88 protein-coding genes and 3 pseudogenes (1 of these 91 running past the window's edge) are annotated in these 115,343 nt (G+C 72.0%); 48 read left to right on the plus strand and 43 right to left on the minus strand.

Translation table 11 applies throughout. From position 1 onward, the window contains the following. Positions 1 to 174: 174 nt before the first annotated feature. The 3 genes from ACSIH6_RS13140 to ACSIH6_RS13150 all read left to right on the plus strand — a co-directional run bounded on the left by ACSIH6_RS13140 (position 175) and on the right by ACSIH6_RS13150 (position 3,947). On the plus strand, positions 175 to 1,362 hold the full coding sequence (locus ACSIH6_RS13140; RefSeq protein ID WP_435108633.1) for an MFS transporter: 1,188 nt from the start codon (positions 175 to 177) through the stop codon (positions 1,360 to 1,362). 443 nt (positions 1,363 to 1,805) lie between these two features. Beyond that, on the plus strand, positions 1,806 to 3,305 hold the full coding sequence (locus tag ACSIH6_RS13145) for a SulP family inorganic anion transporter (protein WP_435108547.1): 1,500 nt from the start codon (positions 1,806 to 1,808) through the stop codon (positions 3,303 to 3,305). Between the two features lie 204 nt (positions 3,306 to 3,509). Further along, positions 3,510 to 3,947, plus strand: coding sequence for an MBL fold metallo-hydrolase (locus tag ACSIH6_RS13150; protein WP_435108548.1), 438 nt, complete (start codon positions 3,510 to 3,512; stop codon positions 3,945 to 3,947). A 336-nt stretch (positions 3,948 to 4,283) separates the two neighbouring features. Here ACSIH6_RS13150 and ACSIH6_RS13155 read toward each other — a convergent pair whose 3' ends face one another. From ACSIH6_RS13155 to ACSIH6_RS13185, 7 genes are all read right to left on the minus strand, one after another. After that, complete coding sequence (locus ACSIH6_RS13155) at positions 4,284 to 4,631, minus strand: cytochrome P450 (protein ID WP_435108549.1); 348 nt, start codon at positions 4,629 to 4,631, stop codon at positions 4,284 to 4,286. 482 nt (positions 4,632 to 5,113) lie between these two features. Further along, complete coding sequence (locus ACSIH6_RS13160) at positions 5,114 to 5,482, minus strand: 2Fe-2S iron-sulfur cluster-binding protein (protein ID WP_435108550.1); 369 nt, start codon at positions 5,480 to 5,482, stop codon at positions 5,114 to 5,116. A 170-nt stretch (positions 5,483 to 5,652) separates the two neighbouring features. After that, complete coding sequence (locus ACSIH6_RS13165) at positions 5,653 to 6,447, minus strand: IclR family transcriptional regulator (RefSeq protein ID WP_435108551.1); 795 nt, start codon at positions 6,445 to 6,447, stop codon at positions 5,653 to 5,655. A gap of 563 nt (positions 6,448 to 7,010) precedes the next feature. Then, entirely contained in the window at positions 7,011 to 9,485 is a 2,475-nt protein-coding gene (locus ACSIH6_RS13170; protein ID WP_435108552.1) for a glycoside hydrolase family 3 protein, read from the minus strand. Between the two features lie 129 nt (positions 9,486 to 9,614). Next, a complete protein-coding gene (locus ACSIH6_RS13175; protein ID WP_435108553.1) occupies positions 9,615 to 10,865 on the minus strand; it encodes an ABC transporter substrate-binding protein in 1,251 nt (416 codons plus the stop codon). A gap of 45 nt (positions 10,866 to 10,910) precedes the next feature. After that, positions 10,911 to 11,735 carry a carbohydrate ABC transporter permease gene (locus tag ACSIH6_RS13180; RefSeq protein WP_435108554.1) on the minus strand — a complete coding sequence of 275 codons (825 nt, stop codon included), beginning with the start codon at positions 11,733 to 11,735 and terminating at the stop codon, positions 10,911 to 10,913. Further along, a complete protein-coding gene (locus ACSIH6_RS13185) occupies positions 11,732 to 12,694 on the minus strand; it encodes a carbohydrate ABC transporter permease (RefSeq protein WP_435108555.1) in 963 nt (320 codons plus the stop codon). Before ACSIH6_RS13185 ends, ACSIH6_RS13180 begins: the two co-directional genes overlap by 4 nt. Positions 12,695 to 13,100: 406 nt before the next feature. Here ACSIH6_RS13185 and ACSIH6_RS13190 point away from each other — a divergent pair, with 406 nt between their 5' ends. Together ACSIH6_RS13190 and ACSIH6_RS13195 are read left to right on the plus strand one after the other, a co-directional pair. Beyond that, a complete protein-coding gene (locus ACSIH6_RS13190; RefSeq protein WP_435108556.1) occupies positions 13,101 to 15,710 on the plus strand; it encodes a family 78 glycoside hydrolase catalytic domain in 2,610 nt (869 codons plus the stop codon). A 112-nt stretch (positions 15,711 to 15,822) separates the two neighbouring features. After that, positions 15,823 to 16,821, plus strand: a complete 999-nt coding sequence (locus ACSIH6_RS13195; protein WP_435108557.1) for a LacI family DNA-binding transcriptional regulator — start codon at positions 15,823 to 15,825, stop codon at positions 16,819 to 16,821. Positions 16,822 to 16,966: 145 nt separating this feature from the next. Here the strand turns inward: ACSIH6_RS13195 and ACSIH6_RS13200 are convergent, their stop codons facing one another. After that, entirely contained in the window at positions 16,967 to 17,869 is a 903-nt protein-coding gene (locus tag ACSIH6_RS13200) for a LysR family transcriptional regulator (RefSeq protein WP_435108558.1), read from the minus strand. Positions 17,870 to 17,983: 114 nt separating this feature from the next. Between ACSIH6_RS13200 and ACSIH6_RS13205 the strand changes: the two genes are divergently transcribed. From ACSIH6_RS13205 to ACSIH6_RS13230, 6 genes are read left to right on the plus strand one after another with little or no spacing between them, the layout of a single operon-like run. Beyond that, complete coding sequence (locus tag ACSIH6_RS13205) at positions 17,984 to 18,979, plus strand: fumarylacetoacetate hydrolase family protein (protein ID WP_435108559.1); 996 nt, start codon at positions 17,984 to 17,986, stop codon at positions 18,977 to 18,979. Beyond that, complete coding sequence (locus ACSIH6_RS13210; protein WP_435108560.1) at positions 18,979 to 19,986, plus strand: cyclase family protein; 1,008 nt, start codon at positions 18,979 to 18,981, stop codon at positions 19,984 to 19,986. The genes ACSIH6_RS13205 and ACSIH6_RS13210 overlap by 1 nt, the downstream gene beginning before the upstream one ends. Positions 19,987 to 19,996: 10 nt before the next feature. Beyond that, a complete protein-coding gene (locus tag ACSIH6_RS13215) occupies positions 19,997 to 21,124 on the plus strand; it encodes an FAD-dependent monooxygenase (RefSeq protein ID WP_435108561.1) in 1,128 nt (375 codons plus the stop codon). Next, entirely contained in the window at positions 21,121 to 22,134 is a 1,014-nt protein-coding gene (locus tag ACSIH6_RS13220) for an amidohydrolase family protein (RefSeq protein WP_435108562.1), read from the plus strand. Before ACSIH6_RS13215 ends, ACSIH6_RS13220 begins: the two co-directional genes overlap by 4 nt. Then, a complete protein-coding gene (locus ACSIH6_RS13225) occupies positions 22,131 to 23,069 on the plus strand; it encodes a VOC family protein (protein WP_150253104.1) in 939 nt (312 codons plus the stop codon). Before ACSIH6_RS13220 ends, ACSIH6_RS13225 begins: the two co-directional genes overlap by 4 nt. Positions 23,070 to 23,097: 28 nt before the next feature. Further along, positions 23,098 to 24,033, plus strand: a complete 936-nt coding sequence (locus ACSIH6_RS13230; protein WP_435108563.1) for a fumarylacetoacetate hydrolase family protein — start codon at positions 23,098 to 23,100, stop codon at positions 24,031 to 24,033. Positions 24,034 to 24,291: 258 nt separating this feature from the next. Here ACSIH6_RS13230 and ACSIH6_RS13235 read toward each other — a convergent pair whose 3' ends face one another. Then, positions 24,292 to 25,422, minus strand: coding sequence for a PucR family transcriptional regulator (locus ACSIH6_RS13235; RefSeq protein WP_435108564.1), 1,131 nt, complete (start codon positions 25,420 to 25,422; stop codon positions 24,292 to 24,294). Positions 25,423 to 25,552: 130 nt separating this feature from the next. On the opposite strand from ACSIH6_RS13235, the gene ACSIH6_RS13240 reads away from it, so the two are divergent. Continuing rightward, positions 25,553 to 26,911, plus strand: coding sequence for an MFS transporter (locus ACSIH6_RS13240; protein WP_435108565.1), 1,359 nt, complete (start codon positions 25,553 to 25,555; stop codon positions 26,909 to 26,911). 44 nt (positions 26,912 to 26,955) lie between these two features. After that, the gene (locus ACSIH6_RS13245; RefSeq protein WP_435108566.1) at positions 26,956 to 28,239 is read left to right on the plus strand and encodes an ArgE/DapE family deacylase; all 1,284 of its coding nucleotides are present in this window, start codon (positions 26,956 to 26,958) and stop codon (positions 28,237 to 28,239) included. A gap of 109 nt (positions 28,240 to 28,348) precedes the next feature. Here ACSIH6_RS13245 and ACSIH6_RS13250 read toward each other — a convergent pair whose 3' ends face one another. The 6 genes from ACSIH6_RS13250 to ACSIH6_RS13275 all read right to left on the minus strand — a co-directional run bounded on the left by ACSIH6_RS13250 (position 28,349) and on the right by ACSIH6_RS13275 (position 34,175). Next, positions 28,349 to 28,603 carry a glutaredoxin family protein gene (locus tag ACSIH6_RS13250; RefSeq protein ID WP_017564573.1) on the minus strand — a complete coding sequence of 85 codons (255 nt, stop codon included), beginning with the start codon at positions 28,601 to 28,603 and terminating at the stop codon, positions 28,349 to 28,351. A gap of 221 nt (positions 28,604 to 28,824) precedes the next feature. Continuing rightward, positions 28,825 to 30,054, minus strand: coding sequence for an NAD(P)/FAD-dependent oxidoreductase (locus ACSIH6_RS13255; protein WP_435108567.1), 1,230 nt, complete (start codon positions 30,052 to 30,054; stop codon positions 28,825 to 28,827). Further along, the gene (locus tag ACSIH6_RS13260; RefSeq protein WP_435108568.1) at positions 30,051 to 30,308 is read right to left on the minus strand and encodes a ferredoxin; all 258 of its coding nucleotides are present in this window, start codon (positions 30,306 to 30,308) and stop codon (positions 30,051 to 30,053) included. Before ACSIH6_RS13260 ends, ACSIH6_RS13255 begins: the two co-directional genes overlap by 4 nt. After that, positions 30,305 to 31,546 carry a cytochrome P450 gene (locus tag ACSIH6_RS13265; RefSeq protein ID WP_435108569.1) on the minus strand — a complete coding sequence of 414 codons (1,242 nt, stop codon included), beginning with the start codon at positions 31,544 to 31,546 and terminating at the stop codon, positions 30,305 to 30,307. The genes ACSIH6_RS13260 and ACSIH6_RS13265 overlap by 4 nt, the downstream gene beginning before the upstream one ends. Positions 31,547 to 31,713: 167 nt before the next feature. Further along, positions 31,714 to 32,436: a response regulator transcription factor gene (locus ACSIH6_RS13270; RefSeq protein WP_435108570.1), complete on the minus strand. Its 723-nt coding sequence runs from the start codon at positions 32,434 to 32,436 to the stop codon at positions 31,714 to 31,716. Positions 32,437 to 32,966: 530 nt separating this feature from the next. Next, positions 32,967 to 34,175, minus strand: coding sequence for a PLP-dependent cysteine synthase family protein (locus ACSIH6_RS13275; RefSeq protein WP_435108571.1), 1,209 nt, complete (start codon positions 34,173 to 34,175; stop codon positions 32,967 to 32,969). A 363-nt stretch (positions 34,176 to 34,538) separates the two neighbouring features. Between ACSIH6_RS13275 and ACSIH6_RS13280 the strand changes: the two genes are divergently transcribed. Next, positions 34,539 to 34,874 (plus strand): hypothetical protein, encoded by a 336-nt coding sequence (locus ACSIH6_RS13280; RefSeq protein WP_435108572.1) that lies wholly within the window; start codon positions 34,539 to 34,541, stop codon positions 34,872 to 34,874. 13 nt (positions 34,875 to 34,887) lie between these two features. After that, the gene (locus ACSIH6_RS13285) at positions 34,888 to 35,388 is read left to right on the plus strand and encodes a hypothetical protein (protein WP_435108573.1); all 501 of its coding nucleotides are present in this window, start codon (positions 34,888 to 34,890) and stop codon (positions 35,386 to 35,388) included. A gap of 13 nt (positions 35,389 to 35,401) precedes the next feature. Here ACSIH6_RS13285 and ACSIH6_RS13290 read toward each other — a convergent pair whose 3' ends face one another. Continuing rightward, the gene (locus ACSIH6_RS13290; protein ID WP_435108574.1) at positions 35,402 to 36,091 is read right to left on the minus strand and encodes an SMI1/KNR4 family protein; all 690 of its coding nucleotides are present in this window, start codon (positions 36,089 to 36,091) and stop codon (positions 35,402 to 35,404) included. Between the two features lie 251 nt (positions 36,092 to 36,342). Between ACSIH6_RS13290 and ACSIH6_RS13295 the strand changes: the two genes are divergently transcribed. Both ACSIH6_RS13295 and ACSIH6_RS13300 read left to right on the plus strand, forming a co-directional pair. Next, on the plus strand, positions 36,343 to 37,311 hold the full coding sequence (locus ACSIH6_RS13295; protein ID WP_435108575.1) for an HNH endonuclease: 969 nt from the start codon (positions 36,343 to 36,345) through the stop codon (positions 37,309 to 37,311). A gap of 354 nt (positions 37,312 to 37,665) precedes the next feature. Then, complete coding sequence (locus ACSIH6_RS13300; RefSeq protein ID WP_435108576.1) at positions 37,666 to 37,965, plus strand: NIPSNAP family containing protein; 300 nt, start codon at positions 37,666 to 37,668, stop codon at positions 37,963 to 37,965. Here ACSIH6_RS13300 and ACSIH6_RS13305 read toward each other — a convergent pair. The 3 genes from ACSIH6_RS13305 to ACSIH6_RS13315 form a co-directional block, all read right to left on the minus strand. After that, the gene (locus ACSIH6_RS13305) at positions 37,959 to 41,510 is read right to left on the minus strand and encodes an nSTAND1 domain-containing NTPase (protein WP_435108577.1); all 3,552 of its coding nucleotides are present in this window, start codon (positions 41,508 to 41,510) and stop codon (positions 37,959 to 37,961) included. The genes ACSIH6_RS13300 and ACSIH6_RS13305 overlap by 7 nt on opposite strands. Before the next feature lie 501 nt (positions 41,511 to 42,011). Then, entirely contained in the window at positions 42,012 to 43,169 is a 1,158-nt protein-coding gene (locus tag ACSIH6_RS13310; RefSeq protein WP_435108578.1) for a glycoside hydrolase family 53 protein, read from the minus strand. Positions 43,170 to 43,340: 171 nt separating this feature from the next. Further along, positions 43,341 to 45,335 carry a beta-galactosidase gene (locus ACSIH6_RS13315; protein WP_435108579.1) on the minus strand — a complete coding sequence of 665 codons (1,995 nt, stop codon included), beginning with the start codon at positions 45,333 to 45,335 and terminating at the stop codon, positions 43,341 to 43,343. A 164-nt stretch (positions 45,336 to 45,499) separates the two neighbouring features. On the opposite strand from ACSIH6_RS13315, the gene ACSIH6_RS13320 reads away from it, so the two are divergent. The 6 genes and pseudogenes from ACSIH6_RS13320 to ACSIH6_RS13345 all read left to right on the plus strand — a co-directional run. Further along, positions 45,500 to 46,783 (plus strand): ABC transporter substrate-binding protein, encoded by a 1,284-nt coding sequence (locus ACSIH6_RS13320; RefSeq protein ID WP_435108580.1) that lies wholly within the window; start codon positions 45,500 to 45,502, stop codon positions 46,781 to 46,783. 58 nt (positions 46,784 to 46,841) lie between these two features. Beyond that, positions 46,842 to 47,774 (plus strand): carbohydrate ABC transporter permease, encoded by a 933-nt coding sequence (locus ACSIH6_RS13325; RefSeq protein ID WP_435108581.1) that lies wholly within the window; start codon positions 46,842 to 46,844, stop codon positions 47,772 to 47,774. Beyond that, a complete protein-coding gene (locus ACSIH6_RS13330; RefSeq protein ID WP_435108582.1) occupies positions 47,771 to 48,679 on the plus strand; it encodes a carbohydrate ABC transporter permease in 909 nt (302 codons plus the stop codon). Before ACSIH6_RS13325 ends, ACSIH6_RS13330 begins: the two co-directional genes overlap by 4 nt. A 42-nt stretch (positions 48,680 to 48,721) precedes the next feature. Continuing rightward, positions 48,722 to 49,738 (plus strand): LacI family DNA-binding transcriptional regulator, encoded by a 1,017-nt coding sequence (locus ACSIH6_RS13335; RefSeq protein WP_435108583.1) that lies wholly within the window; start codon positions 48,722 to 48,724, stop codon positions 49,736 to 49,738. A gap of 150 nt (positions 49,739 to 49,888) precedes the next feature. Beyond that, positions 49,889 to 50,152 carry a DUF6177 family protein gene (locus ACSIH6_RS13340; RefSeq protein WP_488185985.1) on the plus strand — a complete coding sequence of 88 codons (264 nt, stop codon included), beginning with the start codon at positions 49,889 to 49,891 and terminating at the stop codon, positions 50,150 to 50,152. Next, positions 50,104 to 50,358 (plus strand): annotated as a pseudogene (locus tag ACSIH6_RS13345) (DUF6177 family protein); the annotation flags it as partial. The gene ACSIH6_RS13340 and the pseudogene ACSIH6_RS13345, both read left to right, overlap by 49 nt. Here the strand turns inward: ACSIH6_RS13345 and ACSIH6_RS13350 are convergent. Together ACSIH6_RS13350 and ACSIH6_RS13355 are read right to left on the minus strand one after the other, a co-directional pair. Continuing rightward, positions 50,308 to 51,039 (minus strand): SWIM zinc finger family protein, encoded by a 732-nt coding sequence (locus ACSIH6_RS13350; protein ID WP_435108585.1) that lies wholly within the window; start codon positions 51,037 to 51,039, stop codon positions 50,308 to 50,310. The pseudogene ACSIH6_RS13345 and the gene ACSIH6_RS13350 sit on opposite strands and share 51 nt — an antisense overlap. Further along, entirely contained in the window at positions 51,039 to 54,215 is a 3,177-nt protein-coding gene (locus tag ACSIH6_RS13355) for an SNF2-related protein (protein ID WP_435108586.1), read from the minus strand. Before ACSIH6_RS13355 ends, ACSIH6_RS13350 begins: the two co-directional genes overlap by 1 nt. A gap of 264 nt (positions 54,216 to 54,479) precedes the next feature. Between ACSIH6_RS13355 and ACSIH6_RS13360 the strand changes: the two genes are divergently transcribed. The 7 genes and pseudogenes from ACSIH6_RS13360 to ACSIH6_RS13390 all read left to right on the plus strand — a co-directional run bounded on the left by ACSIH6_RS13360 (position 54,480) and on the right by ACSIH6_RS13390 (position 59,533). Then, positions 54,480 to 54,755: a transposase domain-containing protein gene (locus tag ACSIH6_RS13360; protein ID WP_435108587.1), complete on the plus strand. Its 276-nt coding sequence runs from the start codon at positions 54,480 to 54,482 to the stop codon at positions 54,753 to 54,755. 169 nt (positions 54,756 to 54,924) lie between these two features. Beyond that, positions 54,925 to 55,674 carry a hypothetical protein gene (locus ACSIH6_RS13365; RefSeq protein WP_435108588.1) on the plus strand — a complete coding sequence of 250 codons (750 nt, stop codon included), beginning with the start codon at positions 54,925 to 54,927 and terminating at the stop codon, positions 55,672 to 55,674. A gap of 78 nt (positions 55,675 to 55,752) precedes the next feature. Then, on the plus strand, positions 55,753 to 56,169 hold the full coding sequence (locus ACSIH6_RS13370; RefSeq protein ID WP_435108589.1) for a hypothetical protein: 417 nt from the start codon (positions 55,753 to 55,755) through the stop codon (positions 56,167 to 56,169). Positions 56,170 to 56,338: 169 nt separating this feature from the next. Then, positions 56,339 to 57,754 (plus strand): DUF6177 family protein, encoded by a 1,416-nt coding sequence (locus tag ACSIH6_RS13375; RefSeq protein WP_435108590.1) that lies wholly within the window; start codon positions 56,339 to 56,341, stop codon positions 57,752 to 57,754. 66 nt (positions 57,755 to 57,820) lie between these two features. Next, positions 57,821 to 58,309: a DUF6879 family protein gene (locus ACSIH6_RS13380; protein ID WP_435108591.1), complete on the plus strand. Its 489-nt coding sequence runs from the start codon at positions 57,821 to 57,823 to the stop codon at positions 58,307 to 58,309. 205 nt (positions 58,310 to 58,514) lie between these two features. After that, positions 58,515 to 58,805 (plus strand): annotated as a pseudogene (locus ACSIH6_RS13385) (cytochrome C); the annotation flags it as partial. Between the two features lie 164 nt (positions 58,806 to 58,969). Continuing rightward, positions 58,970 to 59,533 carry a hemerythrin domain-containing protein gene (locus tag ACSIH6_RS13390; protein ID WP_435108592.1) on the plus strand — a complete coding sequence of 188 codons (564 nt, stop codon included), beginning with the start codon at positions 58,970 to 58,972 and terminating at the stop codon, positions 59,531 to 59,533. Between the two features lie 66 nt (positions 59,534 to 59,599). Here ACSIH6_RS13390 and ACSIH6_RS13395 read toward each other — a convergent pair whose 3' ends face one another. Beyond that, positions 59,600 to 60,355: a hypothetical protein gene (locus ACSIH6_RS13395; RefSeq protein ID WP_435108593.1), complete on the minus strand. Its 756-nt coding sequence runs from the start codon at positions 60,353 to 60,355 to the stop codon at positions 59,600 to 59,602. On the opposite strand from ACSIH6_RS13395, the gene ACSIH6_RS13400 reads away from it, so the two are divergent. Beyond that, the gene (locus tag ACSIH6_RS13400; protein ID WP_435108594.1) at positions 60,354 to 60,548 is read left to right on the plus strand and encodes a hypothetical protein; all 195 of its coding nucleotides are present in this window, start codon (positions 60,354 to 60,356) and stop codon (positions 60,546 to 60,548) included. The genes ACSIH6_RS13395 and ACSIH6_RS13400 overlap by 2 nt on opposite strands. Before the next feature lie 348 nt (positions 60,549 to 60,896). Here the strand turns inward: ACSIH6_RS13400 and ACSIH6_RS39465 are convergent. From ACSIH6_RS39465 to ACSIH6_RS13410, 3 genes and pseudogenes are all read right to left on the minus strand, one after another. Next, positions 60,897 to 61,316, minus strand: a pseudogene (locus ACSIH6_RS39465) (HelD family protein); the annotation flags it as partial. 107 nt (positions 61,317 to 61,423) lie between these two features. Continuing rightward, positions 61,424 to 62,266 carry a Crp/Fnr family transcriptional regulator gene (locus tag ACSIH6_RS13405; RefSeq protein ID WP_435108595.1) on the minus strand — a complete coding sequence of 281 codons (843 nt, stop codon included), beginning with the start codon at positions 62,264 to 62,266 and terminating at the stop codon, positions 61,424 to 61,426. 153 nt (positions 62,267 to 62,419) lie between these two features. Further along, positions 62,420 to 62,734, minus strand: coding sequence for a hypothetical protein (locus ACSIH6_RS13410; protein ID WP_435108596.1), 315 nt, complete (start codon positions 62,732 to 62,734; stop codon positions 62,420 to 62,422). A 715-nt stretch (positions 62,735 to 63,449) separates the two neighbouring features. Here ACSIH6_RS13410 and ACSIH6_RS13415 point away from each other — a divergent pair. Next, positions 63,450 to 64,418: a hypothetical protein gene (locus ACSIH6_RS13415; RefSeq protein ID WP_435108597.1), complete on the plus strand. Its 969-nt coding sequence runs from the start codon at positions 63,450 to 63,452 to the stop codon at positions 64,416 to 64,418. Here ACSIH6_RS13415 and ACSIH6_RS13420 read toward each other — a convergent pair. From ACSIH6_RS13420 to ACSIH6_RS13435, 4 genes are all read right to left on the minus strand, one after another. After that, complete coding sequence (locus ACSIH6_RS13420; protein WP_435108598.1) at positions 64,367 to 64,987, minus strand: hypothetical protein; 621 nt, start codon at positions 64,985 to 64,987, stop codon at positions 64,367 to 64,369. The two genes, ACSIH6_RS13415 and ACSIH6_RS13420, sit on opposite strands and share 52 nt — an antisense overlap. Before the next feature lie 209 nt (positions 64,988 to 65,196). Then, positions 65,197 to 66,213, minus strand: a complete 1,017-nt coding sequence (locus tag ACSIH6_RS13425; RefSeq protein WP_435108599.1) for an SEC-C domain-containing protein — start codon at positions 66,211 to 66,213, stop codon at positions 65,197 to 65,199. A 154-nt stretch (positions 66,214 to 66,367) separates the two neighbouring features. Next, complete coding sequence (locus ACSIH6_RS13430; protein ID WP_435108600.1) at positions 66,368 to 66,805, minus strand: hypothetical protein; 438 nt, start codon at positions 66,803 to 66,805, stop codon at positions 66,368 to 66,370. A 112-nt stretch (positions 66,806 to 66,917) separates the two neighbouring features. Beyond that, on the minus strand, positions 66,918 to 67,625 hold the full coding sequence (locus tag ACSIH6_RS13435) for an MgtC/SapB family protein (RefSeq protein ID WP_435108601.1): 708 nt from the start codon (positions 67,623 to 67,625) through the stop codon (positions 66,918 to 66,920). 263 nt (positions 67,626 to 67,888) lie between these two features. Here ACSIH6_RS13435 and ACSIH6_RS13440 point away from each other — a divergent pair, with 263 nt between their 5' ends. Beyond that, complete coding sequence (locus tag ACSIH6_RS13440) at positions 67,889 to 70,108, plus strand: N-6 DNA methylase (protein ID WP_435108602.1); 2,220 nt, start codon at positions 67,889 to 67,891, stop codon at positions 70,106 to 70,108. 203 nt (positions 70,109 to 70,311) lie between these two features. Here the strand turns inward: ACSIH6_RS13440 and ACSIH6_RS13445 are convergent, their stop codons facing one another. Further along, on the minus strand, positions 70,312 to 71,274 hold the full coding sequence (locus tag ACSIH6_RS13445; RefSeq protein WP_435108603.1) for a helix-turn-helix transcriptional regulator: 963 nt from the start codon (positions 71,272 to 71,274) through the stop codon (positions 70,312 to 70,314). 106 nt (positions 71,275 to 71,380) lie between these two features. Beyond that, positions 71,381 to 72,655 carry an RNA-guided endonuclease InsQ/TnpB family protein gene (locus tag ACSIH6_RS13450; protein ID WP_435108604.1) on the minus strand — a complete coding sequence of 425 codons (1,275 nt, stop codon included), beginning with the start codon at positions 72,653 to 72,655 and terminating at the stop codon, positions 71,381 to 71,383. A gap of 119 nt (positions 72,656 to 72,774) precedes the next feature. Here ACSIH6_RS13450 and ACSIH6_RS13455 point away from each other — a divergent pair, with 119 nt between their 5' ends. Next, positions 72,775 to 73,917: an epoxide hydrolase family protein gene (locus tag ACSIH6_RS13455; RefSeq protein ID WP_435108605.1), complete on the plus strand. Its 1,143-nt coding sequence runs from the start codon at positions 72,775 to 72,777 to the stop codon at positions 73,915 to 73,917. A gap of 402 nt (positions 73,918 to 74,319) precedes the next feature. Here the strand turns inward: ACSIH6_RS13455 and ACSIH6_RS13460 are convergent, their stop codons facing one another. The 4 genes from ACSIH6_RS13460 to ACSIH6_RS13475 all read right to left on the minus strand — a co-directional run bounded on the left by ACSIH6_RS13460 (position 74,320) and on the right by ACSIH6_RS13475 (position 78,997). Further along, positions 74,320 to 75,645, minus strand: a complete 1,326-nt coding sequence (locus tag ACSIH6_RS13460; RefSeq protein ID WP_435108606.1) for a purple acid phosphatase family protein — start codon at positions 75,643 to 75,645, stop codon at positions 74,320 to 74,322. Positions 75,646 to 75,745: 100 nt separating this feature from the next. Then, complete coding sequence (locus ACSIH6_RS13465) at positions 75,746 to 77,413, minus strand: hypothetical protein (RefSeq protein WP_435108607.1); 1,668 nt, start codon at positions 77,411 to 77,413, stop codon at positions 75,746 to 75,748. Between the two features lie 128 nt (positions 77,414 to 77,541). Then, positions 77,542 to 77,985, minus strand: a complete 444-nt coding sequence (locus tag ACSIH6_RS13470; protein ID WP_435108634.1) for a YchJ family protein — start codon at positions 77,983 to 77,985, stop codon at positions 77,542 to 77,544. Between the two features lie 61 nt (positions 77,986 to 78,046). Continuing rightward, the gene (locus tag ACSIH6_RS13475; RefSeq protein ID WP_435108608.1) at positions 78,047 to 78,997 is read right to left on the minus strand and encodes a serine hydrolase; all 951 of its coding nucleotides are present in this window, start codon (positions 78,995 to 78,997) and stop codon (positions 78,047 to 78,049) included. 577 nt (positions 78,998 to 79,574) lie between these two features. On the opposite strand from ACSIH6_RS13475, the gene ACSIH6_RS13480 reads away from it, so the two are divergent. From ACSIH6_RS13480 to ACSIH6_RS13530, 11 genes are all read left to right on the plus strand, one after another. Beyond that, positions 79,575 to 81,479 carry a VMAP-C domain-containing protein gene (locus ACSIH6_RS13480; RefSeq protein ID WP_435108609.1) on the plus strand — a complete coding sequence of 635 codons (1,905 nt, stop codon included), beginning with the start codon at positions 79,575 to 79,577 and terminating at the stop codon, positions 81,477 to 81,479. Next, positions 81,476 to 82,606 (plus strand): AAA family ATPase, encoded by a 1,131-nt coding sequence (locus ACSIH6_RS13485; protein ID WP_435108610.1) that lies wholly within the window; start codon positions 81,476 to 81,478, stop codon positions 82,604 to 82,606. The genes ACSIH6_RS13480 and ACSIH6_RS13485 overlap by 4 nt, the downstream gene beginning before the upstream one ends. A 5-nt stretch (positions 82,607 to 82,611) precedes the next feature. After that, positions 82,612 to 85,797, plus strand: a complete 3,186-nt coding sequence (locus tag ACSIH6_RS13490; protein WP_435108611.1) for an SAV_2336 N-terminal domain-related protein — start codon at positions 82,612 to 82,614, stop codon at positions 85,795 to 85,797. Positions 85,798 to 85,960: 163 nt separating this feature from the next. Continuing rightward, complete coding sequence (locus ACSIH6_RS13495) at positions 85,961 to 86,419, plus strand: hypothetical protein (protein ID WP_435108612.1); 459 nt, start codon at positions 85,961 to 85,963, stop codon at positions 86,417 to 86,419. A gap of 3 nt (positions 86,420 to 86,422) precedes the next feature. Then, positions 86,423 to 87,403: a hypothetical protein gene (locus tag ACSIH6_RS13500; RefSeq protein WP_435108613.1), complete on the plus strand. Its 981-nt coding sequence runs from the start codon at positions 86,423 to 86,425 to the stop codon at positions 87,401 to 87,403. A 327-nt stretch (positions 87,404 to 87,730) separates the two neighbouring features. Further along, a complete protein-coding gene (locus tag ACSIH6_RS13505; protein ID WP_435108614.1) occupies positions 87,731 to 90,076 on the plus strand; it encodes a vWA domain-containing protein in 2,346 nt (781 codons plus the stop codon). 66 nt (positions 90,077 to 90,142) lie between these two features. Continuing rightward, the gene (locus ACSIH6_RS13510) at positions 90,143 to 93,316 is read left to right on the plus strand and encodes a tubulin-like doman-containing protein (protein ID WP_435108615.1); all 3,174 of its coding nucleotides are present in this window, start codon (positions 90,143 to 90,145) and stop codon (positions 93,314 to 93,316) included. Further along, positions 93,313 to 95,703 (plus strand): hypothetical protein, encoded by a 2,391-nt coding sequence (locus tag ACSIH6_RS13515; protein ID WP_435108616.1) that lies wholly within the window; start codon positions 93,313 to 93,315, stop codon positions 95,701 to 95,703. The genes ACSIH6_RS13510 and ACSIH6_RS13515 overlap by 4 nt, the downstream gene beginning before the upstream one ends. Then, entirely contained in the window at positions 95,700 to 96,803 is a 1,104-nt protein-coding gene (locus tag ACSIH6_RS13520) for a protein kinase domain-containing protein (protein ID WP_435108617.1), read from the plus strand. The genes ACSIH6_RS13515 and ACSIH6_RS13520 overlap by 4 nt, the downstream gene beginning before the upstream one ends. Before the next feature lie 34 nt (positions 96,804 to 96,837). Beyond that, positions 96,838 to 97,887 (plus strand): TRAFAC clade GTPase domain-containing protein, encoded by a 1,050-nt coding sequence (locus ACSIH6_RS13525; protein ID WP_435108618.1) that lies wholly within the window; start codon positions 96,838 to 96,840, stop codon positions 97,885 to 97,887. 1 nt (position 97,888) lies between these two features. Next, the gene (locus tag ACSIH6_RS13530) at positions 97,889 to 99,538 is read left to right on the plus strand and encodes a hypothetical protein (protein WP_435108619.1); all 1,650 of its coding nucleotides are present in this window, start codon (positions 97,889 to 97,891) and stop codon (positions 99,536 to 99,538) included. A gap of 94 nt (positions 99,539 to 99,632) precedes the next feature. On the opposite strand, the gene ACSIH6_RS13535 is transcribed toward ACSIH6_RS13530, so the two are convergent. From ACSIH6_RS13535 to ACSIH6_RS13570, 8 genes are all read right to left on the minus strand, one after another. Beyond that, a complete protein-coding gene (locus tag ACSIH6_RS13535) occupies positions 99,633 to 100,250 on the minus strand; it encodes a DUF4352 domain-containing protein (protein ID WP_435108620.1) in 618 nt (205 codons plus the stop codon). A 502-nt stretch (positions 100,251 to 100,752) separates the two neighbouring features. Beyond that, positions 100,753 to 102,606, minus strand: coding sequence for a hypothetical protein (locus ACSIH6_RS13540; protein ID WP_435108621.1), 1,854 nt, complete (start codon positions 102,604 to 102,606; stop codon positions 100,753 to 100,755). A 15-nt stretch (positions 102,607 to 102,621) separates the two neighbouring features. Further along, positions 102,622 to 104,712 carry a protein kinase domain-containing protein gene (locus ACSIH6_RS13545; RefSeq protein ID WP_435108622.1) on the minus strand — a complete coding sequence of 697 codons (2,091 nt, stop codon included), beginning with the start codon at positions 104,710 to 104,712 and terminating at the stop codon, positions 102,622 to 102,624. Between the two features lie 13 nt (positions 104,713 to 104,725). Further along, entirely contained in the window at positions 104,726 to 106,849 is a 2,124-nt protein-coding gene (locus ACSIH6_RS13550; protein ID WP_435108623.1) for a protein kinase domain-containing protein, read from the minus strand. Between the two features lie 245 nt (positions 106,850 to 107,094). Then, positions 107,095 to 107,901, minus strand: a complete 807-nt coding sequence (locus tag ACSIH6_RS13555) for a hypothetical protein (protein ID WP_435108624.1) — start codon at positions 107,899 to 107,901, stop codon at positions 107,095 to 107,097. A gap of 175 nt (positions 107,902 to 108,076) precedes the next feature. After that, positions 108,077 to 108,922, minus strand: a complete 846-nt coding sequence (locus tag ACSIH6_RS13560; RefSeq protein ID WP_435108625.1) for a poly(ethylene terephthalate) hydrolase family protein — start codon at positions 108,920 to 108,922, stop codon at positions 108,077 to 108,079. 406 nt (positions 108,923 to 109,328) lie between these two features. Beyond that, entirely contained in the window at positions 109,329 to 110,741 is a 1,413-nt protein-coding gene (locus ACSIH6_RS13565) for an MFS transporter (protein ID WP_435108635.1), read from the minus strand. 362 nt (positions 110,742 to 111,103) lie between these two features. Continuing rightward, positions 111,104 to 112,150, minus strand: coding sequence for a glucose 1-dehydrogenase (locus ACSIH6_RS13570; protein ID WP_435108626.1), 1,047 nt, complete (start codon positions 112,148 to 112,150; stop codon positions 111,104 to 111,106). A 262-nt stretch (positions 112,151 to 112,412) separates the two neighbouring features. On the opposite strand from ACSIH6_RS13570, the gene ACSIH6_RS13575 reads away from it, so the two are divergent. The 3 genes from ACSIH6_RS13575 to ACSIH6_RS13585 form a co-directional block, all read left to right on the plus strand. Continuing rightward, positions 112,413 to 113,813, plus strand: a complete 1,401-nt coding sequence (locus ACSIH6_RS13575) for an acyl-CoA synthetase (RefSeq protein ID WP_435108627.1) — start codon at positions 112,413 to 112,415, stop codon at positions 113,811 to 113,813. Positions 113,814 to 114,065: 252 nt separating this feature from the next. Further along, positions 114,066 to 114,485 (plus strand): Fur family transcriptional regulator, encoded by a 420-nt coding sequence (locus ACSIH6_RS13580; RefSeq protein ID WP_435108628.1) that lies wholly within the window; start codon positions 114,066 to 114,068, stop codon positions 114,483 to 114,485. Positions 114,486 to 114,544: 59 nt separating this feature from the next. Beyond that, positions 114,545 to 115,343, plus strand: partial view of a catalase gene (locus ACSIH6_RS13585; protein WP_435108629.1) — the 5' portion only. It continues 701 nt past the right edge of the window; only the first 799 of its 1,500 coding nucleotides appear in the window; its start codon is at positions 114,545 to 114,547; its stop codon lies beyond the right edge, outside the window.

The following is a 115,343-nucleotide window of genomic DNA, read 5'->3' on the forward strand; positions in this document are numbered from 1 at the left end:
AGTACTGACCCCCTCACCGACTCTTGTTCCTGTAGGGTGCCCGCGCAGCTCCGACCGGCCTCTGTCACAGTCATGCGTGCGTACCGGTTCCGCACCCGCCCCCTCTGAGGAGTCGCACTGTCCACCGCACCACCCGAGGCCAGCACGTCCGCAACGGCCCGTTCCGTCCCCAGGATCGTCGCCGCGTCCGCACTGGTTCTGGCGCTGAGCGGCCCGGGACAGACCGCGGGTATCGCCGTCTTCGTCGACCACGTCATCGCCGACCTGGGGGTGAGCCGCTCCGCCGTCTCCCTGGCCTACATGGTCGGAACCCTGGCCGGGGCGCTCGCGCTTCCCTGGATCGGCCGCGCGGTGGACCGCTTCGGGGTCCGCCGGGTCCTCGCACTCGTGGCGCTCGGCTTCGGGGCCTTCCTCGTCCTGTTGGCCTGCGCCCAGGGACTCGTCGGACTGACGGCCGGGTTCGTGGGGGTACGCGCCCTGGGCCAGGGCGGCATGACCATGGTCGCCACAACCGCCGTCGCGATCTCGGTGACCCGCAACCGGGGGGCGCTGCTGGGACTGACCAGCTCTCTCGGCGCGGCCGGGATCTCCCTGTTCCCCCTGCTCGCCGAACGCGTGATCACCGTACTGGACTGGCGCTACACCTTCGTCGCGGAGGGGGTGCTGATCTGGGTGGTCGTCCTGCCCCTGGCCTGGTGGGGGCTGCGCGGAGTCAGCCGCGCTCCCCAGGAGGGCCCCTCCCCCTCCGGGAAACGCCGGGAGACCCCCGAAGAGCCCGCGTGGCCGGTCCGGGCGATCGTGCGTACCTCGATGTTCTGGGCGATGGCCGGAGCCATCGCGTGCAGCGGCCTGGTCTCCACCTCCGTGTTCTTCCACCAGATCGCCGTACTCGGCGAACAGGGGCTCACCCCGGCCCAGGCCGCCGCCAACTTCCTGCCCCAGACCGTCGCGGGCCTGGGCGCGGCGCTGCTGTTCGGGTCGGCCGCCGACCGACTCTCCCCCAAGGTGCTGATGTGCGCGGCCATGGCCATGCACGCCCTGGCCCTGGTCATGCTGCCGCTCGTCTCCCCCGGGCTCGGCGCGCTGCTCTACGGCGCGGCGCTGGGCTCGGCGGCCTCCGGCGCACGCGCGGTGGAGAGCGCCGCGCTGCCCTTCTACTTCGGTACCGCGAGCCTGGGCACCCTACGAGGACTGACGCAGTCCGTGGCGGTCGCCTCCACCGCCGTGGGACCCATCCTGCTGTCCCTGACCCACGGATGGTCGGGTTCCTACCAGCCGGGGGTCATGGGACTGGCCCTGCTGTGCGCCCTCGTGGCGATCGCGGTGTGCTTCGCCCGCCGACCGCTTCACCGCACAGTCTGATCACGGCGGGACCGCCACAGCCATGAGCGTGAACAATAGATGTGAACGTCCCAGGATCCCACCCAAAAAATCACTTTGGGTTATCACGGTGGAAATGCGACTGTCACCTATATCACGGCTTTGATCTGGATAAACCACGGCAAAACCTGTGTTGTGACAGTTGTCTCAGTCGCTCTACGTGACTCGAACTCTCACGTAAGGGTAAGTTCGTTCCAGGTCGCTTCCCGCTCACGAGCGTGAGATGACCGCGTTCTTCCCGACCCGCCCCAGGGGCACGGTCGGGCCCGCGGCGACGAGGCCGCGTCCGGGGCACCACGAGTGCCGCACCGGAACCAGGCGTGCGAACGCGCCATGGCTCGCGGAGCCACGAGCGCTTTCGTCCGCACCGTCGCCGCACACCTGACCCGAACACCGCGGCCCTTGCTGTGGGCTGCCAGAACCAGATGGGTTCCATGAATCTGCCTGTGAAGACCCCTCGGTCTTTGATGTCCAAGATCCCCGCCGCAGCGCAGCTGCGCGCCGACGTGCTGGCCGGACTGGTCGTGGCCCTGGCCCTGATCCCCGAGGCCATCGCCTTCTCCCTCATCGCCGGGGTCGACCCCCGCGTGGGCCTGTACGCCTCCTTCGTGATGGCCGTGTCCATCGCCTTCCTGGGCGGGCGGCCCGCGATGATCTCCGCCGCCACCGGCGCGATGGCCCTGGTGGTCGCGCCCCTGTCCCTCGAATACGGCGTCGACTACCTCATCGCCGCCACCATCCTGGCGGGCCTGATCCAGGTCGCCCTGGGCCTGCTCGGGGTGGCCAAGCTGATGCGGTTCGTGCCGCCCAGCGTCATGACCGGGTTCATCAACGCCCTGGCCATCCTCATCCTCCTGTCCCAGGTTCCGTACCTGACCGGCGGAGACGTACCGGTCTACGTGATGGTCGCCGTGGGTCTGGCCATCATCTTCGGCCTGCCCTACCTGACCAAGCTGGTCCCCGCGCCGCTGGTCGCGATCGTCGTGCTCACCGTCGCCACCATTGCGATGGGCATCTCCACCCGCACCGTGGGCGACGAGGGTGAGCTCCCCGAGACCGTCCCCGTGCCGCTCATCCCGGACGTGCCCTTCACTCTGGACACGCTCACCCTGATCGCGCCCTACGCCCTCACCCTGGCCCTGGTGGGACTGATGGAGTCGCTGATGACCGCCAAGGTCGTCGACGACCAGACCGAGACCACCTCCAACCACGGCCGCGAGGCCCGCGGCCAGGGCATCGCCAACGTCCTGGTCGGGTTCTTCGGCGGCATGGCCGCATGCGCGATGGTCGGCCAGACCATGATCAACGTCAAGTCCGGCGCCCGCACCCGCGTCTCCACCTTCCTCGCGGGAGTGTTCCTGCTCATCCTGTGCGTGGGACTCGGCGACATCGTCGGGCTCATCCCCATGGCCGCCCTCGTCGCGGTGATGATCTTCGTCGCCGCGGTGACCTTCGACTGGCACAGCATCGCCCCCGCCACGTTGAAGAGGATGCCCTGGAGCGAGACCCTGGTCATGGTCGTCACCGTCGTCGTGGTCGTGGCCACCCACAACCTGGCCCTGGGCGTGATCGTCGGCGTGCTGGTGTCCATGGTCTCCTTCGCCCGCAAGGCCGCCGGACAGGCCGACGTCACCAGCGTGCTCGACCCCGAGGGCGGCACCCGCGTGTACTCGGTCAACGGCGAACTGTTCTTCGCCTCCACCGGCCAGCTGGTCAACCGGTTCGACTACGCCGAGAAGGGACTCAAGCGCGCGGTCATCGACATGTCCAACGCGCACGTGTGGGACTCCTCGGCCGTGGCCGTCCTGGACCAGGTCACCGAGCACTTCCGCCGCCACGACGTGGAGGTGGAGATCAACGGTCTCAACCAGCCCAGCGCGCACCTGCACAAGGAGCTGTCGGGCACTCTCGTCGGCGGTCACTGACCCCGACCGCGCCCAAGACGGTGGCCACCGGGACGATCCCGGTGGCCACCGCCGTTGTACGGGCACACGGACCAGGAACCCCGACGGAGCCGGGCTTTCGCCACCTGGCGCCCCACGCGTTCCCGTACCCCACCACCACGTGGTACGGAGTGCACGGTCACGGCCCCGAGAGGTCGAGGCCGTTCAGCGTGCGAGTCCACTCCGTTGGACCGGCCCGGCGGTGGAACGGTCACCGTGACGGCCGTCCCGGCCATCCACGGCCCCGGACCGCGCGAGGAGGTCGAACCGTTCACCGGCCAGGTCGTGGGCTTCGTCCTGACCGGCGACGGCCTGCCCACGGTCTACGTCAGCGGCGACGACGCCTCGCTCGAACTGGTCGAACAGGTCGCCGAACGCTTCGCCCCGGTGGACACCGCCCTGCTGTTCGCGGGAGCACCCCGCTTCCCCCTCCTCTTCGAGGGCCGACCGCTGGTCCTGGACAGCACCCAGGCGGCCGAGGCCGCCCGGCCCCTGAGGGCCCGCCGTGTGGTCCCGGTCCACTACGACAGCTGGGCCCACTTCACCGAGGGCGCCGACGAGCTGACCGCCGCCTTCACCGGGGCAGGCCCGACCCGCCCGCTGGACTGGGGACGGCGGGGCTGATCGTCGCCCCTGCCTTTCCGCCCTCCGCGACACCCTCCGCGGAGGGTGTTCCGCGTCGAACGCGATGAAGGCTCTGGCATGCGCTGAATCTGACGGAGCGGCACTTTCGAGTTCGCGGACCGCACCGCCCCAGGAGCCCGGCACCTGTCCGCTCGTGCCGGTGAGCTACGGGGTGGTGTGCCCGGGCCGCTCCGACGCGGGCAGCGAGGAGGGCCAACAGGCCGTGTCCGACGGGACCGGTTCCCCCAGGGACCTGGCGACCGCGCCGCGCACGTGCCGCCTCGTTGGTTCTTCCTCTCGTCGTCGTGCCGGAGGCCCGGGGGTGCCGGGCGGTGGTCAGGCGGTACGGACGCGCACCGGCATCGAGCCCCAGGCGCGCAGGGTGTTGTTGAGGTGTCGGCGGGGCTCGGCGGCGGGTTCGATGTGTTCGACGCGTTCGGCGAGTGCCGTCAGCAGGGATTGCGCCTCCAACCGTGCGACGTGCTGTCCCACGCACTGGTGCGGGCCCATACCGAAGCCCACGTGGGCGGAGGGGTCGCGGGAGAGGTCGAAGGCGTCGGGTTCGTGCCAGCGGCGCGGGTCGCGGTTGGCCGCGCCCAGGGACATGAGGATCTTGCCGCCGTCGGGGACGGTGGTCCCGGCGACCTCGACGTCGCGGGTGGCCGTGCGGAAGAAGGTCTGCACCGGCGACTCCCAGCGCACCGCCTCGTCGAAGGCGACCCGCGCCAGGCCGGGGTCCTCGCGCAGGCGCCACCTGGTCCACGAGTTCCCGTGCGTCCCGGGCCCACGCCTCGCGCAGTCCGCGCAGCGCTCGGGGGCCGAGGATCCGGGAGAGGACGGCCCGGGGCGCGTCGTGCAGGGGCGGGTCGGCCTCCAGCAGCAGGCTCGGCGGCCGCCACGGCTCCTCGTGCCGGAAGTTGGCCAGGCCCACACCGGCGGCGGACTGGAAGGTCTGCCAGTCGGTCAGGGCGGCGTGGACGTGTTCGTGACGGGCCAGCGCGTGGACGCCGTAGCGCTCCAGGTACACCACGGGTGCGGCGTCGCGCAGCCGCGCCTGGAGCGGGAGGGGGTTCTCCAGGACTCCGGGGGCGAAGGGGTCGGCGTCCAGGGACACCGGGGTGGGGGCGGCGTCGGTCACGGCCATGGTGTTCACTCCTTGGACGGGGTCACAGGTCGAGGACGAGGCGCTCGGAGCGCGACCGGGAGACGCAGACGAACACGCGGTCCCCTGCCGCGCGGTCGGCCTCGTCGAGGATCGAGTCCCGGTGGTCGGGGACGCCGTCGAGCACCGGGGTCTCACAGGTGCCGCACAGGCCCTGGCGGCAGGAGGACAGGACGTGGACGCCGGCCTCCGCGAGCGCCTGGAGCAGTGACTGGTCCGGGCCCACCGTGAGCGTGGTGCCCGAGCGGCGCAGCTCCACCTCGAATCCGCGCCCGCCCGCGCCGGACGTCTGGTCCGCGGCGACGAAGCGCTCGGGGTGCGTGCCTTGACCGCCATGGGAACTCCTCGTGACGCCGGGGTGTGCTCCGAGCATCGGACGCACCGCGCACCCGCGGGGACACGTCGCTTCCATTCAGCGGAAGGATGACGATGGCGTGGGTCACACCGGCTCCGGTCGCGAGGGCCCTCCGGCGGACCGGCGCGGGGCACTCGGGAAGGGTGTCTCCCCTGCCGGAGACCGCCCGCGCGGTGCGGGCACGGCGGTCACCCTCCGGAGAGGGCCGAACGGCGAACCTGTTCCTCCGCCCCCGGCCCGGCGGTGTTCAGGGCGCGGCCCAGAGCCAGTCCGGCGAGCACGAGCGGGCGGCTGAACGCCCAGGCGGCCTCGTCGTTGGGCACCACGAGCCCCAGGGCCGCCACCACGCGGCCGTCCCGGCGCACCGGCACCGCGATGCCCGTGGCGTCGGTGTGGATGTGCCCGGGGCAGAACGCGAAACCGCGCCGCCGGACCTCGGCCATCTCGGCGCGCAGCGCGCGTCCGTCGACGATGGTGTGCGGCGTGTACGCGGTCAGCGGTCCTTCGAGCACGCGATCCTGCCGCCGCCCCGCGGCGTGGGCGAGCAGGACCAGTCCCGCCGACGAGGCGTGCAGGGGCAGCCGCCCGGCGACCTTCGTGACGTTGACGACCGATCCCGGCGCGGTGAGGCGTTCGACGAACAGCACCTCGTCGCCCTCCAGTACACCCAGCTGGGTGGAGTGGCCGACCACCGAGTGCAGGTCGCCCATGTACTGGAGGGCGGCCTCGCGCAGGTCCTTGACGGGCGAGGCGCGTTCGGCCAGCTCCCACATGCGGGTGCCGATGAGGACCTGGCGCTGCTCGTCGCGGTCGAGCAGACCGTGGCGCGCCATCTCCTTGACCAGGCGGGCCGTCGTGGCGAGCGGGAGCCGGGCGCGGCGGCTGACCTCGCTGAGGGTCAGGACCGTCGACTCCGGACCGAAGGCGTCGAGGATCCTCACCGCCCGCGTGATGACGGACTCACCGTCGGGGGATCGTGCCATGTCCACCGCTCCTTTCAGTCCTGACGGGGGCTGGCTCCCGCCCTGTCCATGGGATGGCAAGGCTGCGGCAGCCCCGTGTGCCCCAGGCCACACCGATGGCCGGGTGGATCCTGGCCGGGGGTGATGAGCACGCTGCCGAGGACCGGCATGCGGCTGGCCGCGAGCAGGAGGAGCAGTTGGGCGGTTCCGGCCTCGCGTCCGTGTTCGGCGTGCGTCCGTGGGCCGGGCAAAGCCGTGTCGGACACGGGGAGTACCTCGCTGCCATGCGGGGGATGAGGGGCGTGTTCGCGGGTGGGCGGAGGCGCGGGAGGAGGGGCGGGAGGAACGGGGGTCTGTCAGCCGTGCGCTTCCGTTTCCCTCACGTCAAGCCTGCATGCGCTCCACGCCACCAGGAAGAGCGAATTCGCTATACCGGGCATCCACCGCGTGGATACGCGCCCCGGCGGGGATCTCCGGTCCGCGGCACTCCCGTACGAACACGGCCCGAACGGGCGCGGGCCCGCGCGGGCCGACCGCGGTGCGCGCGGTCGGGCCCGGGCGGGCCCGCGTGGAGCGTGCTCCCCTCAGTCGAGGCGGATGGTCCTCTCCAGGGGCAGGTCGGCGGACGAGCGTCCCGCCCGCACCCGGTACAGGCCGGGCACCAGACGCCGCTCCCGGGCCCCGGAGTCCCAGATCCGCAGGTCACCGAGGGGAACGCGCAGCTCGACGCGCCGGAGCCCGCCGGGTTCGAGGCTGACCTTCTCGAAGGCCCCGAGCCAGGCCGGAGCGGCGTCGGCCTCCTCCGGCAGGCCGACGTAGACCTGCACCACCTCGTGGCCCGCGCGGCCCCCGGTGTTGCGGACGTTGACGCCGACGACCAGCTCCTCCTCCCGCCGGTCGTGGCGCAGTCCCAGGGACGTGTACCGGTACGAGGCGTAGGACAGGCCGTGGCCGAAGGGGAACAGGGGCTCCTGGCCGTGCCGCTGGTAGTAGCGGTAGCCGATGTCGGGTCCCTCGTCGTAGTGCACCGCCCCGTCCACGCCCGGGTAGGTGCGCGCGGACGCGCCGGGCCCCTGCTCCTCGCTGGCGGGGAAGGTCAGGGGCAGGCGCCCGGCGGGATCGGTGTCCCCGTACAGGACCGAGGCCAGGGCGGTGCCCGCCTCGGCGCCGCCGTACCAGGTCTGCACCACCGCGCCCACGTCGTCGAGCCAGGGCATGAGGACGGGACCGTCGGTGTCGAGCACCACCACCGTGTTCGGGTTGGCGGCGGCCACGGCGCGCACGAGCGCGTCCTGGTCGCCGGGCAGGGCGAGGGAGGTGTGGTCCATGTTCTCCCCGGCGACCCGGTTGACCACGACCACGGCGACGTCGGCGTCCGCGGCGGCCTCCGCCGCCTCGGGGATGTCGGACTCGGGCTGCCAGCCGAACACGAGGTCGGTCGCGCCGAGGAAGGCGCCGTCGTTGGTGTACTCGACGGCCACCTCCACCTCCTGCCCCTCACTGAACTCGCGCACCGCGTGCAGGGGGTAGGTGTGGGGTCCGAACTGGAAGTCCCGGCTGGGCCGGACGCCGTCGATGACCGCCTCTCCGTCCAGGACGAGGCGGGCCCGTCCGGAGAAGACCAGCGAGAAGCGGCACAGGCCGTCGGCCGGGGCGGTGAGGACTCCGCTCCAGCGCGCCGACCACACCTCGGGCAGCCCGTCGACGGGCGCGCCCTCGAAGGCCAGCTCGCCCGTGGTCGCCGTCGCGACGGGATCACCTCCCAGGTCGGGACCGGCGTGGAAGGTCCCGCGCAGACCGGGGTCTCCGCCGGGGGCGCGCAGGGCCGAGGCGGGCACGGTGTCCAGGGCGACGTCGCCGCGGCTGCCCTGGGCGTGGACGACCCGGCCTCCGGAGCGGTCCCGGATCGCCCGCAGGGGCGTGGTCCACTCCCCCGGCTCCACCCAGCTCGACCCCTCGATGCCGGTGACGTAGTCGGTGCCCGCCGGGCCGATGACGGCGACGCTCGCGCCCTCGGGCAGGGGCAGGAGGGAGTCGCGGTTGGTCAGGAGCACGGTGGAGTGCACCGCGACCCTCCGGGCCAGTTCCCGGTGGGCGGCCGTGCCGACCGTCTCCTCGGGCGGCGGCAGGGGGTGGTCGAACAGGCCTCCGGCGAACATGGTGACGAGGACGCGCCGCGCCGCGTCGTCCAGGCGGTCGGCGGGCAGGGCCGCGGCGTCCTCCGGGGAGATCCGCACCCCGTCGGGCCCCAGGCCCGCCAGGTCCATGCCCGCCCGCGCGGCGGCGACCTGGTCGTCGCCGGACATGAAGTCGGGGACGGTGTAGCCCCTGAGCCCGAGCACGCCCTTGAGGTCGGCGATCAGCTCGGGGTTCTGGGGCGCGTACACGCCGTTGACCCGGGGGTAGGAGGTCATCACCGACGTCTCGGGGACACGGTCGACCACGTGCCGGAAGGGTTCGTGGTGGGTCTCGTGCAGGGCCCGCTCCGAGACGCGCACGTCCACGGTGAGTCGGCCGTACTCCTGGTTGTAGGCGGAGAAGTGCTTGACGGTGGTGGCGACGCGCCCCCCGACCATCCTCGCGGTGATCTCCGCCGCGAGGCGTCCGGCCAGGTGGGGGTCCTCGCCCATGCCCTCCGCGGTGCGCCCCGAGCGCCAGGTGCGGGCCAGGTCCACGGTGGGGCCCAGGACGCTGTTGAAGCCCTTGCCCCGGGTCTCCTCCGCGATGGCGGCGCCCATGTCGCCGAGGAGTCCGGGATGGAAGGTGGCGGTCTGGGCCAGGGGCACGGGGAAGGCGGTCACGCCGGTCTCCCCGCGGACCCCGGCGGAGGCGTCGGCGAACAGCAGCGGGGGGACGCCCAGCGCGGCCACGGCGTCGAAGTCGCAGCACACCAGGGCGGCCTTGTCCCGCGTGCTCATGCGGGCGAGGAGTTCCTCCGCGCGCTCGGCGGGGTCGGCGTCGGAGCGGTCGCGGGGTCCCGGCGCGGCCGCGGCCGGTGGCGGGGCTAGTGCGGCGGCGGCGGCGACGGCGGCGGCGGTGAGCAGGGTTCTGCGTCTCATGGTGTTTCCCGGGGGGTCGGGGGTTTTGCGGGTACCCGGGCCGGGGCCGGGGCCGGGGCCGGGTGGAGGGCCCGGGGCCCGTTCCGCGAACGGGCCCCGGCCGTGGGGCACAGTGGGGCGGCGCCCCGACTACTCGGACTGGTAGGCGGCGTCCATCTCGGCCAAGGCGTCGTCGACGGTGACGTCACCGGCGAAGAGCTGCTGGATCACGGTGAAGTGGGTCTGCTGCACGCGCGGGTTGGGCCAGCGCTGGTCCATGAACGGCACGGTCCGGCCGTCGCTCTGGAACTCGGTGAGGGTGGTCAGCGCCGGGTCGATCTCGCGGTCCTCGTTGGGCAGCGCGGTCAGGGTGCCGCCCTCGGTGGCGTAGATGTCCTGGCCCTCGTCCGAGGCGAGGAAGTCCACGAAGGCCATGGCCTCCTCCATCCGCTCGCTCTCGGCGTTGACGCCGTAGGCGGCCGAGACCGAACCCGGCATGAGGGTCTCCCCGGCGTCGTCGGTGGCGGGCAGGGCGAACATGCCCAGCTCGGCGTCACCCATCTCGGACTGCACCTGCGACAGGGTGGTGGCGATCTGGACCAGGCCGACCGAGTCCCCCTGGACGACACCGCTGATGGAGGCCTCGTAGCTGGTGCCGAGGGGGTCGTCGTTGAAGCAGCCCTCCTCCTCCATCTCCAGGTACTTCTCCATGGCCGTGCGCCACCCGGAGTCGGCGAAGGAGGCCTCGCCCGCGGCCATCCGCTCGTCGAAGCCGGGGGCCTCGCCGTAGACGGTGGTGGCGGCCAGCGCGTAGGTGATCAGCTGGGTCACCCACGGGGTCTGGTTGCCCAGGGCGAGCAGGCTCATGCCCTCGTCGCGGGCGGTGCCGCACAGGTCGATGAGCTCGCTCCAGGTGGTGGGCGCCTCGGCGCCCAGTCCGTCCAGCGCCTCCTGGCTGTAGATGACGCCGATGCCGCTGTAGGTGACGGGGACGATATGGGTGACGCCCTCGAACTCGGTGACGGGGCGGTCGCCCTCGGGGATCCGGGACGCGAACTCGGCGTCACCGAGGTCGGCGAGGTAGCCGCTGGGCGCCAGGAGCTGGACGGCCGCGGGGTTGCCGTTGCCGGGCCAGACGGTGAAGACGTCGGGGGCCGTGCCCGAGGACAGCTGCGTGCGCAGGGTGCTCTGGAGCTGGTCGGTGTCGGCGTAGGTGACGGTGACCTCGGTGTCGGGGTTGGCCTCCTGGAAGGCGGCGACCAGGGCGTCCATGGGCACGCGGTCGGTGGAGTTCGCGGCCACGGTGAGGCCGTCGGCCGAGCCGGAGCCGTCGGCGCTGCACGAGGTGAGTGCGGCGACGGCGGCCAGGCAGGTCAGCGGGGCGAGGATTCTCTTGGACATGGATCTCTCCGGGAAGGGGGTGCGGGGGCGGCGCGGTGGAGGGGGTCAGCCCTTCAGTCCTCCGGCGAAGCCCTGGATGACGCGCTTCTGCATGGCGAAGTAGACGGTGAGCACGGGGACCGAGCCGATGATCAGGCCCGCGAAGACCAGCGGCCACTGGGAGACGTACTGGCCGACGAAGCCGAACAGGGCCACGGGGATGGTCTGGCTGCCCGAGCCGCTCAGGTAGAGGAGCGGGGTGAGGAAGTCGTTCCAGACGAAGATGACGTTGAGGATGACCACCGTTCCGGTGATCGGGCGCAGCAGCGGCAGGACGACGCCGAAGAAGGTGCGCACGGGTCCGGCGCCGTCCATCATCGCGGCCTCCTCGTAGCCGCGGTCCAGACCGCGCAGGAACCCCGTGTACAGGAACACGGAGAAGGGCATCTGGAGGCCGGTGTAGTAGATGACGAGCGCGAGCGGGTTGCCCAGCAGGCCCAGGTCGCGCATGGTCTGGTAGAGCGGGATGAGCGCCAGCTGGAACGGCAGGAGCAGGCCCAGCATGAACAGCGCGAAGACCGCGCGCGACCAGCCGCGGGTGGAACGCGCGAGCGGGTAGGCGGCCAGCGACGAGAGCACGACCAGCAGCACGACGCTGGCCACGGTGACCACGGTGCTGTTGACGATCGCCGGTCCCAGGCTCGCCTGCTGCCAGGCCTGGGCGAAGTTGTCCAGGGTGGGCGTCGCGGACGGGACGAGCGGGGAGGCGCCCGTCTCGTCCTCGGGTCGGAAGGCCTGCACGAGCAGGACGTAGACCGGGAAGGCGAAGACCAGGGCCGCGGCGATCATCACCGCTTCGAGGACGCCGGTCCGCCACGTGTAGCGCTTCACGAGTTCTTCGCCTCCTGGCGGCCGAGGTAGCCGTACTGGACACCGCTCAGCACGATCACGAACAGGGTGAGCAGCACGGCCATGGCCGTGCTGTAGGCGAAGGCGTTGAACTGGAAGGCCTCGCGGTAGATGACGGTGGACAGGGTGTCGGTGGCGCCGCCGGGACCGCCCTGGGTCATCACCCACACCTGGTCGAACAGCTTGAGCCCGCCGACCAGGGAGAGCATCAGGTTGATGGTGAAGGCGGGCGCGAGCATGGGCCGCACGATGTGCCAGAAGTGCCGGACGGGCCCGGCGCCGTCCATCTCCGAGGCCTCGTGGACCTCCCGGGGGATGGACTGGAGTCCGGCCAGGAAGATGACCATCGAGTACCCGGAGAACTGCCAGACGATGACGCCGACGACCGCCCACAGGGCGATGTCGCTGTCGCCCAGCCAGTTCTGCGCGAGGAAGCCCAGGCCCAGGGACTCGAAGGCGGCGTTGAGGGCGCCCTCGGGCGCGTAGAGGTACTTCCACAGGTACGCGGTGACGACCGGCGTGATGACGGCCGGGGCGAAGAAGAACACGCGCAGGACGTTGCGCGACTTGATGCGGCTGTCGACGCCGAGGGCGAGGAGCAGGCCGACGGCGTTCTGCACGACGGTGACCGCGAAGGCGATCAGGAGGGTGTGCGCCAGCGCGTCGCGGGCCTTGTCGTCGGCGAGCAGGGCGCGGTACTGCTCCAGCCCGACGAAGTCGAAGGAGCGGGCCAGGCCGTCCCAGTCGGTGAGGGAGTACAGCGCCCCGCGGGCGCTGGGCACCAGCACCGCGAACGCGAAGAAGGCGAGCGCGGGGAGCACGAACCACCAGGGCACGGTGGTCCGGCGGTACCGGGTGCGTCGCGCCGGTGCGGGCGGGGGCGGGCTCGTACTCCCCGCGGGTGCGGCCTGTGGGGCCTGCGGGGCCATGGCTGTCTCCATCGGGTCTTCCTCACGGGGCGCGGGAGGGGCGTTCACCGCGCGTCCTTGCGCGCAACTCCGGATTTAACAGAGTTGAAACGATTCATTGAATGGCCTGAAGCTAGGCGGGGGAAGTGACGTGCGTCAACCCCCGCAAGCGAACGAAACCTCTTCGCAACCTGATCGGCCCAACAGGCTCCCCCTCACCCTCACCTCTGTCAAAGACTGCTGTGAACTGCCCTTTCACTGAATGGAAGGGCGGATTGACACGAGATTGGTTCGGTGCACCCGGACGCCGGGCCCTTGACGCGAGCACGTGGATGTTCCTACGGTGGCGCTTGTCCCCAGCGTTGAACCGCTTCAATTCCTGTGTTCAACCTCCGTGCTCGGGGCCGCCACCGCCTTCGCTCCCGTACAGGAGTCCTCTGTGTCCCATCCCCGCACCACCCCCGTCGGCGCCGTGCCCGACGCGCCCACCGCCGAGCACCACCGCACGGCGCTGGGCATCGGCGAGTCCTCCCCCCGCCTGTCGTGGACGGTGCGCCGGGCGCCGTCCGGCTGGCGGCAGGAGGCCTACGAGATCGAGGTCCGCGGGGAGGACGGCCGGGTCCGGACCAGCGGGCGCGTCGCCGGCGCCGAGTCCGTGCTCGTGCCCTGGCCGGACGCGCCCCTGGCCTCGCGCGAGCGCCGGTCGGTCCGGGTGCGCGTGTGGGGAGGCGGCCCGGAGGGCCCCTCGCCCTGGAGTCCGCCGCTGGAGCTGGAGGCCGGGCTGCTGGAGGCGGACGACTGGTGGGCGGGCATGGTCGGCCCCGGTGACGGGCTGGGCCAGGACGAGCGCCCCGTCCTGCTGCGGGGCGGCCTCACCCTGCCCGCGCCGCCCAGGTCCGCGCGCCTGTACGTCACCGCGCACGGGGTCCTCGAGGCCGAGGTCAACGGCGCGCGCGTGGGCGACGAGGTGCTCGCGCCCGGCTGGACCACCTACCCGGCGCGGCTGCGCTACCGCGTCCACGACGTGACGGCGCTGCTGCGCGAGGGCGAGAACGTGCTCGGCGCGCACCTGGCCGACGGCTGGTACCGCGGCCGACTCGGCTTCCACGGGGGCCGCCGCGACGTCTACGGCGACCGCACCGGCCTGCTGGCGCAACTGGAGGTCGAGTGCGAGGACGGGTCCACCGTGCGTCTGGGCACCGGCCCCGACTGGCGGTGCGCGCCCTCCCCCACCCTGGCCACCAGCCTCTACGACGGGGAGCGCCACGACGCGCGCCTGGAACCGGCGGGCTGGTCCGAGCCGGGCTTCGACGACACCGGCTGGGAGCCCGCGGTTCCCGTGGAGCGCGACCCCGCCACGCTGGTGGCGGCGCTGTCGCCGCCGGTGCGCCGCACCGCCGAACTCGACCCGGTCTCGGTCACCCGCACCGCGTCGGGCGCTCTGCTGCTGGACTTCGGGCAGAACCTCGTGGGGCGCCTGCGCCTGCGCGTTGCGGGGCCCGAGGGCACCGAGGTGACCGTGCGCCACGCCGAGGTGCTGGAGGACGGCGAGCTGTGCACCCGCCCGCTGCGCTTCGCCGAGGCCACCGACGTCTACGTGCTGGCGGGCACCGGCGGGGTCGAGGAGTGGGAGCCCCGCTTCACCTACCACGGCTTTCGCTACGCGGAGGTCACCGGCTGGCCGGGCGAGCCGGAGCCCGGCGCGGTGACGGCGCTCGTGCTGCACACCGACATGCGCCCCACCGGCGAGTTCACCTGCTCGGACCCGCTCGTGGAGCGGCTGCACGAGAACGTGCGGTGGAGCATGCGCGGCAACTTCGTCGACGTGCCCACCGACTGCCCCCAGCGCGACGAGCGGCTGGGCTGGACCGGCGACATCCAGGTGTTCGCGCCCACGGCGGCCTTCCTCTACGACTGCGCCGGGATGCTGCGCTCATGGCTGGCGGACCTGGCGGCCGAGCAGTACCCCGACGGCACGGTGCCGTTCGTCGTGCCCACGATCCACGCCCCCACCTGGACGCCCGCCTGGCCCGCGGCGGTGTGGGGCGACGCCGCCGTGCTCACGCCGTGGCGGATCTACGAGCGCTTCGGCGACGCGCGGGTGCTCCAGGACCAGTACGCCAGTGCCAAGGCGTGGGCGGACCTGGTCGCCGAACGCCTGGAGGCCGACGGCACGTGGCGGCGCGACCGCCAACTGGGCGACTGGCTCGACCCGGCGGCGCCGCCGCAGGACCCGTTCCTGGCGCGCACCGAACCGTCGCTGGTGGCCACGGCCTACGCCGCCCAGACGCTCCGCACGATGGCCGAGACGGCACGGGTGCTGGGCGAGGACGCCGACCGCGAGCGCTACGCGCGCCTGGCCGGGCACGTGCGGGCCGGGTTCCGCGCGGCCTACACCGACGGCGGGGGGCGGCTCACCAGCGACACGCAGACGGCGTACGCGCTGGCCCTGTGCTTCGACCTGCTGCCCGAGGGGGCCGAACGCGCCGACGCGGCCGACCGCCTCGCCAGGATCGTGGCCGGTGACGGGTACCGCATCGCCACCGGTTTCGCCGGGACCCCCCTGGTGTGCGACGCCCTCTCGCGCCACGGCCACACCGCCACCGCCTACCGGCTGCTGCTCCAGCGCGAGTCGCCCTCGTGGCTGTACCCGGTGACGATGGGGGCGACCACCGTGTGGGAGCGCTGGGACAGCATGCTGCCCGACGGCAGCGTCAACCCGGGCGAGATGACCTCCTTCAACCACTACGCCCTGGGCGCGGTGGCCGACTGGCTGCACCGCACGGTGGCGGGTCTGGCACCCGAGGCTCCCGGTTACCGGCGGATCCGCGTCGCGCCCCGGCCGGGCGGCGGGCTGGAGCGGGCGGGCGCCTCACACGAGACGCCCTACGGGACGGCGAGCGTGCACTGGCGCCGCGACGGGGACCGGCTGCACGTGGCCGCCGTCGTCCCCCCGGGCGCGACGGCCGTGGTGGACCTGCCCGGAACCGAGCCCTTCGAGGTGGGCAGCGGCGGTCACGACCTGGAGGCGCCCTGGCTGCCCGCCTGAGCGTGGCCCGCGCGGCGCTCCCCGGCACGCCGCGCCCCACTACGATCGGAAAGACCGGGATTGAAGCGTTACAACTCACCCCTCCAGCGGGGACGCGGGGAGCACACACGCCGTGAAGGCCGTCAGCATAAGGCAAGTGGCCCGGGAGGCCGGGGTCTCCGTGGCCACGGTGTCCAACTTCCTGAACCGGCCGGAGATCGTCGCCCCGGCCACCCGGGACCGGGTGCGCGGGGCCATCGACGCGCTGGGCTACCGGCCCAACCAGGCCGCCCGCCAGCTCAGCAACGGCTACGGCACCGGGGTGGGCCTGGTCCTGTTCGACGTGCGCAACCCCTTCCTGACCGGGGTGGCGCGCGGGGCCGAGGACCGCCTGCACGCCGTGGGGCGCACCGTGGTGCTGTGCAACACCGACGTGGACCCGGGCAAGGAGGAGCGCTACCTGGAGATGCTGCTCCAGCAGCAGGCGCAGGGCGTGCTCATCACCCCGGCGGAGCTGTCCCGGGAGTGGGTGGACGGCGTGCGCTCGCGCGGGCTGCGCACGGTGCTGTTCCACAACTCGACCGACTTCCCGGACGTGTGCTCGGTGGCCGTGGACGACGTGGCGGGCGGCGAGATGGCGGCCACCCACCTGTTGGCGCGGGGGCACGGGCGGATCACCTGTGTGACCGGGCCCGCGCACATGCGCCAGTCCGTGGACCGCCTGGCGGGGTGCCGCCGCGCGGCGGCGCTGGCGGGTCGGCCGGAGGAGGCGGTGGAGGTGGTGGAGACGGGGGCGTTCACCCTGGACCAGGGGCGGCGCGCGGGCGAGCGGATCCTGGCCTCGTCCCGTCCGGCGACGGCGGTGTTCTGCGCCAACGACCTGCTGGCGCTGGGCGTGATGCAGGCGGTCACCCGGGCGGGGAGGAGGATCCCCGACGACGTCGCGGTGGTGGGGTTCGACGACATCGAGTCGGCGGCCACGGCCGGGGTGCCGCTGACCTCGGTGCACGTGGACAGCCACGCCCTGGGCAGCGCGGCGGCCGGTCTGCTGGTCGAGGAGGTCGAGGACCCCGGGCACCGGCACCGCCGCCTGCTGTTCGCCCCCCACCTGGTCGAGCGCGCCTCCAGCTAGCGCGCGGTGCGGCTGGAGTGCTCCAACCCCGGATGATCTTGTACTTGTAGCGCGCTTCGGCGCTCCAACCTCGCCATCTCGCCATAGGTACAAGAAGCGTCACGGCGAACGGGAGCGGGCCGGTGCACCTTTTCCGGACGCCGCGTCAACCCAGCTCGGCCGCCACCCGGGCCGCGGTCTCGCGCAGCCAGGTGTGGGCCGCGTCGTGTCGGTGCACCGGGTGCCACCACAGCGCCTCCCGGATCGGTGCCGCCGGGAACGGGCAGGCCAGCGCGCGCAGCCCCTCGCGCTCGGCCGTGTGCTCCACCAGCCGACGCTGCGCCAGCGCCACCCTGCGCGTGCCGCGGACCAGGTCGGGGAGCAGCCGGAAGCTGTGCGCGGAGACCTCCACGCGCGGGTCCAGGCCCAGCATGCCCAGCTGGTGGGTGACCGGGGCGTCGTAGGGACGCTGGTAGACGGCCCACGGCAGCCGCGCCAGGTCGTCCATGGTGACCGCCTCGCCCACGGCGTCGTTGTCGGCGTCGACCAGGCACACCCACTCGTCTCGGTACAGCTCCACGGTGGGGTAGCCGCTGATCACCCCGTGCAGCATCAGGACGCCGTCCACTCCCCCGAGCACGCTCTCGGTGGCCTCCACGATCGTGGAGGGCGTCTGGCGGAAGTGCAGCCGCACGCCCGGCGCCTCGGCGTGGAGCGCGCGGGACAGCCGAGCCCCGAAGACCGCGATGGCGTAGTCCGAGGCCAACAACGTGAAGTCCCGCTGTTCGGTGTCGGGATGGAAGTGGGCGCGGCTGCTGAAGAGCCGCTCCATGACCGAGCAGGCGTTGGCCGCGGGCACCCGCAGGGCGTGGCCCAGGGGCGTCAGCTCGTAGCGGTTGCCCCTGCGCACCAGGAGTTCGTCGGAGAAGTGGCGGCGCAGCCTGGCCAGGGCCGCGCTGGTCGCGGGCTGGCTCAGCCCGATGCGCTCCCCCGCCCTGGTGACGTTGCGCTCCTCCAGCAGCGCGCGCAGGGCGACGAGCAGATTGAGGTCCAGGTTCGCGATGTTCACGCGTACTTCCTCCCTGCGTTTATCCGCTGTGTGGATACCGTCCATACGGGAGATCTATTTCACAAATCCCTCCGGGTGACCGATGTTAGTGGCATCACACCGGAAGGAAACACCGTGGCAACAGATCCCTCACCCGCCCGCACCTTCGCCCTCGGCACCTTCTCCGTCGGCGGCGGCGTCCCCTTCCCGGGACTGGTCACGGACGAGGAGGTCCTCGACCTGCGGACCGTGTCCGGCCTGCGGGGGGCGCCGGGCGCCAACCCCGGCACCCGGGACCTGCTGGAGCGCTGGGACGGGGTCCTGCCCGTCCTGCGCGAACTGGCGGCCTCCGGCGGCGGCAGCGGCTGGCACCGGCTCGCCGACCTGCGGGTCCACGCCCCCGTCCGGCCGCGCCAGATCCTCCAGTCGGGGGCCAACTACCGCACCCACGTCATCGACCTGGCCGTCGCCCACGAGCCCGAGGACGGCCGTCCGCCTGAGCGGGTGCGCGCCGAGGTCGCCGCCCTGATGGACCGCCGGGCCGCCGAGGACCAGCCGTACGTGTTCGTGGGCCTGCCCTCCGCGGTGACCGGCCCCTACGACGACGTGGTCATCCCGAGCTGGTGCACCAAGCCCGACTGGGAGCTGGAGCTGGCCGCGGTAATCGGCGAGCCCGCCTTCCGGGTCTCCCCCGAACGGGCGCTGGAGCACGTGGCCGCCTACACCATCGCCAACGACGTCACCGCCCGCGAACTGGTCTTCCGCCGGGACATGCCCGAGATCGGCACCGACTGGCTGCGCGCCAAGAACGCCCCCACCTTCACCCCCCTGGGCCCGTACCTGGTCCCCGCCGAGTTCGTCACCGACCCCGGCGACCTGCGGGTGACCCTGCGGCTCAACGGCGAGGCGATGCAGAACGAGTCGACCAGGGACATGGTCTTCGACGTCGCCCGCCTGGTCTCCCACGCCTCCCAGACCGTCGAACTGCGCCCCGGCGACCTGGTCCTGACCGGCAGCCCCGCCGGGAACGGCATGCACTGGGGACGCCTGCTGCGCCCCGGCGACGTCATGGAGGGCACCATCACCGGCCTGGGCACCCAGCGCAACACCTGCGTGGCGGAGGAGGCGTGATGACGGACCGCGCCGACGACACGGCACCGGGCCGCACCGAGGACGCGGCGCCCGACCGCACCGACCCCGAGGGCGCGGTCGCCGAGGCGGCGCGCAGGTACTCCAACTGGGGGCGCTGGGGGCCGGACGACGTCCTGGGCACCGTCAACTTCATCGACCGGGCCAGGCGCCGCGAGGCCGCGGGGCTGGTCCGCCTCGGAGCGAGCTTCTCCCTGTCCCAGCGCTTCGACATGGACGGCCCGCAGAAGGGCTGGCGGCGCCGGACCAACCCCGTGCACACCATGCTCGACACCGGTGTGGACGCGGCCCGGGGCACCCAGGGCTTCCCGCACGGCATCGGCGGCGCCGACGACGTGGTGTCCATGCCGCTCCAGTGCTCCACGCAGTGGGACGGGCTCGGCCACATCTTCGACCACGGCAGGGCCTGGAACGGCCGCGACGCCGCGCGGGTGGTCACCTCCGAGGGCGACCGGGTCACCGGTATCGAGCACATGGCCTCGCCCGTGGCCGGTCGGGGCGTGCTGCTGGACGTGGGCCGGGTGCTGGGCGAGAACGGCGAGCTTCCGGACGGTTTCGCCGTCACCGCCGCGCACCTGGAGGCCACGGCGGCCGCGCACGGGGTCGAAGTGGGCCGGGGCGACATCGTGTGCGTGCGCACCGGCCAGCTCACCCGCGCCCGCAGGCAGGGGTGGGGCGACTACGCGGGCGGCCCCGCACCGGGGCTGTCGTTCACCACCGCCGGTTGGCTGCACTCCACCGAGATCGCGGCGATCGCCACCGACACCTGGGGCTTCGAGGTGCGCCCCAACGAGTTCGACCACGCCTTCCAGCCCCTGCACCAGGTGGCCATCCCCCACATCGGCCTGCTCATCGGCGAGATGTGGGACCTGGACGCGCTCGCGGCGCACTGCGCGGCCGACGGCGTCCACGAGTTCTTCCTGACCGCCGCACCGATCCCGTTCACCGGGGCGGTCGGCTCCCCCGTCAACCCCGTCGCCGTCAAGTGAGGTACCCCCCATGGCAGCCGTAAGCAACGCCCTGATCGTCGGGGCCGGGACATCCGGTCTGGCCCTGGCGATCCTGCTCGCCCGCGGGGGCGTGCGCGTGGACGTCGCCGAGCTCCGCTCCGACGCCGACACCCTCGGCTCGGGCATCACCGTCCAGGGCAACGCCCTGCGGGTGCTGCGCGAACTCGGCGTGTGGGAGGAGGTCGCCGAGGCGGGCTTCGCCTTCGACAGCCTGGGCATGCGCGCCCCCGACGGAACCCTGCTGGCGGAGATCCCCGACGTGCGCACCGGCGGCCCCGACCTGCCCGCGACCGTCGGCATGAACCGCCCCGAACTGGCCGCGATCCTGACCGGGGCGGCCCGCTCCGCCGGGGCGCGCATCCGCCACGGGCTGACCGTGCGTGGCCTGGCCGAGCACCCGGACGGCGTGGAGGCACGGCTCTCCGACGGCACCGCCGAACGCTACGACGTGGTCGTGGGAGCGGACGGGATCCGCTCCACCGTGCGCCGCATGATCGGGATCGACGTGCGCCCGGAGCCCAACGGCATGGGGATCTGGCGCATCCACACCCGCCGCCCGGAGAGCGTGGAGCGCACCGACCTCGTCTACGGGGGACCGTGCTTCATCGCGGGTTACTGCCCCACCGGCCAGGACACCATGTACGCCTACCTGGTGGAGCGGTCCCGCACGCACACCGACCTCACCGAGCGGGAACGGGCCGGGCACATGAGCGCGCTGTCGGAGGGCTACGGCGGGGTGTGGGACGAGATCCGCGCCGACATCGCCGCCTCCGACCGGGTCAACTACACGTGGTTCGAGTCCCTGCTGGTGGAGGCGCCGTGGAACCGCGGCCGGGTGGTGCTCGTCGGCGACGCCGCGCACGCCTGCCCGCCCACCCTCGCCCAGGGCGCCGCCCAGGGGCTGGAGGACGCCCTGGTCCTGGCCGAACTGCTGCTGGCCGCCGACACCGTCGACCAGACCCTGTTCGACGCGTTCACGGCCCGCCGCCTCGAACGCGCCCGCACCGTCGTGGAGGCGTCGGTGACCCTGGCCCGCTGGCAGCTGGACGGGATCCGCGACGCCGACGTGCCCGGCATGATGCGCAAGGTCTCCGCGCTGGTCTCGGAGCTGCCGTGATCATCGACGTCCACGCCCACGTCCTGCTCCCCGGGGTGGAGGCGGCGGTCGCCGGTCAGCCCGGCCACGACGAACACAGGGCGTTGGACGCGCGCCGCAACGGCGAGGAATCCCTGCGCGTCAGCGGGCGCATGATCGGTGAGCGGCTGAGCCGCCTGACCGAGGTGTCCGCCCGGCTCGCCGACATGGACGCCGCCGGTGTGGACGTGCAGCTCGTCAGCCCCTCGCCCTCGCACTACCACTACTGGGCCGGGTCCGCGCTGGCCGAGCGCGCGCACCGGCTGGCCAACGAGGGGGTGGCCGAGCACTGCTCCCGCGCCCCCGACCGGCTGCTGGGCCTGGGCCTGGTCCCGCTCCAGCACCCGGAACTGGCCGCGGAGGTGCTCGACCACGCCCTCTCCCTCGGGCTCAGAGGCGTGGAGATCTCCTCGCACGCCCCCGGCCGGGAGCTGTCCGACCCCGCCTACGAACCGCTGTGGGCGCGGGCCGCCGCCACCGGGGCGGTGCTGTTCCTGCACCCCTTCGGCTGCACGCTCGACGAACGCCTGGACCGCTGGTACCTGTCCAACATCGTCGGACAGCCCGCCGAGAACGCCGTGGCCCTGTCCCACCTGGTCTTCTCCGGGGTCCTGGACCGCCACCCCGGTCTGCGGGTCGTGGCCGCCCACGGCGGCGGCTACCTGCCCACCCACCTGGGCCGCGCCGACCACGGCTGGCGGGTGCGCCCCGACGCCCGGGGCTGCGCGGACCCTCCCAGCTCCTACCTGCGGCGCATGTGGTTCGACTCCCTGGTCCACGACCCCGCCGTCCTGCGCCACCTGGTGGAGGCGGCGGGCGCCGACCGGGTCCTGCTGGGTTCGGACCACCCCTTCGACATGGGTGCCGACGCGCCCGTGGCGGCGCTGCGCTCGGCCGGGCTGGACCCGGTCGCGTTCGCCGGGATCAGCGGCGGCAACGCCGCGGCGCTCCTGGACCTGACCACCGACACACCCACGGAGGAATACCCATGACCGAGCGGCTCATCACCCACCTCAGGCACGTCGCGCTCGCGGTGCCCGACTTCGACAGGCAGCAGAAGTTCTTCACCGACATGTGGAAGCTGACCGAGGCCGAGACCGACACGGGCGTGTCCTTCCTCGCCGCCGAGGGCTCCCCGGAGAACTACGTGGTCCGGCTGCGCCGGGCCGAGGAGAAGCGGATCGACCTGGTGGCCTTCGGCGCGGCCTCGCCCGCCGACGTGGACGCCCTCGCCGACCGCCTGATCGGGGCGGGCGTGCGGATGGTCAGCGAGCCGGGGGCAGTGGACACCCCCGGCGGCGGCTACGGGGTCCGGTTCTTCGACGTGGACGGGCGCACCATCGAGGTCTCCGCCGACGTGGCCGTGCGCCGGCACCGCAAGGTGGAGGAGAAGGAGTCCGTCCCCGTCCGGCTCTCCCACGTCGTGCTCAACTCCCCGGACCTGGACCGCACCCGCGCCTGGTACGAGCGGCACCTGGACTTCGCGCTCTCGGACACCCTCATGCACCCGCGCATGGGCAGGGTCATGCACTTCATGCGGTGCAACCCGACCCACCACAGCATCGCCATCGCACAGGGGCCGCACGCCTCCCTGCACCACGTCTCCTTCGAGATGCGCGGCATCGACGAGTACATGCGCGGCACCGGACGCCTGCTGCGCGCGGGCGTGCGCAAGATCTGGGGGCCGGGACGCCACATGGCGGGCAACAACACCTTCTCCTACTTCATGGACCCGCACGGCAACACCCTGGAGTACACCACCGAGCTGGAGCGCCTCGACGAGGACACCTGGCACCCCCACATGTACGACTTCTCGGACCCCGACGTCACCGACCAGTGGGGGACGGCCAACCCGATGGACGAGTTCGTCGCCAAGGAGTCGTTCAACGACCCCGACCGCGGCTGCTTCGTCGCCCCTCCGATGTAGCCCCGACACCCACCCACGGGAGAGAACCATGCGACTGGCCACCTACGAGCACGAGGGCCTGCGCCGCTGCGGCGCGGTCGAGGGGGAGGAGGTCCTGCCCTTCCCGGAGGGCGCCGACCTGCTCGACCTCGTCGGCGGCGCCCCCGTGCCCGCGACGGGGGCGCCCGTGCCCCTGGCCCGGGTGCGGCTGCTGCCGCCCCTGGAACCGCCCTCGGTGCGCGACTTCGTCACCTTCGAGGAGCACGTCGAGGGCGTGCGCCGCAGCGTGAGCGGGCAGGCGGGTGTGCCGGACGCCTGGTACGACGCGCCGACCTTCTACTTCACCAACCCGGCGTCCCTGGTGGGGGCGTACGACGACGTGCCGGTCCCGCCGGGGTGCGGGGTACTGGACTTCGAGCTGGAGGTGGCCGCGGTCGTCGGGCGCGGGGGCTCGGACCTCACGCCGGAGCGGGCGCGCGAACACGTCTTCGGCTACACGGTGTTCAACGACTGGTCGGCGCGCGACCTCCAGTCACGCGAGATGCAGGTGGGGCTGGGGCCCTGCAAGGGCAAGGACACGGCCTCCACGCTCGGTCCCTGGCTGGTCACCGCCGACGAACTGGAGCCCCACCGCGACGCGGAGGGCTTCCTGCGTCTGACCCTGACGGCGGAGGTCAACGGTGAGGTGGTCGGCAGAGACCTGTTGTCCAACATGAGCTGGACCTTCGAGGAGATGCTCGCCCACGCCTCGCGCGGTGCGCGGGTGCGCCCGGGCGACGTCCTCGGTTCGGGCACCTGCGGCAACGGCGGGTGCCTGGCAGAGCTGTGGGGGCGCAGCGGGCGCCAGGACCCGCCTCCACTCGTCCCGGGCGACACGGTCACGCTGACCGTGGAGGGCGTCGGCACCGTGTCCAACACTGTGGTCGCCGGGAGGAAGCCGGAGCCCGTGCGCGGGGCGCGCAGGCGCCCCCGCGACCGTCCCTGAGCCGAGAGCGCGGTCCGGCCGGTCCCTGCCGACCGGACCACGCTCACAGGAGAGGAGGACCGTGGAACACCTGCGCGACGAGGTCACCGTGGTGACCGGGGCCGTACGCGGCCAGCGTCGGCCACCGCCGTCGCCCTGTCCCTGAGGCGCCCGCGTCGGGTTCCGGGTACGGCCTGTGAGACCTGGGGACACGAGGGCCGCCGGACGGCCGGGTGGTCCTGGGTGCGCCGGGCCGGATGAGGGTGAGCGGCCGAAGGCCTAGCGGAGGACGGTCAGGGCGAGGTGGGCCGCGGACGCGTCGACCGGTCTGGTGACGTCGAGTCCGGTGGCATCGGCGAAGCGGCGCAGGCGGTTGATCACCGTGTTGCGGTGGCAGAACATCGCCTGCGCGACCTCGGTCACCGAACCGGTCCGGTAGTAGGCCTGGACCGTCTCGACCTGTAGGTCGACCTCGCGTTCGGTGAACCCCCCGAGCGCCTCCCGCACGTCCCGGGCGAAGGCCTCGGCGGCCGGGCCCAGGCACGCGCCCGCCAACCGGGTCCAGTGGTTCTCGACCGTGGCCGCCGCGCCGGGCCGCGCCCACTCCGCCAGCTCCCGGGCGAGCCGCCACATCGGGGCGATCTCCCCGATGCCGTGGGCGCTCGGGGAGATCCCGACGGGTTCCCTCAGCAGCGCCTCCCGGACCGCGCCCGCGGCGTCCCCGGCGGGGACGATGGCGAACTCCACCCCGTCCAGGCGGAGCAGGACCGCCCCGGGAAGCGCCTCGCCGACCCAGCCCCGGAAGTCGCGCGCGCGGTTGCCGTTGGCCACCAGGACGAGGTGGACGCCGTCGGGGCGCAGGCCCAGGGCCCGCGCCGCCTGCTCGTTCAGGCGCGTGTCCTCGCCGGAGCCGCTCAGCAGGTGCCGGAGGAGGAAGGCGTGCTCCAGCTCCAGTTCCGCGCGCATCCGCGCGATCTCGTCGGTGTAGCCGGTCTGCACGTGCGTGGTGTGCACCTCCACCGCCTCCCAGATCGAGATGACCTCCTCGGAGAAGTCGCGGAAGTCGGCCTCGGTGACGTGGGCGCGCATCGCCTCCCAGAGGAAGCGGAAGTCCATGCGTACGGCCCGCAGCAGCGACTCCAGGGGGATGCCGCGGCGGGCGCGGGAGCGCCCGACCCCGATCGAGTGGGCGCGCAGCTCGCCGTGGCGGTCCTGTCCCCGCAGGAGTTCCAGGAGGAGTTCGAGCGTGGACCGGGCCGTGCCGTACAGCTCGGCGTCGTCGATGACGGTCTCGGCGTACCCGGTCAGCTCGCGGACCCTGCGGACGTAGGCCCAGGCGATGGACTCCAGCTCCTCCAGGCACGCCTGCGCGGCGCGGGGGATGACGCCCGACGGTGCTGTTTTGTGCATGTGCACATTCTAGGCGGTGTTCTCGTTGGGTTATGCGCTTGTGGAGGTGCGTTTTTTCCAAGACGATGATCGGCATCACACCTGGTCGTTCACGTCCCGTCCGACCGGTGCACATCTCCCGGAGGATCACATGCCACAGCCCGACCCGGCCCCGGCCGGAGCGAGAGCACCGAAGGTCAACGCGGCCGACGCCAGGCGCATCGCCTTCGCGGCCTTCGTCGGAACAGCCCTGGAGTGGTACGACTACTTCCTGTTCGGCACGGCCGCCGCGCTGGTCTTCAACCGCCTGTTCTTCACCGACCTCGACCCGGGCGCGGGCCTCATGGCGGCGCTGGCGACCTTCGGCGTGGGCTTCGCCGCCAGGCCCATCGGGTCCCTGATCTTCGGCTCCATCGGAGACCGCTACGGCCGGCGCCCCGCGCTGCTGGTGACCATCGTCATGATCGGCTGCGCGACCGGGCTCATCGGCGTGATCCCCGACTACCTGGCGATCGGGATCGCCGCGCCGATCCTGCTCGCGGTCCTGCGGCTCCTACAGGGGCTGGCCGTGGGCGGCGAATGGGGCGGCGCCATCACCATCGCCATCGAGCACGCACCCGAGCGCCAGCGAGCCCGGTACGCCGCCCTGGTCCAGATCGGCTCCCCGGTCGGCACGCTCATCTCCTCGGCCGCCTTCGCCGCGGTGCTGACGCTGCCCGCGGCCGACTTCGACGCCTGGGGGTGGCGCCTGCCGTTCCTCGCCGCGTTCCCGCTGCTGGGCATCGCCCTCTACATCCGCCTCAAGGTGGAGGAGTCCCCCGTCTTCCAGGAGCTGGTGCAGATGGAGGACCGCGCCAAGGTGCCCGCCGTGGCCCTGTTCCGCGAGGCCGGGGGCCGCCTGCTCGTGGCGGTGGCCGCGGCGCTGCTGGGGGTCGGCGGCTTCTACGTGATGACGACCTTCGTGGTCTCCTACGCCTCCACCGTCCTGGAGGTCGACCGCCAGGTGGTCGTGAACGCCACGCTCGTCGCCGCCCTCTTCCAGATCGTCACGACCCTGGTCGCCGGGCGCGCGGCCGAGCGCTTCGGCCCCGGCCGGATGACGGTGATCGGTGCCGTGGCCACCGCCGTGGCCGCGTTCCCCCTGTTCTGGCTCATCGACACCGCCGACCCGTGGGCGATCACCGCCGCGGTGACCATCGGCATCTGCCTCATCACCCTGGCCTACGCCGTCACCGGCACCCTGCTGGCCGACCTCTTCCCGCCCCGGCTGCGCTACAGCGGCGTGTCCCTGGGCTACAACCTCGCCGGAACCCTCAGCGGGTTCCTCCCGCTCATCGCCACCGCGCTCCTGGCCGTGGACGACGGCGCGTCCTGGCCGGCGGTACTGGTCCTCATCGGTATCTGCGCCGTCACCGCGCTCGGCGGCCTGGCCGGCGAGCGGATCAGGGTCGCGGACATCCGCGCCGCCGCCAACACCCGGGCCGCCGCGGACACCCGGGCCACGGCGTGAACCGCCCGCCCGCACCGACCACAGCCCCAGCACAGGAGAACCACATGAACCTCGCACCCGACGTCGTCGCGCGCATCGAAGCTGCGGTCGACGACGCCTTCGACGCCCAGCTGGCCTTCACCCGGGAACTCGTGCGCCACCCCTCCCTGCGCACCCGGGAGTCCTCGGCGCAGGACCTGATGCACGAGGCCATGGAGCGGCGGGGACTGGCCATGGACCGGTGGGAACTCGACCCGGAGGAGATCTCCACCCACCCCGGCGCCGGAAGGATCACGGTCTCCTACGAGGGCGTCGAGAACGTGGTGGGCACCCACACCCCCGCCCGGGGCGGAGGCCGCTCGCTGATCCTCAACGGCCACATCGACGTGGTCCCCGAGGGCCCCGTCGGAGAGTGGTCCCGCTCCCCGTGGGACGCCCCCGTCATCGACGGCTGGCTCCACGGCCGGGGCAGCGGTGACATGAAGGCGGGGCTGGCGGCCAACCTGTTCGCCTACGACGCCGTGCGCGCGGCCGGATTCTCCCCCGCCGGGCGCATCCACTTCCAGTCCGTGGCGGAGGAGGAGTGCACCGGCAACGGCGCGCTGGCGACGGTCCAGCGCGGATACACCGCCGACGCCGTCCTGATCCCCGAGCCCGAGGAGGACATGCTGGTCCGCGCCAACGTCGGCGTCATCTGGTTCACCGTGCGAGTCGCGGGACACCCCACGCACCCGCGGGAGATGGCGTCGGGGTTCAACGCGATCGACGCGGCGCACCACGTGATGGGGCGGCTGCGCGTCCTCGAACAGCGCTGGAACGACGAGAAGGGGAGCCACCCCCACTTCGAGGACCTGGACCACCCCATCAACTTCAACCTCGGCGGGATCAGCGGCGGCGACTGGCCGTCGAGCGTCCCCGCCTGGTGCGAGCTCCAGGTCCGGGCGGCGATCTACCCGGGGGTGAGCGCCGACGACGCCTGGGAGCAGATCCAGGAGGTGCTGCGGGGCACCACCACCGACGACGCGGGCAACCCCATCGAGGCCGTGGGCGAGCGGACCGGCTTCTACGCCGAGGGCTACGTCCTGCCCGAGGGCACGGACGCCGAGAACGTGCTGCGCGAGGCCCACCGGACCGTCTTCAAGGACGAACTGCGGACCTTCACCACCCCCGGCTACCTCGACGGCCGCGTCTACGCCCTGTACCAGGGGATCCCCGCGCTGGTCTACGGGCCGGCCTCGGAGGCCATCCACGGGTACGACGAGCGCGTCGACGTCGAGTCCGTGCGGCGGATCACCAAGTCCATCGCCCTGTTCATCGCGCAGTGGTGCGGTCTGGAGGAGACCGCCTGAGGCCGGGGCCGTCCGGGGGACGGGCGCCCCGAGCACCCGTGACGCGCATGAGGCGCTGACGGGGCGCGGACGGGGACGGTGCCGCCCGCGCGCGCGGGCGGCACCGTCGTCAGATCACCGACAACTCGCGGAGCTTGGCCTCGACCCGCGCGTTGTCCGGCTCGACGTGGTGGGTCCCGTCCGGGTAGACGACCACCGGGATGTTCGTCCGCCCCGAGATCTCCCGGGCCCGCTCCGTGGCCGCCGGGTCGTGCTCGACGTCGACGTACTCGAAGGGCACCGCCAGTTCGGTCAGCTGCTTCTTCGTCCGTCGGCAGTCCCGGCACCAGTCGGCCCCGTAGACGCGGATCGCCGCCTCGTTCACTCGTCCTCCCCTGGGGTGGTCACCACGCCAGTGTGCCCGACGGCCCGGCCCGCCCGCCCCGGGGCGGCGAGTAACGCCGCCTGCACGGCGGGATCGGCCTGGTCCCACCGGCGGAGTTCGAGGACGACTTCTACGGGCAGCAGGCCGGATCAACAGAAGGCGAGGCGTTGGTTCGAAGCCTCCGGCAAAACCGGTACGAGACAGGGGTGACCTCCTCACGCTCATCCGGTTCCGGCATCGCCCACGGCCTCCCTGTCAGTTCCTCGGCCCGCCGTCGTGGCACCGCCCACAGCGTCGTGCCAGGCGGCCCGCTCGGCGATCGCCCGCCGCCAGGAGCGGAGGACCTTCGGCGAGGTGCCCACGGCGAGGACTCCGGTCAGCCGCTCGCCCGTGCGGTAGGCGGCGACGAACCGGCGCTCGCCGAGGTCGCCGTCGACGACCGCGACCTCGTCGTGGCCACGCAGGTGGCCGTAGGCCTGGATCCTCATGTCGTACTGGTCGGACCAGAAGTAGGGCACGGGCGCGAAGGGCCTGCCCTCCCCGCCCTCCCCCGCGGCCAGCAGGTTGCGGGCGGCGGCCATCCCCTGCTCGGCCGCGTGGGTGCGGTGCTCGACCCGCATGGACACGCCGAAAAGCGGGTTGTGCCAGCGCGCGACGTCCCCGGCGGCGTACACCCCGGGCGCGGCCGCGCAGTACTCGTCGCAGACGAGGCCGTCGACGACCGTCAGACCGCTGCCTTGGAGCCAGTCCGTGTTGGGCAGTGAGCCCACGGCGAGGAGGACCTCGTCGGCGCCGACGGCCTCGCCGCCGTCGAGCAGCACGCGGTCGTCGCGGACGCCGACCACGCTGACGCCGGTACGCAGGGCCACACCGTGCTCGGTGTGGACCCGCGACAGGACCCGCCCGACGTCCTCACCGACCGCGTGGGACAGCGGGACCGGGGCGGGTTCGAGCAGCGTGACCTCGCAGCCGAGGCCGCGGGCCGCCGCGGCGACCTCGGCGCCCAGGAAACCGGCGCCGACCACGACCAGACGGCGCCCGGGCGCCAGCCGGGACCGCAGTGCCAGGGCGTCGTCCAGGGTGCGCAGCACGTGGCCGCCGGTGCCGGGCAGCCGCCGCGGCCGGACCCCCGTCGCCACGACCAGTCCGTCGAAGGCCACGCACCCGCCGTCGGCCAGTTCGACCGCGCGGGCGTCCAGGTCGAGTCCGGTGGCCTCGGCGCCCAGGCGCAGCCGGACGTCGAGTCCCTCCAACTGGGCCGTCGAACGCAGCGGCAGCCGGTCGGGCTCCCACCGCGCGTCCAGGATCTGCTTCGACAGCGGCGGCCGGTCGTAGGGGGCGTGGGGCTCGTCGCCGACGAGCGTGACCGTGCCCTCGAAGCCCTCGCGGCGCAGGGTCTCGACCGCGGCGAGACCGGCGGCCGAAGCCCCGACCACGGCGACGCTCCTCACTCGCCCACCAGGCGCAGGGCCGCCGCCGGGCAGACGGCCACGGCCTCGCGCACGTCCTCCAGGACCTCGTCGGGGGGTGTGTCCTGGAGGACGACCGCCACCCCGTCCTCGTCCCGTTGGTCGAAGACGTCGGGGGCCGCGACGACGCACTGTCCCGAGGCCACGCACTTGGGTTCGTCCAGTTCCACACGCATGCGGTTGTTCCTCTCCTTGCTGTCCGCACCCTCCACGCTGTTCACGGGCACGGCGGTCACCAGGTGACGGGAAGGGAGCGCAGGCCGTAGGCGACCCCTTCGAACGCGAACTCGACCTCCTCGAACGGGACGGCCAGGCGGAGCGTGGGGATCCGGCGGTACAGGGTGCCGTAGACGACCTGGAGTTCGACGCGGGCGAGCGTCTGGCCCAGGCACTGGTGCGCCCCGTAGCCGAAGGCGTGGTGCTGGCGGGCGGCGCGCCCCAGGTCGAGCCGCTCCGGCTCGGGGAACTCCCGCGCGTCCCAGTTCGCGGCGGAGACGTCGAAGACCACACCGTCCCCGGCCCGGATGACCTGGCCGCCGACCTCGATGTCCTCCACGGCGATGCGGCGGACTCCGGTGTGCACGATGGTCAGGTAGCGCAGCAGTTCCTCGACCGCCTTGGCGACGGTCCTGGGGTCCTCGGCCGAGCGCAGCGCGTCGAGCTGTTCGGGGTTGCGCAGCAGCGCGAGCGTGCCCAGGGAGATCATGTTGGCACTGGTCTCGTGGCCCGCGATGAGGATGGCCGTGCCCATGGTCACGGCTTCCGTGCCCGTCATCTCGCCGGCCGTCACCCGGGCCGCCATCTCCGAGAGGATGTCGTCGGCGGGTTCGGCGATCCTGCGTTCGAGCAGCTCGCCGATGTAGGCGCCCAGCGCTCCGCCCGCTTCGTTCACCTGCTGCGCGGTGGACGTGTGGCTGACCAGTATGTTGCTGTTGGTCTGGAAGAACTCGTGCCTGTCGTAGGGAACGCCGAGCATCTTGCTGATCACCAGCGTGGGGACCGGCAGGGCCAGCGCCGTGACCAGGTCGGCGGGGTTGGGTCCGGCCAGCATGTCGTCCACCAGCCCGTCGACGATCCGCTGGATCTCGGGGCGCAGCGCCTCGACGCGCTTGACGGTGAAGGGGGCGTTGACCGTGCGGCGGAGCCGGGTGTGCTCGGGGGCGTCGGTGTTGGTGATCAGCGACGGCGTGTGCTTGGCGGACTCCGCACGGCCCCGTGTCATGTGCGGGTAGTTGGGGAGTTTCTCGTCGATGCTCAGCCGCGGATCGGTGAGCAGGGCCCGCTGGTCGGCGTACCGGGTGATCAGCCAGGGCGTGCTGCCGTCCCAGATCCGCACCTTGGTCACGGGCGTGTCCGCCGTCATCCGCCGCACGGTCGCGGGCGGGTGGAACGGGCAGCGCCCGTCCCGGGGAGAGGGGTACTCGGGGACCCCTCGCTCGGCCTCGTCGGCCCGGGAGCCGGTGCTCTCAGTCACGAGCCTCCTCCGTTTCATGCTCGGTGCAGCGCGTTCGGGGGATAGTCGCGCTCGATGCAAGCAGAACCGGCTGACGCGTCCCGGACAGTAACCTGACCAGAACCTGACGTGACCCAGGCCACACCCGGGTTCGGGCACAGCGGATGTCCTCAGGCCCACGGGCGCCGCTACCGGCGCAGGCTGCTCAGGGCGTAGCCGAAACCCCGGTGGGTGTGGATCAGCGAGGGTTCGTCTCCGTCGACCTTGCGCCTCAGCCGCGAGACGAGCCGCTCGATCGCGTTGTCGCCGCGGAACTCCCCCCACAGGTGGTCGGCGATGTGCTCCTTCGACAGCACCCGCCCGGCGTTGACCAGCAGGTGGCGCAGCAGGCGGTACTCGGCGGGGGTGAGGGCGAGCTCGCGGGAACCGCGCCGGGCCCGGCAGGTGGTGTCGTCCAGGACCAGGTCCCCGTGGCGCAGTTCCGGTTCCGCACAGCCCACGCTCCGCCCCCGCAGCAGGAGCCAGACGCGGGCGAGGACGTCGGTGATCCGGAACGGCTTGGTGACGTAGTCCTCCCCGCTCAGCCCGACCTCGGGCAGGATCCGGTCCAGGAAGTCGCTCGTGGCCAGGAAGAGCACCGGGGTGCCGCCGTTGCGGCGGCGCCTGCGGGGGATGTCCAGCAGGTCGGGCAGCAGGGTGTCGACGATGACCAGCTCGAACCGGGTCCGCTCCATACGCGCCACCGCGGCGGCGCCGGTGGCCACCGTCTCCACGTCGTAGCCCGCCAGTTCGAGGGTCGGGTGGAGCAGTTCGACCACGTCCGGGTCCTCGGCGACCAGGAGAAGGTGCTCGCCGTCCCCCTTGGGGACGCCTCGGAAGGCGGGGCGCTCCCCGCCGGGGGCCCCACTCATGGGCGGGGCCTCCGGCCGAGGCCGACCGGTCCGGTGCGGCGCGTGCGCCCACCGGCGGGCGTTCGCGTCCGGCTTCCGGCGTGTGCCCCGTGCACGGCGCCCGGCACGGTGGTCACGCCGGGCCGCCGTGCGGGAACGGGCAGGACGGTGCGGGGCTTCGAGGGTGCGCGGGCATCGTCCCCTCCCTCTCCTGGTCGGGCGTCGTCCTCACCCCGGTGGGGCGGTGCGCCCGGCCCCGTGGGATCCGGCTCCGGAGCACACCACCGAGGAGGCGCGGTGGGAACTCTCCGAACACAGTATGCCGCAGTCCGCGACCGGTCGTCGGCGAGGGTCCCGGGGAGCGCCGGGGCCGTACGGCTTCGGCGACGGCAACGGCAGGTTCTCGACCGTGTTCGCGACGAACCGGAAGCGGTCGCGCAGAACGCTCATCGCGACCACGACGGCCGGACCCTGGTCGGGTCGGCGGTGAATTCGCCTCCGTGTACGCGGAGCTCGGACACTGGTCTCCCACACCCCAACGGCGGCCGCCCTCAGGCCTTCCTCGCCGCGGGAACGCCGGGGGCCTCGGGCTCCTTCCAGCGACCGGTCGAGAGGAAGTCCTCCAGCACCTTGGCGTACGGCTTCAGGTCCAGCTTCAGCTCCTTCTCGACCCACGTGTCGTCGTAGTAGTTGTGCATGTACCGCTCGCCCTGGTCGCACATGAGCATGACGACGCTGCCCCTCTCCCCGTCGGAGAGCATCTCGGCGACGATCCGCAGCGCGCCCCACAGGTTGGTTCCGGTCGAGGGCCCCGCACGGTGGCGCAGGCGCGACAGGAGCAGGCGCATGGCCGCGATCGAGGCGGCGTCGGGCACCGAGATCATCCGGTCGACGACGGCGGGCAGGAACGAGGGCTCCACCGCGGGACGCCCGATCCCCTCGATGTGGGAGGGCTTTCCCTTGATCCAGGTCGAGGGGTCCTTCGGCCACTGGCTCTTGGGGCGGCCCTCGTTGGTCGTCCAGTTGGGGAAGAACGCCGAGTTCTGCGGGTCGACGACGCACACCCGGGTGTCGCGGCGGCTGAAGCGGATGTGACGGCCGATGGTCGCACCCGTGCCCCCGGTACCCGCCCCCACCACGATCCACTTGGGGTCGGGGTGGCGTTCCTCGGCGATCTGCCGGAAGATCGTCGCCGCCACGTTGTGGTCGTCGCGGTAGTCGTAGGCGCGCTCGGCGTAGGTGAACTGGTCCATGAAGTGGCCCTTGGGGGACTCCGCGGCCAGGCGGGCGGCCTCCTTCTCGATGTCGCCGTCGGGTCCGGGGTTCCTGACCTCCCCGTCGTAGGCCTCGATGAGGTCCACCTTCTCCTGGCTGGTGCTCTTGGGCACCACGGCCGTGAACCTCAGCCCCAGGAGCTTGGCGAAGTAGGCCTCGGAGACCGCCGTGGAGCCGCTGGACGCCTCGAACACGTGCGTGCCGGGCTCGACCCATCCGGTGCACAGCGCGTGCAGGAACAGCGCGCGTGCCATGCGGTGCTTCAGGCTGCCGGAGGGGTGGACGGACTCGTCCTTGACGTAGAGGTCGATGCCCCACTCCACGGGGAGCGGGAACTGGAAGACGTGCGTGTCCGCCGAACGCGTGGCGTCGGCGTGCAGCAGCCGGACCGCCTCCTTCACCCAGGCCCGTTTGCGACTGTCGTAGTGGTCGACGATGCGTGTGGTGACGGCGGCGGTGTCCTGCTGGCTGTGTGTCGTGGTCATGAGCCGGAGCTACCCCCACCTTGGTCACGGGGACCGGTCAGGGGCGAAATCGCTGCTCAGGCTTCCGATTCCGTCCTGTTTCGAAGCCTTGGTCCGCGCCACCGCGGACGGTTTCGGCTCCTCCTCTTCGCATGTTCGGGAAGGGCCGCCACCACGGCAGTACAAGTCGCCGCCTCCCTGACCGAGCGACCGAACGACCGAACGACCGAGCGACGATCGTGCCCGCCCACCGCCGTCGGGAGGCTGATCGGTGTGTGGCCGGAAATGGCCACACACCGCCCGAGCTGGCGCGACAGCTGTGCGGTGTCGGCCCGGCAAGCACTGCGGGACCCGTTCGTCACCGGGCCCGTGCATGATCAGGCCATGGAACGCTGTGACTTCTGCGAACTCCCCATCGGTGGCGGCTGCGCCTGCTCGCTCGTGCGCGAGGCCCGAAACCCCCGCGCCCAGGACGGTGGTTCCTCCCTTGGCGACGCGCACTTCCCAGGGGGCACCATCCTCATCTCGCCGCGCGGCGTGGCCCACCGCCCGGGCTGCCTGCACCAGTCCGACTCCGAGATCAAGGCCCCGCTCTGGGGCTGGATCCCCGAGCCCGACCCGCAGCTGTGGCGCCGCCTCGGCGGGGGCTCCCCCGCCCGCGCCACGCACGGCAACACCGAGCGGGTCGCCACACGGCGCTGTCAGAGCTGTGACAGCTGAGGAGGGGGCGCCCGTGACCGCCCACCACCAGCCTCTGCCCGTCCTGCCCCGTCCGGTCACCGGTGTGTTCGTCCGCCAGATCATCTGGAGCGCCTGCCCTGGCAACTTCGCCGTCGTGTGGCTGGATGCGCTGCCACCCGCGGAGGACGTGGTGCCGGACGGAGGTGTGGAGTTCGTCGACGACCTGCCCGCCGTATGCCGCGAACCGGGGAAGCCGCTGCCCGCCGAGTTCACCGAAGCGTTCGCGAACGGGTTCCGCCAAGGGTGGCAGGCACGCGGGCGGGGCGTGCCTCCCTACACCGTGCGCGTCGTCCTGCGGGACGCGGTCTGGCGCGAGAACGACTCCAACCGCTGGAGTTTCGAGCAGGCGGGGCGAGTGGCCGCCCGCGAGGTCCTGGACTGCGTGCGTGAGGGCCGTTCCCCCCGGCCGGCCGGGCGGCCCGTCCGGCCCGGCTCCTCCATCCCGCCGATGCCCAGAACCCTGCCGACCTCCACCGAGTCCTCGTCCGGCTGAACCGATCGCCCCGTCAGGGCCGGATCTCCACAACGCGGGAAACCTCCCTCAGCCATTGCAGGTACCAGTCCGCGAAGCCCAGGGGCGCACCGTCCTTCCCCGTGAGCGGTTGTAGGTCCTCGCCGTCGACACGGCCGTCATTCCACACACGCCCGGCCTCGGGACCGGACACGACCAACCACTGCCGTAGCGCGCACCCCAGATGGCACAGGCAGAGCGCCCCGACCGTCCGGTCCTCGTCCCACAGGAGCTCTTCCACGCGCTCGTGCCATGCCTCGTAAGCCGCGTCGAACTCCTCGGGGTCCCCGAAGTCCTCCTCCACGGGTTCCTGGACTCGCAGAGCCGCCAGGGATCCCGGATCGGCCCCGGTGGCGGGGAACGGCTGTGCCAACCGCTCCGGCACGGTCAGGTCGGCGCCGTCGCCGTGCCATCGCCACCAGCCGTCCGGTCCTTTGACCGTGGGGAAGACGCCGTATGCGGGACCGGCGCCGCCCGCGCCGACGTGGAGCAGGAACTCCCGGTACTCCTCCGGCAGGCGCACTCCCAACTGCCCCTCCAGCTCGGCCAATTCCTTTGACGTCAGCGGATCCAGCAGCTCGAAACCGTGGGCGCGAGCTCCAAAGACCTCCTCGGAGCCGGGCGCACGCGCCAGCACCCGTACCTGTTCGCGAACTCCCGCCCACACATCCGTACCCGTATCCATGGCGGCATGTAGAGACCGTCGGAGACAGCGCGGAGGCGGACCCGCCCCAGAGGAATCGGAGCCGCCCGTCAGTTCGACCTCGGCCCCTCCTCGCCGTGGCGACTTTCTCAGGTCTGCCGCCTTGGCCGGATGTGGACACACGTGAGCGCACCCGTCTCTACCAGGGCCTTCACCGACACAGCTTCTCCGACGCCTGTGAACTCCCTGGCCACAGGCAAACACACGTGAGTACATACTTCACAATGTCGGACATGAAGGCATTTGTCGGCGTCACTGACAAGGCCTGGGCCGACTTCCTCGCCCAGCGCCCCCACCTGGACGAGATCAACTTCTGGCGCCCCTCAGGGAAGAACTTTCAGGCGCTCTCGCCCGGAGACCCGTTCCTGTTCAAGACCAAGAAACCGCACGATCGGATCGTGGGCGGCGCCGCCTTCAGCGGGTTCGCGCTCGTCCCTCTGTCCGAGGCCTGGGCGGCCTTCGAGGAGGGCAACGGAAGGAAGGACCTCGCCGAGGTACGCGAGGCGATCAACGGGTACCGCGCGAAGAACAAGATCCCCCGCATCGGCCCCGGAGAGGATCCGCTCATCGGCTGCATCATGCTGCGCGACCCGGTGTTCTTCCCCGAGGAGGAGACCTTCGGTCCTCCCCCTGGCTGGGCCTACAGCCTCGTTCAGGGCAGAAGCTACGAGGACATCACCGACCCCGAGCACGCCAGCTACTTCGCTCCCATCGCCGAACGCGTTCTCCACCAGAGACCCGAAAAGGTCCTCGCGGAAGATGAACACGCCGTGGCGGCCACCTGGGAACGCCACGGCCCGATGTTCGGCGAGGCCCGGCCCACCCGTCGCCGCATGGGGCAGGAGGCTTTCAAGCTCGCGCTCTTGGACGCCTACGAGAGTCGGTGCGCCGTCACCGGCCAGCGTGTACGGCCCGTGCTGGAGGCCGCCCACATCCATCCGGTGCGCGCGGGCGGACTGCACCGGCTCGATAACGGCCTGCTCCTCCGCTCGGACGTACACAAGCTGTTCGACCAGGGTTACCTGTCGGTGTCACCGAACCTGGAGGTCCGGGTCAGCCCCCGCCTGCACCAGGACTTCCCTGACGCCGGGGAGTACACCGCGTTGGAGGGCGGGCCGGTGACCGTCCCCCGGAACAAGGCGGACCGCCCGTCCCCGGACGCCCTGGAGTGGCACCTGGGCGAGGTCTTCAAGCCGGACTGACCACAGAACCAGAGAAGCTCTGAGATGCACCCAGAAGTCGCCAGAGGAGTCGGGCGATCCGATCCACAGCAACTGAAACGGCTATGTCGGTCGACGTTTGGGCCAGCGCCTCCGATATCCGCTCCCGCCCGGATCCACCCGGGATCGGGGCGGCGCTCCTCGTCGGGATGCTCCTGAATGAATACATCACGCGGCCGCGTTCCTCAGTGCCGAGGACGACAGCGAGCATCTGCTTTTCCGGCCGCACTTCGGGGAGGTGCCTGGGTATGACAGTGCACCTCCAACGGTGCGGCCCTCCACGTCGCTACTGAAATGGGCGGCCGACGGCATATCCGAACGAAAAGAGGCAGCACCATGACCGCCACCACACAAGTACGTACCTACACCGTCCGTGAGGGTCTGCTTGACGAGTGGGTCCGCCGTTGGAAGGAGGAGATCGTTCCTCTGCGTCTGGAGTTCGGCTTCTCCCTCGGCGGCGCCTGGATCGACCGGGAGCACCACCACTTCATCTGGGAGATCTCCTACGACGGCCCCGAGAGCTTCGCAGAGCGCAACCGCCAGTACTGGGACTCCCCCAAGCGCGAGGCCATGGCCCTGGACCCCAAGGACTACCTGCTCTCCACCGACGTCCGCGAGGTCACCCGGGTCTACTGACCCCGACCTTCCTCCTCACCGACCGCGAGCAGGTGCGCGCGACGCTCCTCCGGCGTCAGGGCCCGGAAGGTGCGCCGACGCGCCACGCGTGTCAGCTCCTCCAGGGGCATGTCGGCGTCCCACACCCGCACGGTGCCGTCGGCGGACCCCGAGGCGACCAGCCGTGATCCCCCGCTCCAGGCGACGCTCAGGGCACGGTCGCGGTGAACGCCCACGGTCAGGGGTTCACCCTCGCCCCGCGCGTCCCAGACTCGGACGGTGCGGTCATGGGAAGCAGTGGCGATCCTGGCTCCGTCGGGAGACCAGGACACCGCGGGTACACGACCGCCATGCCCGGTGAGCACCCGTTCGGCCTGCCCTGTGGTCAGGTTCCACACCCGCACGGTCCAGTCGGCGGAGGATGTGGCCAGGCGTGTCTCGTCTGGGGCCCAGGTGACGGCGTCCACCCAGTTCTCGTGCCCGGTGAGCACGACGCGCTCTCGGCCAGTGGTCAGGTCCCACACCCGGGCGGTGCGGTCATCGGAGCAGGAGGCGAGCATGCGCCCGCTCGGCGACCAGACCAGACCCACGACCCAGTCCTGGTGGCCGCGCAGCACCGTCAGCAGGGAGCCGTCGCGGGAGTCCCACACGCGGATGCTCCGGTCCTGGGCGCCGGTGGCGACGCGGTCGCCGTCGGGTGACCAGGCCACCGACTCCACGATGGCGCCCTCGTGGTCCAGTTCGGTCAGGGCCTCGCCCGTCTCCAGGTTCCACAGCAGGGCGCGCCGGTCGATGCCACCCGAGACGAGGACCTTGCCGTCCGGGGACAGGGCGGCGTCGCGCACCGTGCCGGTGTGACCACTCAGGTACACGGGCCGATCGGTGCCCTCCTCCCACACGCGGACGATCCCATCCTCACCCGCCGCTGCGATGGTGCCGTCCCGGGTGGCCACGGCGTTGACGGCCGTACCCTGTGCGCGGTGAACGGCGTGCTCGACGGTCCTGGGCTCCATCTCCCACAGGCGGGCCGTGGCGTCTTCGGACCCCGTGGCCAGGTGCGTGCCGTCGGGCGACCAGGCCACGCCCCAGACTGCGTCGGTGTGGCCGCGCAGGACGACGCGTTCCTCGGCGTCGTCTGCGGTGAAGACGCGGGCGGTGCGATCGGCTGACGCGGTGGCCAACAGGCGGCCGTCGGGAGACCACTCCACGTTCCACACGCGGTCGCGGTGGCCGCGCAGCAGGAGGGTCTGCTCGCCCGTGGCGGCGTTCCAGACGCGGACAGTGTGGTCTCCCGATGCCGTGGCGATCCGAGTTCCGTCGGGGTGCCAGGACACGCCTTCGACGAAGTCGCGGTGGCCCACGAGTCTGACGGCCTGGCGGGCGTCGGCGACGTCCCAGACGATGACGGTCCGGTCGTGGGAGGCGGTGGCCAGGCGGGTGCCGTCGGGCGACCATCGGATGCCGAGAACGTTGTCGGTGTGCCCGGTCAGCTGTGCACACAGGCGTCCGGTGCCGACCTCCCAGATCCGTACGACGCGGTCGCGTGAGGCCGCGGCGACGTGGCGCCCGTCGGGGCTCCAGGACACGCCCCGCACCACGTCGGTGGCATCGGTGAGGCGCAGGAGGGTCTGTCCGGTGTCGGCGTCCCACACCCGCACGGTGTTGTCCCGGGATGCGGTGGCCAGGCGCCGGGAGTCCGGCGACCAGGACGCCATCTCCACCATGCCCATGTGGCCGCGCAGTTCCCGGAGCAGACCGCCCCGGGTGTCCCACAGGCGCGCGGTGCCGTCGCGGGACGCGGTGGCGATCCGGGTTCCGTCAGGTGACCAGGCCAGGTTGCGGACGGTGTCGGTGTGGCCGGTCAGGACGGCGGAGCAATGGCTGTGGGCGAGTGCGGACAGCAGGGCGCCGCGCACGACGGGAACGGGTTCGCACTCCTCCAGGGCGGCCAGGGTGAGCAGGACGGCGAGTTCGGGGTGCTCCTGGACACCGGCCAGGACGTACTCGGCGATCGAGAGGGACACCCGGCGCAGGAACCGGTGGTCGCGGCGCCGGGAGGCGTCGACGAAGGCGGTGAGCGCGGGGGTGTCCTGGCCGTTCTCGCGCAGGGCCTCCAGCCAGCGCTCGGCGGTGGTCAGGCGGGCCCCGGTCAGCAGGTAGTCGGGGTGGCGCCTCGAACTCTCCCAGTCGCCCGACCAGCGCTCCAGTTCGGCGCGCTGGCGCAGGCGTTCGGTGTGCGCCTCCACCTGCTGGCGCAGCGGGGCCCACTGGCGGAAGAGCGCCTCGTGGGCGACCTGTGCGACGGGGCCGCCGTCGTGGACGTCGCTGACCAGCAGGCGGGCGTCGACGAAGGCGTCCACGATGTGGCGGTCGCGCGCGTCGAGTTCGGCCAGTGCCACCCTGCGGCGGGTGGCGTCACCGCTGGTGACGGTGACGAAGCGCAGCAGGACACGGAGGATGCGGTCGAGGTCGGCCTCGGCGCGCAGTTCGGCGGTGACCTGGTCTGCGTGGCGGGTGAGCGCTCCCTCCACGCCGCCGAGCGCCCGGTAGTCGGCCTCGGTGGCGGTTCCGCGAGCACCGGCGCGGATGTGGAGTTCCTGGAGGAGGTAGGCGAGCAGGGGCAGGGCGTCACCGCTGCCGGTGTCGGCTGCGATGTGCTCGACCAGTCCGCCCTCGAAGCGGAAACCGGCCGCCTCGGCGGGGCGTTCGATGATCTCGACGAGGTCCTGGCGGCTCAGAGCGCCGAGGGCCAGGGGGTTGGTGAACAGTTCGGCGGCCTCGCCGTTGAGGAGGTCACCGAGGAACTCCACGCGCAGAGTGGCCACCACCCGCAGGTGGCGGTCGCCGTGCAGGGCATCGCGCAGGGCACCCAAGAAGAGGGCGCGGTCGCGGTCGCCGCTGAGGGTGACCAGTTCCTCCAGCTGGTCGACGACCAGGACGGTGCGGCGGGTTCCTCCGCTCTCGCGGCGGATCTTGCGCAACAGCGCGAGGAGCTCGCCGCTGTCACGCCGGATGCGGCGGGCGTAGGCGTCGGCTTGCGCGTGGTCGGCGGCCAGGGTTTTGGCCAGGGCCCCGACGGGATCGGCTCCGGGCACCATGACGGGCAGCAGGTTCCAGCGTTGGCCCCGCAGCCGGGGCAGGACTCCGGCCTGGACGAGGGAGGACTTGCCGCTGCCGGAGGCGCCGATGACGGTCAGGAAGCGTTCGTGGGGGTCTGCGCCGACACCGTTGAGGCGGCGCATGGCCTCGGTGGTCTGTGCGGCGCGTCCGAAGAAGACGGCGGCCTCGTCCTCGTGGAAGGCGGCCAGGCCGGGGTAGGGGGAGCGTCCCGGTTCCCAAGCGAACTCGGGAGCGGGCGGGTTCTCCAGGCGGTAGGCCACGAAGTGGCCGACGAGCAGGACCACGAGGATGAGGACCAGTCCCGGAACGGCGCCCTGCTCCAGCAGACGGAGGGGTAGGGAGGTCTGCCGACCGTCAGTGGCGAAGTTGGTGACCACTCCCAGCAGACCGGCGGCCAGCACGAGGAGCAGTTGCAGCATCAGGGCGAGTCGTTGGCGTCGCCGCACGTCGTCTCCGAGGGGGTCGCGTATTCCCGAGTCCGTGGGGCGCCCGCGCCCCCGGTGAGCCTACGGTGACGGGCTGTCGGGGTAAACCCGCTGTCCCCTTCCGGTCATCCGGAAACCCCTACGGCGCGGGCTTCGCGCGTCACTGCGGTACCGCGCCGGGTGGGGCGTCTTCACCATCGCCAGCACCGGTCACCCGTAGCCCGCACACCACCACCCCCCGCCCTCGGCGCCCCTGCCCACACCACCCAGGCCGGGGCACCGGAGCTGTGGGTTGGACGACCCACCCCGTGGGGGCTCAGCGAGCACAAGGCCGCTCTGCTGTCGGGCTGATGTCCTCCACTGGGCACGGAGTGGGCGGACCCTGCCCAGGAGCCGGATTGGTGGTGGTGCTCCGGGACCGGCCTGCGAGGCGTACCCGCCCTCTGCACCGGGAGCACGGGCGCAGGCGGGCGTTCATGGCCGAGCTGGACCACTGCGGGCTGTGAGCGGCGGCCGGGCGGGTCAGCGGCGGCCCCGGCGGCGGGGTGCCAGCGCCGACGCCGAGGGGAGCAGCCGGTGGTCGTAGTCGAACAGGGCCTGGTTCTCCCAGGCGTTGCCCGAGCCCGGGTCCGTGGGGTCCCACCCGTTGCCCTCGACCGCGATCCACGCGGGCTCCCAGTACACGATCCCGCGACCGCGCCCGGCGGGGACGGCGGCGACGACATCGGCGAGGTCGTCCAGGAAGGCGGCCTGGCCCTGGGGGGTCGCGGGGTATCCCGCGACGTCCCGGAGATCGGCGCCGAAGATGTTCTCGTGGCCGTCGGCGTCCTCCAGGGTGAAGCCGTAGGCGGTCTCCACGACGAGGACGTCGCGCCGGTAGCGCCGGGAGATGTCGTCGAGGTTGTGCCGAAGGTCGTCGAGCGTGCCGTGCCAGTACGGGTAGTAGGAGACGCCGATGAGGTCGAAGTCCACGCCGTGGTCGACCGCGGCGTCGAACCACCACCGGAACAGGGCGTTGTCGCCGCCCTCGGCCACGTGCATCATCACCTCGGCGCCGGGGGCGGCGTCGCGCACCGCGCTGGTCCCGGCGGCGAGGAGTTCGGCGAGCCGGCCCCAGTCGTCGGTGGAGCCGTCGGGCCAGAGCATGCCGCCGTTGATCTCGTTGCCCACCTGCACCATGTCGGCGGGGGTGCCCTGGTCACGCAGGGCCGAGAGCAGACCGTGGGTGTGGTCGTGGACGGCGTCGACGAGCCGGGGGAAGGGCAGGTCGGCCCAGGCGGCGGGTTTGTCCTGACGCCCGGGGTCGGCCCAGAAGTCGGAGTAGTGGAAGTCGACGAGCAGGTCCAGGCCGAGCGCCTTGACCCGTAGTGCCATGGCCAGGACGGTCTCGGCGGAGTTGGAGCCGTCGGCGGGGTCGACCCACACCTTGAGCCGCGCCATGGTCATGCCCGCGTCGGCGAGGAGTTCGAGGGGGTCGGCCTCGGTCCCGTCGGCGGCGTGGAAAGCGCCGCCGTGGGCCTCGGTCTTGGTCAGGGTGGACATGTCGCCCCCGTAGGTCCACCGCCCGGGCCCGGAACGGGGTCGGGCGGTGGTGGAGAGCGCTTGGGCGGGGAGCGCCGAGGTGGCGAGGGCGCCGGCCGCCGCGAGGGTGCCGAGCCGGGCGAACGTGCGTCGCTTCAAGGTCGCCTCACTTGGAGGTGTCGGGGCACGACCGCTTCACGGCCGTGTGTGAGCGTTCCCAGGAAACTACCGACTCGTTGCGCCCGTGTGAAGGGAGGCTCGGCGCATTTCTCTGGTGACGCCCCGCCGAACCTCCCGACCGCACTGGGACCGATCACACATCGGCCGTTGTCAGGACACGTCCTCCCGCACGATGCGCACCCCACCCGGCGGCACCGCCAGCGTGCCGTCCACCCGCTCGCCGGTGGCCGCGTCCGTTCCGGTGACGGCCACCTTGGCCTCCTCCCCGGTGTGGTTGACGACGGTCAGGTAGCGGACCCCGTCGCCCACGCGGCGCACGGCCTCCACGCCCTCCGGCAGCCCCTCTACCACCGGTGGCGGCAGCAGTCCGCCCAGGACGCCCGCCAACCCTTCGGAGTCCAGCCGGGTGGAGACGTACCAGGCCTGTCCCCGGCCGTGGACGTTGCGGGTCACCGCGGGCGCCCCCTCGGCCGGCCCGTCGGCGTAGCGCAGCACCACCTCGGCCGTGGTGGGCACGACGCGCTCGGCCCACACGTCCCCGGTGGTGCCGTCGTCGAGCCGGACCCTGCTGCCCTCGCGCAGCGGAAGGAACTCGTCGACCTCCACGCCGAGGACCTCGCGCAGCACGCCGGGATAACCGCCCGCGTGGACGGTGTCGTTCTCGTCGACGATGCCGGAGAAGTAGGAGACCGCCAGCGTGCCTCCGCCTTCGACGTACCGGGTGAGGTTGTCGGCCGCCCCTGAAGTGGTCAGGTACAGGCTGGGCACGACCACCGTCCGGTACCCGGTGAGGTCGGCGTCGGGCGCGACCACGTCCACGGTGCGGTGGGCCCGCCACAGCCACGTGTAGAAGGCACGCGTGCGCTCCCGGTAGGTGTGGTCCTGAGTGGGCCGCCACTCCAGTTCCATCGCCCACCAGGACTGCCAGTCCCACACCAGCGCGGTGTCGGCGGCCACCCGGCTGCCCCGCAGGGCGTCCAGCCCTTCGAGCTCCCGCCCCAGGTCGACGACCTCGCCCCACACCCGCGAGCGGCGGCCGTTGTGCGGCACCATCGCCGAGTGGAACTTCTCGGCGCCCGAGCGCGAAGCCCTCCACTGGAAGAACATGGCCCCGTCGGCGCCGCGCGCCAGGTGGGTGAGGCTGTTGCGGCGCATCTCACCGGGCCGTTTGGCCAGGTTGCGCGGCTGCCAGCTGACCGCGTTGGTGGAGTGCTCCATGAGCAGCCAGGGGCGTCCGCCGGCCACGCCGCGGGTGACGTCGGCGGCCATGGCGAGTTCGATGTGGTTGTCGGGCTCCTCGGCCTGCAGGTAGTGGTCGTTGGCGACGAAGTCGACCTCCTTCGCCCACGACCAGTAGTCGATCCACTTGCAGTTGACGATCATGAAGTTGGTGGTGACCGGCCGCCCGGGCGAGTGGCGTCGCACGATGTCGCGTTCGCGCCGGTAGCAGGCCAGGTGACCGTCGTTGGAAAAGCGCAGGAAGTCGAGCTGGAGCGCCGGGTTGACCACCGTGGGGGCCTGGCTCGGCGGGCGGATCTCCTCCCAGTCGCCGTAGCGCTGCCCCCAGAACGCGGTCCCCCACGCCTGGTTGAGCGCGTCGAGGCCGCCGTGGCGTTCGCGCAGCCAGCCCTGGAAGGCCGCGGCCGAGGTGTCGCAGTAGCAGTGCGGCATGGCGCCGCCGTACTCGTTGTGGATGTGCCACAGAGCGACGGCCGGGTGGTCGCCGTAGCGTTCGGCGAGGGCGGTGGTGACGCGTTCGGCGGCGCGCGCGTAGTCGGGCGAGTGCGGGCACAGCGTCTGTCGGGCCGCACCGGACAGCGTGGTGCCGTCCGACATGACCGGCCGCATCCCCGGGTGGCGGTGGAGCAGCCAGGCCGGGGGCGCGGCGGTGGGCGTGGCCAGGCCGACGCGGATGCCGGAACCGTGCAGGAGGTCGAGGACGCGGTCGAGCCATCCGAAGTCGAACTCGCCCTCGCGGGGTTCGAGCAGGGCCCAGGAGAAGATCCCGACGTGGACCAGGTTGACCCCGGCCTCGCGCATCATGGCCACGTCCTCGTGCCAGACCTCCTCGGGCCATTGCTCGGGGTTGTAGTCGCCGCCGTAGACGAGCGCGTCGACGCCTGGGACGAGGGGGTTGGCGGACACCGTCGCACCAGCTCCTTCCGCATGTCATGGGAACGTGCACACAATCTCGAGCCCATCATGCCCACGATGGAAGCGGAATACCACTCTTGACAGGAGCAACGCATGTCGATCAAAGTGTGATCGCTCCCACACGGGAGCCCCCGTCTAGGGAAGGAGCCCCCACCATGCCCTCTGCCCGAGGCGCTGGAGCCGCGGTGAGTGCCTGCGCTCTCGCCCTGGTCACCTCGTGCGCGCTGGTCCCCGGGAACGCGACCGTCGAGCTCACCTTCTGGACGTGGGCACCGGGGATGGAGGAGGTCGTCGCCCTCTGGAACGAGGACCATCCGGACGTGCAGGTGACGGTGAGCAACCAGGGCGCGGGCGAGGACGCCGTCGCCAAGTTCCTCACCGCGTCCAGGGCCGGGGCCCCGCCCGACCTCGTCCAGGCCGAGTACCAGGCGCTGACCACCCTGGCGGCGCGTGACGCCGTCGCCGACCTCACCGAGTTCACCGGCGAGGCCGAGCAGGCGTTCACTCCGGCGGTGTGGGAGCAGGTGACCATCGGCACGGACGCGGTCTACGCCATCCCCCAGGACTCGGGACCGATGATGCTCTACTACCGCTCCGACCTGTTCGAGGAGTACGGCCTGGACGTTCCCACCACGTGGGAGGAGTTCGCCGAGGTCGGCCGACAGGTCCGCGACGAGCACCCCGAACACCGCATCACGAGCTTCTCGGCCACCGACCCCGGCTGGTTCGCCGGGCTCTCCCAGCAGGCGGGGGCGACGTGGTGGGACACCTCCACCGACACCTGGTCGGTCGCGATCGACGACGAGCCCACCCTGCGCGTGGCCCGGTACTGGCACGACCTGCTCGACGAGGACATCGTCAGCGGCCAGCCGATGTACACGCCCGCGTGGAACGCCGCGCTCAACGACGGGTCGCTGTTGGCCTGGCCGAGCGCGGTGTGGGCGCCCGGCGTGCTCGCGGGCAACGCCGAGTCCACGGCGGGCGACTGGTCGATGGCCCCCCTGCCCCAGTGGGAGGAGGGCGAGAGCGTCACCGGCAACTGGGGCGGGTCGGCCACGGGCGTGGCCCGGGGCTCGGCCCACACTGAGGCCGCGGCCGAGTTCGCGATCTGGTTGAACACCTCGCCCGAGGCCGTCGAGGCGATGGTGGAGCACGGCGGGATCTACCCGGCCGCCACCGAGGCGCGCGAGGGACCCGCCTTCGACGAGCCACCGGAGTTCTTCGCCCACCAGGAGGACTTCTACCCGATCGCCGCGGAGATCGCCGAGGGCACCGCGCCAGTGGTGTGGGGACCCAACGTCAACGTCGCCTACGAGACGTACAAGGACGCCTTCGCCGCCGCCATCTCCGGCGGCACGCCGTTCACCGAGGCCGTGGACCAGATGCAGGAAGCGACGCTGACCGACATGCGCGACCGCGGCTTCTCCGTCGCCCCGTGACCCCGCCGATCCCCCTGATCTCCCGACCCCCTGATCCCCCCGACGAGGAGAGACCGCTATGACACCGGCACGAGCGCCCGCGCGCAGGGGCGCGGCCGCCCGCGTGGCGCCCTACGGATTCCTGGCGCCCGCGATCATCCTGAGCTTCCTGTTCATCCTGCTGCCCATCGGCTACACCGTGTACCTGAGCCTGCGCCGAACCGCGGTGTCCGGGCTCGGGCTGGGCGAGGAGGGGACCCGCGAGTTCTTCGCCGGGCTCGCCAACTACCGGGCGGCGGCCGCCGACGCCGAGTTGTGGGCGGGGATCGCGCGCATCGGGGTGTACGGGCTGATGGTCGTCCCCCTCATGCTCGGTCTGGCCCTGACCTTCGCCCTGGTGCTGGACCACCACCGGACGCGGATGCGGAGGGTGTCGAGGATCGTCATCTTCCTGCCCTACGCGGTACCCGCGGTGATCGCGACGCTGCTGTGGGGCTTCCTGTACCTTCCCGAGGTCAGCCCGCTGCACCAGGCCCTGGAAGCACTGGGGCTGCCGACGGTGGACCTGCTCGGGCAGCGACCGGTGTTCGTGGCGCTGACCAACATCGCGGTGTGGGGCGGTACCGGGTTCAACATGCTGGTGCTGTACACGGCCCTGCGCGCCGTCCCGCCGAGCCTGTACGAGGCGGCGCGGATGGACGGCGCGAGCGAGTGGCAGACGGCGTGGCGGGTCAAGATCCCCATGCTGCTCCCGGCGCTGATCATGACGACCCTGTTCTCGATGATCGCCACGCTGCAGGTGTTCTCCGAGCCGACGACGCTCTCGCCCCTGTCGAACGCCATCTCCACCACCTGGAGCCCGCTGATGAAGGTCTACCGGGACGCGTTCGTGCTCGACGACGTCCACGGGGCCGCGGCCACCTCGATCATCATCGCCGCGGTCACCCTCGCCCTGTCCTTCGCGTTCCTGCGCCTCGTGCGTTCGAGCGCCTTCGCCCAGGAGCGCTCATGACCGCCACCGCCGCCCCAGAGCCGCGCACCGACGCGGCTCCCACGCCCTCCCCCAAGCCCGACCGGCGCGGCTCCGCCCGCACGGTGGCCTGGGTACCCACCGCGGTCATCGTGCTGGGCGCGCTCTACTGCCTCATCCCGCTGGTCTGGGTGGTGGTGGCCGCCACCAAGGACGGCTCCGAGCTGTTCTCGACCAACACGTTCCTCCCCGGGACGGGGCTGGCGGACAACGTCGCCGAGCTGACCGCCTACCGCGAGGGGCTGTACTGGCGGTGGATGGCCAACAGCGCCCTGTACGCCGGTGTGGGCGGGCTGCTGTCGGCCCTGGTGTCCGGGCTGGCGGGTTTCGCACTGGCCAAGTACGACTTCCCGGGGCGCGCGGCGATGTTCAACGTCCTGCTCGCCGGGGTGCTGGTGCCACCGGTGATGCTGGCACTGCCGCAGTTCCTGATGTTCTCGGAGGCGGGTCTGGGCGACACCTACCTGTCGGTGCTGCTGCCGAGCGTGGTCAGCCCGTTCGGGATCTACCTGGCGCGCGTGTACGCGGCGGCGGCCGTCCCCGACTCCCTGCTGGAGGCGGCACGCACCGAGGGCGCCGGTGAGCTGCGGGTGTTCTGGAGCGTGACACTGCCCGTGATGCTGCCCGGGTTGGTGACGGTGTTCCTGTTCCAGTTCGTGGCGATCTGGAACAACTTCCTGCTGCCGTACATCCTGCTGAGCGACGACGGGAAGTTCCCGGTGACCGTGGGGCTCTACACCCTGCTCAACCAGGGCGCGTCACAGCCTGCGCTCTATACCCTGGTGATCACCGGATCGCTGCTGTCGATCATCCCCTTGGTCGCGCTCTTCCTGTCCCTGCAGCGGTTCTGGCGCATCGACCTGCTCTCCGGCGCGGTGAAGGCCTGACCGGCACCGCACGGAGGGCGTGAGAAAGGGAAGCCGACACACGTGGCAGCAGCCGACCGCCCCACCCACCGCCGCCCGACGATCAACGACGTGGCCACCGCCTCGGGGGTCTCCCGGGGCACCGTCTCCCGGGTCCTGACCGGCGAGGGCTACGTCAGCAAGGAGTCGCGGGCGGCGGTGCTCAAGGCGGTGCGGACCACCGGCTACGTCGCCAACCGGCACGCGCGCGGCCTGGCCACCCAGCGCTCGCAGACCGTGGCCTTCATCCTGTCCGAACCACAGCACCGCCTGTTCGAGGACCCCAACTTCGGCCTCCTGTTCCGCGAGTGCACGCGGGCGCTGGCCGCGCACGACGTCATGCTGGTGCTCACCGTGGCCGGGGACGAGTCCGACCGCAAGCGCGTCAGCCGGTTCGTGGCGGAGGGCGGTGTGGACGGCGCCCTGCTGGTGTCCACCCACGCGGGCAGTCCCCTGCTGGACGAACTGCTCGGCGTCGACGTCCCGCTGGTGCTGTCCGGCAAACCGACCAGCCTCGAACACGACGTCGCCTATGTGGCCGCCGACGACCGCGAGGGGTCGCGCCGGATGGTCCGCCACCTGCGCTCGGCCGGGCGCGAGCGGATCGTGACGATCACCGGGCCGATGGACACCTCCGGCGGCGTGGACCGCCTGGCGGGGTACCGCGACGTGGTCGGTGAACCGGACCCGCGGTGGATCGCCGAGGGCGACTACACGCGGGAGGGCGGACGGCGCGCCATGACGGCCCTGCTGGCGGACCGCCCCGACCTGGACGCGGTGTTCGTCGCCTCGGACCTGATGGCGGCGGGCGCCCTGGACGCGTTGGAGAGCGCGGGCCGGCGGGTGCCCGAGGACGTGGCGGTCGGCGGGTTCGACGACTCGTCCGTGGCCGCCCACTGCCGGCCGCCGCTGACGACCATCCAGCAGCCGTGGGCACGGATCAGCCGCGAGATGGTGCGACTCCTCATGGGCATGATCGAGGGAGAGAGCCCGGCGGGCATGCTCCTTCCCACACGGCTGGTCGAGCGCGATTCGGTCTGAGCGGAGCCGGGAGGCCGGAGGACGGGAGGACGCGTCCGGCCCGGAGCGCGGAACGGGCGTCCTCCTGCCGTGGAGCCGCCTTCTGGCGATCCGGTCACGCAGCGGGGTCCCCGTCTGAGCGTGGAGACGAAATCCTTCCCATCGACCCCCATGTCCGGAAGCTTCGAGGCACCTCACTCCGCCGGGTCAGCGCCCGCCCTGTTCGGCCCCACCGAACCCACCGCTCTGGCCTGGGACACCCGGGCACTCACCACCCTGTGCCGGGACCGCGCTCCCCGCTCCTCCTGGCTGGTCCTGGCTGGCGTTCACCGGCCCACCCGCACCGGTGCGCGCCGAGGGGGTCAGCGCGCCTTCTGCGGCTGCGGGTGCGCCGAACCTCGGAAGGCGTCCGCGAGACCGTCACGCTCACGGTGAGCCACCCACCAAGGGACGAACCGGACCTGTCCGCCCTGGTGCCGCTCGTGCGGGAGCTGACCGACCGGGGCGTGCTGCGCGTGATGGAGTTGCGCCGTCGCCAAGGCCGCGCGGACCTGAACCGGGGACCGTACCGGACGGGCGGACCGACACCATCAGCCCGTCGTACGACCGAGCCGCTCGTACATGGGCGCCAACCGGGAGGCGACACCCGGGGTGGCGCCCTCCCAATGCGCGAGCGGATCGAAGGAGCGGGGCGGGACCAGGCGCGCGGGTTCACCCGCGGTCCAGAAGTCGGCGACGTGGTCGGCCAGCGGCGTCACCGTCACCTCCAGCTCTCCACCCGGTCCGTTACCGGCGCCCGAGGCGCCCAGGGCGTCGATCACCTCGTCCTCGGTCCGGCCCAGCCACGCGAAGAGCAGCAGCGGGGCGTCGTCGAGCGCCGACGCCCACTCGTACAGGACCGCGGCGCCGTGTTTGCAGGGGTGTCCCCAGTCCGGACAGGTACAGCGGATGTCGAGATCGTCGGCGGAGTCGGGGAAGAGCCGCGCCCCGTGACGGGCGAACACCTCCTCGGCGTCCCCGGGCAGCTCGTCGGAGAGCAGGTCAGCGGTGGCGTCGGGATCCTGTGCCAACTCCTCCAGGATCCGGTCCCACCGGTAGGCCTCGACCGTCTGGTAGACGATGGCCACCTGGTAGGGCCGCCCGCGTGATCCCCGCACGGAGGCGCTGACCATGGCACGCTCGACGTCGACGCGCACGTCGATGACCGCGCCCCGCCTCATGTAGGTCCGTCCCCGTGACAGCCTGCCGGGATCGCCGTCCGCGATTCCCTGGAGCAGGCGTGCCGACCACCAGCTCTGGCAGATGGGTTGCCGGGCGCCCATCAGGCCACCGCCTCGGGCGCCAGGCGGACGGCCTCGCGCAACTCGTCCACGCTCATGTCCGTGAGCCAGCCCTCGCCGTCGCCCACGACCGCGTCGGCCAGGTTCTTCTTGCGTTCGATCATCTCGTCCACGCGCTCCTCCAGGGTGCCCACGCACACCATCTTGCGCACCTGCACGTCGCGTCGTTGTCCGATGCGAAAGGCCCGGTCGGTGGCCTGGTCCTCCACGGCGGGGTTCCACCACCGGTCGTAGTGGATGACCTGGTTGGCCGCGGTCAGGTTCAGACCGGCCCCCGCCGCCTTCAACGAGAGGAGGAACACCATGGGTTCGTCGCTGCTCTGGAACCGCTCGACCATCGCCTCACGCTTCTTGCGGGGGGTGCCGCCGTGCAACCACAGCACCGGCGCGTCCAGCTTGCCCTCCAGGTAGGGGGCGAGCCGTGAGCCGAACTCGGTGTACTGGGTGAAGCACAACGCCTTGTCCCCGCTGGCGACCATGTCTCCCAGTAACTGCTCCAGGCGGGCCAGCTTGCCCGAGCGGCCCGCCAGTCGGGACCCGTCACCGAGCAGGTGCGCGGGATGGTTGCACACCTGTTTGAGCTTGGTCATGGTGGCCAGGACCAGGCTCTTGCGCCGTATGCCGGTGGCCTCGTCGACGAGTTCGGCCATCTCCTCCACGGTGGCCCTGTACAGGGAGGCCTGTTCGGGGGTGAGCGTGCACCAGGCGCGCATCTCGTGTTTGGCGGGCAGATCCGAGATGATGGAGGTGTCGGTCTTGAGGCGGCGGAGTACGAACGGATTGGTGACCCGGCGCAGCCTGGCGGTGGCGGCCCGCCCCGACTCCTCGGACGGATCGCGTTGGATGTCGGCGGCCACGCCCTTCTCGAAGGCCTCGCGCGAGCCGAGCAGCCCGGGGTTGGCGAAGTCCAGGATCGACCACAGCTCACCCAGGTGGTTCTCCACGGGAGTTCCGGTGAGCGCGACGCGGGAGGCCGCCGGGATCGAGCGCACCGCCCCGGCCTGTTTGGTGCGGGAGTTCTTGATGTTCTGGGCCTCGTCACAGACCACCCGCGCCCAGGTCAGCTCCGCGAGGGCCTGGGCGTCGCGCAGCAGCACACCGTAGGTCGTTACGACCAGGTCGGTCTCCGCCACCATCCGGGACAGGTCCTCGCCCCTGGGGCGGCACGGACCGTGGTGGGAGCGCACACGCAGCTTGGAGGTGAAGCGGGCCGCCTCGTGGAGCCAGTTGCCGACCACCGAGGTCGGGCACACCAGCAGCGTGGGCGCCGGGTGGGTGTGGCCGGAGCGTTCGTCGGCCAGCAGGGCGAGCAGCTGGACGGTCTTGCCCAGACCCATGTCGTCGGCCAGGACCGCGCCCAGACCGAGGTGGTCCAGGTAACGCAGCCATCCGGCGCCGCGCCGCTGGTAGGGGCGGAGCTCGGCGTCCAGGCCCGGGGGCTGGGCCATGGGGGTGAAGGCCTGTTCGGCGCGTCCGTCCAGCAGGGCGCCCAGGTCCCCGTCCGCGTCGACACCGACCAGTTCCGGGGCCGCGGGGTCGGGCACCAGCGCCATCCGCAGGGCCTCTCCCACCGGAACGGTGCCGCTGGCCTTCGCGGCGATGTGAGCGGCGGCCCGACGGAGCCGTTCGGGATCCAGACGGGCCCACTCACCGCGCAGGCGTACCAGGGGGCGTTTGAGTCTGGCCAGTTCGGCGAGCTCCTCGGGGGCGAGGTCCACGTCACCGATGGCGGCGCGGTAGTCGAAGTCGATGAGCGCCTGTCCGAGACCCGATCCGGTGCCGTTTCCGGACCAGTCGTGCGCGCGCTCGGAGAGGGTGAGCCTGGTTCCCACACCGACGTCGCCGATCCAGGGCGGCAGGAGTACGCCGAAACCGGACTCACGCAGGGCCTCGGCGTACCGGGCCAGGACGTCGCACGCCTCGTCCGTGGACAGTTCCAGGTGCCCGGGGCGGTCGGGACCGAGTGCGCGGGCCAGCGGCGGGCAGGCACGTGCGGCCCGGGCCAGATCGCGGGCGACGGGTTCGAAGAGGTCGGCCGGGAGCCAGTCGGCGCCCTCCCCCTCACGCAGGTCCTCCAGGGGCACCATGAGGGAGGGTTCCTCGACGGACTGGACCCAGATGTGCAGATGCCAGGGCAGGTCCAGCGGAACGTGGAGTCCGGCGGCCGGTGCGGTGAGCGCCCCATCGACGGTTTTCTCCCCTTCCTCCCTGGCCAGGTCCCCGTCCGTCGCGTCGGCGTCCTCGGCCTCGTCGACCGGTTCGGGAGCGGGTTCGACGAGGCGGAAGACGAGTCGGATCGCACCGGCGAAGCGGTGGGCGGCGGCGAACCAGCCACTGAGTTCCTCGGCGAACCGGGGTGCGCCACCACGCGGAAGGGTGGCGGAGCGGTGCGGGTCGTCGTCCGTGCCGGTGAGCGCCGCCAACCACAGGTGCTGGATCCGGGGGTGGTTGGGCAGGTCGACGGAGTGCCCGGCCAACCGTTCCCGGGCGACCAGGTCGGTGAGGGCACACAGGGCGCCCAACACCTGGGCCATCGCGTCCGCTCCGGCCTCCTGCGGGTTGAGGTCGAGTGCGTGCGCGGCGCGTGTGAGCGGTGAGAGCCCCTGGACGTGGGCGCGCAGCCAGGTGAAGGTCGCCGGGTCCAGCAGGGGACGCCAACGGGCGCGGAGCGCCGTCGTCGCGGGGGAGGTTCCTCCCGGAAGGGACTCCTCCACCAGACGCGGGATGACCCGGCGCGCGTCGACCAGGGCCGTGGCCGCGTCCAGGAGCGCGGCCAGGTCCGGCAGGGACCGGCTGGCGCGGTGGAGGTCGGTGGCGCGCAGGAGGGTCAGGACGTCGGATCCGGTCAGGTCCAGAACGGGAACGCGCCAGGGGCGCACCGTGACCTGTTCCGGCCCGTACCCCGGCGCTCCGTCCATGGCCGGGAACCACGGAGGTGGGACCGGGTGCCGAGGGACACCCGGCAGGTGCAGGACCGCTTCGTCTGGGAGGGGATGAGTCAGCGGCAGGACGCCAAGCGCCTCGGACAGTGCTTTGGGGTCCAGGGCGTAGGGATGGGGCCGGATCCTTCTGCGTGAGGAGGTCGAGGCGGGCAGCCCGGAGTCCAGCCCCCACACGCGCAACCGGTCTGTCTCCCAGAAGGCTTCGATGGTACGCACAGCCCCCATTGTCAGGCCTGCGCGGAGGCGGCGCGGGTGTTCTCGGACATCGGAGGCCCTGACTGCCGATGTTCGGTGCAACCCCAGGAACCCTGGTATGACCGGTCTCCGGGGGTGCGTGCTTCCGTCCCACATCCCACGTCCTCTGTGCGTAGCAGGGTCACTTTCGACCAAGGCCGTGAAGTTACGGCTGTGGGGCTGGTGGCAAGTGGTCTCAGTCCGGTGGAGTGCCGGACGTAGGAAGTGGAGCCCCGGTAGAACGACTTGTCGACCAAGACCAGTCATTCCAACCCGGGAGCTCCGCTGTCCGATCAGTGTGCCGTCACACGTGAAATCACGGTAGCCAAGGGCCTGTTCGCCCCGGGGCATCTGGGCGAACCCACCCGGATCGTCCCGTTCGACATGGTCGACGAGGCCCTCGCCGGGACCGGCGCGACCCAGCGGCGGTCGCGCAAGCTCCCCGAACGGGGGCGGGACGGCTCCGGGCAGCGAAGGCTCGCCCGCGGGGAACGCGACCGACGCGCCGAGGGAGAGCAGTGACCCGACCGCCCAGGATCTGCGCGACGGCACCGCGGACAGCGGCTCCGACACCTCCAGCGCTCCCTGGGCGACCTCCCCGGTCGACGACGGCTTCACCTCGGAGCAGGAGAGCCCCACAACCCCGGTCACCGTCCCCGATGACAACAGCGGCCGTGCTTCAGACAACTCCTTGACCGAGGACAGCAACAGTGATTCTCTTCCCGCAGCGTCCGGCGGTGGTAGTGATGACGGCAGCGGCAGTGGGACCCCCACCACTCCGTCCGATGGCCAAGGTGAAGACCAGGGCGACGGACAGGGCACCTACCCCGCAGATCCGGACGGAGGTGGGCACGCCGGGGAAGGAACCGAGGACAGCGGTGCCTCCGGTACTGACCACAGCGAAGGCGCACCGCCACCTCCCTCACCAGTCCCACATCCGGATCCGACAGCGGATTACCCCGGACGCGTTGACGGCAACGGCGTTCGCCGGTTTTCCACCAACGACGAAGGACAGGCATACGGGGACAGAGTCCTCGGAAACCACTTCGACAACCTGGCCCCCGAACAACAGCATGCCGCCAGAAGCTATACACAGAAGTCATGTTATTACAACACCTTCTCGCGAATAAATGACAAGGATGATGCGACGACACACCTCATCAACCTCAGGGGCGACCATTTCCACGACTGGCTTCATGAATGGTTTGGTGGCCCCCAGCCCACGCATGCAAATGCGAATGAGGCCAGGAGAACGATCGAGGAGAACGCCGCCCTGTTCGACCAGGCCATCAGCAATCCTCTGCCTGAAAGCATCGACATGAAGCGCGGGCTCGAGAAAATCGACTTCATGCTCGACCCCAGCGAGGGAATCAAAGAACATCCTGTATCCCACGCAGAGGGAGATCATCCTCCCCCGGGGAACGAAGCTCGTTTTCACTGATGCGGTCCAAGATCCGGACACGGGAGCATGGGACCTCACAGCAGAGGTAGAGGAAACCTAAAGTTAAGGAGAGTCGTTGTGGAGAGCAACCAACCAGACCCAGCCCATGCCATGTCCCGCGGAGAGGCATGGGAGGACCTTCACTTGGAACGGTCCGGATCGAAACCGAGGTTCGACCGTTTAACAGAAGGAGCTGTGCTGTACGTTCCGGTACACAAAAGAGGAGACGCGATCGGCTACCTCTGGGCCTCCGTGGATGGAAAAGCAGCGAACTTCCTGAGTTTCGAGTCGTCCGACATAGAAGAAAGAAACGCAAAGAGTGTGTGGGTGCGCCGACTCCTCCAAGCGAAGAAGGAAGGCCTGACATCCATCGAGGCCCTTGAGAACTGGATCGGGTCACCCGAATACGAACGAGGAGGAAGAATTCCTCCGAGTACCTCACTCCAAAGAAGCAAGGACCTTCAAGAACTCCAGAACATGGCAAGTTCACGATGAATCCGAAGGGCAGAACCCCGATGCCCTGGTAATGGCCTGAAATACTTTCCCCGCAACGAGGAGCACATCCCCGAACGGCTCCACGAGAAACTGCGCGAGGAAGCCGAGGGCAGAGCCACCGAGTAGGACCAGCCACGTCCCCGCATCCGTTCCTGAAGGAGCCCTCCCCGTGAGCCGCACCCTGGTCGCCCTCCTGGAACACCCGCCGGGCATCCCCGGGCTGACGCGCGCCCTTGCCGCGGCCGGGCCGTCACTACGCGTGCGCCTGGCCGCCGACGGCGCGATCGTCCAGCTGCGCGACGAGGCGGGGCACCTGGTCGCGGCGGTGCACGCCGCCCAACGGCTCACGGCCTCAGCCGAGGCCGAACGGCTCCTGGACACCGCCCTTCCCGACACCCTGCCCGCCCAGCCCTGGTGGGTGGAGGTCCGCACCACCGAGACCGGCGTGGCCGACCCCGCCACCGGGCAGGCGATGCGCCGCTTCGCCGACACCCTGGTGGAGTGGTACGGCGGGCTGGTGTGGCAGCCGGAACAACGCCTGCCCCGACTCGGCGGGCTGCCTGTCCGGGACACAGGGCATCCGGAGGTCACCGCGCGCACCGAGGAGGCCGCCGTCGTGGTCGAGGACCGGCCCGTCGCTGCGGTCTCGGCCTGGCTGGCCGACGCCCTGGCCCGCTGGGCGGTGGCCGACGGCAACGGGTTCCGCGACGGGTTCTCCGGCCGCCCGCTGCACTGGGACGAGCGCTACGGCCTGATCGCCGACCCGCCCAACACCCCTGTGGCCGACTCCCCGCTGTGGACCGAACCGGTTCCGGAGGAGACCGACCACCAGCTTCTGGTCACGGTCAAGGCCGACCACCCGGCCGTACCGAACCTGGTCCTGGGCCAGACGGTGGAGCTGCTCACCGCGTCCCTGGCCGGGGCCGAGCCCGCCCTGTTCGGTCCCACCGAACCCGCCACCCTGGCCTGGGACACCGGCGCCCTCACGGGCCTGTGCCGGAACCGGTCTCCCCGTCCCTCGTGGCTGGTGTTCACCGGACCACCCGCGCCGGTATACCCCGAGGGCGTACGCGCCTTCCGCGGCACTCTGCGGGTGCGCCGGACACGGGAGAGCGTCCGCGAGACCGTCACGCTCACGGTGAGCCATCCGCCGGGGGACGAACCGGACCTGTCCTCCCTGGTGCCGATCGTGCGGGAGCTGACCGGCCGGGGCGTCCTGCACGTGATGGAGGTGCGCCGCCGCCGGGGCCGCGCGGACCTGACCCGGAGCCCCTACCGGACGGGCGGGCCGACGCCGGTGGGCGTGGCCCTGGGGGTGGAGACCGTCGCTTCCCTGGGAGTCGATCACGCCCTGGACGCACCCGTACGCGCCGTCCCGGTCGGGCCGCCGATGACCCCGGCCGTCTGGTACGACCTCGCCGGTGGCGGCAACCACGACAGCGGGAGTTGGGCGGGCTTCGGCGCGCTCCTGTCCCACGTGGACCCCGGCAGGAAGTCCGGGCATCGGGCATCGGGGCAGGGCGGAGAAGCGGACACGGACACCGTCCCGGTGATCAGGTTCCGGATGCCCGCGACCACCGACTGACCGCAGACGCACCCGAGCTCGCGCGATCAGGAAAGGTTGTTCGACAACAGCCGTCACCACGGTCGAATGGTGACGAAGAGCGCGTCAAGCAGGGGCGTTGAACGGCACCAACGCTTGGGCTTGGCCGGATGTGGGGCTGTCACCCGCCTCTTTCCGGGGCCGCCCCGGTCTCCGTGCGAACCTGGCTGCGCACAGACCTGGTTTTGGCTCAGACCAGACGAGGGGGAGGACAACCGCCCCGCTCTTCGGAAGGAATCCGCCCGTCTCGCCAAGGCGGGATGCGGTGTTCGCCGGGTCCGGGTCGTGGAGAAGCCCTTCCCCGCCTACCTCCTCTGGGAACCGCACTCCCTGCGGGTCCGGGCCCAGCGCGGCGAGGACATCCGCGTCATCTCCCCGGGGCGACTCGCGTCCTTCGAGCGGGACCGCCCCGTTCCGGAGGTCGTCACCCTCGGAGACGAGGTGACCTACAGATCCTCTACGACGCGAAGGGCGTACTCGAAGGGCCGATCCGATTCGCTGACCCTGCCGTCACCGCACAGTACAGGTCGGAAATAGCGGCCCTCCACGCGAACGCCGAGGCCCTGGAGGACTACTTCGTCCGCGAGGTGGGCGGGGCGGAAATCTCCGGTGTCCGATAGAGGCACGCCCCGCCACGGTGAGGAGCCGGAGGAGAATCTGTCCGACGGCACACGGTCGCGGATGGCGGACGTCTCCGGCCATGCGGCACGTGACCGTCCGGCCACAGGACGATCCACAGGAGGTGGCCGAACTCGCCCGGCTGTGCGGACAGCTCCCGCTGGCCCTGCGCATCGCCGCCGAACGCGCGGCGAGCCGCCCCCACATGCCACTGGCCGATCTCATCCAGGTCCTTCGCGACGAATCCTCGCTGTGGGACGCTCTGGCCACCCATGACGGGGAGGAGGCCGGCACGGTCCGTTCCGTCTTCGCCTGGTCCTACAGAGCCCTGCCCGAAGGTGCCGCACGCCTGTTCCGGCTGCTCGGCCTGCATCCCGGCCGGGACTTCACCACCGGAGCCGCGGCGGCGACGGCCGTCTCCAACGGTCTGGACGGCGTCGTCTGGCGGTTTCCCGTCGTTGGGACATCGACACCGCAGCCACCCCGTGGAACGCGAAGAACCACGACTGCCGTGTTAGGAAGGGGCTGTCACGGGCAGTGGTCGTCAACGTCGGTATCCGTGATTTCAGGGGGAGACACATGGCCGCGGAAACCCAGAAACCCGACCTTGTCGAGGTCATCATCTCCGACCACCGCCAGGTCGAACAGATATTCACAGAGCTGGAGGGCCCGCTGTCGCCCGAGGCGCGCAAGCAGCTCACAGAACACGTGATCACCGAGCTGGTGAGGCATTCGGTCGCCGAGGAGCAGCACATGTACCCGGCGGCACGCCGAGTGCTGGACGACGGCGACCGGATCGCCGATCACGAGCTCCAGGAGCACGCGGAGGCCGAGCAGGTGATGAAGGACCTGGAGGGCCTGGACGCCGACGACCCCGAGTTCCAGCGGCTGCTGAACAGGCTGATCTCGGATATCCGCCACCACGTCGAGGACGAGGAGAAGAACCTGCTTCCGCGCCTGCGCGCCGCGTGCACGCAGGAGGAGTTGCGGGAACTGGGCGCCAAGGTGGTCAAGGCCAAGGAGTGGGCGCCCACGCGCCCCCACCCCAGCGCGCCCGACACCCCGCCCGCCAACAAGATCCTGGCCCCGGGGGCGGGGCTCATCGACCGGATGCGCGACGCGCTCTCGGGCCGCAACTCCTGAACACCCGCCGCACGGCCCCGTTTTCGGCACGAGGACGGGGCCGTCGTGTGCGCGCGGCCTGTGGGCTCAGACCTGGTCGGCACGCATGCGGTCCCCGGCGGCCAGGACCGCCTCCTCGCCGCGCCACGCATCGCCCTCCCTCCAGATCACCGACACCCCGGTGGCGCCGAGCAGCGCCAGGACCGACCACTCCTCCTCGGGGGGAGCGGGCAGGACGAGGCACACCCGGTCGGCGTCCGCTCCCCGGGCCCAGCGGGCCTCCAGCGCCTCCAGGGCCGCCCGGCGCAGCCTCCCGTAACCGGTGTCCTCGTCGGGCAGGACCCGGTACAGGACCGACAGGCCGGAGAGTTCGCAGAGCACGTCGCCGCTCTCCTGGTCCTCCGGTCGGCTCCCTGCCCGGTACAGGTCGGCGATGAGGCTGTGGCGCAGGAAGCCGTACACGCTCTGGTCCTGGGCCTCCTCCCGCTGTTCGAGCCCGGCCAGGAACAGGCGCAGGTGCTCGGCCGCGGTGGGGTCCCGGGGCCCGGCCTGCGGCGGAACCGGTGGTGTGGGTGCGCTCATCGGCTGCTCCTCGGTCCGCTCGGTCGTGGTGTCACTGTGCCTTGTGGTGGTGTCACTGTGCCTTGTGAAGGCGCGCTGGGGGATCCGGGAGCTGATCCCCGCCCTGTGCTGGGCCCAGCTGCGTTCGGCGTGCACGGTCTGGTAGTCGACCACCGACGCGGCGGACCGGTCCAGGACCAGCCGGTAGCCGTCGCGCTCCAGGTGCCAGCGGCCGTCCGTGCGCCGGGCCTGCCGCCCCCCGGCCAGGAGGTCGCCGAGCATGGCGCGGATCTCCACCTCGGCCTCCCTGGCCGTGGCCCTGTGGCGGACCGCGAAGCGGGCGCGCGCCGCGGCGCTGACGGTGATCGCGAAAGCCCGCGCGGAAGACCCCAGTCGGGCTCCGGTGTCCAACCCGGCGGGCGAACCCAGTACGGTCGGCTGGTCCTGCGGGCGCCGGGCCCGTCTGGTGCGGTAGCCGTCGCACCCGGGCTGTCGGCACCAGCCGTCCGGGGAGCTCGTGCGGTTGCGGCACCGCTGACCGTCGGCGTGGTGACGGGTGCAGGCCGATCGCGGTCTTGCCGGTCCCCGGACCGCCCTGGACCACCAGCGCCCCCGGCCGGTCGTGGCAGACCAGGTCGAGCTGGTCGCGGTGGATCGTCTCGACGATGTCGCGCATGAGCCCGTCGCGGGAGCGGTCCAGTTCCTGGGGGAGGAACGGGTCCTGGGCCGCGCCCGCCTCCTGCTCCTTCCGGGCCCGGATCGCGGCCGCCACCCGGGTCGGGGAGACCTGGTCCGGAGAGGGGCCGTCGGCTTTCCGGACGAGTTCGTCGTGGTAGTCCACCACGCGTTCGCCGCGGCAGCGCAGGCGTCGGCGGAGCGTCACCACGCCCTTCTCGGTTCCCCGCTCACGGCGCCAGCTGACCGCCGCCGGGCTGGTCCACTTGATGACGAAGACGTTCCCGTTCTCGTCCCGGATGCTTCTGCGGCCCACGTAGAAGGTCTCGTCGCCGCTCTCCTCCTGAAGGTCCACGCGTTGGACGACGAGCTGCTGTCCGCCGAGCTCGTACTGCGCGACCCAGCGTGCGTACTCCTCGTGCTGGGCCACGCTGTCCTTGGCGCTGGCGGCGGCGTCGGCCGTGGCCAGCCGTCGGGTCCGGTCGCGCTGCCGCTCCAGGCAACGGTGGGCCCGGTCCACCGCGGCCTGTTCCTGCTCGATGATCCGTTGGCGGGCGTTGCTCCCCATCTCCTCGCCTCCCTCACGGAGAAAGGTGCGGTGGGCGGCGCCGCGGGGGCGGTGGCGTCACCCTGGTCGGACCGGTCCCGGAACGGTCAGCACGCGGGGCTGGGAGCTCATGTTCGTGAACCCATCCGGTTTCCGGCGCTGTGTGTACTCACGGAAGCAGTATGTTCATGACAGCATAGATTATCCTGTGAATATTGCCAACCATAATAACGAAGAAGTTTTTCGCCGCTGGTGACCAGGTGCGGCCACACCACGGAGGCGCCCTGTTCCAGGCCCTCCAGCGCCGCCAGGTCGAGGATCGCCACGTACTGCCGTCCGGTGCGGATGACGCCTTGTTCACGAAGGAAGGTGTAGGCGTTGTGCACGGAGGTGCGCGACATGCCCGCGAACCCGGCGATCTCGCGCTGGGCCAGGGGGATCCGCAGCAGGCACCCGCGTGTGGCCGGCGCGTCGGAGACGGGTTCGGGCATGGGCTCCCCCATCACGGAGGCGAGGTGGAGCAGGGCGGCGGGCAGCCTGCGCTCGGCGGGAAGGGCCGTCTGCCGCACCCTGATGCGGTCGCCCTTGTCCTGACGCATGAGGGCGCTGTGCCACAGCACGGCCCCCAGGTCGAGTTCGTCGACGACCCTGCGGAAGCGGTCCGCGGGGAGGAAGGCGGTGCTGCTCGGGCACAGGGCCGTCACCGTGGCGTTCCTGGGGCGCTGCGCCCCGGCGAGGACGGACTCCCCCAGCATCTCCCCGCGGGTGCGGAAGGCCAGGGGGACGCAGGAGCCGTCGGCCCTGACGGAGACCACCTTGGCGCGGCCGTTCAGCATGAGGTGCACCCCTCCGCCGACCTCCCCCTGCCGCAGGAGCGCCTCCCCCTGGGCGAACCTCCGCGTCATCGCCGACGCGGTCAACCGCTCCCACTGTTCGTCGGTGACCAGTCCTCCGAAGCCGTGCCTGTCCACGCTCGCGACTCTCCTCTTCCCCGGGGCTGCGGTCGGCAGGGCGATTCTCACCGGTCGTGTCCGCCCGGGCACGGTGGTGGCCGGGTCCGGCCACCACCGGTACGGATGCTGCTGGCGGGCTCCCGAGGCGGAACGCGGAGAACGCGCGCTCCCTCAGGCGACGGCCACGGCGACGGCGAGCTGGGCGACCGCAGCGACCCCGGACACGATGGTGGCGGCGGAGACGACGGCGGGAAGGGCCCTCTTCCAGCTGGCGAAGACCTTGGCTCGGAGCTCTCCCCAACCGCCCGTGCGCACCATCAGTTTCGCCGTCTGCCACCGGTGCTGCTCGATGTGGCACCCCGGCAGCAGCCCCGGGGAGTTGTTGCGGCACCGCGTCTTCTCGCCCCGGTTCCAGGCGCCGCACGGCAGCGGCATCTGGAAGAAGACGTAGAGAACCGAGACCGCGGAGGCGGCCGCGATCCACATCGGCCCCACCTCTGGTAGAAACCATCCAAAAAGGGCAAAAACAATGATCGCCACACCCCAGTAACGCCAGGGGCCGCGCGTTTTCCTCTTGGCCATACCGACAATCCTCAACCGTCCATGCCAATCCCAGCAAGAGTCATATGCCCACGAAAATGGCCGACACAGGACGCGAGCACGGCACATGAAAGAAACAAGGAAAGGGAAAGCCACAGTGACATACCGGCATACCATTTCCTAATATGACAATCCTGAATTTTCCTCTGTTCGATGGATGTGTCACCCTCTGCCCACATCCTCTCGGCAGCCCCGCCCGAGGAGCGAACCGGCAGCGGCAGCGCGGGGAGCGAGGCCACAGCTCGTCCTCGGCCACGCGAACGTCTCAGGAAAAACAACAGCCACAGCATGCACACATTCGGTGACCTCAACCGGCCATGTGGGATTCGGTGAACGAACTTCGGGCAGAAAGCAGGCGAACGCCGACGCGGAACCACGAGGTGAAGCGGTGCCCCGTTCCCCCAGGCCGTCCCCATCCGTCAGCCACGCCCCACCCGATCCCCTCGCCGCCGTACGCGGCCGGATCCTTCTGCATGTCAAGGGCACGGACAACGCACCGCTGGACAGGGTTTCCGCCGAATTCGGAGGTGTGGTGTTCTCCGGAAGGCGCGCACAGGAAAAGGCGAAGGAATTCGTCAGAAGAACGGGTCCTGACTGCCCCGTGGTCCTGGATCCCTCGGCATACGAGGACTTCTACGCGACCCCCGAGGAACCCTTCACGCTCGAACGGCAGCTCCGCATCGACACACGCCAAACCGGCGTCGGAGCGACCCTGGAACAGTTGGCGTCGAACCCCGTCGACCTGGTCCTGACCCCCACTCGGTACCTACGGTGTGACGACGCAGGAGGGCGGGCCCTGGACGAGGCCGTCAGACAGGTGAACGAAACGGACATGCGGGGCGTGGTCTTCGCGGTGCCCGTCGACGCGCGGTGGCTCACCGACCGCCGAAGGCACCTCATCGCCTCCCTGCGGCGTGTGCGTGCGCCCAAGGCACTGATCCTCGGGGACAGCGGGAACCCAGTGGGCTCGGCGATCAGGGCGAGGATGCTGCGGGAGGTCCTCCGCGCCTGTCCGGGGACCGCACTGCTCAGGACCGATCTGACCGCACTGGACGCGATGGCGCACGGGGCGGAGTTCGCCTCCATCGGCGACACCGCCTCGGTCCGCCACGCGGTTCCGCCGGGGAAGCAGGGCGGCGGACCGGGCCCGAAGTCCAGTCCCGACGTCATCATGCCCGTCCTGATGGGCTACTTCCACGGCTCCACCCTCGCCGAACGTCTGCGGGGCTCCCGACCATGTGACTGCCTGCCCTGCGTCGAATGGGGCGAGGCACGCAACAACGGTGAGGTGGGCAGGCCCCTCACCGACTTCCAGGACACCTCCGACACGGAAGGGGCCCACGCCCACAACATGGCGCTCTGGTCCCGGTGGTGGAGGGAACTGCGCTCCGAGCACTCCCCCGAGGGCATGAGGGCGCGGTGGCGGGGAATGTGTCAACGTGCCCATCTCGAATACGAGTGGCACAACAGGGCGATCTCCCCCAGGCAGGACACGTTCACGGTCTCGGACGCGCTGGGCTACTGGGCGGGAAACAGGGACGAGGAATTTCGCTCCTCCACGGCCCGGTGAACGCGCTCGGCGAGGCGCCAGTGAAGCGCTGCGGCGGACTCGGGAACCTCCGTGCGGGGCTTCACCAGAACCCTCACCCCATCGCCGTCGAGCTCCGCCAGCCCAACCCCGTAGAAGTCCGCCTCCCAGCACGCCCGTTCCCGGTCCTCACCGAGCGGTGGACACACGGCCGTGCGTGGCGCGACGGGGCCGAGCACGCAGGCCCGGTCGAGTGCGTCGAGCCATCCCTCCCCCCGGGTGACGAGCAGGTCCAGCCGCACGGGGGTGTCCGCGATCCGAAGAACCCGCCCGCTCCTGCGTGACCGCGTCCACGCGGGAAGTGCGGGGAGGATGCGCTGTTCGCGTTCGGTCAAGGCGTCGACCGGAACCCACTCCCCCAGGGGGAGCGCCTGGAGCACCTGGTAGAGCCCCAGGCGCGAGCCGAGCAGCCTGCCGCCCGCACGTAGCCTGCCCTGTTCCGCGACGGGACGGTACACGGCCGTGACCGCACCGCCGCGCACGCACAGGTCCACGGCCCGCGCCTCCGCGGAGCCGACGAGCGCACGAACGTGGTGAGACCGGAGTTCCATCCCACCGATGGTGGCAGAGAACCCGTGCCCTGTCCGTGGTTGTCCACAGGCGTGGTCGTCAAGCGCGGCGGGAGCGCATACCGGTCACCGGAGCGGCGAATCCGAGGGGGTCCTAGAGACGGCGCGTGCCACTGTGGGCTCCACGTCACCGTCGCCAGGGGGCTGCCCCCTGTTCCGGGGATCAGTATCGGCGTCGGAGGCGGCACGGGTCACCGGTTGGACGGTGAGCCGCAGCACTTCTTGTACTTGCGCCCCGATCCGCACCAGCAGGACTCGTTGCGGCCGGGCGGCCACGACCGCAGCCTCGGGTCGTCCGCGGTGAGCTCCAGGTCCGCCCAGGTCAGGGCAGTGTCACTGTCCGCCGGGTCCAGACCGGAGCGTTCGGCGAACTCCGCGACCTCCTCCACGCCGTGCAGCACCACGCTCCGCGGCGTTCCGGGGTGTTCGCGGTCCCGCTCCCGCAGGCTCCGTTCGGCGGCGCGGTAGTAGGCGTCGGCGTCGTGCTCGGCGGTCTCCCCCGTGAGCAGTCCCCGGCTACGGGCCCCGTCGAAGGCCTCACGGGAGTAGAGCGCCTCCACCTCCCGGTCCGGGCCGTCCTGCTCCGGCCAGCCCTCCTCTTCGTAGGGCGGTCCCAGCGCGCCCTCCGCCTGCCGTTCGGCCACGACCAGGGCCACCTCGTCGTGGCCGTCGTGCGGCAGGCCCAGCTTCATCCGCGCCAGCAGACGGCTGACGAGCGGGGACAGGGAGAGGTCGTCCTCCCCCGCGAGCTCCTCCGGCGGCTCGGCGAGCAGTTGCCGGGCGGCGATGTTGAAGCAGCGCAGCGCCTCGTCCCAGCGCTCCAGCTCCCGCAGGTACTCACCGAGCAGGTCGGCGGGCCCCTCGCCCAGGTGGCCGGGGCGCAGCAGCTCGGAGGTGACCCGTTCCGCCTCGGCCCTGTCCTGCGGATCCTGGCTCTTTCGCAGGAGGTCGGTCAGTTCGACGGAGGCGTACTGGCCGTCCTCCGAGGTGGGAGGGTGCTCGCGCACGGTCTCCAGCAGGCGGCGGGCCTGGTCGTCGCGCCCCGCACGGCGCAGTTCCACGGCGGAGTCCATGAGGACCTCCCCGGTGTCGTCGGGGTAGGCGTTCAGCTCCTTCAGGACGCGGCCGGGCAGGTCCAGTTCCCGGAGCGCGGCCATCAGGGGCGCTTCATCACCGGTCCGGGAAGTGGAGAGGTCGTGGTCGTTCATGGCCACCAGGGTAGAAGCCGCTGGCACACCGGACGGCACGTTTCCCGGAACCAGGGGGTAAGCAGGCGCGCTCCCGACAGCACACGACCAGAACCAAAGCATTCCAGTGCGGTGTGCGGCCGGGCGCCGTCGTCGGGTGCGCGGGGCGTTCGCCTCAGTACGGCCGGTGGGACGCGTGGCCTCCAGCGGCATCGGTGGCTTCGAACCAGTCCTTGGCGGCCCGCGTCTCGGCGAGGACCAACGCGACCACCACGAGGGCGAAGCCCAGAAAACCGGAGCCTTGTACGACGTTCATCAGCGTTCCGACGACGGCCATGACCAGCGCGACACGGAGCAGGGTCTGGGTCTTTCGACCACCCGCTCCCATCCGCACGGCGGCGGTGGTCTCCAGAGCCAGGACGCCTACGGCGAACAGCATCCCCAGGATGAAGAGCCCCATGGGAGTTCCCGTCGCTCCCACCACCCGGGTGAGGGACATCCCGGACGCGGACAGGAGCGCGAAGAGGGACACCAGTCCGAATGCGGCTATCGCGACGTGGATGAACAGGATCACCCGGACGGCGGTGAGCTGGCCTGGCACAGGGGGATTCACGAGGGCTCCTCGGAGATCGGCGTTCACGGAACTTTCGTGTCCGCCGCGCAACGATACAGAGCTCCGCGGGGGAGCCCCCATCGGAGTCCGCTGGGAGCGGCCAGGGCCGCCCTCACTCCGCCTCGTCGTCCAGCTCCTGCCAGCGCACGGACGAGACCTCCGGTTCCAGGCTGAGCCTCCTGACCAGCTGCTCCACGGCCTCGTCCTGGTGTCCGGCCGCGAAGATGTCGGCGTACACGGACACCAGGTCCTCGTCCTCGTCAAGGTGGCGGCAGTCCAGGGAGCGCAGTGTGAACTCGGTTTCGGACAGCGCCTGGAGCAGCAGGGCCCGTACGTGGGGGTCGTGGACGTCCGTGCACACGATCCGGACCCGGTAGACGATCTCGCCGTCCTTGGAGTTGACGGGAGAGCTCTTCTGCAACCGCCGGGCCACCGGGCGCAGCAGGACGTTGGCGGCCACCACCGCCACCGCGCCCATCGCCGCGACCAGGTAGACGCCGCTTCCGGCCAGGACGCCCACGGCGGCGGCGCACCAGATCGTCGCGGCCGTGTTGATGCCGCGGATGTTGATGCCGTCGCGCAGGATGACGCCCGCGCCGAGGAAACCGATACCCGACACCACCTGGGCCGCGATACGCGTGGGGCTGACCTCGTCGACGGCGTAGGCGGCCAGCAGGACGAACAGCGCCGACCCTACGGCGACGAGCGCGTTGGTGCGCAGGCCCGCCATGCGGGCCCGCCACTGGCGTTCGACACCGACCAGCGTGCCCAGGCCGAACGCGCAGCCGAGCCGGAGTGCGGCCTCCCACCATTCCAGCATCCGCCCACTCCCCCCACAGGTCGCCCGTTCGGTCCGCTTCGGAGGGTCCGCAGCGCCAGAACGCCGACACGTCCGGGACATCGCGCCCATCCCACCGGATACTGGACACGGCTACCCGCCCCTCCCCCGCGTACACCCGTTCTTCTGTGAAGGCGCCCAACCACCACGGACCACCAGACCAGAAGCCCGCGAACAGGGTTTTCGCCAGGCGCGTGTGTATAGTCGTGACCGGTCTGCTGTCGTCCCGGATGGGTGGGGAAGCCATGGGCACCGGTGAGGTGGAGGTGAGCTCGGCCGACATCGCCAGGATCGCGGGCGTGAAGCCGACGGCGGTGAGCAACTGGCGGCGCCGCCACGACGACTTCCCCAGGCCGGTGGGGGGCACCGACCGCAGCCCCCGGTTCGACCTGGGGCAGGTGGAGGAGTGGCTGTCCACCCACCGCCAGGTCCCGAGCATCGACCCCGACCAGCGCCTGTGGCAGGCGCTCGACTCCCTGCGCGCCTCCGTCCCCGTGGACGCGGTGCTCGTCCAGGCCGGGGTGCTGCTGTGGCACCTGAGCCGCGACCCCGAAGCCGGGGAGCAGGACGGACCGGCGCTGGCGGTGCACGCGTGGTGGAGTTTCGAGGATCTCCTCGAAGGCGCGGGTCTGACCGCTCTGTCCGAGCACCGCCCCGAACCCGTTCCGGGGGCCCAGCTGGCGCCGCTGGCCGACGCGGCGGTGCGCGCCGCGCGGGAGAGCGATCCGCGGACCGCCTTCGAACACCTGCTCAGCCGCCTGGACCAGCGCTCCCCCTCCGGCTCGCACACGGTCCCGCCCGAGTTGGCCGACCTCATGGTGAGTCTGGCCGGAGTCGGAGTCGGGAACGCCGGAACCGGCCCCGAAGACAGCGGGGGCGGTGGCACCGGGGCCACCGGGGACGGGGACGCCGGAACCGGCCCCGAAGACACCGTGGCCGCGGAGGGGAGCAGCGCCGGGAACGGGGACGGCCTCACCAGCACCGTGGCCGACCCCGCGTGCGGGCGGGGCGGGCTGCTGCTCGCCGCCGCGCGCGGCGGGCGGCGCGCCCTGCTGGGACAGGACCGGGACGCCGCCTCGGTGTGGCTGGCCGCCCTGCGCCTGGCCTTCGCCGGGGCCCTGACCGAGGGCACGGACCTGCGGGTGGCCGACGCGCTGCGCCTCCCCGCGTTCGCCCCGACCACACCGGACGGCGCGGACGGCGCCGACGCGGTCGTGTGCGCGCCGCCGTTCGGTGAGCGCAACTGGGGCAATGAGGAACTCGCGGAGGACCCCCGGTGGACCCACGGGGTCCCCCCGCGCCTGGAGTCCGACCTGGCCTGGGTCCAGCACTGCCTGTCCCTGATCCGTCCGGGCGGATCGGCGGTCGTGCTGATGCCCCCGGGCGCCGCCCAGCGCCCCTCGGGTCGGCGCATCCGCCGGTCGCTGCTGCGCGCGGGCGCCTTCCGCGCGGTGCTCTCGCTCCCGCCCGGGTTCGCGGCCCACTACGCCGTTCCCCTCCAGCTGTGGGTGCTGCGCCGCCCGGAGCGGGACGCGGTTCCCGCTCCCGTGCTGCTCGTGGACACCGCCCCCCACGAGCCCGGGCAGACCTCCGCGCAGGGCGAGGTCCTCGGCCGGATCGACCGGCTCTGGCGGGAGTACCTGGCCGATCCGGAGGACTTCGCCGAGCATCCGGGGGTGGCGCGGACGCTGGAGGTGGTCGACCTGCTGGACGAGGACGTGGACCTGACCCCCCGCACACGCCTTCCGGTTCCGCGCGCCGCGGCGGGAGACCTGGACCTGTTCGCCGAGCGGCGCACGCGCCTGGAGGGCGCGCTGCGCACACTGCGCACGCTCCTGCCCGAGGCGCCTGGGGTCGAGCCCGACGGCGAGGCGGTCGGGGTGGTCACGCTGGGCGAGCTGGCCCGGGCCGGGTCGGTGACGATCCGGCGGCCCCTCCCCCGGCGTTCGGCGGAGGAGGCGGGCCCGCGCGTCAGCGCCAGGGTGGTCACCGGTGAGGACGTGGCGCGGGGGGCGGGGGCCTCGCGCACGGAGGAGGTGGACGCCGACCCGATGCGCAATCCCCCGATCCAGGAGGGCGACGTCCTCATCCCGGCGTTGGCGCCGAGGCCCGCCGCGCGGGTGGCGACCGGGAACGACGCGGGCGCCTACCCCGGTGGCGGCCTGTACGTGGTGCGCACGAACCCGGGCGCGGTCGACCCGTGGTTCCTGGCGGGGTTCGTCACCAGCTCCGGGGAGAGCCAGAACATCACCCGGGTGAGCAGCAGCATGCGGGGTCACCTGAGGATCGATCCGTCCCGGATGCGGCTTCCGGTGCTGCCCGTGGAGGAGCAGAGGCGGTACGGGGAGCTCTTCCAGAAGGTGGCGCGGTTCCGGGAGGCCCTGCTGGAGTTCCAGGGGTGGGGCGAGGAGCTGGCCGGCCAGGCCGTCGACCTGGTCGCCGGGCGGTGGGAGACCTCTTCCTAGCGGCGGTAGGGAGCACCGGCCCGCTCCTTTGGACAGGGGCATCGCAACAGATCCTGGAAACCACCCGAGGTCCATCGGTCCAACATGAGCAAGCGGGGCGCGGACGGCCGGGTCCCGCACCGGGCCGACGGAAAGGTGCTCAAAGGCCCCGGATACCGGCCGCCGGTCCTCGACGGCATCGTCGCATGACCGACGGCCGAGATTCACGTCGTGGATGCGCCACCCGCCGCGCGGCGGAACCTCGTCGCGAGGCGATCGAACGCCGCCGCGAGCTCGTCCCCGTCGGTCACCTCGATGTCGACGTCGAGCTGTGTCATCCACAGCGCGAGCCGGTCCGGGTCGTCGGAACCCAGCTCGACACGGCACGTGGACTCGTCGATCACCTCGATATCGACCGGGACGGGGATCTTCGCGGCGACCCTGGCGGCGGGAGCATGCACGAGTACCCGGGCGCGGTACTTCCAGGCCGCCCTGCTGACGCGTCCGACGACGTACTCGACGGCATCGTCCCCCGGGATCACGCGCGGCTGGAACCGCGCACCCGTCGGTGCGTGCGCAACCATGCGGTCGACACGGAAGATCCGCCAGTCGTCACGGTCGAGATCCCACGCGAGCAGGTACCAGAGCGGCCCCCAGCTCACCAGCCGTCGCGGTTCGGTGTGGCGGGCCCCTTCACTACCCCCGGGCTTCGTGTATCCGAACCGGAGCCGTTCGTGGCCGCGGATCGCGGCAGCGACCGCGCCGAGAACCGAGAGGTCAAGCGGTGGTTCAGCCCCTGGAACGACGCTCGTCGCCTCGCGTACCGCCTCGACGCGCCGACGCAGGCGCGAGGGCAGCACCTGCTCCAGCTTCGCGAGCGCGGTGAGCGATGTCTCTTCGACGCCGAGCCTTCGGGTCGCGACCACACCTAGTCCGACCGCGACGGCGACGGCCTCGTCGTCGTCGAGCAGCAGTGGGGGCATCGCCGCCCCTGCGGCCAGCCGGTACCCGCCCGCGACGCCGGGGCGCGCGTCCACGGGATAGCCGAGCGACCGCAGCTTGCCGATGTCGGCGCGCACGGTCCTCGTGCTCACACCGAGCCGACCGGCGAGCTCGGAGCTCGTCCAGTCGCGCTTGAGCTGGAGCAATGACAGCAGTTCGAGCAGGCGGGCCGAGGTCTCCAACATGTTCCCCATCATTTCGGCAATCGCGGAAGCTCACCTGCCGCATTGCCTGGAAACGTCGGTGTCTTGACTTCCTCTCCTGCCGGAAGGCAGGAGATTCCGGAACCACCTACCGGTGGTTCGAGGCCAAAGCCTCGTCACGGGTCGCCCCGTGGCCTTCCTGCTTCGACGCCGACCGCCCCGTCCGGGAGGACTCCCGTTGAGGTCTCACACCAGCTCCCGCCCCTACTGTGTGGGCTTCGCCATGATCACACAGCGGGGGCCCGACCCCAACCGCCAGCCCGGCGGCCCTGAGATTGTTCGCCGCGTTCACATCGCGGTCATGGGTCACCCCACAACCGGGACAGGCCCACTCGCGTACGCGCAGCGGCAACGACACGTGCACGTACCCGCACCCGGGCGTCGAACACGCCTTGGAGAAGGGGAAGAACCGGTCCACCACGACCAGGTCCCGCCCGTACCACTGCGCCTTGTACTCCAGCATCGTGCGCAGCTCACGCCAGGCCACATCCGAGATCGCCCGGGACAGCCTGCGGTTCCTGACCAGATTGCGCACCGCCAGGTCCTCGATCACGACCACTTGGTTCTCGCGGACGAGTCGAGTAGTGAGCTTGTGCAAAAAGTCGCGCCTGCGGTCGGTGATACGGGCGTGCACCCGTGCCACCTTGCGGCGGGCCCTGTCCCGGTTCGCACTGCCCTTGGCCTTACGGGCCAGCGCCCGCTGAGCCCGGGCCAGCTTCGCTCGGTCGCGTTGCTCGTGGCGGGGGTTGGCCACCTTCTCCCCCGTCGACAACGCCACCAACGACGTCACACCCATGTCGACGCCAACCGCGTCGCGAGTGGCCGGAGCCGATGTGATGGTGTCCTCGCACAGGAGCGAGACGAACCAGCGCCCGGCAGCGTCACGCGACACCGTCACCGTCGACGGACGGGCCCCTTCGGGCAGGGGCCGCGACCACACGACGTCCAGGGGCTCGGCCATCTTGGCCAGGGTCAACTGCCCGTCGCGGTAACGGAACCCGGACCGGGAGTACTCCGCCGAGGCCCGCGACGTCTTCTTCGACTTGAACCGCGGGTACTTCGTGCGCCGGTCGAAGAAGTTCCGAGAAGCGGTGTGCAGGTGGCGCAGCGTCTGCTGGAGCGGGACGCAGGAGACCTCGGTGAGGAAGGACAGCTCCTCCGTCTTCTTCCAGGCGGTCAGCATCGCCGAGGTGTGAGAGTAGCCCACCAGCTCCTGACGCTGCTGCCAGGCGGCGGTGCGTTCGGCCAGAGCGCGGTTGTAGACCAGGCGCACACACCCGAACGTGCGCGACAGCTCAATCGCCTGTGCGTCGGTCGGATAGAAGCGGTACCGAAACGCCCGCTTCACGCTCTTCCTGGTCATGGCACACACCGTAGCGACCGCCTTGCGATCGCGTGAGGAAAATCCAACAGAAAGTGACAGAAAGGAGAGAGCGTGTCCTCCCCGCCCTGAAGGACGGGGTACCCACGCCCAACAAACAGATGAACGAGAACAACGCACTCACACCGTTCCGCGTCGACATCCCGCAGGCCGACATCGACGACCTGCGCAACCGGCTGGCACACACACGCTGGCCGGTCCCCGTACCGGGCCGAGACGATCGCACCGACTTCAGCCGCGGCATCCCGCTGGTGTACCTGAAGGAGCTCGCCGAGTACTGGCGCGACGGGTTCGACTGGCGTGCGCAGGAGGAGAAGCTCAACGAGTACGGACAGTTCACGACGGTCGTCGACGGCCAGACGTTCCACGTCGTCCACGCGCGATCGACGAACCCGGAGGCCACCCCGCTGATCCTGAACCACGGCTGGCCGGGCTCGTTCGTCGAGTACCAGCGACTCATCCCGCTGCTGACCGATGAGTTCCACGTGGTCATCCCGTCGCTGCCCGGCTTCGGGTTCTCCACCCCGCTGTCAGGGACCGGCTGGGAGCTGGCGCGGACGACGGAGGCCTACGCCGAGATCATGACACGTCTGGGCTACGAGAGGTTCGCGGCCCACGGCACCGACATCGGTGCGGGCACCGCCGGCCGCCTCGCGGCGCTCCACCCGGAGCGCGTCATCGGCACGCACATCGGCAGCGACCCCCGGTGGCTCGGGTTGATCGGCGACAAGTTCCCCTACCCCGACGGTCTGTCCGATGACGAGATGACCCAGATCGAGGCGGTGCGCGCCGAGGGCGCGGCCGAGCGCGGGTACCTGGCGATGCAGGACCACCGCCCCGACACGATCGGCGCGGCGCTCACCGACTCGCCGGTCGGTCAGCTCGCGTGGATCGCCGAGAAGTTCAAGACCGGGACCAGCGGCGCCTACCGGACGCCGGACGAGACGGTCGACCGCGACCAGCTCCTCACGAACATCAGCCTGTACTGGTTCACCCGCAGCGGCGCGTCGAGCGCGCAGTTCTACTACGAGTCCGAGCACTCCGGAATCGATGTGGTCATGGCCTCCGGCGTGCCGTCCGGATGGGCCGTGTTCGACACCCACCCGCTCATGCGCCGCGCGATGGACCCGTGGAAGGCGATCGGCCACTGGAGCGAGTTCGCCGAGGGCGGTCACTTCCCCGCGATGGAGGAGACGGAGCTGCTCGCGGACGACATCCGCACCTTCTTCCGTGGCGTTTCCTGACTCCGCGTCAGGGCCTGGGGCCACGAGGACCCGTTCGAGGCCCAGCCGGTCCGGCACGTCCAGGACCTCGTCGACCTCGAACCCGGCGGCGTTCAGCGGCGCCTCGATCTCGTCCCGCTCGTGAAACCGCGGGATCGAGACCGGGGTGACCGCCTCGCCGTCGGGCAGGATGCCGGGCGGGAAGCGGTAGGGGCACCGGACCGCCGTACGCGCCGCGGCCCCGTACGCGCCGCGGCCCCGTACGCGCCGCGGCCCCGTACGCGCCGCGGCTCCGTACGCGCCGCGGCTCCGAAGCGTCGAACCGCGCTGGGAGCCGCCCGCGGCCCGACCCTCGGCTGCTCCCCCAGGCCGTAGCCGGGAGACACCGGCCGCCCGGGAGACGCGTGCGACGGGAACGGCGGGTCAGGAGCCGTCCGTGACGCGCCTGCCGTCCCCGTCCTTGACGATGGTGAAGGAGTCCACGGCCTGGCCGTCGACGGTACGGGACCGGTACTCCAGGGTGTCGCCGTCCACCGAGACCGTCTGGAAGGTCTGGGTGTCGGTGCGCTGCACGCGCACCTCGGCGCCGTGGTCGGTCCAGTTGTCCTCGGCCGCGTCGTACGTCTTGGGGCCGGTCACCGCGACCACGTGGACCGGGCCGGTGTGCGTGTCGGGGTCGTCGGTCCGGTGCTCGGTCATGTTGCCGCGGGTGTAGGAGTGGTCGTGTCCCTGGAGGACCAGGTCCACGTCGTACTCCTCCAGCACCGGCAGCCACGCCTCGCGCAGCGGTTCGTTGTCGCGGTCGGGGTCGGCGGAGAAGACCGGGTGGTGGAAGGTGACCACGGTCCACTCGCGGGGGTTGTCGGCCAGCACCCGCTCCAGCCACCGCCGCTGTGTGTCCAGCCACCGCCCGGCCTCGTCCTGGGGCACCTCGCGGTAGTTGGAGTTGAGCACCACGAACCGTACGCCCTGGTAGTCGGTGTGGTAGACCGTCCCGGCCAGGTCCGCGCCCCGGCCGGGTCCGTTGCCCGCGCCGGGGAACTGCGGGACCCAGTGTTCGCTCAGCCCGTCGTCGTACTCGTGGTTGCCCGGCGTGGCCACGTGGTTCATGCTCCCGGTGGCCGGGCCGAAGGCGTCGAACCACTCGTCCCACTCGGAGCCGCTGTCGGCCGAGTCGACCAGGTCGCCGGAGTGCACGGCCAGCTCGGCGTCGGGTGCGGCCTCCAGTCCGGCCCTGATGACGGGGGCGGCCTCGTCGGTGATGTCGTTCTGGATGTCGCCGAAGTACAGGAAGCTGAAGGGCTCGGCACCCTCGGCGGCGGTGGTGAAGGTGCGCCAGTCGCTCACCGATCCCCCCGTGTCACCGCCGTCGCCGCCTCCGCCCTCGCCACCACCGCCGCCGTCCTCGCCACCGCCGTCCTGGCCGATCCGGTAGCGGTAGGCGGTGTCCGGTTCCAGATCGGTGGCCGTGGCCGCGAAGGTGGAACCGGGCTCCTCTCCTCCGGTGGCCTGCCCCGGGATCCGGACGGGTTCCGCGGATCCGTCCTCGGGACCGATCTCCAGGAAGGCCTCCTCCGCACCGAAGGCGCGCCAGGTCACGGCCTGGGAGGTGCTGGGGTCGGCGGTGGGTGAGAGGAGGACCCGGTCGACGGGCTGCTCGGGCGGGGCCTCGGGGGTGCAGGCGCACAGCCCGACCGCGAGGACCGCGCCGCTGAGGGCCGCGAGCACGCGGGACGGAGCGTCGGGCATGAGGGGACCTGTCCTTTCTGGCGGCGGAGCGGTGCCGCGAGTGTGGAGGGGCGTCGGGGGAGCCGCCGACGCGGCGGCTCCCCCCGGTCTCCCTGTCCAGCTACCCGGCCAGGGAGTTGAGCATGGGCCCGAACTCCTCGTCGGAGGTCAGCAGTGAGACCGACCTGTTCTCGTGGTCGATCCTGGCCCCCACGGGACGCAGGTCGGGCGGCGTGCCCTGCTCGCGCGAGCGCGAACCGGGGTGCCACCAGTAGAGCTGGGCGCTGACGGGCTTGTCGCCGTCGGCGGTGAACCGCTCGGCGATCTGCTGCATGTGGTCCATGGCGGCGATCGGGTGGCCCTGCCCCAGGGGGTGGGCGAGGAGCACCTCGGGGACGGGGAAGGCCACGAGCGCGCCGTGCGGCAGGTCGCCGAGGTAGCGGTCGAGGGCGTGCGCGTGCGCCGCCACGTAGGGGTGCTGGCCGCCGATGTGCACGATGCGCGCCCCGTTGACCTCGTGTTCGCTGACCTCGACGGTCTCGGCCACGGAGGCGGCCACGGCCTCGGCGAAGACCTCGCCGTCGGGGCGGCCGGAGCGCTCGTGCACCTGCCGGGGCAGCGGCCGCAGCGAGTCGGAGGCGTCGACGACGACGGTCTGCCACAGCCCGGGGGCGATCTCGCGGGTCAGGAGGGAGTCCAGCACCCCCTCGGGAAACGCGGAGGCGGGGTAGAGGCGCGCCCGCAGCCGTCCGTCGGTGTCACCGCCGCCCTGCCCGGTGGCCTGGCTCAGCTGTTCGACGGACGTGCGCGCGAACTGGGCGGTGTTGTGCGCGATCTGCTCGGGGGTGGCCCCGTTCAGGGCGGCGCGCAGCCCGCTGATGTCGGCGCTGGCGTGGTTGCCGTCGGGCAGTGTCACGACGAGCGTGTCGGCGCCCTGGAAGGCGGCGCTCACCCCGGCCTCGGCGAAGGCCGCCGCCAGGGAGGAGGCCACCGTGTCGTCGGGGTCCGCCGGGGAGGGAACGCCGGCCGGGTCAGCTGCCAGGGCGGGGTCCGCGTTCCGCGTACCGGCGGAGGACGCGTCGGCGGAGGACCCGCCGGCGGCCTGCTCACGCTCCCGCGCGGCGCGGGCCATGAAGTCCGCGAAGTGGGCGGCCAGGTCGGTCCGCTGCTCGTCCGTGGCGATGGCGGCCTGGTCGAAGGTGTCCCTCATGTCGGCCTCCATGAGGACCGTGCCCCCGGAGTCGAACACGCGCAGGTGGGTCGGCGGCAGGAAGTCGGCGCGCAGCCCCTCCCGCTCGCACGCCCGCACCAGGGCCGCGCCGAACTCCTCGCGTATCCGCTCGGGCTCCAGTTCGCGCGCCTGCTCCAGCCTGGCGCCGAGCCAGCCCGGGATCCGGTCGTGCGAGCGCGGGAAGCGCTCCAGTTCCTGGGCGTAGACGAGCGGGCTCGTCCCGGGCGGCAGGTCGGGCTCGGTGTCGTGGTTGTACTCGACGTTGAACTGGTGCGAGTGGTGGACCGAGAGGATCACGGAGAGCCAGGTGCCCCCGCCCTCCTGGAACCCGGACCGCTTGAGCGCGTCGACGAGGTCGTCGACGCCGTCGGGCACCTCCAGCTGCCGGACCTGGCCGTCCGCCTCCTGGACGGCGAGCATGTCGCTGCGGTGGGCGCCGATCACCCTGGCCAGGTAGGTGAGCTGTTGCCAGCCCTGCGGGACGACCGCGACCAGTCGCCCGGCGAGGTCCTGGAGGATCTCGCCCTGTTCCAGGGGGCCGGGAGGTTGGGGAGTCATGTGGGGCTCCGTGTCCGTGTGGGTGCGTTCGGTCGGTTGCGCGCTCCCTTCCTATCGTGTCGGGGGGGCAGAGCGTGACCTCGCCCGCACCTGACGCTGTTCGCAGCGCACCACCGCACGGAACGCCCTCAGTCCGCGAGCGCGTCGAGGTAGACCCAGGCGCCCTCGTGGCGGACGAAGCGGCTGTTCTCGACGAGCGCCTCCTCGCGTGCTCCCTCGCGGTACGACGCCCGGAAGGCGACCGTGCCCTCGTTGTGGAACGGGGTGCCCCCGGTGGTGGACAGGATCTCCAGGCGCACCCACTCGGTGCCGGGGTCCAGGTCCAGGCGCCGCGGTCTGGTGCTCGGGTGCCAGGTCCGCAGGAGGTGGTCGCGGTCGCCGACGGCGAAGGCGCTGTAGCGCGAGCGCATGAGCTGTTCGGCGGTGGACGCCGTGGCCCGGCCGCTGTGCAGGCGGCCGCAGCAGTCCCGGTAGGCCGCGGGGCCGCCGCAGGGGCAGGGCGCCTCGGGGTCGGCCGAAGGCTGTGGCGGGGACGTGCGGTGGCGGGTTCTGCGCTGCGACATGCCCTCCATTGTGGCCTCCGGCGTCCCCATGCGGTGACGTGCTCCTCCCCCGGGGGGACGGGCCCCGGGCTCAGGCGCGGCCCGAACCGTCGGAGCCGTCGGAGAGGGGCCGCGTCAGGCCGGTCGGCGGCGTTCCGCCCCGGACGTCCTGGCCGGTGAGGGCGGAGTGCACCTCGGCCGCCACGGACTCGACGGTGTCCACCCCGTACCGCATTCCGTCGTTGCCGTCGGTCAGGACCACGATGTCGTAGTCGCCGACCGGGGTGCCACGGAAGCCGCCGATGCTGTGCACCCGCCAGAGGTTCGTGTCGGTGTGGGGCAGCCAGCCGTTCTTGAGGTACGCCTCGGCGTCGGCGGGCGCGCCCGAGGGCACGCCCCAGCGCTGTTCCTCGGTCACGTCGCCCATGAGGCCGCGCGCGAACTCGCGCTCCTCCTGGCCGAGCACGTCGTTGTCCGTGCGCAGCAGGCGGAGCAGGGTGAGCTGGTCGGAGACGGTGATCCCCATCAGTCCGACGTAGCCCTCGGGGTCCGGTCTCGTGGCGTCCATGCCCGCCAGGTCGAGGAAGCGCTGGACGCGCTCGGGGCCGATCCGGTCGCGCAGCTCCGTGGCCGCGTCGTTGTCGGAGACGGTGATCATGTCGGTCGCCAGGTCCTTCTCCTCGGCGGTGAGTTCCCGGTCCTCGTCCATGGCGGTGCGCAGCAGCGCGCCGAGGACGACGACCTTGCCGACGCTGGCCGCGTCGAACTCCGCGTCGGGGTCGAGGCCGCAGGTGAGGTCGCCGCCGTGCGCGAAGACTCCCACGGCGATCGTCCCCTCCCGCTCGTCCGCCCGCTGACGGATCCGTTCGTCGAGCCGTCGCGCGACGTCGGGGTGCGACTCGGAGGCGCAGATCGGCTCCTGCGCGAAGGCGGCCGTCGGCGGCACGGCGGCGGTCAACCCGGCGGCGAACGCCGCGGCGAGGACCACGGCGGCGGACCGTGCCGGACGTCGGTGCCCGGTGGGCGTGCGGTCGACAGGCATGGAAGGAGTTCTCCCTCGTTCGGCGGAGCGGGGCGGCGGAGCGGGGCGCGGACAGGGCCATCCATCACTCTGGATGATCACTCGGACACACAGGGCAACCGATCGGCGTCCTTCGATTCTCGGTGCCCGCGCTCCGCCACGCGTGAGCGACACGGGCTCCGTTCCCGCCCCTCCGCGTCCACCCCTCCGGAGCAGCGCGCCGGGGCCGGTCGCCGTGCCCGGCGCACGTGTCTCCCGTCTGGGACGCGACCTCCGGCACCTGTCACCGACCCGGGATCTCGGAAAGCGCGGAATCCGGGGCCTCCCGTCCGAGAGATACGGATCAAGGGGCAGCGCACCGGGCTGGTCACCGCTTGGCGGCGGTTTCCGTCAACCGCCCACATCCGGTGTGGCGTTGTGCTTGCATGTGACCCCGCGCTCTGCTCCTCCCCCGTACAGCACAGCCGCCAGGAGGCCCCGTGACAGGACCGGACCGACACCGAACCGGTCAGGCAGCGTCCGCCCCCGGCCCGTCCGACGGTCCTCGCGACGTGTCCGCCCCGGGCGGACGGAGCGGGCGGACGACGGAGGCCGTGTGATGTCCGGCCCGACGTCCGGCTTCTCCTGGCGCGCCCGCCTGTCCGTCATGGTGGAGAGGGACGGCGAGGAGGCCGAGGCTCCGTTGGGCGCGGCGTTCCTCGTCGGCTCCCGCCACGTAGTCACCTGTGCCCACAACCTGGAGGGGCTCGGTGAGGAGACGGACGTGCACGTGTGCTTCCCCCTCCCCGGCAGGAACGGTGTCCACCGGTTCGCCCGGATCGCGGTGCGCGCGAACTGGCGCGGCGGGGAGCCCGACGTCGCCGTCCTGGAGCTGGACGAGGACACCGACATCCGCCCCGCCCTCCTGGCCTCTCCCCACGCGCTCCTGCCCCCCGGCGTCGGGCCCGCCGCCGGGGCCACCGGCACCGGACACGGCAGGATCGAGGTGGCCGCTCTGGGTTTTCCCACGTCGGAGGCCGGGGGGACGTCCCCGGACGACCGGTCTCCGGAGCTGGTCTTCAACGACCACGACGGGACCGTGCTGGACCTGTTCACCAGGCAGGACAGGCACCTCACCCAGGACAGGTGGCAGGTCACACTCGCCTCCGACGATCCGGGGACGATCAGCCACGGGTACAGCGGCGCGGGCGCCTACCTCACCGGAGCGTGGTGGCGGGGCTGGGAGGAGGACGACCGGCACGTCGTCGGCATGATCAGCACCGGAGACCGGCGTGTCAGGGGCCGCAGCGGCACGATGATCCCCCTGTCGGCGATCGGCCGCGTGTGGGAGGAGATCGACGACCACATCGACCTGGGCTGGTTCACCCCGGACGCCCGCAGGCGACTGCGCCGGATCGTCACCGGGCTCGGCGACGAGGTCGACTTCCGCGGGGTCCACGGACTCTGCTTCCCCCACTTCCAGCACGACCCCGTCGACGTCGCGCCCGCCACGCCCTGGCAGTGGGTCCGCCACACCGCCGAGAAGGGCCTGTCCGGCGACCGCGAAGGCGATCTGGGCGCGTTCCTGCGGCGGGTCCACGCCAGTCTCCCGCCCGACCGCGGGGACGGGCTGCGCACGTGGCTGGAGGAGTACTGCGGCACGGGGTCCGCCGATCCCGAAGCCCCCTCCTACGTCACCGTGACCGCGCACAGGCTGCTGTACGACGACACCTACACCGTCACCCTGCGGCGCGAGGACGAGGGCGTGCCCGGCGCGTCCCTGGAGCTGGCCGAGGTACCCGAGGACGAGTTGCGGGACTCGGTCGAGCCTCGCCTGAACGCGCTGCTCCTGGGCTACGACAGGCACGACGCGAACACGCTCTTCGAGTTCGTGGTCCCGGTCCCGCTGTTCCACACCGGGTTCGAACTGTGGAACCTCACCTCCTTCCAGCAGATCACCGACCGCTACCCGGTGGTGGTCTCGGCCTCGGAGCTGCACATGACCCTGTTCCAGGGGGCGGAGCCCTCCTCCGACGACGCCGGGAACGCCTTCCACAGAAACGCCGCCCTCAGGGAGCGGTGGAACGTCCTCCAGACCCGGGGCAAGGCCGGTGCGCAGGTCCTCGCCTGCGTCGGGACCACCGACCGCGTGACGACCAAGCGCAGGCTCAACGCCCGCGCCGACAGGCAGGCACTGGTCCACTCCACCCTCGCCCGGATCCCGCAGATCGAGGGCGCCCTGGACGCCGGGGTGCCGATCATGCTCCTGCCGCGCCGGGCCTGCGACCACGACGACCACGGCGACTGCTCCGGCGCGCGCCGGGCAGGGCAACTCAAGCGCCTGGTCGAGGGGACACCGTTCGACAAGCTCGCGGACAGGGTCCGGCACGTGCGCAGGCAGGCACTGGGCGAGGAGGGTGAGGACCACTGCGGCCACAAGCTCTCCCTGATCGTGAACGACCCCGGCCGTATCGGCCGCAACACCGAACCGCCCATGTACATGGGAAGCGAGGATCCGGTATGACGGACTGGAGAATCTTCCGGGGCACCCGGGAACCCCACGAGTTCAGGGGGCTGCCGGACCCTCCTCCGTGGCGCGCCTTCGACGGGGGCCCGCCCCTGCCCCACCCCGAGCGCGAGGACGAACCCCACGCGGCGGTCTCCTACCTCGCCTCGGAGGAGGCCGTCGAACAGGTCAACACCGCCCTGTACCTGCGCCGCCCCCTGCTGGTCACCGGCCCGCCCGGGGCGGGCAAGTCGGCCCTGGCCGAGGCGGTCGCCCACGAGCTCCGGCTCGGGCCGCTGCTGTACTGGCCCATCACGAGCCGGGTGACCCTGCGCGACGGCCTGTACCGCTACGACCCCCTCGGCCGCCTGTACTCGGCGAGCCGTGCGGGCGGGGCCCGGGAGGGGAGCGGCGGCCACGCGCCGGAGGAGGACATCGGGGACCACATCCGCCTGGGCCCGCTGGGAACGGCGCTGCTGCCCTTCGAGAAGCCGCGGGTGCTTCTCATCGACGAGATCGACAAGAGCGACATCGACCTGCCCAACGACCTGCTCACCGTCTTCGAGAGGGGCTCCTACGAGATTCCCGAGCTGATGCGCGTGCGCGCCTCCGGCCCGGGGGCGTCCCCGAAGGGGGCGGAGGGCGCGCGGAGACGGGACCAGGGCACACGGGGCCCCGGAGGGAACGGCCGAAGGTCCGCGGAGGCGGACGGACCCGGCTCACGGTCCGTCCCCGCCTCCGGTGTCGAGGTGCTGACCGCCGACGGCGCCACGTCCGCGACCATCCGCTCCGGCCGGGTCCAGTGCCGCGCCTTCCCTCTGGTCGTCATGACCAGCAACGGCGAACGCGCGTTCCCCCCGGCCTTCCTGCGCCGCTGCGTCAAGCTGGAACTGCGCCTTCCCGAGGAACCCGGGGAACTCGCCGCCATCGTCCACCAACACCTCCAGGACCTCCCCCCGCACCTGCACGACCAGATCGACGCGCTCGCCGAGGACTTCCTCGCCGCGCACCGGGGTGGTGGTGTGCTGGCCACCGACCAGCTCCTCAACGCCGCCTACATGCGCTGGCACACGGTCGGGGACCCCTCCATGCCGAGGGAGGCGCTGGCCAGGAAGCTGATGCGGCCCCTCAACGGCCAGGACTGAGCCCGGTGCACCACGACCGGCGCCTGTACTCGCTGCTGCACGAGGCACCGCCCCGCGAACTCGGCGGACCCACACCCCTGGAGATCGCCGAGGTGCTGTGGCTGGGTGCCCACACCGGCCGACCAGCCGTCTCCCCCGCCGGCCCGGAGGAGTCCGTCCCGGCACCTCCCGTCCGACCGCCCCCGGAGGTCACGTCCCGCGAGAGGCACGAGCGACCAGAGCGACCGGACCGGACCGGCGCCTCCACGCCCGCGTCGCGGCCGAAGGCGGGCGACCTGCCTCCCGTGGAGGTGGGGAGACCCCCGAGGACGGCGCAGGACCACGACGCTTCCCGGGCCCAGGAGGCGCCCGGCGCCCTCCCCGACGACGGGATCGCCGACACAGCCGAACGCCTCCTGGCCCTGCACTTCCCGCCCGCCCCCGGAGCGGGAAGGGGCTCCGCCGCCACCGGCACACGGGTGCCCGTCCCGCCCATGATCGACAGACCCCTGGCGTTGCAGCGCGCGCTGCGCCCGCTCAACCTGCGGGTCCCCACGGCCGCAGCCGAGGTCCTGGACGAGGAGGCCACCGCCCACCGCATCGCCGACCGGCGTCCGACGGACTCCTGCCCGTGGGCGCCCGTGCTGGTGCCCGGGCAGGAGCGCTGGCTGAACCTGCTCCTCATCGTGGACACCGGGCCGAGCATGGGACTGTGGCGCCCCCTGGCCCAGGAGCTCCACACCCTGCTGCACGGCATGGGGGTGTTCCGCGACGTGCGCGTGGGCTACCTCGTACGCGGTTCCGCGTCCTCGGGCACGGAGTTGGGCGTGGCGCCGTCGCCGCACGGCCCGCCCCAGGACGCGGCCACCGCGGTCGACCCCTCCGCCCGCCGGGCCGTCCTGGTCCTGAGCGACTGCTCCGGACCGCACTGGTGGTCCGGGCTGGCGGGAGCCGTGCTGCACCTGCTGGCGCGCCACGGTCCCACCGCCGTCGTGCAGCCCCTGGCCGAGGCGCAGTGGCGGCGCACCGGCGCTCCGGTCCTGCCCTCCCTGGCCACGGGCGCGCGGCCGGGGGCGCCCAACACCGAACTGCGGCTGACTCTCGCCCCCGGGGCCCCCGGGCCCGCGTCCGACAGCGTGCCCGTCCCCGTTCTGCGCTGCGCGCCGCGCTGGTTCGGTGACTGGGCCGAGCTCGTGGGCTCGGGAAACCGCGCGGTCCCGGCGGCGGTGACGTACGTGAGTGGGCGGGCTCCGCGCACGGCCCCCGCCCCGGTCTCCTACGAGCGGCCGCTGACGGTGCGCCAGCGGGTCCACAGGTTCCAGAGCGCCGCCTCCCCCGGTGCCGTCGCGCTGGCGGCGCATACGGCTCTGTCCACCCCGGCCCTACCCGTCATGCGGATGATCCAGCACGAGGTCCTGCGCGACGCGGACTCCGGGGTGCTGGCCGAGGTGCTGCTCAGCGGTCTCCTGCGTCCGGTGGACCACGAACAGGGTTTGTACGCCTTCGTGGAGGGCGCCGCGGAGGCGCTCAGGTCCGTGCTGCCCCGCTCCACCGCCCGAAGGACCGCACGGCTGCTCGACGCGTTGTCGGACGGTGTGCGCAGGCAGGCGGACGCAAACGGCGAGCGCTTCCCCGCCTACCTCGTCGGCGGGGGCGGGGACCGCTTCACCGATCCGGGGAGCACACCGTTCGCGTGGGTCAACCCCGACACTTTGCGCCTGCTGGACCCGAGGGCGGCCAGGTCGGTGGCGACGGTGGAGAAGCTCCCGCGGAAGGCGGCGGGACACGTCCTGCTCCCACGCCTCGCGCACGGGGACAGGCAGCGGGAGGCGTCATCGCGGTCGCCGCTCACGTCCTTTCTGGAGCAGGCCGTGTCCGAGAGCCGGGGACCGGTCGTTCTCGGAGAGGTACCGCCCAAACCCAGGCGCTTCATCCCGCGACCGGACCTCAGAGGCCGCCTGGACTCACTGGAGGAGGGCCGCGGCCTGGTTCTGGCGGGCGAGGGGGGCACGGGTAAGACACTGCTCGCCGCCGACCACGCCACCCGGGCGGCACGAAGGGGGGACGTCGACCTGGTGCTGTGGGCGAACGGCGCGGACCTTGAGAAGGTTCTGACCTCCTATGCCAGGTCCGCGCCCTCCCTGGCCCTCGCTCTGTTCTCCCCCGAGGGCGACCTCCGCACGGAGATCCGGAACGGTCCCCGCGCCCTGACCCGCGAGCTCTGCGGCTGGCTCGCGGAGACGTCCGTGCGGTGGCTGCTCGTCCTCGACGGCCTGGACCACCCGGGCGACGTCCTCGACCTCCTCCCGCTGAGAAGCCGCCGCGGACGGGTCCTGGCCACCAGCCGCCGCCACGACGTCCTCGGCGGGGCGATCCCGAAGCACGCCGTGGTCGAGGTGGGCGGGTTCGCCCGGGAGGAGGCCGTCGAGTACCTCTCGCAGCACTTCTTCGGCGCTCCCGCCTTCAGCTCCTCTGCGGGGATCGGGATACTGGCCGACTACTTCGGCCACCACCCGCTCGCCCTGTCCCTGGCGGCGTCCACCGTCGTCGCGGAGGGGCTGACCCCCCTGGAATACCTCCGGGGAAAGGGAGACCGCACCGCCGCCCCCGTCCAGGAAGCGGTCCACCTGTCCCTGGTCAGGAACAGCCGGGTACCCTACCTGAGCTCGATGCCCCTGCTCCTCATGATCCGGCTCTTCGGGCACACCGACGTCCCTCTGCGTCTGCTCACCACGTCCACCGTCCGCGCACACCTGAACCGGCAGTTGCCCCGAACCGTCAGGGCGGCGCAGGACGTCACGGACATCCTGCACGATCTGGAGAGCCTGTCACTGATCCGGATCGAGGACAGCCCCGACGGTCTCGACAGCACGATCTGGGTCCATGACAGCGTCCGCCCGCCCGTCCACGACCTCTCGGTTTTCCTCACCGCGTCGAACACCGCGGTCGCGGCCGTGGACTCCCTGTCGGAGGCCTGGCAGGCTGCCGCTGACCACCCCGAGTGGACCGGGCGTCTGCGCCGGAGCGCCATCGCCCTGCGCCGCAGCAGCGAGGAGATCTTCCCTCCCGGGAGGATCCTCCCGGGCGCGATCCCCCGCAGGAGGGAGGCCGCGCAGTTCTACGCGCGGCTGGTCCGCGCCCTGGAACGGATCCTGGGTCCCGACCACGAGGAGACCCGCCTGGCCCGCACCACCGAACGGTTCTGGTGGTGACCGGACGAAACCGACAGGCTCCCTCCCGATGACGAATCACACGTTTCTCCCGCATCACCACACTTCAAAAAGCTCCAAAAACCCCAAAAATTACAAACAGAACAAGAAGCATAAAACAGACGTTCCCTCTCCGCGTTCCCCGATTCCTCCCTAAGCTGGGAACGTGACCTCCGAAGAACACGCACAGCGGGCCTCCCCCACCCCCCTCACCGACAGCAGGGCGGCTGCCGAACACCTGTGCCGGAGGAGATCCGCGTACGAGGACGCCGCGGTGGACGACGGTCTCCGGGACGACCTGGACGCGCTCGTGGCCCAGGTCGCGGAACGGGGCCGCCTCTCCTACAGAGCTCTCCGAGCCCTGGAGGACCGGCTGGGGCCGCTGCTGGACCCCGGGGACGCCTTCTTCCGCAACGAATTCGTCGGTCCGGGCCCGGGCCGCGACCCCCAGGAGCCGGTGGGCGGCCTGCCCGGGGTGGGTCCCGGCCCAGCGCCCGCCGTCCGCGAGGTGTGCCCCCTGGCCGCCCCCTGCTCCCGTGTCAGGGGCGCCGGGGAGTCAGGCGCCGCGGGCAGCCACTGCGCCGTCGCGGACAGGCCCCTGCGACTGCGCACGAAGGGATCCTGACCGGTGAACCCCCTGCTGGTCGAGATCGGCAAGAGGGCCGCCGAGCACTGGTGGACGCACCTGGCCCTGCCCGGTGTGCTCTTCCTCGCCGCGTTCGCCGCCAGCGCGCTGCTGACCCCGGCGGACCTGGCCGACCCCGCGCGCCTGTCGGAGCTGGCCGCCGACGCCCGGTCGCCGCTGGGCTCCCCCACCGTGGCCGTCACCGTGGTCCTGCTCGCGGCGGTCCTGCTCCTGGGCCTCCTCCCGGGGCTGGCCGTCCAGCTGCTCGGCGCCTGGTGCGGGCGCTGGTGGCTGGGTGAGAGCGTGCTGTCCCCGCTCGTCTTCTGGAACCCCCGGTGGCGCAGGCGCCGCTGGCACGCGGCCAGGCGCGGGGCCGCGGCGGAGAGGGCGCGCGAGGCGGCCGCGGCCAGCGGGCGGGACCCGGACCGCAGCCACCGCATCTCGCTCACCGAGCCCACGCGGCGCACCTGGATGGCCGACAGGATGGCCTCTCTGACAGTCAGGGTGCGCGGCGCGCACGGGCTGGACGTGTACTGGACCTGGCCCCGTCTGCTCCTGCTCCTGCCCGAGGGCGCCCGGGAGGACGTCGGACGGGCACAGGACTCCTTCGCCCAGGCCCGTGTCCTGGGCGGCTGGGGCGCGCTCTACCTCGCCGCGGCGGGCGTGTGCGCGCTGCACCTGGCCGCCGCGGCCTGGGGCGCGGGACCCCTGTCCCGGCTCCCCGAACCGCCCTGGGACCCCTGGCTGCTCCTGCTGCTCGCGGCTGCCGGGGCCGTGGCCGGAGCGGTCGCCCACCAGCGGGCGAGGACCGCGGTCGCCTCGCTGGCCGACCTCGTCGAGTCCTGCTACGACCTGCACGCACGCGAGTTGGCCGCGGCCGTGGGGGTCGTCGATCCCGAGCGGGCCAACGACCAGGGCAGGGCCCTCTCCCCTGGCCTGGGTGAGCAGGTCACCTATCTGCTGAGGAAGTCCGGCCCCTCCTGACGCGCGGACCACCGCCACCGCCGATAAGGACAAAAGTCCCCAAAGACCTCAGGGGATATTTCCTCCCCCTCAAACCACAAATCTCACACAACACCACACTCTTTCGCAAAACACCCACAAAGCACCCCGGACTCCGTCCGAGAGAAGTGGAAACACCACCGCGGGCAACCAAGGCCAACGGACACTCAAGAATCCGTTGAAGCACCTTCCGGAAAGCAGTACAGTAAGCCCTCCGTCCGCTTTTCGGACAATGGTCGGATGGTGTGCGCAAACGTACCCGAGCACTCTTTTTCCGAAAACAACAAGACACAGGAAGGGCCAGGTGGCGTGGCACTGACCCCATGCGCGACGACGGCGTGGAGGCGAGCGACCCTCGCCGCGGCCTGTCTCCTCTTCCTCCTCCCGCCCGTCCCGGCCTCGGCCGCGGCGCCCCCGCCCCGGGCCGCGGACGAGACGGACCAGCCCGAGGCGGAGCCCCGGCCCGGGGCGGACGCGGCCCCGGCCTCCCCCCTCGACATCGTGATCCTGGTGGACGAGTCCGGCTCCCTGAGCGAGGACGACGTCGAACAGGAGACCAGGGCGGCCTCCACCATCGCGCAGAGCGTCCTGGACCCCGGCTCCCGGGTGACGGTGGTCGGTTTCGGCAGCAACAACGGGCAGGCCGACCAGATCGCGGCCCGGGAGGTGTGCCGCCCCACCCTGGTGGACGAGGGGTCGGGACGCCAGTACCTGGCCGACTGCGTCTCGGACCTGCACCGGCGGGACGCCTCCGAGGGCGACGACACCGACCACGCCGAGGCGCTGGGCACCGCCCTGCACTACCTGGAGGGACCCGAGGCCCCGCGGGACGCGACCGGGATCGTCTTCCTGCTCACCGACGGCGAACTGGACGTGCGCGACAGCCCCCACTGGGGCGCGCGCCCCGAGGACCGCGACGACAACGCCGCGGCCAGGATCGACGAGCACCTGGAGACCGCGCGTGAGGACGGCGTGCAGGTCTGGCCGCTGGGCTTCGGCAGCTCCATCGACCGCGACCAGCTCGACGCGTTCGCCGAGGGCGGCTCCCAGGAGACGTGCAACGACCTGGAGGTGGCCACGCCCACCGCGCGCGTGGTCGACGACTCCGCCGACGTGGTGCGCTCCCTGCGCGAGGCCCTGGCCGCCGCCTCCTGTTCCGTGGCGGGCGGACTCGACAGCGACACCCTCTCCGGCGGCGGCAGCACCACCCTGTCGGCCTCGATCCCGGTCATCGCCACCGACGGCGCGCTCGTGGTCACCAAGAACAACCCGGCGATCAGCGTCGAGTACATCGACCCCGAGGGGGACCCGGTCGACCCCGACGGCGGCGACCACAAGGGCTCCCGGATCAGCCTCAGCGGCGCGAACGGCCCGGTGGAGGTGCTCCACGTCGTCGACCCCCTGCCCGGCACCTGGCAGGTGCGGCTCACCTCCCCCGACGGCACCCCCGAGGAACTGGTGACGGCCACCGTCCAGTGGCAGGGCCGCGTCAACACCTTCCTCACGGTCGAACCCGCCGACCACTCCGGGCGGGAACTCGTGGTCAGGGTGGACATCCGCACCCGCCGCGGCCCCGTCACCGACCCCGAGGCGCTCGCCGAACTCGACTTCTCGGCCGAGGTCGCCACCCCGGACGAGACCGCCGAGCCCATCGAACTGAACGACGGGGGCGAGGACCCCGACGCCACCCCCCAGGACGGCCAGTACGCGGGCACGGTCGCCGCCCCCGAGGGGGCGGACACCCTGCTCTTCACCAGCCGCGTCCAGGGACCCGGCGTCCCCGACGACGTGCGCGAACTGCGCTACACCATCGACCCCGGCGGGGCGGCCCTACAGCCCGGCGTGCGCTTCGACGACCCGCCCGACGAGGTCTGGGCCGGCAGCCAGATCGACGGCACCCTCGACGTCGACAACCAGGACTCGCAGGAGGGACAGGTGGAACTGCTCCTCCAGGCCCCCGAAGGGGTCCTGGCCACCATCGAGCAGGACACCACCGCCTTCAGCCCCGGCACCAGCAGGGCCGACTTCACCGTGCGCTTCGAACAGGGCTCCGCCCTGGGCCGGGCGGTCCTGCACGTGCAGGCCGTGGACGCCGAGGGCGCGGTCCTGACCACCTCCGCTCCGCTCACGGTGACCGTGCGCACCCCGCCGGGAGTCCTCGAACGCTACTGGTGGGCCTGGCTCGCGCTGTTCCTGGCCCTGGTCGCCGCCGCACTCCAGGCGTGGCTGGTGTGGCACAGGAGGCGAACCGCCAGCAACGTGCAGGGCCTGGTCGTCGAACTCCACCGGGACGCGCTCTCCCTCCACCAGGAACTGCGCGCCCCCAGCAGGTGGAGCACCTCCTTCTCCTTCACCGTCCGCGACCCCCAGGGATCGGCGCCGCGCCTCGAACACGGCGGGGCCTCCGGTACGGGACCGGTCTACCGGGCCTCCCGCGACCCCAGGGGAGGTGTGCGCCTGCGCACGCCCCGCGGCACCGAGACCCTGCGCCTCGGCAGTCACAGCCAACCCCTGACCGACGGCCTGACCGTCTCCTTCCGCGACGAGCAGCGCCCCCGCAGGAGCCCGCGCCAGAACCCGGACCCGGCACAGGCCGCGCCCGGACCCGGCACGCGCGAGGAGGGCCCCCCGCTCTCCGGGATCCGGCTCGACTGAACGGCTCCCCGCTCCCCGCCCCCATCCCGCAGAAGAACGACCAGTCTGAAGGGCCTTCGACACCCCATGACGATGAAGCTCTACCAGCCGCTGCTCTACGTCGGCCTCGGCGGTACCGGCTGCCGTATCGGCGCCGAGCTCGAACGCCGCATGCGCGAGGAGCTGTGCGGACCCGACGGGACCGAGTTCCAGCAGCTGCGCCCCGGCGCCAACCTCCTGCCCTACCAGCTCCCCGCCTGCGTGCAGTTCGTCTACGCCGACGTCAACCGGGGAGAGCTGGACAGCCTGCCCGAGCGGGTGGTGCCCGGACGCCACCACCACGCCGCCGCCGAGCGCACCGCCCACTACGTCCGCGACCTGGTCCCGGAGGTGCGCACCTACCCCGATGCCGCGCGCAGCCTGCGCCTGAGCGCCAGCGAGTCGGTGGACCACTGGCTACCGCCCGCGGTCGGCGAACCCCGGGTGGCCCCACTGGACAAGGGCGCCGGGCAGTTCCCCACCGTGGGGCGGGCGGCGCTGTTCGAGACCTTCCGCACCGGGACCGGCCCGGCGGTGGCCCCGCTGCACGAGGCCATCAACCGCATCGCCACCTCGGCGGGCGACCTGGCCGCGCTGGGCGGCACACTGCCCAAGTCCTGCGACGTCTTCGTCTCCTTCTCCGTGGCCGGGGGCACCGGGGCCGGGATCTTCTACGACTACCTGCACCTGATCGCGCACACCTTCCAGCGCTCGGGGCTGCGCGTGAAGATCTACCCGCTGGTCCTGATGCCCTCGGCCTTCGACGAGGGCTTCGGCGGCGGACGCAACGCCAAGCTCAACGCCGGGCGCGCCCTGCTGGACATGTTCCGCCTGGTCGACGACCAGAACGGCCGCGAGGCCTCCCTGGAACTGGTCAACGAGGTCCGGCCCGGGCTCCGCCGCAGGGACGACACGGCCGTCTACTACCCGGTGGAGGGCCGCGTCCAGATCATGCCCTCGACCGTGCAGACGGCCTTCCTGTTCAGCCGCCCCACCGGAACCGACCGCGACGACCTGCACCGGTCGGTGGTCTCCCTGATGCTCTCGCTGGCCAGCACCGACATGGACCGGCACGCCGAGGCCGAGTCGGCCAAGCAGGAGAACCACCAGTCCTTCGCGGACAGCTTCATCAACACCCAGGCCGACCGCGAGTCCTCCGCCGAGACGGGGATCGGCAACCGCGGGGTGTCCACCGCGCTGGTCGCGTCCATGACCGTCCCGGTGGACGAACTCTCCGACATCATCGGCTCCCGCCTGCTGCGCTCGGCGGTCGAGGACATGCAGGCCCCGCTGCACACCAGCGCCGAACAGACCGGGAGCCTGGTCCACGACTTCTTCTCCGCGGCCAACATCCACCCGGTCCTGGCCCGGGCGGGCATCGACTTCGCCGAACCGCAGCCGGTCACGGGCGCCGACGCGATCGCCGCCGCGCTCTACGACCGCAGCGACTCGATGAAGCGCAGCCTTCACGCCCTGCGCGCCAGGCTCGGCCAGGAGATCCCCCAGCTGGCCCAGAACTTCGACCACCGGGCGGGCGTGCGCGCGCTGCTGGGCAGAGTGGACCCCTTCCACGCCCTGCGCGTCGTCGAGGGCGACCCCCATGACAACGACAGGGTGGGGAGGCTGGGCGTCCTGGGCATCCTCCAGCAGCGCCGCAACGCCCCCGCTCCCCCCGAGGGGCTGACCGCGCCGCCGCCGATACCGCAGATGCGGGACCGCCTGGGCGGTGTGATCAAGGTCAGGTACACCGACCCGGTGCCCGCCCAGGCACGCCAGGACCAGGAGCGGTGGTACGACTGGCAAACCGGCGTGGTCTGGAGCGAGTCCTGGGCTCCGACGGTCCCGCGCTGGAACCGGACCTCGACCCGGCTGCGCAACGACCTGGCCGTGCTCACCCAGCAGTTGGACGAGCACGCCCGCACCGACCGCGCCCGCTTCGAGCGGCTGTCCCGGCAGCTCTACCGCCCGCGCACGGGCATCTCCTACCTCCTGCCCCCTTCGGGCGGGGACCTCGAACCCTTCTTCGTCCGGGTCCGCGACCACCTGGCGCGCTCCCTGCACGAGACCGGACGCCTGCACGTGTCCCCCACCGACGCCGAACTGGTCCAGGCGGTCGTGGGCGGCCAGGGCTGGCGCACGGCCTACGACGTCTGCCTGGACCGCGGCCCGGCCGAGGCGGTGGGCTTCCTCAGGGAGACCCTCAAGTCCGCGGTCAAGCGCTTCCTGCGGGAGACGGGCCCGGCCCAGTCCCCGCTGCTGCCCCGCCTGGCGGACCTGCTCTCCCAGGCCGCCGAGCAGGGCGGCGGCGGCAGCGTCTCCGACGAGGACCTGTCCCAGTTCCGCGCCCAGGTGGCCGCACTGCTGCCGGTCGGCTACGTGCCCCAGGGCAACGGCCCGCTCAAGATCCTGATCACCTACCACTCCCCCGCCGCCAATCCACGGATCGAGCAGTACCTGCGGGAGTCGGTCAACCTGCCCAGCGGCGGCGGGCACACCTACGAGTTCCGCGCGGTCAGCGCGGAGAGCCTGAGCGTGGTGCTGTTCCGCAGCTCCATGGGCATCACCGAGGTCCCCGAGGTCAGGGAGGTGATGCGCCTGTGGTCCGACGCGCTGACCAACCAGCAGCCGCAGGACTACCTGCTCTGGCGCCAGCGCCTGGGCTACGACTTCAGCTACCTGGCCACCACCGAGCGGCACCGCGTCCAGATCCTGCACCGGCTGCTCAACGCCCTGTGGAACGGCCGGGCCGCCGTGGTCGGGGACGCCACCTCCCCCGACGAGGTCCGCTTCACCCTCGGCGGTGGCGTCACCATGCCGCTGCGCCTGACCCCGCTGGGACGGACCTCCTCCTGGGGCAGCCTGCTCCAGGCCTACGAGCACTGGGCCTTCAACGGCGAGGACGGCATCACCGGCCAGTTCTGCGCCCAGCTCATGGCGGAGCTGCCGATGGGGGTGGAGAGCAGGCCCGTGGAACCCCACGCGAGCTACCGGGCGCTGTGCCAGCTGGCCGACAAGGAGGTCGAACGCCTGGACCGCATGCTGGAGGACCTGCGCGGCAACTCCCGCAACCGGGCCCTACAGATCCAGGACTTCTGGGAGAACACCCTGCCCGCCGCCCTGGAGATGGAGTTCCAGGGGGTGGCGGCTCCGCTGAGCGCCAACCTCAACGCCCTGGAACGCGAGGTCGGGTACTACGGCAAGGACGGTGACACCTTCCGATGAACGTCCACCACCTCGACCTGCGGGGCGCCGACGCGGACGAGGCCGTGCGCCGGGTCGTGCGGGAGTTCGGGGAGGGCACCCCCCTCACCGGCTCCGACCGGGCCCTGGTCCTGGACGAGACCGGCCTGCTGGCAGACCACGGAGCCGCCTACCTGGAGGTCTTCACCAGCGGGCGTATCCGGTCGCTGGTGTGCGTGGTCTGCGGCCCGCCGTCCGGCAGCGACGGGCACCGCGTCCTGGAACGGCCCGGCCAGCTGGGCCCCGAACGCGACGCGGCGACCCTGTGGGTCAGCAACGAGACCGGGGTGGACTGGGGCCTGCGCCCCCGCGGGACGGCCCGCCCCCACCCCGGCGCCGCCCCCGGATCCCGGACCGGGGTGGAGCGCCTGGTCGAGGTCCTGCTCCAGGCGGAGGTCTTCGACCGCGTCGTCGAGCTCAGCCGCCAGCTGCCCGAGGCCGCCGCCTCGCCCGGCCTGTCCTGGACCGGGCCCGAGGGCGGCGACGGCGCCGTCGCCGCGGCCCTGGCCCGGACCGTGCGCAGGTTCACCGACGCCGCGGGGGCACCGGCACCGCCGCCCGCCGCGGGCACCGGCGCGCGCGGGGGCATCCTGGTGGAACTGGTGGAGGACACCCACCGGGCGGCCCCCGGGAGCAACCACCCGGGCTCGGGGGAGCTGGCCGCGCACGAACACCGCCTGCGCGACCGCGTGGCCGCCGCCGAGGGCGCGCTGGACGCGGTCTCGGGGCTGGTCGGCGCGTTCTCCCCCGCCTCCCCAGCCCGTGTCCGCGAGGAGGAGCTGTCCCAGGTGGGCGGCGCACTCCTGTCCTACCGCGACCACGTCGCGTCCCTGCTCTCCCGGTTGGGCTCCCTGAACGGGGGCCAGCTGGCCTCCGAGCTCGCGCGCGCGGGGCTGGGCGGCCGCTCGCCGGGGCCGGAGGAGGTCGACGAGGCCGTCGGGGCCCTGGCCCGCCGGGTGGACGGCGAACTGGAACGGGGGGAGCCGGTCACCCGCGTCGCCGCGGTTCTGGACCGGATCGCCGAACGCCTCTCACCCCGGGGAAGCGCCTCCGCCCTGCCCCGGGTCCAGCAGGCCGCCCCCGACCATCTGGTCTCCTCGCTGAGCTCCCCGCCGCCCTTCCCCCTGCCCGGACCGCTCTCCTGGCTGCTGCCCGTGGCCTTCCTGCTCCCGCTGCTGCCGGCCCTGACCGGCGGCTGGCTCGGGCTCGCCGGGGCCACGGCCCTGGCGCTGGGCTGGGTCGCGGCGCTCGCCGCGGGCCTGCGTTCGGCCCGGGGCGCGGAGGCGGGCGCCGGACTGCCGGTCCTGGCGGTGCACGCGGTGACGGCCTTCGCGGGGGGCTTCACGGGCATGTGGGCGGGCGGCGTTCTGCGGCTCGACCTGCTCCTGTCCCTGCTGCCCCAACCGCTGCTGCTGGCGACGGCCCTGCTGACCGGCGCGGCGCTGGGCACGTACGCGCTCCTGCGGACCTGGGCGGGACTGGCCCGCCGCTGGCGGAGCCGGATCGGCCTGGAACGCGCGGGTTCCGCCGCCTCGGCCCTGACCAGCCTGGTCAACGAGGTGGCTCAGGAGGAGTGGTACCCCGGCACGCAGCGGCGCCACCTCGCCGATGCGGCACGCGCCGCCGCCAGTGCCGCGCGCGCGGTCGCCGACGCCCTGTCCGGGGCCGCCGACACCGCCAGCGCCGCCGCGGGCCCCTCCCTGCCCGAGCTGGAGGCGGTGCTGCGCTCGGACCTGGCGGCGCTGACCCGCACCGCCATGGAGGACCTGTGGGACGAACTACGGGTGGGAGGCCCGGTCAAGGACCCCTACGAGCACACCCGCGGCACGGCGGCCGACCTGATGGAGGAGTACCGGTCGCACCTGGAGCGGGTGAGCCCCCACACTCCGCCGCGCTTCGCCGACCCCGGCCTGCCCCGGCGGGTCTACGGCGGCTCCGGTCTGGAACAGGCGGTGCGGTCCCTGCTCACCGAACCCGGAGGACGCATGCTGCAACTGTGCGACCCCAAGCACCTGCACCTGCTCAGCGACACGGTCTCGGCGGTCGGCACGGTCCGCTTCGCGCCGCGGTCGCTGCGCGAACAGCTCGACCGCGCGGGCGCAGGCCCGGTCTCCGAGGCCGCGCAGAGCGCGGTGTGGACGCACGGCGGAAGGCTCGCGGGGCTGGTGCGCCTGGTGCCGCTGCGCCCGGGCGTGGTGCGCACCCAGTGGTTCGGTTCCGAGGAGCCCGACGGCGCGAGCGGAGCCGGGGCGTCCCCGGGCGCCCCGCCGGACCTCGGTCGGGGCCGAGAGGACACGGAGGAACACGGGACGGGCGCCGCGAACGTCGGCGCCCCGCCCTCTCCGTTCGAGGAGGACTACTTCCGTTGAACGAGAACAGCTCCCCGGACGGCGTCTACCTGACCCCGCTCCGGGAGGAGGTGCCGTGCCGTCTGGCGCGGATCCGGACCGAGGGCCCGGACCCGCGCACGCACCCGCTGCTGGAACGCGACCTGGTCCGCGACGAGGTGAGCGGGCGCGAACTGCTGCGGGTCCGTGTGCGCGCCACGCGGCGGGAGCGGCCCCAGGAGCGGGTGCGGGCCTTCGCCGCCCTGGACAACGAGATCCTCGCCGGTGTCCGGCTGGCCCGGATCGCCAACGGATCCCCTCCCGTGGAGCTGAGCAGGCTGGTGGGCTACCACGACGACCCCGGCACGCCCTTCGCCCTGCTGGAGCCCTACCGCGGTGAACCGCTGGGCTCGCTGCTGCGACGGCGGCAGCTCTTCGAGGCGGAGCAGTCCGCCTTCCGGGAGGGGCTGCTGCGGGCGCTGAGCTGGCTGCACTCCTGCGAGGTGGTCCACCGCGACATCAGACCCGGCACCGTGCGCTGGGACACCGAGCTCAAGAGCGTGCAGCTGTGCGGCTTCTCCCACGCCACCGTGGCGGGCACACCCCGCGCGGCGGTGGGCAGCGAGCCCTGGGCCTCCCACGAGCAGCGGCTGGGCACGGGGACCTGCGACCCCCGCGACGACGTCTGGTCCGCGGGCCTGGTGCTGTTCCAGGCCCTGAGCGGGCACGACGTGGAGAGCGGAGGGGTGCTGCCCCTGGCCGCCTTCCCGGGACTGGCCGCGGACCTCCAGGACGTCTTCGCCACGAACGCGCACGCGCGCCCCGGCGCCGACGACCTCCTGGAGCGGTTCTCCGGGGGCGCGGTCCCCTACCGGCTCAGGATCGACGCCCACCTCAAACCGGGCCGTGCGCGCTTCGAGGAGGGCCGTGCGCGCAAGCGGGCCGCCTCCGGCGAGCCCCCGCCCGAGCGCGGGACGGCGACCGCGACGGTCCCCCCGCCGAGACCGGAGAGGATCCAACCCGTACCCCCCGCGCCGGTCCCGTCGAACGAACCCTCCTCCCCGAGCCGCTGGGGCGGACTGGTGCTGCTCCTGGTGGTGCTGGTGGGCGCCGCCGTGGCCCTGTTCGCCTACTTCGGGTGAGAACGGCATCCCTGATCGAGAGGCAGTCCCCGCGATGAGCGAAACCGACGCCGCACCCCCGGGGGTGCGCTGCCCGGTGTGCCTGAGCCGGGTGGTCCTGGACCACGGCGCACTGTGGCTGTGGAAGGACGGCGAGCACCGGAAACTGGACGTTCCGTCCGACGCCACGCCGGAGCAGAGGCGCAGGCTCCTGCTCCACGCCCAGGTGCGGTGCCCCAACCATGTGGGGGAGTTCCCCGAGCACCACCTCCCCTACCAGTACGTCAGCGCGGACAGCGATCCGGTGGTGATCGCCCTGGTCGGCGCGCCCCGGTCGGGCAAGACCCACCTGCTCGCGGCGATGATCGGCTCGATCCAGAACCAGGGGCTGGAGCAGTTCGACCTGTCCGTCTCACCCCTGGACGTGCGCGGGTACGAGGAGTTCACCAACACCAAGGTCCGCCCCCTGCTGGACCGCGACGAGATGCTCGCCCGCACCAGCCAGGACGTGTGGGACTTCGAGGTCGGCCTGATGGTCAGCGACCTCGCGAGACCCTCCTCCCCGCCCAGGGCCGTGGCCTTCTTCGACGTCTCCGGAGAGGTCCTGGCGACCACGGGCACCGCCTCCGAACAGGCCTTCCTGGACACGGTGGACGGCTTCCTCTTCGTCTTCTCCCCCGACGACATGGAGGACGACCGCCCCGACAACACGTTCGCCACCGTGCTGGACATGGTCGGCGGCAAACAGGACAAGGCGGCGGTACTGGTGATGGGCAAGGCGGACCTGTACCGGTTCGAACACCCCGTGGACCGGTGGCTGCGCGACGGCGTGCGCGCCCCCGACCCGGGCCGGGTCGAGGCCGAGACCGGCGACCTCTACGCCTTCATCAGCCAGTACGACAAGGGGGAGACCTACCTGCGCCCCTGGCGCGAGTTCGGCCGGGCGGCCATCCACGTGGCCTCCGCGACCGGCGGGAACCGCTACCCCGACAGAAAGAGGTACGAGCGGCCGGTGCGCCCCCAGCGCGCCCTCCAGCCCTTCCTCACCCTGATGGCCGCCACCGGGGTGCTGGGGACCCCCGGGGCGCGGAAGGTGGGCCGCTGACATGGCGGAGAGCTCCGACGAGGTCCTGCACCGGATCTCCTTCGGCTACCAGGACAGCGGACTGACGGGTCAGGGGCTGGGACCCGTCGGGACCTCCTTTCCCGAACAGGACTACGTCCGGGTGACCACCTGGCGGGACCGGCTCAGCCGGGTGGCCGCTCCGCAGTTCCCTCCCGAGCACGTCGCGCCCAGCTACTGGTACCGCAGGTTCGCGGACGGCCAGGGGGCGCTGCTGCGCCGCACGCCCGAGGAGAACTCCCTGGACGGCCGCGGCAGCAGGGCTCAGGCTCTGGTCGGCGCCGAACTGAACGCGCCCCGCGCGCTCCTGGCCGCCCTGGGCGTGTGGCCGGACCTGCACTCCTGGCTGGAGGAACCGGGGACCACTCCCCCGGGTTGGGCCACCGTCGGGCCCTTCGTCCCGTCCAGGGCCGGAAAAGCCGCCGTACGGCAGCTGAACCTGGACGCGGCCTCGCAGCCCGGGCTGGTCAACCTGGTCGCGGAGGTGCTGCGGGACCCGGCCGGGCCCGTGGACCTCCTCGCGCCCGACTTCGGTCCGTTACTGGAGGAGCGGGAACGGTTGCTGCTGCTGTGGGGCCTGTACCAGACCCTGCGCGACGTGGTCGGTACCGAGGAGAGTCCCAGGTACGAGGGGGTCGGTTGGTCCTTCACCACCCACGAGCCCTGGCCGGTGAGGCGCGGCGCCCCCTCCGATCGACCGCGCGTCGCCTTCCGGCCCGCGCCCCCGCGTGCTCAGGCCGAGCCCCCGGTGCTCCTGGACGTCCTGGCCCCCGAGCAGGACACCGTGTACCACGAGACCGCCTGGTGGCTCGTCACCCTGCTGGGCGAGGGCGACGGAAGGCTCACCGAACTCGGGAGGGAACTCCGCCGCCTCAGTGCCGCCGACCACGACGAGGTCATCGAGTACCTGACCCGCCGGGCCCGGCGGGCGGCGCGGACCCGCGTGCCCGGACCGTCCGCTCCTCCGGGAGCCGAGCCCGGGGCCGCCCACGCCGGGACGGTCAGGACGGGGAGGGCCGTCGTCGAGGAGGACGCTCCGGGAACGGCCGGTGCCGAGGGCACCGGCATCCGGGCGGAGGGTTCCGAGGCGGCGCCCGTCGCGGCGGACACCGCACGGGCGGACGGGCCCCCGGCGCATCCGCTCTCGCTCCTGGACGGCGAACCGGAACACGGTGCGTTTCGGGCCGCCCCGCCGAACGCCGCCGATCGTCCGGGCCGCACCGTGCCCAGGGCCGGGGAACGTTCCCGGGAGGCCGCGCGGCACCGCTCCCCCGGCCAGCGCTCCTGGTCGGCTTCCGGGCAGCACCCCCGGACGGACTCCCGGGCAGCGCACCGGGACGGGTACGCCCCACCCGCCGCCGGGGACGCCCGTGGAGTCTTCCCTCCACCGGCTGTCCCCTCCGAAGCCCGGGTCCAGGACCTCCTGGACGCGCTGGGCCACGAGCACGACCCGCACCGGATCGCCGCCATCGCCACCCGGCTCGTCCGGCAGTACCAGCCCTCCTTCAGCCAGCACCTCGTGGTCCGGGGCTACCCGAGGAGGGTGGAGCTGCGCACGGAGGTGCTCCTGGCCTTCGTCGCGGGCCTGGCGCTGCTGCTCCTGCTCCTGCTGGCGGCGAACCTGCTGCGCTGAGCCGCACCGAGCACGGAAGGCGCGGGCCGCCGGTCGGTTCCACTCGCTCTCCGACCGGCGGCCCGCTGGAGACGGCCCCCGTCCGGGCCGTCCGCTACCCCACCTCGGCGGTGTAGGTCTCCCCCAGACCGAGGGGGCCGCCGAACTCCACGCTGGCGGGGGTGAAGGCCCCCTCGGCGGTGACCACGCCCTCGGCCCGCTGGCCGGGGCTCAGGGTCAGGGTGTCGATCTGGTTCTCGTCCTCTCCCAGACCGCCCGAGGTGTCGTGCTTGGTGCCGTCGTCGGCGACGAGCGCGAAGGAGAGCGGGTTGACGTCGACGTTCTCGTCGCTGTTGTTCTCGACGGTGACGTACACACTCGTGAAGTCGCCGCCGTCGTGGAGGATGCTCGGTGTGAACTCGGTGACCTCCGCCGTCAGGACGACGTCCTGCTCCTCCGCGGCCGGTTCGTCGGCAGCGGTCTCCTCGGCGGGTTCCTCCGCGGCGGCCTCCCCCGCCGTCTCACCGCCCGCCTCCTCCTGGGTGGCGGCGGGCTCCGAAGCCCCGCTGTCGAGGTCGTCCCCGCTCAGCGCGGCCATGCACCCGCCGAGCAGGAGCAGGAAGAGGAGGACGCCGAGGCATCCGCCGCAGCCGAGTCCGATCTTCTTCCCGGCGGACATGCCCGGGTTGGCGGGCGGGGGCGGCGGGCCGTAGGGCGGCTGGGGCGAGGTCATGGTGTGCTCCGGTCTGTGTGCAGGGGGCAGCACGGGGCGCTGCCGGAATGTGCGCCGCCCACCGGGCGGATGCGCTCGGCGGGCAGGTGCGGAGACAGGGAGGTGAGTACACACCCCGCCCCTGCGAGACCCGATGAGCGTTGCTGTGTTCTCACCATACACAGAACTTGTAAATATGACCAACCATCTTTACGTGCACACGCGAGGCCGCATCTGACCACCCGTGCGGTGGTCCCTGGGACACAGTGACCCCTGGGACACGGGGTGGGGCAAGACGGCGGACCATGCGCCGGCCGAGGAGGGTCGCCTGCGCGATCGCGGCCACGACGCTGCTGGGTGCGTTGATGGGGGTGTGGCGGTGGGGGTGGCGTCGTGGCGGGGCAGAGGGGTGTTCACCCGCGATGGCGGGGAGACCGCTTCGGGGTCCTCGCGGTGGGAGCGCTCCTCCCGAGCGCCCCGGTGTGGGTGCGGGCACCGCACGGCCCGGAACCGCGCTGCCCCCTCACAGCGTCCCGACGGTCTCCCAGGTCTCGGGGTCGAGGAGCCGCACACCCGTTTCCTCCGTCTTCACCGCGACGACCTCTCCGTCCGGGTGCGGAGCCACGTAGCGGGGGACCAACCCGTCCGGGAGAAGGCTCTCCCCGCTCTCCAGGTCCCACGCCCCGCTGTACTCCTCCGGTTCCGCACCGTAGTCCTCAGGGTCGGAGTCCCACCACATGACGTACACCCGACCGAGCCACGGGTCCACGACGACCTCCTGGATCCAGGGCTCCTGGAGTTCGGCCACCTCCTCCATGTCGAACGCGTCGACCCGGTGCCCGGCGACGAGGTCCCACACGATGACCTCGCCCCCATGGGCGTAGACGACCTCGTCGGTCCCCGGGACCGGCGCGAACACCCCGTCCGCCACCGGACGGACCGTGTGCAGTCGTTCGCCCGTGTGCACGTCCCAGACCGTGATGCTCCAGTCCGAGGAGCCCGCGGAGTTCCTCAGGGCCAACCGTCGCTCATCGAGGAAGACGGGGCTTCCCCCGTCGCTGTCGATGGTGTTCACGGTCTCCCCTGACGCGCTGTCGACGATCTGCACACCCGCACCCGGGACGGCACTCGATCCGGTGAGGGCGATCAGCCCGTCGGGGGAGACCGCGATCCCGTTCACGGCCGGAGGCCGCTCCGCAGGGGTCCCGCTGGCCGATCCCCCGCTTCCGTACCCGGTGACCGTGCCCGAGACCAGATCGAACTCCTGCCCCACCGGCGTCGGGTACTCGTTCCCGGGTCGCGGTTCCGGTTCCATGACGACGGCCGCGACGCCGCATCCCTCGGGCAGGAAACCGAAGCCCGTCATTCTGTCGAGGACCGTACCGGGACGGGCGATCTCCCGGCCCTCCCTCCAGTCCCACACGCTCATCTCGTCCTGGAGGGTGTGCATCACCAGCAGGTCACCGTCGGGGGAGAACACCATGTGGGAGAAGATCTCCAGGTCGTCGGCCTCCCGTTCCTCGGCGGGGGCGAACCCCTCCGCCTCGGTGCAGTCGGTGACCGCCGTCTCCGGCACGTCCGCGGGGTCCGCCGACCCGTCCCGTGCCGCCACGAGTGCCGTGGCGGCGACCGCCGCCACGGCCAGGGCCCCGGCGGCCGACGGCACGAGCACCCTCCTCCAGGGCCACCGCCCAGTGGTGGACGTCCCGCTCTCTCGTCCCGCCCCGGTCCCCGCGAGCATCCGCACGAGTTCACCCGGAGTGGGCCGCAGATCCGGGTCGGGGTGCAGGCAGCCGTCGATCACCTTCCGGAACCGAAGCGGGGGACCCGCGTCCCCCGCGACGGCGGACACCAGGACCGCCCAGTGGCGCACGTCCTCCGCCGCTGCACCGGACGGCACCGCCGAGAACGCCCCCGCGAGCTTGACGCCGTCGGAGGAGAGCAGGACGTCCTCCGCGCGCAGCGGCCCGGCGGACACCCCCGCCTCGTGCAAGTCGGCCAGGCCGGCGGCGAGCGCCGTCGCCACGGACGGGAACTCCTCCGGGAGCAGACCGCCCCCGTTCCTCTCGACGAGGTCGGCGAGGGTCTCCTCGTCCGTGCGCGCGAACGCGGCCCAGGGCACCGCGCCCCGGGTGTCGGCCCCGACCATCCGGCACACGTACGGGCTCTTCAGCTTCCGCAGGGCCTCGGCCCGGCGCGCGAACTCGCCGCGGAACAACGGGTCGGTGGCACGCCCGGGACGCAGGAGCACGATCATGGCGGACACACGGCCGCCGGTCCCGCCCGCGTAGCGGTGGGCCGTGTCGTCCGAGCCGAGCCTGCCGAGCAGCCGGTGGGGCCCGATGGTGGGCGGGTCGTGCGGGTGCAGGGGGAGCATCCCGGTCCTCTCCGATCAGCCGAGTTCGCCCAGGACGTCCGCGGTCGCGGCGTCGACGACGAGGACGGTGGTCGCCTCCTGGGGCAGCACGGCCAGCACCTCTCCCGCCGGATGCGCCGCCAGGGTACGGTTGTCCGCCTCACCCGCCCCGTCCGTTCCGGACGTCACCTTCTCACCGGTGGAGAGGTCCCAGGTGGTGCGCCGCCCGCTGGACCCGGAGATGAAGTTCGCGCCGTGCACCAGGTGGAACCAGTCCGTGCCGGGTGCCACGACGAGTTCTTCGAACAGGTAGGGCGAATCTCCGTCCGGGCTGAAGAGCCGTGGTTCGGTTCCCGTCAGGTAGTTGACGTGCACGACCGCTTCCGGGGTGGCGGACAGGTAGAGCAGGTCGCCCTCGTCGTTGGGTAGCGCCACCGAGCCCGGTTCGGCCCCCAGTATTCCCTCCCGGCGGAACACCTCGCGGCCGGTCGAGGTCTCCAGCACAGCGACGAAGTTCCCCCGGTTCAGGGCGAGGTGCCCGCCGTCCGGTGAGTAGGCCGCCCAGTCGGCCGCCTCCTCCCAGATGTCGGTGACCGCACCCGTCTCCAGATCGATCCTGCGGGTCCCCCCGGGGCCGATCGTGATCTCTGCGCCGTCGGGGGAGAACACCACGGGCTCGTAGACGAGGAGACCGACCAGATCCGGGAAGTACGTGGTCCGCTCCCCACTGCGCAGGTCGAAGACGTGCAGGCCGCCCTCGGTGGAGAGGTAGGCGAAGCGGCACCCGTCCGGGCTCACCGTCGGCGTCCCTCCGAAGTCGGGCAGGGATTCGCCCACGAAGGCGATCTCCGTCCCCGCCTCCCAGTCCCACAGGGCGACCCCGGTCGGATGCGAGACGGCCAGCAGCTCACCCTCGGCCACGAACGCGAGGCGGGGAAAAGCGGCCATGTCGAGGTCATAGCTGTCCTCTCCCGGTACTTCCAGCCGGTCCCTGGCGGCCTCCGCGTACTCCGCCGCGAAGTCCTCCGGCCACGAACACGGACCCGTTCCGCCGTCCGCCCCGGCCTGCCGCACGCCCTCCTCGGACCACGGCGGCCCGGTCGCCTCCGATCCCCGCTCCGAGACCGTCCACACCCCCGCGCCCGCGGCCAGGATCAGCGCGGCCGCACCGGCGCCGACCGCCCACGGTCCCCGGCGGCCGACGGGGGCCGCCGAGCGCCGCGGGTTCCGGGAGACGTACTCCCGGTGCTCCCCCGCGACCTCCACCACCTTCCGCGCGGCCTCCGCCGGAAGCCAGTCCGGCGCCGCGTCGACGGGGTCGACCGGACCGCCCAGCTCCTCCAGCACCCCGGCCGCCGACGGCCGGCCGCCGGGGTCCTTGGCCAGACACCGGGAGAGCAGTCCGCGCAGGTCCTCGGGGACGGAGGCCAGGTCCGGTTCCAGGTGGGTGATGCGGTAGGCCACAGCGGAGGGGTGCCCTTCACCGAACGGGCCGGTACCGGTGAGCGCGTACACGGCGGTGCCCGCCAGCGCGAAGACGTCCGTGGCGGGGGAGATCGCCGCACCCCCGTACTGCTCGGGGGCGGTGTAGCCGGGGGTCCCGGCGGTCAGGGTCGCCTCATCATCGGCGATTTCGGTCTCCTCCAGGGCCCGGGAGACCCCGAAGTCGATCACCTGCGGCCCGGCCGCCGCGGCCATGACGTTGCCGGGCTTGAGGTCGCGGTGCACCAGCCCGTCCCCGTGGATGCCCTCCAGGGCCGAGGCGACGGCCCTGAGGAGGAACCGCACTGACGACTCCGGCAACGGGCCGGTCTCCCGGACCAGGTCGCGCAGGGTGGGGCCGACCACGTACTCGGTGGCCATCCACGGGACCCGGGCCGCAGGATCGCTGTCCAGCACACGGGGGATGAAAGGCCCGTACGCGCGGCCCGCCAGGACGAGTTCGCGGGCGAACCTCGCGCGGAAGCCGGAGTCGTAGGCGAATTCCGCCCGCACGGATTTGACCGCGGCGAGTGTGCCGTCGGCCTTCGTTCCCAGGTAGACACGGCCCATGCCGCCCGCTCCGAGTACGGCGCGGAGGCGGTAGGGGCCGACGTCGCGGGGGTCGTCCGGGGAGAGTGCGCGCATGGAGGCTTTCGTTTCAGTCCGGTTGCTCAAGCTCGTTGACGACGGTCAGGTTCTCTCCGTCCAGGATCAGCACCTCGCCCGCCTCCGTGTCGAGGACGGCCACGAATTCGTCGCGGGGGTGCGGGCCCACCGGTCCGGGCAGCAGGGCGTCGCCGTCGCGCAGGACTTCGCCCGTTCCGGTGTCCCACACCGTCCCGAGCAGGTCGGTGACGTCGTACGGGTCCTCGACACCGGCGTACAGCCGTTCGCCGTCGGAGGAGAACGCGAGGGAGAATCCGGTATAGGAGTCGTCCTCGCCGATGCGGCCCAGGTCCCGCAGGGTGGTGCCCGTGCCAAGGTCCACCAGGCGGACCCGGTCGGTGTCCTCCAGCAGCGCCATCACCGACGGGTCGGTCGGATGCGGGGCGAAACCCAGGTTCCCGGGCCCCTCGAAGTAGTGGACCCAGTCCCCGGTGTCCGCGTCCCACACGGCGACCCCCAGCACTCGCTCGGAGTCGTCGCTGACGGTGCCGACGAGCGTTTCCCCATCGGCGGTGAACTCCAGGTCGAACACGTAGGTGAACGTGTCCGGCCCCAGCAGGGGGATGGTGAGGGCGCGTTCGCCCGCCAGGATGTCCCACACGTGGATGACGTGCTCGATGTCGTCCCGGTCCGGTTCGTTGGCGACGACCGCCACGCGGGCCCCGTCGGGGGACAGCGCGGGGTTGCGGGGGTTGGTGCGCTGCTCCTCGTACACCAGGACGGTCTCCTGGGTCAGCGTCCCGCCGGTGTCCCGGAGGAGTTCGATCCTGTCCTGGTGGGCGGTCCCCACTCCGTCCGCGTGGACCACCGCCATCGTGCCGTCGGCGTTGACGTCGGTCTCGGACGGCGAGGGGTCGAGGAAGGCCGTGATCTCACCCGCCCGCCAGTCCCACACGGAGAAATAGGACGCCCCGGTGGCGTATATCCGTTCCCCGTCGGGGGAGAAGGTCACACCGTCGGCGGACGACAGGCTCCGCTGGTACTCCTCCGGGGCGAAGGCGGGGTCGGCGGTCTCCTCCCCGTCCGGTTCTCCTGCGGCCGAGCCGTCACCGGGGCCGTTCGCCGTGTCGTCGGCACCGGCCGCCGCGACGTCCGTGCCTTCGGTGGACTCCCCGCCGCCGGACAGCGCGGTGAGCGCGTACCCGCCCCCGGCCACCAGGACCAGAGCGGCGGCCGCGGCCCCCGCGATCAGCGCGTGCCGCCGCCACCGGGCCCGGCCCGTGCGGGTGCGCTCCCCGGCCTGCCGCTCCCGCAGCCGGTGAACGTCGTCGCTCACCTCGTCGGGCAGCCAGGCGTGCGCGGTCCGCGGCATGGGCACGTCGGCCAACGCGTCCAGGACCGCGGCCGTGTTCGGGCGGTGCTCGGGGCTCTTGGCCAGGCAGCGTGCCAGCAGGTCGCGCAGCGGCCCCTCCGGGACCGCCGACAGGTTCGGGGAGTCCGACAGGACGCGCCGCAGGGTCTCCTTGGGCGGAGCGGGCCCGAACGGCGGTTCCCCGGAGGCGGCGAACAGCACCGTCCCGGCCAGCGAGAACACGTCGCTCGCCGGGGACACGTCACGACCCCTGATCTGCTCGGGTGAGGTGTAGGCGGGGGTGCCGAAAGCCTGCCCCGTGCGGGTCAGCACCGTGCCCTCCACCGCCCGCGCCAGCCCGAAGTCGATCACCTGCGGGCCGCGCGGGGACAGCAGCACGTTGCCGGGTTTGAGGTCGCGGTGCATCAGCCCGGCCCCGTGCACCGCCTCCAGAGCCCGGGCCAGCCCGGACACCAGCACGGGCAGGGACTCGGGCGGCAGCGGCCCGTGCTCGCGCACCGCCTCCTTGAGTGTCGGGGCGGGCACGTACTCGGTGGCCATCCACGGCACCTCGGCGCCGGTGTCGTCGTCGACCACCGCCGGGGTGAAGGGCCCGCGGACCCGGCGTGCGGCGCGGACCTCGCGGGCGAACCGGGCCCGGAACTCGGGGTCGTGGGCCAGGTCGTCCTTGACGAGCTTGACGGCGGCCAGATCACCGCCCGGAGTGCGGGCCAGGTAGACCTCGCCCATGCCGCCGGCGCCCAGGCGGGCCAGCAGCCGGTGGGGCCCGACGGCGCGGGGGTCGTCAGGGGTGAGGGGGTGCACGGGGAGGGGGTCCTCACGGTGTCGCGGTTCCGGTGGCGCCGAACCCGGTTCAGGGAGCGGGGCAGGGACAAGTTACCGCCTGGAGCACCCTGTGCACAGGACCGTGTCCACATGCGGACTCCGCACGGTTCCGCCCCACACCCCCGTCCCGTCCCCGGGCGCGCGGGGCGGCCGGAACCCCGCTGCTCGCCCGGGGGGGACGAGGGCTGGGAGACCCGGGCCGGGCGGGAGCCGGCCCGGGCGGCTCACGCGCCCACGGCGGCGCCCCTGGCGGCCGGGGTCCGGAACACCTGGTGCGGCTGGAAGACGCAGATGTTCGTCTCACCCTGCACGTTGGCGTCGGTGATCTCGACGAAGTAGGCGTAGGCGGTGTCCGCGTCCAGACCGGCGCCGACCCGCACCTCGCCCCGGTTGAGTCCGGCGTCGGGCATGCCCCGCATGCGCTGGATGAAGATGTTGTCCCACCAGGTGAGGTTCTGGGTGTCGAACTCCCTGGCGGAGGACCCCTGGGCCAGCCGGTGGATGTAGTAGGCGTCCGGGCCCCCGCTCCGGTCGAGGGTCTGCCAGGAGCAGTGCAGCCCGCCCACCTCGGGCACGTCGGCGAGCTCCTCCCCGCCGGAGGGGGTGAAGGAGGCCAGCAGCGCGTCCCGCCGCGAGGTGTAGTGCTCGACCAGGCGCCGGGACGCCCCGGCGTCCTGGCGGCGCGACCGGGTCTGCACGCCGCCGTCGGTGCCGCGTACCTCGATCGTGTACTCGCCCTCGGCGAGGAAACCCGTGGGCAGGTTGACCATGTACCAGTAGTAGTCCAGCGTCCGGTCGTAGATGTGGCCGTCGGTGTTGGCCGGAGTGAAGCGCTGGTTGGTGAACTCCACCTCGTACCCGCCCGGGCCGCGTGCGGTGATCGACTCCACGAGTTCGGGGGTCGGCACGCCGGGGGTGGGGTGGAAGGAGACCAGGAACTTGTGCTGCTCCTTGGGCAGCGGCGTTCCGTCGAAGTCCCAGTAGACGTCGCAGGCCATGATGTCGTAGACGCGCAGTGGGGGGTGACTCACGTTCGGTCCCTTTCGCAGTGTGGTCGTGCCGTCCCCGAAGTGTGCGTCCGCGGCGGCCGGTCGCGCATCGGTCAAACCTCGGTTCTCGGCTCCGCCAGCGTTCGCACTCCCCCTCGGACGCGCGCTCCCGAACGGCGGTCGGCCCTCCGGGAGCGCGCGGGGCCGGTCCGGTTCCCTAGCCGAGGTTCTTGCTGTCGGTGTCCCACTCGGTGGAGCACAGGCCGCAGTCCTCGCCGACGAACTCCTGGCGGGCCTGCTGGTCGCCCTTGAGCTGCCACTCCAGCCAGGCGACGCCGACACGGCCGTACTCCCCGCCGTTGGGCTCGGCGAAGGTGCCGTAGTGACCGACATCGAGGTGGCCGATGAAGGCGGGCAGCCCCTCGGGCAGGCGGTCGTAGTCATCGAGGGCGTTCTCGTGGGCGATGTCGCCGGGACCGCCGGTGAAGTAGGCGACGGGGGCGTGCAGGTCCTCCAGCAGGTCGTTGTCGCGGTCGGTCAGCAGGCCGCTGTTCCACAGCACGGTGGTGTCCACGCGCGGGTCGTCGGCGACCTCGTAGGTCTCCAGGCCGCCGCAGGACTGGCCCATGACGGCGATGCTGTCGGTGTCGATGTGTCCCCGGTACTCGCTGAACAGGCGGTCGTTCTCCTCGATCGCCCAGTCGACGGCCTCGGTGAGCATCTCGGGGTCGGTGCTGCCGAAGCCGCCGGGGCGGCCGTTGGCGATGACCAGGAAGCCGTGCGAGGCGAACTCGGTGAGGATGTTCTCGAACCACGTCCCGTCGGCCCGGCAGGCGCCGTTGCCCCAGGCCACGATCGGCAGCCGCTCGCCCTCGGGCAGGTCCACGGGCCGGTAGACGGTGTGGTCGCGCAGGCGCGGGGTGGTGACGTACTCGGCGTCGTAGGGCCCCGTCCCGCCCAGGACACGCACGGGGTCGGCGGCGGCCGCCCCGGGGGCGAGGGCGGCGACCGTCGCCAGACCGAGGAGGACGGACGCCGTTCGGCGTGCCAGTGATGATCCCATCTCATGCTCCTTGGGGTGCGGAAAAAAGCGGGGGTTCCTCTTCCAGCGCGCTGGAAACCGAATATCGAACGCCGCACAGGGACTGTCAACACACCCTCGCGCACAACCCGTGGTTCCACCGATACACCCGCCGGGCCTGCGTCTTCTCCGCTCGGTGACGATGTGCGCACCTGACCGGGAAAGGAGGGGCCGAAGAAAAGGGAAAACGCTCCCGCGGAAAACGCGGCTGTTTCTCCGGACCCGCACGGAACACCGACGGGAGCTTCGCGCTCCCGTAACTCGTCACAGGAGATGAGCCCTTGACCGCCGAGCCCGCGGCCCAGAAGGCTCCACACCGTGATCACCTCCGATATCGGCGACATCGCGCGACCGTCGGCTCATGGCGTCGGCACCGATTGTTCTCGGCTCAGCGTCTGGGCAGGGCGAAGGCGAAGAGGGCGAAGGCGATCGCGAACGCGGCCTGGACGATCATGCAGATCGCGAGTGCCGTCATGTAGGCCTGCCCGAGTGGGGCGGTGGAGCCAGCCATCGCCGTACCCAGAACCCCTCCAGCGACCGCGACTCCGAGCCCCATGGCGGCCTGCTGCGTGGTCTGGATGACCCCGGAGGCCGCTCCTGCCGAGGAGGGCGCAACGTCGGCGATCATCGCTCCGACCAGTGGCCCGAACATGAGCGCCTGACCGACCCCGACGCCGACCAGCAGAGCACCCAGCGTCCACCCGCTCATGCCCGGGCCCTGTATGAGCACCGATGCCGCGGTCGCCACCAGCATCGCCGCCTGAACGAACCCGCCGATCGTCAGCAGACGACGGAATCCGAAACGGGGTGCCAGCTTTCCCGACCAGATCGACACGGCGAAGAAGCACAGCGCGAACGGCAGCAGCACGAAGGCCGCGCTCATCGGGGACCAGCCCAGACCCGTCTGTGTGGAGAGCGCGTAGAGGAACGTGAACGCACCGAAGGCCGACTGGAGCCAGAGGGCCATGATGAGGCCGAGTCGGTACGACCTCAGACGCAGGAGCGGAGGAGGAACGAGCGGGACCAGGTCGCGGCGGTGCAGTCGGAGCTGCCGCGTCCAGAACGCCGCGAACGCCACCGGACTGGCCGCCAGCAGTGCCCAGCACCACCCGGGCCAACCGAGCGCACCGCCCTGGGACAACGGGATCATCAGCGCGAGCAGCGATGCCCCCAGCAACACGGTACCGATCAGGTCCAGCGAACGATCGCCCGGCGCGTCGGTGCTGGGCATCCAACGCAGAGCGGCGAGGAACGCGACGGCGCCCATGAGGACACTCATCGCGAAGACCGTGCGCCAGGGGGAGCCGAGCAGTGGGACCGACAGCAGGACGCCGCCGAGGACCTGACCCACCGCCGTCGCGCCGCCCGCGGTCGCCCCGAACAACGCCACCGCCCGGGCACGCTCGCGTCCATGCGTGGAGGCCGTGATCGTCGCGAGCACCTGAGGCACCATCGCCGCCGCCGACACGCCGGTGAGCGCGCGGGCGACGATCAGCACGGTAATGGTCGGCGCAAACGTTGCCATCAGCGAGAACGCGGTGAATCCGGCCATGCCGAACAGGAAGAGCCGCCGCCTGCCGTACAGGTCGCCCAGACGTCCACCGACGACCATCGGCGCGGCGAAGCCCAGGGAGTAGACCGACACCACCAACGACTGCTCGGAAGCTGAGGCCTGCAACGAGGTTCCGATACTCGGTACGGCGATGCCCGCCGCTGCGAAGCTCATCACCGACAGCAACAGGGCGGACAGCGCGCTCAGGAGTCCGACCATGCCCAGCGTCGCGGGCGGCGCCCCTTCCATAGCCACTGATCGGTCCAGCGTGGTGGCACTGCGGGACTCGCGGTAACCCTCGGTCCGCGCAGAGGACGTCTCGCTCCGGGGTTTCGATTCACCGCCTGACCGTGATGACACCGGCCGACGAGGCCACCTCACAGCGGCTCCTCCAGCTGTCAGAATTGAACATCGGTGCCCCTACGCGTGGATGACGGCCGCGACCGCAGGTGACTTCAGCGGACTGCCCAGAACGTCCGCCAGTAGGTTCTCCGTCCGGGTACGCCCTCGCACAAGGGGCCTCGGCTCCCTTCGCCACCGCGGGTCAAAACCCCTGCGTCACACCAGCAGCGTTCTCGCCCGGCCCGCGTCCAGCACCCACCGGCGGCCGCTCACAGCTCGATGACGGTCTTGACGTGGTCGCCGCCGGGCTCGAACGCCTCGTGCGCGCGCTCCAGCGGCAGCCGCCGGGTGATCACCCGCTCCAGCCAGGAGTGGTCGGCCCGCGCCAGCGCCTTGGCGGCCATCTCGTAGTGCCGCAGGTTGGCGTTGACCGACCCGAAGAGCACGTCGTTCTCCAGGACCAACCGACGGTTGATCGCCCCGGCGTCGACGTCGATCGTGCGCCCGCCCGACGAGATACCGGTGAGGCAGACGATCCCGTAGGCCGCGTTGTGGGTCATCGCGTCGAGGATGACGCTGGAGGCGCCGGTGGCCTCGATGACCACGTCCGGCTCACCCGCGGCCGCCACCTCGGCGACGCCGCCGGTGTGGTAGGTCGCCCCGAGGGCGGCCACCAGTTCGGGCTTGACCCCGTGCTCCACCCGGTCCAGCACGTGCACGTCCAGGCCGCGCTGGACACCGATCATGGCGGCGAGCAGGCCGATCGGCCCCGCACCGGTGACGAGCAGGCGGCGCGGCTCGAACCAGGCGCGTCCGCCGATCCGGTCGATCTGGTCCCACGCCTTGGCCACGACCGTGGTCGGCTCCATCAGCACGCCGACGCGCTCCAGCGACGGGTCGAGCCGAACCGCGTAGTCGGCCTCCACCGTCCACTGCTGGGAACCGTAGCCGTGGATCTGCTTGATGCCGCGCTCGGTGAACCTGCCGTTGCGGCACATGTCGAACTCGCCGTGCGCACAGGCCCCGCACGGCACGGGGTCGGGCCTGCGCACCACCCCCACCACCAGGTCGCCCGCGGAGAAGCCGCTGTCGTCCGGGGCCTCGCGCACCCGGCCCAGCGACTCGTGCCCCAGGATCAGGCGCTCGTGACCGGGCGGCGCCTCGCCGTACTCACCACCCGCGATCTCGCGGTCGGTGCCGCAGATGCCCAGCGCGATGCCGTCGACGAGCAGCTCCCCCGCACCCGGCACGGGCGCCTCCACCTCGCCGACCCGCACCGAACCGGCCTGCGACGGCACCACTGTCAGAGCACGCATGGCTCTCCCCCCTCACCTGACGCACGTGTTGGCCCCGGACACCGGTTCCCGGGCGCCCCGGCAGCGGTGGCCGGGGGTCGGGAACGGCCCCCGGCGCTCGCCCCGTTCCTGGGGATTGTGCCAAGCGGCTACCCAGACGCCGCGCCCGACACACGAGGCGGGACGCGAACGGGCCAGGGTACGAACAGGCCGAGACCACCCCCGCACCGACCCCTGTGGTGTACTGGCCGACTGGACAGGACACGACCGGAAGGGGCGCGAGGTGCTGCTGGGTTCGGGCGCGGGCGAAGGGACCGCGGTGAGCGTCGGCGGGGCGGAACTGGACCGCGAGGAACTGTGGTCGGCCGCGGCCGCCGTGGCCGAACGGGTGGCGGGCGCCGACTCCGTCGCCGTGCACGGCGAGGCCTCGCTGTCCACGGTCGTCGCGGTGGTCGGCGGCCTGCTGGCCGGGGTGCCCGTGGTCCCGGTCCCGGCGGACTCGGGGACCGCCGAGCGCCGCCACATCGTGCGCGACTCCGGCGCCTCGCTGTGGCTGGGCGCCCCGCGGGAGGGCGTCGACCTCCCGGTCGTCCCCGTGGACCCGGCCGAGCGCTCCTCGTTCACACTGCCCGAACCGCCGCCCGACTCCACCGCGCTGGTCATGTACACCTCCGGGACCACCGGACCGCCCAAGGGCGCCGTCATCCCACGCCGGGCCGTGGCCGCCGACCTGGACGCGCTCGCCGACGCCTGGGACTGGACACCCGACGACGTGCTGGTGCACGGCCTGCCGCTGTTCCACGTGCACGGCCTGATCCTGGGCGTCCTGGGGGCCCTGCGCGTGGGCAGCCCGCTGCTGCACACCGTCCGCCCCACCCCCGCCGCCTACGCCGCCGCGGCCCGTGGGGATCGACGCGGCACCCTGTTCTTCGGCGTGCCGACCGTGTGGTCGCGGATCGCCCGCGACCCCGACAGCGCACGCGCCCTGTCCGGGGCGCGGCTGCTGGTCTCGGGCAGCGCCCCGTTGCCCGACACGGTGGCCGACGGCCTGCGGAAGGCGTGCGGCCACAGCCCCGTGGAGCGGTACGGGATGACCGAGACGCTGATCACCGTGGCGGCGCGCGCCGACGCGCCGCGGCGCACCGGTTGGGTCGGGGCGGCCCTGCCCGGCCTGGAGACGCGGCTGCGCGGCGAGCACGGCGAGCCCGTCGCCTCCGACGGCGAGAGCGTCGGTGAACTCCAGGTCCGCGGCGCCACCCTGTTCGGGGGCTACCTCGGGCTGCCGGAGGCCACGGCCGCGGCGTGGACCGGGGACGGCTGGTTCCGCACCGGCGACGCGGCGGTCCGCGACGGGGACGGCTGGCACCGGATCGTGGGCCGGATGTCGGTGGACATGATCAAGACCGGCGGTTACCGGGTCGGCGCGGGCGAGGTCGAGGCGGTGCTGCTCGGCCATCCCGGGGTGGCGGAGGCCGCCGTGGTGGGCGAGGCCGACGACGACCTCGGCCAGCGGATCGTCGCCTACCTGGTCGGTGAGGGCATCTCCCCCGAGGCCGTCATCGACTTCGTGGCCGAGCGCCTGTCGGTGCACAAGCGCCCGCGCGAGGTGCGCGTGGTGGACACGCTGCCGCGCAACGCGATGGGCAAGATCCAGAAGAAGCTGCTGGGGAACGCGCCCGCCTGAGCGCCACGGCGGGCTGTGGGAGGGTCGCGAGTCGGTTCGGGGTGTCTCACCTCCCGTTGACGTACGTCACAATGCGCTACTTTTACGACGTAGATTCCAAAAGGGACATTCTGTGAGCGATCGGTGGACGCCCTGGCGCTGACCGCGGCCTACGGACTGCCGCCCCAGACGTGCGCGACAGCGCGCGGGGGACGGAGCAGGGTTAGGCACCCCTTTGTTGGAATCATTCCAGAAAAGTGGTTCAATGGGCGCATGCACCAGACGGAGACCGAGGCCCTCCTCCGGGGGGCTTCGCTACGCGTGACCCGGCCACGAGTGGCGGTCCTGGAGGCGGTCGGGGCTCATCCGCACGCCGACGCCAGCACCGTGCTCCAGGCGGTCCGCGGCCAGCTCGGTGCGGTGTCCACACAAGCGGTGTACGACGTGCTCAAGGCTCTGACGGACGTCGGACTCGTCAGGCGGATCGAACCGGAGGGGTCGCCCGCGCGCTACGAGCGCAGGGTGGGCGACAACCACCACCACGTGGTCTGCCGCGGCTGCGGCACGATCGCGGACGTGGACTGCGCCACCGGAGCCGCGCCCTGCATGACGGGTTCGCAGGACCACGGTTTCGCCATAGACGAGGTCGAGGTCACCTACTGGGGCGTCTGCCCCGACTGCCAGAAGGCCTGACACACGCCCGGTGCCCTGACCGCGGCACCGAAAGATCCCACCTTAGGACCGAGGAATTCATGTCTCAGGACAACACGAAGCCGCTGACCACGGCCAACGGCGCCCCGGTAGCCGACAACCAGAACAGCCTGACCGCCGGACCGCGCGGCCCGATGCTGCTTCAGGACCTGTGGTTCCTGGAGAAGCTCGCGCACTTCGACCGCGAGGTCATCCCCGAGCGCCGAATGCACGCCAAGGGCTCCGGCGCCTTCGGTACCTTCACGGTCACCCAGGACATCACCCGGTACAGCAAGGCCGCGATCTTCTCCGAGATCGGCAAGCAGACCGAGATGTTCGCCCGCTTCTCCACCGTCGCCGGTGAGCGCGGCGCCGCCGACGCCGAGCGCGACATCCGCGGCTTCGCCCTGCGCTTCTACACGGAGGAGGGCAACTGGGACGTCGTCGGCAACAACACCCCGGTCTTCTTCTTCCGCGACCCGCTGAAGTTCCCCGACCTCAACCGCGCCGTCAAGCGCGACCCGCGCACCAACATGCGCTCGGCCGAGAACAACTGGGACTTCTGGACCAACCTCCCCGAGGCCCTGCACCAGGTCACCATCGTGATGTCGGACCGCGGCATCCCCGACGGCTACCGCCACATGCACGGCTTCGGCTCGCACACCTTCTCGTTCATCAACGAGGCGGGCGAGCGCTTCTGGGCCAAGTTCCACTTCCGGACCCAGCAGGGCATCAAGAACCTCACGGACCAGGAGGCCGCCCAGGTCGTGGCCGGGGACCGCGAGTCCGCGCAGCGCGACCTGTTCGACGCCATCGAGCGCGGCGAGAACCCCAAGTGGACCTTCTACGTCCAGATCATGC

Origin of the sequence: Nocardiopsis synnemataformans (assembly GCF_965343085.1) — a bacterium.
GTDB lineage: Bacteria > Actinomycetota > Actinomycetes > Streptosporangiales > Streptosporangiaceae > Nocardiopsis > Nocardiopsis alborubida.

Excerpts from the sequence above, each read along its gene's own strand:
- ACSIH6_RS13295 (WP_435108575.1), top strand. The coding sequence starts at position 36,343 with ATGAAGGCATTTGTCGGCGTCACTGACAAGGCCTGGGCCGACTTCCTC.
- ACSIH6_RS13240 (WP_435108565.1), top strand. The coding sequence starts at position 25,553 with ATGCCACAGCCCGACCCGGCCCCGGCCGGAGCGAGAGCACCGAAGGTC.
- ACSIH6_RS13480 (WP_435108609.1), top strand. The coding sequence starts at position 79,575 with ATGTCCGGCCCGACGTCCGGCTTCTCCTGGCGCGCCCGCCTGTCCGTC.
- ACSIH6_RS13300 (WP_435108576.1), top strand. The coding sequence starts at position 37,666 with ATGACCGCCACCACACAAGTACGTACCTACACCGTCCGTGAGGGTCTG.
- ACSIH6_RS13225 (WP_150253104.1), top strand. The coding sequence starts at position 22,131 with ATGACCGAGCGGCTCATCACCCACCTCAGGCACGTCGCGCTCGCGGTG.
- ACSIH6_RS13540 (WP_435108621.1), bottom strand. The coding sequence starts at position 102,606 with ATGCTCCCCCTGCACCCGCACGACCCGCCCACCATCGGGCCCCACCGG.
- ACSIH6_RS13545 (WP_435108622.1), bottom strand. The coding sequence starts at position 104,712 with ATGCGCGCACTCTCCCCGGACGACCCCCGCGACGTCGGCCCCTACCGC.
- ACSIH6_RS13280 (WP_435108572.1), top strand. The coding sequence starts at position 34,539 with ATGGAACGCTGTGACTTCTGCGAACTCCCCATCGGTGGCGGCTGCGCC.
- ACSIH6_RS13340 (WP_488185985.1), top strand. The coding sequence starts at position 49,889 with ATGTCCGGAAGCTTCGAGGCACCTCACTCCGCCGGGTCAGCGCCCGCC.
- ACSIH6_RS13290 (WP_435108574.1), bottom strand. The coding sequence starts at position 36,091 with ATGGATACGGGTACGGATGTGTGGGCGGGAGTTCGCGAACAGGTACGG.
- ACSIH6_RS13565 (WP_435108635.1), bottom strand. The coding sequence starts at position 110,741 with ATGGAAGGGGCGCCGCCCGCGACGCTGGGCATGGTCGGACTCCTGAGC.
- ACSIH6_RS13395 (WP_435108593.1), bottom strand. The coding sequence starts at position 60,355 with ATGCTCGGCGACCTCCTGGCCGGGGGGCGGCAGGCCCGGCGCACGGAC.
- ACSIH6_RS13530 (WP_435108619.1), top strand. The coding sequence starts at position 97,889 with ATGGCGGAGAGCTCCGACGAGGTCCTGCACCGGATCTCCTTCGGCTAC.
- ACSIH6_RS13420 (WP_435108598.1), bottom strand. The coding sequence starts at position 64,987 with ATGGAACTCCGGTCTCACCACGTTCGTGCGCTCGTCGGCTCCGCGGAG.
- ACSIH6_RS13330 (WP_435108582.1), top strand. The coding sequence starts at position 47,771 with ATGACCGCCACCGCCGCCCCAGAGCCGCGCACCGACGCGGCTCCCACG.
- ACSIH6_RS13145 (WP_435108547.1), top strand. The coding sequence starts at position 1,806 with ATGGGTTCCATGAATCTGCCTGTGAAGACCCCTCGGTCTTTGATGTCC.
- ACSIH6_RS13245 (WP_435108566.1), top strand. The coding sequence starts at position 26,956 with ATGAACCTCGCACCCGACGTCGTCGCGCGCATCGAAGCTGCGGTCGAC.
- ACSIH6_RS13510 (WP_435108615.1), top strand. The coding sequence starts at position 90,143 with ATGACGATGAAGCTCTACCAGCCGCTGCTCTACGTCGGCCTCGGCGGT.
- ACSIH6_RS13235 (WP_435108564.1), bottom strand. The coding sequence starts at position 25,422 with ATGCACAAAACAGCACCGTCGGGCGTCATCCCCCGCGCCGCGCAGGCG.
- ACSIH6_RS13270 (WP_435108570.1), bottom strand. The coding sequence starts at position 32,436 with ATGAGTGGGGCCCCCGGCGGGGAGCGCCCCGCCTTCCGAGGCGTCCCC.
- ACSIH6_RS13515 (WP_435108616.1), top strand. The coding sequence starts at position 93,313 with ATGAACGTCCACCACCTCGACCTGCGGGGCGCCGACGCGGACGAGGCC.
- ACSIH6_RS13425 (WP_435108599.1), bottom strand. The coding sequence starts at position 66,213 with ATGAACGACCACGACCTCTCCACTTCCCGGACCGGTGATGAAGCGCCC.
- ACSIH6_RS13320 (WP_435108580.1), top strand. The coding sequence starts at position 45,500 with ATGCCCTCTGCCCGAGGCGCTGGAGCCGCGGTGAGTGCCTGCGCTCTC.
- ACSIH6_RS13445 (WP_435108603.1), bottom strand. The coding sequence starts at position 71,274 with ATGTTGGAGACCTCGGCCCGCCTGCTCGAACTGCTGTCATTGCTCCAG.
- ACSIH6_RS13440 (WP_435108602.1), top strand. The coding sequence starts at position 67,889 with ATGGGCACCGGTGAGGTGGAGGTGAGCTCGGCCGACATCGCCAGGATC.
- ACSIH6_RS13325 (WP_435108581.1), top strand. The coding sequence starts at position 46,842 with ATGACACCGGCACGAGCGCCCGCGCGCAGGGGCGCGGCCGCCCGCGTG.
- ACSIH6_RS13450 (WP_435108604.1), bottom strand. The coding sequence starts at position 72,655 with ATGACCAGGAAGAGCGTGAAGCGGGCGTTTCGGTACCGCTTCTATCCG.
- ACSIH6_RS13175 (WP_435108553.1), bottom strand. The coding sequence starts at position 10,865 with ATGTCCAAGAGAATCCTCGCCCCGCTGACCTGCCTGGCCGCCGTCGCC.
- ACSIH6_RS13460 (WP_435108606.1), bottom strand. The coding sequence starts at position 75,645 with ATGCCCGACGCTCCGTCCCGCGTGCTCGCGGCCCTCAGCGGCGCGGTC.
- ACSIH6_RS13410 (WP_435108596.1), bottom strand. The coding sequence starts at position 62,734 with ATGTGGATCGCGGCCGCCTCCGCGGTCTCGGTTCTCTACGTCTTCTTC.
- ACSIH6_RS13465 (WP_435108607.1), bottom strand. The coding sequence starts at position 77,413 with ATGACTCCCCAACCTCCCGGCCCCCTGGAACAGGGCGAGATCCTCCAG.
- ACSIH6_RS13485 (WP_435108610.1), top strand. The coding sequence starts at position 81,476 with ATGACGGACTGGAGAATCTTCCGGGGCACCCGGGAACCCCACGAGTTC.
- ACSIH6_RS13435 (WP_435108601.1), bottom strand. The coding sequence starts at position 67,625 with ATGCTGGAATGGTGGGAGGCCGCACTCCGGCTCGGCTGCGCGTTCGGC.
- ACSIH6_RS13210 (WP_435108560.1), top strand. The coding sequence starts at position 18,979 with ATGACGGACCGCGCCGACGACACGGCACCGGGCCGCACCGAGGACGCG.
- ACSIH6_RS13535 (WP_435108620.1), bottom strand. The coding sequence starts at position 100,250 with ATGACCTCGCCCCAGCCGCCCTACGGCCCGCCGCCCCCGCCCGCCAAC.
- ACSIH6_RS13560 (WP_435108625.1), bottom strand. The coding sequence starts at position 108,922 with ATGGGATCATCACTGGCACGCCGAACGGCGTCCGTCCTCCTCGGTCTG.
- ACSIH6_RS13350 (WP_435108585.1), bottom strand. The coding sequence starts at position 51,039 with ATGGGCGCCCGGCAACCCATCTGCCAGAGCTGGTGGTCGGCACGCCTG.
- ACSIH6_RS13185 (WP_435108555.1), bottom strand. The coding sequence starts at position 12,694 with ATGGAGACAGCCATGGCCCCGCAGGCCCCACAGGCCGCACCCGCGGGG.
- ACSIH6_RS13455 (WP_435108605.1), top strand. The coding sequence starts at position 72,775 with ATGAACGAGAACAACGCACTCACACCGTTCCGCGTCGACATCCCGCAG.
- ACSIH6_RS13570 (WP_435108626.1), bottom strand. The coding sequence starts at position 112,150 with ATGCGTGCTCTGACAGTGGTGCCGTCGCAGGCCGGTTCGGTGCGGGTC.
- ACSIH6_RS13525 (WP_435108618.1), top strand. The coding sequence starts at position 96,838 with ATGAGCGAAACCGACGCCGCACCCCCGGGGGTGCGCTGCCCGGTGTGC.
- ACSIH6_RS13400 (WP_435108594.1), top strand. The coding sequence starts at position 60,354 with ATGGCGCGGATCTCCACCTCGGCCTCCCTGGCCGTGGCCCTGTGGCGG.
- ACSIH6_RS13275 (WP_435108571.1), bottom strand. The coding sequence starts at position 34,175 with ATGACCACGACACACAGCCAGCAGGACACCGCCGCCGTCACCACACGC.
- ACSIH6_RS13160 (WP_435108550.1), bottom strand. The coding sequence starts at position 5,482 with ATGCTCGGAGCACACCCCGGCGTCACGAGGAGTTCCCATGGCGGTCAA.
- ACSIH6_RS13380 (WP_435108591.1), top strand. The coding sequence starts at position 57,821 with ATGGTGACGAAGAGCGCGTCAAGCAGGGGCGTTGAACGGCACCAACGC.
- ACSIH6_RS13470 (WP_435108634.1), bottom strand. The coding sequence starts at position 77,985 with ATGGAGGGCATGTCGCAGCGCAGAACCCGCCACCGCACGTCCCCGCCA.
- ACSIH6_RS13475 (WP_435108608.1), bottom strand. The coding sequence starts at position 78,997 with ATGCCTGTCGACCGCACGCCCACCGGGCACCGACGTCCGGCACGGTCC.
- ACSIH6_RS13170 (WP_435108552.1), bottom strand. The coding sequence starts at position 9,485 with ATGAGACGCAGAACCCTGCTCACCGCCGCCGCCGTCGCCGCCGCCGCC.
- ACSIH6_RS13390 (WP_435108592.1), top strand. The coding sequence starts at position 58,970 with ATGGCCGCGGAAACCCAGAAACCCGACCTTGTCGAGGTCATCATCTCC.
- ACSIH6_RS13215 (WP_435108561.1), top strand. The coding sequence starts at position 19,997 with ATGGCAGCCGTAAGCAACGCCCTGATCGTCGGGGCCGGGACATCCGGT.
- ACSIH6_RS13580 (WP_435108628.1), top strand. The coding sequence starts at position 114,066 with ATGCACCAGACGGAGACCGAGGCCCTCCTCCGGGGGGCTTCGCTACGC.
- ACSIH6_RS13165 (WP_435108551.1), bottom strand. The coding sequence starts at position 6,447 with ATGGCACGATCCCCCGACGGTGAGTCCGTCATCACGCGGGCGGTGAGG.
- ACSIH6_RS13230 (WP_435108563.1), top strand. The coding sequence starts at position 23,098 with ATGCGACTGGCCACCTACGAGCACGAGGGCCTGCGCCGCTGCGGCGCG.